105 protein-coding genes and 1 tRNA gene (1 of these 106 running past the window's edge) are annotated in these 115343 nt (G+C 45.5%); 68 read left to right on the forward strand and 38 right to left on the reverse strand.

What is annotated here, in order from left to right:
• Nucleotides 1-176: 176 nt before the first annotated feature.
• On the reverse strand, nt 177-1775 hold the full coding sequence (gene ggt, locus ICN44_RS08210) for a gamma-glutamyltransferase (RefSeq protein WP_216263487.1): 1599 nt from the start codon (nt 1773-1775) through the stop codon (nt 177-179).
• A 70-nt stretch (nt 1776-1845) separates the two neighbouring features.
• Nucleotides 1846-2115, reverse strand: coding sequence for a GIY-YIG nuclease family protein (locus ICN44_RS08215; RefSeq protein WP_216263488.1), 270 nt, complete (start codon nt 2113-2115; stop codon nt 1846-1848).
• A gap of 91 nt (nt 2116-2206) precedes the next feature.
• Between ICN44_RS08215 and clpB the strand changes: the two genes are divergently transcribed.
• Both clpB and ICN44_RS08225 read left to right on the forward strand, forming a co-directional pair.
• Nucleotides 2207-4810 carry an ATP-dependent chaperone ClpB gene (gene clpB / locus ICN44_RS08220; protein WP_216263489.1) on the forward strand — a complete coding sequence of 868 codons (2604 nt, stop codon included), beginning with the start codon at nt 2207-2209 and terminating at the stop codon, nt 4808-4810.
• Nucleotides 4811-4862: 52 nt separating this feature from the next.
• A complete protein-coding gene (locus tag ICN44_RS08225) occupies nt 4863-6083 on the forward strand; it encodes an MFS transporter (RefSeq protein ID WP_216263490.1) in 1221 nt (406 codons plus the stop codon).
• Here ICN44_RS08225 and ICN44_RS08230 read toward each other — a convergent pair.
• Entirely contained in the window at nt 6080-6799 is a 720-nt protein-coding gene (locus tag ICN44_RS08230; protein ID WP_216263491.1) for a 5-oxoprolinase subunit PxpA, read from the reverse strand. The genes ICN44_RS08225 and ICN44_RS08230 overlap by 4 nt on opposite strands.
• Entirely contained in the window at nt 6799-8541 is a 1743-nt protein-coding gene (locus ICN44_RS08235; protein ID WP_216263492.1) for an urea amidolyase family protein, read from the reverse strand. Before ICN44_RS08235 ends, ICN44_RS08230 begins: the two co-directional genes overlap by 1 nt.
• A gap of 106 nt (nt 8542-8647) precedes the next feature.
• Here ICN44_RS08235 and ICN44_RS08240 point away from each other — a divergent pair, with 106 nt between their 5' ends.
• The 6 genes from ICN44_RS08240 to ICN44_RS08265 all read left to right on the forward strand — a co-directional run bounded on the left by ICN44_RS08240 (nt 8648) and on the right by ICN44_RS08265 (nt 14665).
• Nucleotides 8648-9910, forward strand: a complete 1263-nt coding sequence (locus ICN44_RS08240; protein WP_216263493.1) for an MFS transporter — start codon at nt 8648-8650, stop codon at nt 9908-9910.
• A 10-nt stretch (nt 9911-9920) separates the two neighbouring features.
• A complete protein-coding gene (locus ICN44_RS08245; protein ID WP_370624887.1) occupies nt 9921-10787 on the forward strand; it encodes an amidohydrolase family protein in 867 nt (288 codons plus the stop codon).
• A gap of 260 nt (nt 10788-11047) precedes the next feature.
• Nucleotides 11048-12346, forward strand: a complete 1299-nt coding sequence (gene aceA, locus ICN44_RS08250; protein ID WP_216263494.1) for an isocitrate lyase — start codon at nt 11048-11050, stop codon at nt 12344-12346.
• Between the two features lie 103 nt (nt 12347-12449).
• Entirely contained in the window at nt 12450-12890 is a 441-nt protein-coding gene (locus ICN44_RS08255) for an HIT family protein (RefSeq protein ID WP_216263495.1), read from the forward strand.
• Between the two features lie 7 nt (nt 12891-12897).
• The gene (locus ICN44_RS08260; protein ID WP_216263496.1) at nt 12898-13683 is read left to right on the forward strand and encodes a substrate-binding domain-containing protein; all 786 of its coding nucleotides are present in this window, start codon (nt 12898-12900) and stop codon (nt 13681-13683) included.
• Nucleotides 13684-13702: 19 nt separating this feature from the next.
• Nucleotides 13703-14665, forward strand: a complete 963-nt coding sequence (locus tag ICN44_RS08265) for a tripartite tricarboxylate transporter substrate binding protein (RefSeq protein WP_216263497.1) — start codon at nt 13703-13705, stop codon at nt 14663-14665.
• Here ICN44_RS08265 and ICN44_RS08270 read toward each other — a convergent pair.
• Genes ICN44_RS08270 through ICN44_RS08290 form a run of 5 tightly spaced genes read right to left on the reverse strand, consistent with a single transcriptional unit; the run spans nt 14662 to nt 18998 of the window.
• Nucleotides 14662-15087, reverse strand: a complete 426-nt coding sequence (locus tag ICN44_RS08270; RefSeq protein ID WP_216263717.1) for a DUF1841 family protein — start codon at nt 15085-15087, stop codon at nt 14662-14664. The genes ICN44_RS08265 and ICN44_RS08270 overlap by 4 nt on opposite strands.
• Complete coding sequence (gene nth, locus ICN44_RS08275) at nt 15080-15736, reverse strand: endonuclease III (protein ID WP_216263715.1); 657 nt, start codon at nt 15734-15736, stop codon at nt 15080-15082. Before nth ends, ICN44_RS08270 begins: the two co-directional genes overlap by 8 nt.
• A complete protein-coding gene (rsxB, locus tag ICN44_RS08280; protein ID WP_216263498.1) occupies nt 15736-16422 on the reverse strand; it encodes an electron transport complex subunit RsxB in 687 nt (228 codons plus the stop codon). Before rsxB ends, nth begins: the two co-directional genes overlap by 1 nt.
• A gap of 54 nt (nt 16423-16476) precedes the next feature.
• On the reverse strand, nt 16477-17757 hold the full coding sequence (locus ICN44_RS08285) for a polyhydroxyalkanoate depolymerase (RefSeq protein ID WP_216263499.1): 1281 nt from the start codon (nt 17755-17757) through the stop codon (nt 16477-16479).
• Between the two features lie 38 nt (nt 17758-17795).
• Nucleotides 17796-18998 (reverse strand): amino acid aminotransferase, encoded by a 1203-nt coding sequence (locus tag ICN44_RS08290; RefSeq protein WP_216263500.1) that lies wholly within the window; start codon nt 18996-18998, stop codon nt 17796-17798.
• Between the two features lie 169 nt (nt 18999-19167).
• Here ICN44_RS08290 and uvrB point away from each other — a divergent pair, with 169 nt between their 5' ends.
• From uvrB to ICN44_RS08335, 9 genes are all read left to right on the forward strand, one after another.
• Nucleotides 19168-21321, forward strand: coding sequence for an excinuclease ABC subunit UvrB (gene uvrB, locus ICN44_RS08295; protein ID WP_255537529.1), 2154 nt, complete (start codon nt 19168-19170; stop codon nt 21319-21321).
• Nucleotides 21322-21472: 151 nt separating this feature from the next.
• Entirely contained in the window at nt 21473-22042 is a 570-nt protein-coding gene (locus ICN44_RS08300; RefSeq protein ID WP_215321639.1) for a Fe-S cluster assembly transcription factor, read from the forward strand.
• Between the two features lie 28 nt (nt 22043-22070).
• On the forward strand, nt 22071-23330 hold the full coding sequence (locus ICN44_RS08305; RefSeq protein WP_370624888.1) for an IscS subfamily cysteine desulfurase: 1260 nt from the start codon (nt 22071-22073) through the stop codon (nt 23328-23330).
• A 38-nt stretch (nt 23331-23368) separates the two neighbouring features.
• Nucleotides 23369-23755 carry a Fe-S cluster assembly scaffold IscU gene (gene iscU, locus ICN44_RS08310; protein ID WP_068322308.1) on the forward strand — a complete coding sequence of 129 codons (387 nt, stop codon included), beginning with the start codon at nt 23369-23371 and terminating at the stop codon, nt 23753-23755.
• A 12-nt stretch (nt 23756-23767) separates the two neighbouring features.
• Nucleotides 23768-24091, forward strand: coding sequence for an iron-sulfur cluster assembly protein IscA (iscA, locus tag ICN44_RS08315; RefSeq protein WP_012357505.1), 324 nt, complete (start codon nt 23768-23770; stop codon nt 24089-24091).
• Nucleotides 24069-24596 (forward strand): Fe-S protein assembly co-chaperone HscB, encoded by a 528-nt coding sequence (gene hscB / locus ICN44_RS08320; protein ID WP_370624889.1) that lies wholly within the window; start codon nt 24069-24071, stop codon nt 24594-24596. Before iscA ends, hscB begins: the two co-directional genes overlap by 23 nt.
• A gap of 18 nt (nt 24597-24614) precedes the next feature.
• Nucleotides 24615-26480, forward strand: coding sequence for a Fe-S protein assembly chaperone HscA (hscA, locus tag ICN44_RS08325; RefSeq protein WP_216263502.1), 1866 nt, complete (start codon nt 24615-24617; stop codon nt 26478-26480).
• Nucleotides 26481-26499: 19 nt separating this feature from the next.
• The gene (gene fdx / locus ICN44_RS08330; RefSeq protein WP_216263503.1) at nt 26500-26838 is read left to right on the forward strand and encodes an ISC system 2Fe-2S type ferredoxin; all 339 of its coding nucleotides are present in this window, start codon (nt 26500-26502) and stop codon (nt 26836-26838) included.
• Nucleotides 26839-26856: 18 nt separating this feature from the next.
• The gene (locus tag ICN44_RS08335) at nt 26857-27282 is read left to right on the forward strand and encodes a cupin domain-containing protein (protein ID WP_216263504.1); all 426 of its coding nucleotides are present in this window, start codon (nt 26857-26859) and stop codon (nt 27280-27282) included.
• Between the two features lie 12 nt (nt 27283-27294).
• On the opposite strand, the gene ICN44_RS08340 is transcribed toward ICN44_RS08335, so the two are convergent.
• On the reverse strand, nt 27295-28323 hold the full coding sequence (locus ICN44_RS08340) for a LacI family DNA-binding transcriptional regulator (RefSeq protein ID WP_216263505.1): 1029 nt from the start codon (nt 28321-28323) through the stop codon (nt 27295-27297).
• A gap of 160 nt (nt 28324-28483) precedes the next feature.
• Here ICN44_RS08340 and ICN44_RS08345 point away from each other — a divergent pair, with 160 nt between their 5' ends.
• The 8 genes from ICN44_RS08345 (at nt 28484) to ICN44_RS08380 (ending at nt 36261) form a co-directional block, all read left to right on the forward strand.
• Nucleotides 28484-29197, forward strand: coding sequence for an ABC transporter permease (locus ICN44_RS08345; RefSeq protein WP_255537533.1), 714 nt, complete (start codon nt 28484-28486; stop codon nt 29195-29197).
• Nucleotides 29194-29982 carry an ABC transporter permease gene (locus ICN44_RS08350; protein WP_255537535.1) on the forward strand — a complete coding sequence of 263 codons (789 nt, stop codon included), beginning with the start codon at nt 29194-29196 and terminating at the stop codon, nt 29980-29982. The genes ICN44_RS08345 and ICN44_RS08350 overlap by 4 nt, the downstream gene beginning before the upstream one ends.
• Before the next feature lie 3 nt (nt 29983-29985).
• Nucleotides 29986-30783 (forward strand): ABC transporter ATP-binding protein, encoded by a 798-nt coding sequence (locus ICN44_RS08355; protein WP_216263506.1) that lies wholly within the window; start codon nt 29986-29988, stop codon nt 30781-30783.
• Nucleotides 30784-30814: 31 nt separating this feature from the next.
• Nucleotides 30815-31879, forward strand: a complete 1065-nt coding sequence (locus tag ICN44_RS08360) for an ABC transporter substrate-binding protein (protein WP_216263507.1) — start codon at nt 30815-30817, stop codon at nt 31877-31879.
• A gap of 82 nt (nt 31880-31961) precedes the next feature.
• Nucleotides 31962-33275 carry a histidinol dehydrogenase gene (gene hisD, locus ICN44_RS08365; protein ID WP_216263508.1) on the forward strand — a complete coding sequence of 438 codons (1314 nt, stop codon included), beginning with the start codon at nt 31962-31964 and terminating at the stop codon, nt 33273-33275.
• 5 nt (nt 33276-33280) lie between these two features.
• Nucleotides 33281-34045, forward strand: a complete 765-nt coding sequence (locus tag ICN44_RS08370) for an SDR family NAD(P)-dependent oxidoreductase (protein WP_370624890.1) — start codon at nt 33281-33283, stop codon at nt 34043-34045.
• 11 nt (nt 34046-34056) lie between these two features.
• The gene (locus ICN44_RS08375) at nt 34057-35061 is read left to right on the forward strand and encodes a galactitol-1-phosphate 5-dehydrogenase (protein ID WP_216263509.1); all 1005 of its coding nucleotides are present in this window, start codon (nt 34057-34059) and stop codon (nt 35059-35061) included.
• 51 nt (nt 35062-35112) lie between these two features.
• Nucleotides 35113-36261, forward strand: a complete 1149-nt coding sequence (locus tag ICN44_RS08380) for an iron-containing alcohol dehydrogenase (protein ID WP_216263510.1) — start codon at nt 35113-35115, stop codon at nt 36259-36261.
• Here ICN44_RS08380 and ICN44_RS08385 read toward each other — a convergent pair.
• Entirely contained in the window at nt 36256-37119 is an 864-nt protein-coding gene (locus tag ICN44_RS08385; protein WP_216263511.1) for a LysR family transcriptional regulator, read from the reverse strand. The genes ICN44_RS08380 and ICN44_RS08385 overlap by 6 nt on opposite strands.
• Nucleotides 37120-37277: 158 nt before the next feature.
• On the opposite strand from ICN44_RS08385, the gene soxC reads away from it, so the two are divergent.
• The 9 genes from soxC (at nt 37278) to ICN44_RS08430 (ending at nt 44603) form a co-directional block, all read left to right on the forward strand.
• Complete coding sequence (gene soxC, locus ICN44_RS08390; protein WP_216263512.1) at nt 37278-38537, forward strand: sulfite dehydrogenase; 1260 nt, start codon at nt 37278-37280, stop codon at nt 38535-38537.
• Nucleotides 38527-39066, forward strand: a complete 540-nt coding sequence (locus tag ICN44_RS08395; protein WP_216263513.1) for a c-type cytochrome — start codon at nt 38527-38529, stop codon at nt 39064-39066. The genes soxC and ICN44_RS08395 overlap by 11 nt, the downstream gene beginning before the upstream one ends.
• 120 nt (nt 39067-39186) lie before the next feature.
• Complete coding sequence (locus tag ICN44_RS08400; protein ID WP_216263514.1) at nt 39187-39918, forward strand: succinate dehydrogenase/fumarate reductase iron-sulfur subunit; 732 nt, start codon at nt 39187-39189, stop codon at nt 39916-39918.
• On the forward strand, nt 39915-40265 hold the full coding sequence (locus ICN44_RS08405) for a succinate dehydrogenase (protein ID WP_216263515.1): 351 nt from the start codon (nt 39915-39917) through the stop codon (nt 40263-40265). Before ICN44_RS08400 ends, ICN44_RS08405 begins: the two co-directional genes overlap by 4 nt.
• The gene (sdhC, locus tag ICN44_RS08410; RefSeq protein ID WP_216263516.1) at nt 40262-40621 is read left to right on the forward strand and encodes a succinate dehydrogenase, cytochrome b556 subunit; all 360 of its coding nucleotides are present in this window, start codon (nt 40262-40264) and stop codon (nt 40619-40621) included. The genes ICN44_RS08405 and sdhC overlap by 4 nt, the downstream gene beginning before the upstream one ends.
• 10 nt (nt 40622-40631) lie before the next feature.
• On the forward strand, nt 40632-41507 hold the full coding sequence (locus tag ICN44_RS08415) for a fumarate hydratase (protein ID WP_216263517.1): 876 nt from the start codon (nt 40632-40634) through the stop codon (nt 41505-41507).
• Between the two features lie 11 nt (nt 41508-41518).
• Complete coding sequence (locus ICN44_RS08420) at nt 41519-42130, forward strand: fumarate hydratase C-terminal domain-containing protein (RefSeq protein ID WP_216263518.1); 612 nt, start codon at nt 41519-41521, stop codon at nt 42128-42130.
• Entirely contained in the window at nt 42127-43848 is a 1722-nt protein-coding gene (locus tag ICN44_RS08425) for an L-aspartate oxidase (RefSeq protein ID WP_216263519.1), read from the forward strand. Before ICN44_RS08420 ends, ICN44_RS08425 begins: the two co-directional genes overlap by 4 nt.
• 50 nt (nt 43849-43898) lie before the next feature.
• Nucleotides 43899-44603: a sulfite exporter TauE/SafE family protein gene (locus ICN44_RS08430; RefSeq protein ID WP_370624897.1), complete on the forward strand. Its 705-nt coding sequence runs from the start codon at nt 43899-43901 to the stop codon at nt 44601-44603.
• On the opposite strand, the gene ICN44_RS08435 is transcribed toward ICN44_RS08430, so the two are convergent.
• The 4 genes from ICN44_RS08435 to ICN44_RS08450 all read right to left on the reverse strand — a co-directional run bounded on the left by ICN44_RS08435 (nt 44600) and on the right by ICN44_RS08450 (nt 49718).
• The gene (locus ICN44_RS08435; RefSeq protein ID WP_255537537.1) at nt 44600-46054 is read right to left on the reverse strand and encodes an FAD-binding oxidoreductase; all 1455 of its coding nucleotides are present in this window, start codon (nt 46052-46054) and stop codon (nt 44600-44602) included. The genes ICN44_RS08430 and ICN44_RS08435 overlap by 4 nt on opposite strands.
• A complete protein-coding gene (locus ICN44_RS08440) occupies nt 46017-47654 on the reverse strand; it encodes a thiamine pyrophosphate-binding protein (protein WP_216263520.1) in 1638 nt (545 codons plus the stop codon). Before ICN44_RS08440 ends, ICN44_RS08435 begins: the two co-directional genes overlap by 38 nt.
• A gap of 14 nt (nt 47655-47668) precedes the next feature.
• On the reverse strand, nt 47669-48655 hold the full coding sequence (locus ICN44_RS08445; RefSeq protein WP_216263521.1) for a tripartite tricarboxylate transporter substrate binding protein: 987 nt from the start codon (nt 48653-48655) through the stop codon (nt 47669-47671).
• Nucleotides 48656-48725: 70 nt separating this feature from the next.
• Nucleotides 48726-49718 (reverse strand): tripartite tricarboxylate transporter substrate binding protein, encoded by a 993-nt coding sequence (locus ICN44_RS08450; protein ID WP_216263522.1) that lies wholly within the window; start codon nt 49716-49718, stop codon nt 48726-48728.
• A 141-nt stretch (nt 49719-49859) separates the two neighbouring features.
• Here ICN44_RS08450 and ICN44_RS08455 point away from each other — a divergent pair, with 141 nt between their 5' ends.
• Genes ICN44_RS08455 through ICN44_RS08475 form a run of 5 tightly spaced genes read left to right on the forward strand, consistent with a single transcriptional unit; the run spans nt 49860 to nt 54057 of the window.
• Nucleotides 49860-50795: a hydroxyacid dehydrogenase gene (locus ICN44_RS08455; RefSeq protein WP_216263523.1), complete on the forward strand. Its 936-nt coding sequence runs from the start codon at nt 49860-49862 to the stop codon at nt 50793-50795.
• Nucleotides 50792-51802, forward strand: a complete 1011-nt coding sequence (locus ICN44_RS08460; RefSeq protein WP_216263524.1) for an Ldh family oxidoreductase — start codon at nt 50792-50794, stop codon at nt 51800-51802. Before ICN44_RS08455 ends, ICN44_RS08460 begins: the two co-directional genes overlap by 4 nt.
• 30 nt (nt 51803-51832) lie before the next feature.
• On the forward strand, nt 51833-52114 hold the full coding sequence (locus tag ICN44_RS08465) for a UxaA family hydrolase (protein ID WP_216263525.1): 282 nt from the start codon (nt 51833-51835) through the stop codon (nt 52112-52114).
• Nucleotides 52115-52154: 40 nt separating this feature from the next.
• Nucleotides 52155-53327, forward strand: a complete 1173-nt coding sequence (locus ICN44_RS08470; RefSeq protein WP_216860497.1) for a UxaA family hydrolase — start codon at nt 52155-52157, stop codon at nt 53325-53327.
• Between the two features lie 10 nt (nt 53328-53337).
• The gene (locus tag ICN44_RS08475) at nt 53338-54057 is read left to right on the forward strand and encodes a GntR family transcriptional regulator (RefSeq protein WP_216263526.1); all 720 of its coding nucleotides are present in this window, start codon (nt 53338-53340) and stop codon (nt 54055-54057) included.
• On the opposite strand, the gene ICN44_RS08480 is transcribed toward ICN44_RS08475, so the two are convergent.
• Together ICN44_RS08480 and ICN44_RS08485 are read right to left on the reverse strand one after the other, a co-directional pair.
• Nucleotides 54054-55781 (reverse strand): hypothetical protein, encoded by a 1728-nt coding sequence (locus ICN44_RS08480; protein WP_216263527.1) that lies wholly within the window; start codon nt 55779-55781, stop codon nt 54054-54056. The two genes, ICN44_RS08475 and ICN44_RS08480, sit on opposite strands and share 4 nt — an antisense overlap.
• Nucleotides 55782-55815: 34 nt before the next feature.
• The gene (locus tag ICN44_RS08485) at nt 55816-56727 is read right to left on the reverse strand and encodes a MoxR family ATPase (RefSeq protein WP_216263730.1); all 912 of its coding nucleotides are present in this window, start codon (nt 56725-56727) and stop codon (nt 55816-55818) included.
• 193 nt (nt 56728-56920) lie between these two features.
• On the opposite strand from ICN44_RS08485, the gene xsc reads away from it, so the two are divergent.
• From xsc to ICN44_RS08505, 4 genes are all read left to right on the forward strand, one after another.
• The gene (xsc, locus tag ICN44_RS08490) at nt 56921-58729 is read left to right on the forward strand and encodes a sulfoacetaldehyde acetyltransferase (protein WP_216263528.1); all 1809 of its coding nucleotides are present in this window, start codon (nt 56921-56923) and stop codon (nt 58727-58729) included.
• A 93-nt stretch (nt 58730-58822) separates the two neighbouring features.
• Nucleotides 58823-59806, forward strand: coding sequence for a tripartite tricarboxylate transporter substrate binding protein (locus ICN44_RS08495; RefSeq protein ID WP_216263529.1), 984 nt, complete (start codon nt 58823-58825; stop codon nt 59804-59806).
• Nucleotides 59807-59839: 33 nt separating this feature from the next.
• A complete protein-coding gene (locus ICN44_RS08500) occupies nt 59840-61072 on the forward strand; it encodes an aconitase X catalytic domain-containing protein (RefSeq protein ID WP_216263530.1) in 1233 nt (410 codons plus the stop codon).
• Nucleotides 61069-61476 (forward strand): aconitase X swivel domain-containing protein, encoded by a 408-nt coding sequence (locus ICN44_RS08505; RefSeq protein WP_370624891.1) that lies wholly within the window; start codon nt 61069-61071, stop codon nt 61474-61476. The genes ICN44_RS08500 and ICN44_RS08505 overlap by 4 nt, the downstream gene beginning before the upstream one ends.
• A gap of 7 nt (nt 61477-61483) precedes the next feature.
• On the opposite strand, the gene ICN44_RS08510 is transcribed toward ICN44_RS08505, so the two are convergent.
• Genes ICN44_RS08510 through ICN44_RS08535 form a run of 6 tightly spaced genes read right to left on the reverse strand, consistent with a single transcriptional unit; the run spans nt 61484 to nt 68308 of the window.
• Entirely contained in the window at nt 61484-62053 is a 570-nt protein-coding gene (locus ICN44_RS08510) for a nitroreductase (RefSeq protein ID WP_216263531.1), read from the reverse strand.
• A 15-nt stretch (nt 62054-62068) separates the two neighbouring features.
• On the reverse strand, nt 62069-63004 hold the full coding sequence (locus ICN44_RS08515) for a DmsC/YnfH family molybdoenzyme membrane anchor subunit (RefSeq protein WP_216263532.1): 936 nt from the start codon (nt 63002-63004) through the stop codon (nt 62069-62071).
• A complete protein-coding gene (locus ICN44_RS08520) occupies nt 63004-63663 on the reverse strand; it encodes a 4Fe-4S dicluster domain-containing protein (protein ID WP_216263533.1) in 660 nt (219 codons plus the stop codon). Before ICN44_RS08520 ends, ICN44_RS08515 begins: the two co-directional genes overlap by 1 nt.
• Nucleotides 63660-66548 carry a molybdopterin oxidoreductase family protein gene (locus tag ICN44_RS08525; RefSeq protein ID WP_216263534.1) on the reverse strand — a complete coding sequence of 963 codons (2889 nt, stop codon included), beginning with the start codon at nt 66546-66548 and terminating at the stop codon, nt 63660-63662. The genes ICN44_RS08520 and ICN44_RS08525 overlap by 4 nt, the downstream gene beginning before the upstream one ends.
• Nucleotides 66549-66559: 11 nt before the next feature.
• Nucleotides 66560-67468, reverse strand: a complete 909-nt coding sequence (locus ICN44_RS08530) for a bifunctional enoyl-CoA hydratase/phosphate acetyltransferase (protein WP_216263535.1) — start codon at nt 67466-67468, stop codon at nt 66560-66562.
• Between the two features lie 39 nt (nt 67469-67507).
• On the reverse strand, nt 67508-68308 hold the full coding sequence (locus tag ICN44_RS08535) for an IclR family transcriptional regulator (RefSeq protein WP_216263536.1): 801 nt from the start codon (nt 68306-68308) through the stop codon (nt 67508-67510).
• A 190-nt stretch (nt 68309-68498) separates the two neighbouring features.
• Here ICN44_RS08535 and ICN44_RS08540 point away from each other — a divergent pair, with 190 nt between their 5' ends.
• The 3 genes from ICN44_RS08540 to ICN44_RS08550 are packed head-to-tail and all read left to right on the forward strand — an operon-like array spanning nt 68499 to nt 72488.
• A complete protein-coding gene (locus ICN44_RS08540; RefSeq protein ID WP_216263537.1) occupies nt 68499-69485 on the forward strand; it encodes a tripartite tricarboxylate transporter substrate binding protein in 987 nt (328 codons plus the stop codon).
• 50 nt (nt 69486-69535) lie between these two features.
• The gene (locus ICN44_RS08545) at nt 69536-70945 is read left to right on the forward strand and encodes an aldehyde dehydrogenase family protein (RefSeq protein WP_216263538.1); all 1410 of its coding nucleotides are present in this window, start codon (nt 69536-69538) and stop codon (nt 70943-70945) included.
• A 7-nt stretch (nt 70946-70952) separates the two neighbouring features.
• Nucleotides 70953-72488 carry an AMP-binding protein gene (locus ICN44_RS08550; RefSeq protein ID WP_216263539.1) on the forward strand — a complete coding sequence of 512 codons (1536 nt, stop codon included), beginning with the start codon at nt 70953-70955 and terminating at the stop codon, nt 72486-72488.
• On the opposite strand, the gene ICN44_RS08555 is transcribed toward ICN44_RS08550, so the two are convergent.
• From ICN44_RS08555 to ICN44_RS08570, 4 genes are read right to left on the reverse strand one after another with little or no spacing between them, the layout of a single operon-like run.
• Entirely contained in the window at nt 72485-73255 is a 771-nt protein-coding gene (locus tag ICN44_RS08555) for a sulfite exporter TauE/SafE family protein (RefSeq protein ID WP_216263540.1), read from the reverse strand. The genes ICN44_RS08550 and ICN44_RS08555 overlap by 4 nt on opposite strands.
• A 41-nt stretch (nt 73256-73296) precedes the next feature.
• Nucleotides 73297-74898, reverse strand: coding sequence for a GMC family oxidoreductase (locus ICN44_RS08560; RefSeq protein ID WP_216263541.1), 1602 nt, complete (start codon nt 74896-74898; stop codon nt 73297-73299).
• A 5-nt stretch (nt 74899-74903) separates the two neighbouring features.
• On the reverse strand, nt 74904-75734 hold the full coding sequence (locus tag ICN44_RS08565) for a 3-keto-5-aminohexanoate cleavage protein (protein WP_216263542.1): 831 nt from the start codon (nt 75732-75734) through the stop codon (nt 74904-74906).
• A 15-nt stretch (nt 75735-75749) separates the two neighbouring features.
• Nucleotides 75750-76562, reverse strand: coding sequence for an IclR family transcriptional regulator (locus ICN44_RS08570; RefSeq protein WP_216263543.1), 813 nt, complete (start codon nt 76560-76562; stop codon nt 75750-75752).
• A gap of 113 nt (nt 76563-76675) precedes the next feature.
• Between ICN44_RS08570 and accB the strand changes: the two genes are divergently transcribed.
• From accB to ICN44_RS08605, 7 genes are all read left to right on the forward strand, one after another.
• Nucleotides 76676-77239, forward strand: a complete 564-nt coding sequence (gene accB, locus ICN44_RS08575; RefSeq protein ID WP_216263544.1) for an acetyl-CoA carboxylase biotin carboxyl carrier protein — start codon at nt 76676-76678, stop codon at nt 77237-77239.
• Nucleotides 77239-78696, forward strand: a complete 1458-nt coding sequence (locus ICN44_RS08580) for a pyruvate carboxylase subunit B (protein ID WP_216263545.1) — start codon at nt 77239-77241, stop codon at nt 78694-78696. Before accB ends, ICN44_RS08580 begins: the two co-directional genes overlap by 1 nt.
• Nucleotides 78697-78756: 60 nt before the next feature.
• Nucleotides 78757-80040 carry an ABC transporter substrate-binding protein gene (locus ICN44_RS08585; protein WP_216263546.1) on the forward strand — a complete coding sequence of 428 codons (1284 nt, stop codon included), beginning with the start codon at nt 78757-78759 and terminating at the stop codon, nt 80038-80040.
• Between the two features lie 6 nt (nt 80041-80046).
• Complete coding sequence (locus tag ICN44_RS08590) at nt 80047-80820, forward strand: ABC transporter permease (protein WP_216263547.1); 774 nt, start codon at nt 80047-80049, stop codon at nt 80818-80820.
• 22 nt (nt 80821-80842) lie between these two features.
• On the forward strand, nt 80843-81637 hold the full coding sequence (locus ICN44_RS08595) for an ABC transporter ATP-binding protein (protein ID WP_216263548.1): 795 nt from the start codon (nt 80843-80845) through the stop codon (nt 81635-81637).
• Between the two features lie 29 nt (nt 81638-81666).
• Nucleotides 81667-82386, forward strand: a complete 720-nt coding sequence (locus ICN44_RS08600; RefSeq protein ID WP_255537571.1) for a sulfite exporter TauE/SafE family protein — start codon at nt 81667-81669, stop codon at nt 82384-82386.
• 105 nt (nt 82387-82491) lie between these two features.
• Nucleotides 82492-82650 carry a hypothetical protein gene (locus ICN44_RS08605; protein ID WP_216263550.1) on the forward strand — a complete coding sequence of 53 codons (159 nt, stop codon included), beginning with the start codon at nt 82492-82494 and terminating at the stop codon, nt 82648-82650.
• A 98-nt stretch (nt 82651-82748) separates the two neighbouring features.
• On the opposite strand, the gene ICN44_RS08610 is transcribed toward ICN44_RS08605, so the two are convergent.
• Together ICN44_RS08610 and ICN44_RS08615 are read right to left on the reverse strand one after the other, a co-directional pair.
• Nucleotides 82749-82913 carry a hypothetical protein gene (locus ICN44_RS08610; RefSeq protein WP_216263753.1) on the reverse strand — a complete coding sequence of 55 codons (165 nt, stop codon included), beginning with the start codon at nt 82911-82913 and terminating at the stop codon, nt 82749-82751.
• 109 nt (nt 82914-83022) lie between these two features.
• On the reverse strand, nt 83023-83799 hold the full coding sequence (locus ICN44_RS08615) for a ferredoxin--NADP reductase (protein WP_216263551.1): 777 nt from the start codon (nt 83797-83799) through the stop codon (nt 83023-83025).
• 170 nt (nt 83800-83969) lie between these two features.
• Here ICN44_RS08615 and ICN44_RS08620 point away from each other — a divergent pair, with 170 nt between their 5' ends.
• From ICN44_RS08620 to ICN44_RS08635, 4 genes are all read left to right on the forward strand, one after another.
• Nucleotides 83970-84452 carry a disulfide bond formation protein B gene (locus ICN44_RS08620; RefSeq protein WP_216263552.1) on the forward strand — a complete coding sequence of 161 codons (483 nt, stop codon included), beginning with the start codon at nt 83970-83972 and terminating at the stop codon, nt 84450-84452.
• A 59-nt stretch (nt 84453-84511) separates the two neighbouring features.
• The gene (locus ICN44_RS08625; protein ID WP_216263553.1) at nt 84512-85708 is read left to right on the forward strand and encodes an acetate/propionate family kinase; all 1197 of its coding nucleotides are present in this window, start codon (nt 84512-84514) and stop codon (nt 85706-85708) included.
• Between the two features lie 96 nt (nt 85709-85804).
• Complete coding sequence (gene cysK / locus ICN44_RS08630; protein ID WP_216263554.1) at nt 85805-86776, forward strand: cysteine synthase A; 972 nt, start codon at nt 85805-85807, stop codon at nt 86774-86776.
• A gap of 60 nt (nt 86777-86836) precedes the next feature.
• Nucleotides 86837-88528, forward strand: coding sequence for an amidohydrolase (locus tag ICN44_RS08635; protein WP_216263555.1), 1692 nt, complete (start codon nt 86837-86839; stop codon nt 88526-88528).
• A 53-nt stretch (nt 88529-88581) separates the two neighbouring features.
• On the opposite strand, the gene lysS is transcribed toward ICN44_RS08635, so the two are convergent.
• The 4 genes from lysS to ICN44_RS08655 all read right to left on the reverse strand — a co-directional run bounded on the left by lysS (nt 88582) and on the right by ICN44_RS08655 (nt 94042).
• The gene (gene lysS / locus ICN44_RS08640; protein WP_216263556.1) at nt 88582-90132 is read right to left on the reverse strand and encodes a lysine--tRNA ligase; all 1551 of its coding nucleotides are present in this window, start codon (nt 90130-90132) and stop codon (nt 88582-88584) included.
• Between the two features lie 32 nt (nt 90133-90164).
• Nucleotides 90165-91269, reverse strand: a protein-coding gene (gene prfB / locus ICN44_RS08645) for a peptide chain release factor 2 (protein WP_215321673.1) whose coding sequence is annotated in 2 segments (ribosomal slippage) — nt 90165-91196 and nt 91198-91269 — 1104 coding nt in all. Because the reading frame shifts where the segments join, the coding sequence is not laid out codon by codon here.
• Nucleotides 91270-91303: 34 nt separating this feature from the next.
• The gene (gene recJ, locus ICN44_RS08650) at nt 91304-93064 is read right to left on the reverse strand and encodes a single-stranded-DNA-specific exonuclease RecJ (RefSeq protein WP_216263557.1); all 1761 of its coding nucleotides are present in this window, start codon (nt 93062-93064) and stop codon (nt 91304-91306) included.
• A gap of 18 nt (nt 93065-93082) precedes the next feature.
• Nucleotides 93083-94042 (reverse strand): hypothetical protein, encoded by a 960-nt coding sequence (locus ICN44_RS08655; protein ID WP_255537539.1) that lies wholly within the window; start codon nt 94040-94042, stop codon nt 93083-93085.
• A 67-nt stretch (nt 94043-94109) separates the two neighbouring features.
• On the opposite strand from ICN44_RS08655, the gene ICN44_RS08660 reads away from it, so the two are divergent.
• From ICN44_RS08660 to ICN44_RS08680, 5 genes are read left to right on the forward strand one after another with little or no spacing between them, the layout of a single operon-like run.
• Nucleotides 94110-95372, forward strand: a complete 1263-nt coding sequence (locus ICN44_RS08660; protein WP_216263559.1) for a lipoprotein-releasing ABC transporter permease subunit — start codon at nt 94110-94112, stop codon at nt 95370-95372.
• Nucleotides 95365-96075: an ABC transporter ATP-binding protein gene (locus ICN44_RS08665; protein WP_255537540.1), complete on the forward strand. Its 711-nt coding sequence runs from the start codon at nt 95365-95367 to the stop codon at nt 96073-96075. The genes ICN44_RS08660 and ICN44_RS08665 overlap by 8 nt, the downstream gene beginning before the upstream one ends.
• 11 nt (nt 96076-96086) lie before the next feature.
• Nucleotides 96087-96932, forward strand: coding sequence for a TatD family hydrolase (locus ICN44_RS08670; RefSeq protein WP_216263560.1), 846 nt, complete (start codon nt 96087-96089; stop codon nt 96930-96932).
• A 4-nt stretch (nt 96933-96936) separates the two neighbouring features.
• Nucleotides 96937-99417: a DNA internalization-related competence protein ComEC/Rec2 gene (locus ICN44_RS08675; protein WP_255537541.1), complete on the forward strand. Its 2481-nt coding sequence runs from the start codon at nt 96937-96939 to the stop codon at nt 99415-99417.
• A gap of 22 nt (nt 99418-99439) precedes the next feature.
• Nucleotides 99440-99811, forward strand: coding sequence for a glycine zipper family protein (locus tag ICN44_RS08680; protein ID WP_216263561.1), 372 nt, complete (start codon nt 99440-99442; stop codon nt 99809-99811).
• Nucleotides 99812-99910: 99 nt separating this feature from the next.
• On the opposite strand, the gene ICN44_RS08685 is transcribed toward ICN44_RS08680, so the two are convergent.
• Nucleotides 99911-99987: transfer RNA gene (locus ICN44_RS08685), tRNA-Met, on the reverse strand.
• A gap of 155 nt (nt 99988-100142) precedes the next feature.
• On the opposite strand from ICN44_RS08685, the gene ICN44_RS08690 reads away from it, so the two are divergent.
• The 3 genes from ICN44_RS08690 to radA are packed head-to-tail and all read left to right on the forward strand — an operon-like array spanning nt 100143 to nt 103995.
• The gene (locus ICN44_RS08690; protein ID WP_216263562.1) at nt 100143-102086 is read left to right on the forward strand and encodes a potassium transporter Kup; all 1944 of its coding nucleotides are present in this window, start codon (nt 100143-100145) and stop codon (nt 102084-102086) included.
• Between the two features lie 11 nt (nt 102087-102097).
• Nucleotides 102098-102592, forward strand: coding sequence for a hypothetical protein (locus ICN44_RS08695; protein ID WP_255537543.1), 495 nt, complete (start codon nt 102098-102100; stop codon nt 102590-102592).
• 38 nt (nt 102593-102630) lie between these two features.
• Nucleotides 102631-103995 (forward strand): DNA repair protein RadA, encoded by a 1365-nt coding sequence (gene radA, locus ICN44_RS08700; protein ID WP_215362841.1) that lies wholly within the window; start codon nt 102631-102633, stop codon nt 103993-103995.
• A gap of 4 nt (nt 103996-103999) precedes the next feature.
• Here the strand turns inward: radA and prmB are convergent, their stop codons facing one another.
• Genes prmB through dapD form a run of 3 tightly spaced genes read right to left on the reverse strand, consistent with a single transcriptional unit; the run spans nt 104000 to nt 106931 of the window.
• On the reverse strand, nt 104000-104896 hold the full coding sequence (gene prmB, locus ICN44_RS08705; RefSeq protein WP_216263564.1) for a 50S ribosomal protein L3 N(5)-glutamine methyltransferase: 897 nt from the start codon (nt 104894-104896) through the stop codon (nt 104000-104002).
• 46 nt (nt 104897-104942) lie between these two features.
• Complete coding sequence (gene dapE, locus ICN44_RS08710) at nt 104943-106094, reverse strand: succinyl-diaminopimelate desuccinylase (protein ID WP_216263565.1); 1152 nt, start codon at nt 106092-106094, stop codon at nt 104943-104945.
• Between the two features lie 9 nt (nt 106095-106103).
• The gene (dapD, locus tag ICN44_RS08715; RefSeq protein WP_216263566.1) at nt 106104-106931 is read right to left on the reverse strand and encodes a 2,3,4,5-tetrahydropyridine-2,6-dicarboxylate N-succinyltransferase; all 828 of its coding nucleotides are present in this window, start codon (nt 106929-106931) and stop codon (nt 106104-106106) included.
• A 174-nt stretch (nt 106932-107105) separates the two neighbouring features.
• Between dapD and smc the strand changes: the two genes are divergently transcribed.
• From smc to ligA, 3 genes are read left to right on the forward strand one after another with little or no spacing between them, the layout of a single operon-like run.
• A complete protein-coding gene (smc, locus tag ICN44_RS08720) occupies nt 107106-110627 on the forward strand; it encodes a chromosome segregation protein SMC (RefSeq protein ID WP_216263567.1) in 3522 nt (1173 codons plus the stop codon).
• The gene (locus ICN44_RS08725; RefSeq protein ID WP_370624892.1) at nt 110628-111698 is read left to right on the forward strand and encodes a cell division protein ZipA C-terminal FtsZ-binding domain-containing protein; all 1071 of its coding nucleotides are present in this window, start codon (nt 110628-110630) and stop codon (nt 111696-111698) included. It begins immediately after the preceding gene.
• A 9-nt stretch (nt 111699-111707) separates the two neighbouring features.
• Nucleotides 111708-113723, forward strand: coding sequence for an NAD-dependent DNA ligase LigA (gene ligA, locus ICN44_RS08730; RefSeq protein WP_216263568.1), 2016 nt, complete (start codon nt 111708-111710; stop codon nt 113721-113723).
• 15 nt (nt 113724-113738) lie between these two features.
• Here ligA and ICN44_RS08735 read toward each other — a convergent pair whose 3' ends face one another.
• Nucleotides 113739-115343 carry the 3' portion of a [protein-PII] uridylyltransferase gene (locus ICN44_RS08735; protein WP_216263569.1) on the reverse strand. The gene runs 993 nt beyond the window's last position, so only the last 1605 of its 2598 coding nucleotides appear in the window; its start codon lies beyond the right edge, outside the window; the stop codon is at nt 113739-113741.

The raw sequence follows: 115343 nt of genomic DNA on the forward strand, positions 1-115343 counted from the left end.
GTTTTAAAACCACCCCTACCGGAGAGGTAATGCTCAATGACTACTAGCTTGAACTCTTTGCTGTATTTGGACATGAGACTGACCCTGTTGAGTTGGATTGGGTGTCCAACTTTTGTGGGTCAGTTCACTTGGTAGCCTTTTTTAATGCTGTCTAATTTGTACTGCATTGAGACGTATTAGAAAGCGCTCACAGCCCCATCACTTCTAGGATCCCATCCGCCTTGTAGCGTACCTGATGGATCACGAATGATGCAACCCGCATGACCAACGGTTTCGTCAAATGCATCGAGCATTTCAATTTCATGGCCTAAAGCGTGAAGCTCTTTAGCTACCCATGGACTAAAGCGTGACTCTAATTTAAGACTGTCACTGGTTTGCCCCCAGGTTCGACCAAGTAACCATCGTGGACGACTGATAGCATCCTGTGGATCAAGGCCATAAGTTGCTGTTCGAGTAAATACTGCGCACTGGGTTTGGGGTTGGCCATCTCCACCCATCGTTCCATAGACCATTGAGCGACCATCTTTAAATAAAGCCATCGCTGGGTTAAGAGTATGAAAAGGCTTGCGATACGGCTCAAGGTGATTGAGTGTATTTGGATCAAGAGAAAAACTGCAACCGCGGTTTTGCCAGTTGACTCCTGAGGTGGGAAGCACAATGCCTGCGCCAAACTCATGATAGATGCTTTGAATGAAAGAAACGCAATTGCCGTCGCCATCAATCACGCCCATCCAAATAGTATCTGCAGGACCTTTACCCTGACCCCAAGGGAGCGCTTTTTCTGGATCAATATTCTTGGCTAACTTTTTCAGGAATGCGGGTGATAAGAAAGATTGTGCATTCTTTGTCATATATGCAGGATCGGTTACAAATTGATCGCGTACTTTAAATGCTTGTTTGGTAGCCTCAACACAATGATGAACATACTCGGCGCTATCAACCTTAAAGCGTTTTAAGTTCAATTGGTCCAAGATGCCAATAATCATCAATGAGACTACACCTTGTGTAGGTGGAGTCATATTGTAAACATTACCCATGCTATGTTTAAGCTCAAGAGGGTCTATGAGTTTTGCCTTATGACGGTGTAGATCGTCTAATCGCAGCGGACTTCCTAACTCAGCGAGTTCTTTTGCTAGTGATTGAGCTAGTTCGCCGCGGTAATAATCATCTGTACCTTTTTTGGCAATCTGACGTAAGGTTTTAGCAAGACGTTCTTGTTTAAAGATGCTGCCAACAGCGGGCGCTTTGCCATTTACTAAAAAAGTCTCTGCAAAGCCTGGTATTGGACTCAATTCTTGACGCTTCTTTTCTGTGAGGCTTGATTGGCTGAAAGTAACTGGTGTGCCAGCTTCTGCATAGTGAATCGCATCAGCCAACAGGCGTGAAAGTGGTAATTTGCCGCCTAACCCTTGTTTGGAGAGTTGGTGCGCTGCGCCCCAGCCAGAGATAGTTCCAGCAACGGTATTCGCTGCTACTGCACCACGAAATGGAATGGCCTTAGTGATGCCACGTTCTGCATACCATTGCTTTGTCGCCAAACCAGCAGCCGCTCCACAAGCATCAATGCCACCCATGGCCTTTCCGGGAGAATGAACCACCCAGAAAGAGTCGCCGCCTATGGAGTTCATATGAGGGTAGACCACTGCAATAGTTGCAGCCGCGGCAACCATTGCTTCTAAGGCATTGCCACCTTCTCGTAAAACAGCTAAAGCAGATTCTGATGCTAGAGAATGTGGCGCTACCGCCATTCCTCTAGTTCCCCATTTTGGTTGCATGATTGTTGTCCGGTTAAGTAATTGGTTTTGTTATGGATATATTGTATTGCTGGCTCATAGATTGCTCTGACTAACTGTGCCCAGTTTTGGTGGTGATCTCAGTCTCAAAAAAGGCTAGCTTTTCAGACCTCGGTAAACGCTTTAGGCGGAGCTCTGCTTTAGAGGCTTCAGAGCGGTCTGGGTGCTTTTGTGTTGCCAAGAGGACAACTGGTCCACGCGATTTTGTATAGCGCGCGCCTTGCCCTGAGTTATGCGCCTCTAAGCGATGCTCTAAGCAGTTAGTAATGCCAGCATAGTAGGTGCCATCTGAGCATTCAAGGAGGTAAACAAGCCAGGTCAAAATAGGGAAAATTAGGTTTAAAAGTGGGGTAGATGCTTGAAATTATTAATATTGCCCTTATATTCTATAGATAGATATACGGAGCACAAAAATGAGAATAGATAAATTAACAACCAAATTTCAAGAGGCCTTAAGTGAGGCCCAAAGTATCGCTTTAGCTAAAGATAACCAATATATTGAGCCTGCCCACTTGTTACTGGCCATGTTGCGTGATTCCGATGGTGGAGCAAAGAGTTTATTGACTCGAGCAGGGGTCAATGTCCCCGGCCTTGAAAAAGGCCTGGAGAAAATCATTGGCAATCTCCCTGAGGTACAAGGTACCAGCGGCGAAGTGCAAGTCGGTCGTGATTTAAGTAATTGGCTCAACCTATGTGAAAAAGAAGCCAATAAACGCAATGATCAATTTATTGCAGGCGAATTGTTCTTGCTGGTAGTGGCTGATGACAAGGGCGAGCTAGGTAAAGTGGCTCGTGAGAATGGATTAAATCGTAAATCATTAGAAGCGGCTATTGATTTAGTGCGCGGAGGAGAGTCAGTGAATAGTGCGGATGCTGAAGGCCAACGTGAAGCCTTAAAGAAATACACAGTGGATTTAACTGAGCGCGCGCGTATGGGCAAGCTCGATCCAGTTATTGGGCGTGACGATGAGATTCGTCGCACCATTCAAATTTTGCAACGTCGTGGTAAGAACAACCCTGTACTCATTGGTGAGCCAGGTGTTGGTAAGACCGCTATTGTTGAAGGTTTAGCGCAGCGCATCGTTAACGGTGAAGTGCCTGAGACTTTGAAAAATAAGCGCGTTTTGGTCTTAGATATGGCCTTGTTATTGGCCGGCGCCAAGTACCGCGGCGAGTTTGAAGAGCGCCTGAAGGCAGTTCTGAGCGATGTTGCCAAAGATGAAGGTCAGACGATCATCTTTATTGATGAAATTCATACGATGGTAGGGGCTGGTAAGGGTGATGGCGCAATGGACGCTGGCAATATGCTCAAGCCTGCCTTGGCCCGCGGTGAATTACATTGCATTGGCGCAACTACCTTAGACGAATATCGTAAGTACATCGAAAAAGATCCAGCGCTGGAACGTCGTTTCCAAAAAGTGATGGTGGAAGAGCCTACCGTCGAGGCAACTATTGCCATCTTGCGAGGCCTTAAAGAGCGCTATGAACTACATCATGGCATCGAAATTACTGATCCAGCGATTGTTGCGGCTGCTGAGTTATCGCATCGCTACATTACGGATCGTTTCTTGCCAGATAAGGCGATCGACCTAATTGACGAAGCGGGTTCGCGTATTCGGATGGAGATTGATTCTAAGCCTGAAGTGATGGATAGGCTGGAGCGTCGTCTGATTCAATTAAAGATTGAGCGCGAAGCGGTTAAGAAGGAGAAGGACGATGCTTCGCAAAAACGCCTAGGTCTCATTGAGGATGAAATTAAACGTCTGGGTGCTGAGTATGCTGATTTAGAGGAGGTTTGGAAGGCAGAGAAGGGCGCTGTATTAGGCGCAGCTCAGCTGAAAGAGGAAATTGAAAAAGTAAGGGTAGATATTGCAAAGTTACAACGCGATGGCAAGTTAGAAAAGGTTGCTGAGTTGCAATATGGCAAGCTCCCCGAACTCGAAGCAAAACTGAAGTCTGCCGCAGCTGCCGAAGCAAAGGGCGATAAAGATGGTGTATTGAAGAACAAGCTACTTCGTACTCAAGTAGGCGCTGAAGAAATTGCGGAAGTAGTTTCACGTGCGACAGGTATACCTGTATCGAAGATGATGCAAGGTGAGCGCGATAAATTGCTCAAGATGGAAGAGTTGTTGCATAAGCGCGTGGTTGGTCAAGAGGAGGCTATTCGCGCAGTATCGGATGCTATTCGCCGTTCCCGCGCTGGTTTGGCTGAAGAGAATCGTCCTTATGGATCATTCTTGTTCCTTGGACCTACTGGGGTTGGTAAAACCGAGCTCTGTAAAGCGCTGGCTGGCTTCTTGTTTGATAGCGAAGATCACCTCATTCGTATTGATATGAGTGAGTTTATGGAGAAGCATAGCGTTGCGCGTTTAATCGGCGCACCTCCTGGCTATGTAGGCTATGAAGAGGGTGGCTATTTAACCGAGCAAGTTCGGCGTCATCCATATAGCGTAATCTTGTTTGATGAAATCGAGAAAGCTCACCCCGATGTCTTCAACGTGCTCTTGCAAGTGCTTGATGATGGACGCCTCACTGATGGTCAAGGTCGCACCGTAGACTTTAAGAACACCGTTATTGTGATGACCAGCAATATTGGGTCTCATTTAATTCAGTCAATGACTGATAAGAAGCAGTCTGAAATCAAAGAGGCGGTATTTGAAGAGCTGAAGAATCATTTCCGCCCTGAGTTCTTAAACCGTATTGACGAAATCGTGGTTTTCCATGGTCTTGATAAAGGCAATATCGCCAATATCGCCAAGATCTTGCTCAAGAACTTATCGGATCGTTTGGCAAAAGTGGATATGCAGCTTGAGGTCAGTGATGCCGCTCTGAGTAAAATTGCCGAAGTGGGCTTTGATCCAGTCTTTGGAGCAAGGCCTCTGAAGCGGGCGATTCAGCAGCATATTGAGAACCCAGTCTCCAAGATGATTTTGGAAGGTAAGTTCGGACCCATGGATGTGGTACCTGTCGATGTAGATAAATCAGGTGAGTTTAGCTTTAGCCGTCAGGTCCATTAAGTAGCAAATACGTAGTTCAGCAGGAATGCTCCTGCGCCAGTAAACTCGGTACATGACTGTTGCGCTTAGTAGGCGTGCCAGTGATGTCCGGGTTATTGGTCTCATTAGCCTAGCTCACGGCAGCTCTCATTTCTTTCATTTAATTCTTCCTCCCATGTTCCCATGGTTGAGGGATGCTTTTGCATTGAGCTATGCTGAACTTGGTTTACTCATGTCAGTCTTTTTTGTGGTTTCGTGTGTAGCGCAAGCCGGCTCAGGATTTTTGGTTGATCGCATTGGGGCGAGGCCGGTTTTATTTGGTGGTGTTGGATTATTAGTCCTTGCGGCATTGATTTACTCCCAAAGCAATGGATATGCCATGCTCTTATTGGGGGCGGTTGTTGCTGGATGTGGTAACGGCATTTTTCATCCAGTTGATTACACATTGATCAATCACAAAGTATCTCCGCCAAATCTACCTTATGCCTACTCTATGCATGGCGTGACTGGATATCTGGGATGGGCTGCCGCGCCTGCCTTTATGGTGGGTGTTGCGCAACTTGCAGATTGGCGTGTTGCGTTTATGTTGGCAGGAGTCCTTGAGGCATTGATTCTATTGGTGCTCTGGCTTAATAAAAATCAACTGATTGACAATGTTAAGGAGCGGCATGCGAGTGCTCAGGCTGCAAACTCCGGGGGTGCCCATGAGAGTCCTTTTGCATTCTTAAGGTTGCCGGCAGTATGGTTATGTTGGGTATTCTTTTTCTTTAGCATGGCATCTACTTCTAGCTTGCAATCCTTTGCACCCAGTGCACTCTTTGGCATTTATGAGATTCCATTAAATGTCGGCAGTTATTACATTACCCTTTTGGCGCTTGGTAGCGCTGGAGGGGTTTTATTTGGTGGCTATTTAGCTGCTAAGTTACGAGCACCAGAAAGAATAGTCTCTACCTGTTTGTCTATTACGGTAGTGATGTGTTTGCTACTAGCTACCGGAATCATATCAATTGACTTAATACCTATTATTTTCTTTGCGTTAGGTTTTGGTTATGGGATAGTTGCGCCTTCACGAGATTTATTGGTCAAAAAGGCAACCCCACAAGGTGTGGCTGGACGTGTTTATGGAATCGTATATTCGGGAATTGATTTGGGCGCCGCAGTTGGGCCATTCATTTTCGGTTTTTTCATGGATGCTGGATTGCCGAAGGCGCTATTTCTTGGGATCGTCGTATTCCAGATCATGATTATTCCAACCGTCTTTAAAGTAACCTCAAAGAGCCGGCAAGCAGCTTAAGCTAAAGCTGCCTTAATCCTTTTTGCAAATTCAACCGCATGCGGATTATCGCCATGAATGCATAAGGTGTCGGCCTGGATTTTGATTTCACTGCCATCAATCCCGATGACCTTGCTATTTTTTGACATGCTAATCACTTGATTAAGTGCTTCCACTTCATCTTCAATTACTGCACCCGCTTGAGTGCGCGGGACCAGAAAGCCTTCTTTGGTGTATCTGCGATCCGCAAATACCTCTTGCCATGCCGGAACATTTAGCTCTTTGGCAGCATCGATCAAGCAACTTCCTGCAAGGCCGTACAAAATAACTTCGGACCCTAAATCTTTTACAGCCTGTGCAATACCTCGCGCGAGTTTGATGTCTTTAGCTGCCTGGTTATAAAGAGCCCCATGCGGTTTGACATGATGAAGCTTATTTCCAATTGCATCCACAAAAGCTTTTAATGCACCAGCTTGGTAAAGAACATAATTGTAGGCATCTTGTTCTGATATGGCCATCTCACGTCGCCCAAAGCCTTCTAGATCTGGAAGGCCTGGATGTGCGCCAATACGAACCCCTTTTTTACTTGCCATTTCAACTAACTTTTTCATGCGTGCGGGATCGCCAGCGTGCCACCCGCAAGCAATATTGGTCGATGTAATGTAGTCAAGCAATAACGCGTCATTGCCCATATCCCAGGCACCAAAGCCTTCGCCCATATCGCTATTAATATCCATTACGAATTTCCACTGGTTTGAATAATTGTTTGAATTGAGTTAATTGTTGATTCTTCTAACTTTAATGCTTCTACATTTAAACGGTCTGCCTCTTCAATATCTATCGGAATCAATTGTATTTTTGAGCCTGGTTTAACTTGTGCCAATTTAATGAGGTCGGAATGAATGACCTCAGCTAAGCGTGGGTATCCGCCAGTAGTTTGGTGTTCTGCAAGCATCACAATAGGTTCATGTGAGGGTGGAAATTGCACAGTTCCAAACGTAATCGCTTGTGATGGAATATTAGGCAAAACCTTTTTGACCTTGAACTCGCCTTGTAAACGTAGACCCATACGATTGCTTTGGTTGCTTACAGTCCAAACAGTCGACCAAAATAACTCTCGCTCTTTAATGGATAAAAAGAATAGGTGAGGCCCTGCCAAGCAATAGATTGGCGTGATTGCTGCCAATGGCGTGAAAGGTGACTTGATATGCCATTTTGCGAAAGATGGCAGAGCATCTCCTTTAAGGAGTGACTTTAAGAAAGGTGATTGCAAAGGCGATTGGGGGTTGATGAGCGATAAGAGCTGCCCCTTTTCAAGACGTTTTGGTCCAATATCAGCACTGATATGTGAGCCTGAGGAGCCTAAGATTTTAGGTAATTGCAGCCCGCCACCAATGGCTAATAGCGCTCGAAACCCGGTATTAAGTGGCGAAAATTTGAGCACGCTGCCTTTTGCCAACCATACGGGTCGATTGCCTGGGATGCGTTGATCATCAACAATGCCGTCACAGTGTGCGCCAACCCATGCTACACAAGTTGCTTGATGAAAGAGAAGGCTTGGACCGCTGGAGGTCATCTCTACGGCGGCCATTTCTACTGAGTTGCCTACTAAAGCATTTGCTAGATGAAGAGATGATAAGTCGCAAGCTCCACCAGGACCAACCGCCCAATGAGAAAGACCAGATCTTGGCTCATCCTGAATAGTGCTAAAGGTTCCAGACTGTAATACTTCAATCGATGCTTTGTTATTAACCTTATCTAATGCGTGAATAATTTCTTGGTGAGCGTTCTTTTGATCTTGTTTGTAAAACTCATCCAATGTAATTTCTTCAATCTGCATTTGATCTCCGGCCATAAATAATCCAGGCGGTTGATTTTGGATGTCAAACATTTGATTGGGTGAGCGACCAATAAGATTCCATCCGCCTGGCGTGGTTCGAGGGTAAATTGCAGTTTGTAATTCTGCAATCGCAACACTGCCTTTCGGCACTGCTGGCCGAGGAGAGGATAGGCGAGGTAGGCGCAACTTAGGGTCAAGGCCACTAAAGTATGCAAACCCAGGCATAAAGCCCAGAATATCTGCCGTATAAAGATTTTTCTTATGAAGGTGAATTGTCTCTTCAATAGACAATTGGCAGGCCTTAGCAATGGCGTGTAGATCTAATGCGACATCCGGGTGATAACAAACTTGAATCCGGTGAATCTTAGCCGGATAAGTTGAGCGCTTCTTTTGTTTTGCCAACTGATGCTGAATTTTCTCTAGCTCTGCAAAAGCTTGTTGACGCGTTATGTTTCGACCTTCATGCGTATATTGCAGTTGGATGACCAGTGAATCTAGGCCGGGAACGACTTCAGCGGCCCATGAGGGTTTGTTGACCAACAGTAGCTTGCTTAGCTCATGAATATCTTTTAAGGCATCTGATGATTTTGAGAAATCAATCAATATGCTGTGGTCGCCAATTAGTGTGCAATGCATCATGATGGAGTGTTAAGGGTTTTCTCTAGTATGTGCTTAAGCAGGAATAATTGGGTTATAAAGATAGTACTCATTCATTAATTTAAAGCCTAAAAATAAAGGAGACAAAATGAGTCAACAACCAGATACCAGTCTGACTGGTTTTTATAAGGTCATGAACCCCAAAGAAAAGAAAACTTTTTGGGGTTGTTTCTTAGGCTGGGCATTAGACGGCATGGACTTCATGATTTACCCCTTGGTGATTGGAACCATTATTGCAGTATGGCAGGTCGATCGGGGTATGGCTGGTCTTGCAGTAACGGGTACTTTATTGGCTTCTGCATTTGGTGGATGGTTTGCAGGTTATTTAGCCGATCGAATTGGTCGCGTACGCACGCTTCAGTTCACGATTCTTTGGTTCTCTAGCTTCAGTTTAATTTGTGCATTCACACAAGACTTTAATCAGCTCATGATCGCTCGCGCACTCTTGGGTTTTGGTTTCGGTGGTGAGTGGGCAGCTGGTGCGGTATTGATGGGCGAGACGATTCGCGCTGAATATCGTGGTCGTGCTGTAGGAAGTGTGCAATCCGCGTGGGCGGTAGGTTGGGGCGCTGCTGTACTCCTGCAGGCTATTATGTTTAGCTTACTTCCTGCTGATATGGCATGGCGTGCAATGTTTGTTGTGGGCTTCTTCCCTGCATTACTCTTGCTCTATATCCGTCGTAATGTAGAGGAGCCTGAGATTGCGAAGATTGCTCGTGAAAAAGTTGTAGCAGCTGGTGACTCACCATCAATCTTTGAGATTTTCAAACCGGGTATTTTGAAAACCACTATCTTGGCATCTTTGTTGACCATGGGTGCACAAGGCGGTTATTACGCAATTACTACTTGGGTGCCAACCTTCCTAAAGGCTGAGCGTAAATTAACAGTAGTTGGCTCTACCGGTTACTTGGCATTCCTGATTGTTGGAAGTTTTGTTGGATATCTAGTTGGTGCTTGGATGGCTGACCGCTTTGGCCGTCGAAAACTCTTTATGACTTTCTCGCTAGGTGCAATTGTTTTAGTCTTGGCATACACCCAGTTAGAAATTACGAACGAAATGATGATGTGGCTTGGCTTCCCCCTTGGGTTTTTTGCCAGCGGTTATTTCTCAGGCATGGGCGCATTCTTGACTGAACTCTTTCCAACTCGTTTGCGTGGATCTGGTCAGGGCTTTTGCTATAACTTTGGCCGCGGTATTGGTGCTTTATTCCCCGCTTTGGTTGGTTATTTCTCGGCTCAGTATGGATTAGCCATGGCGATTGCAATCTTTGCTGTGATTGCTTATGGTGTTTTCTTTATAGCTGCTGTGATTCTTCCCGAAACCAAAGGACGCGAATTGCAGGCTAATTAACGGCTTCTCTGTGTCAGAAAAAGAAATTCCGTTTTGTCCAGGACCGCCCGATCATCAGGGTGGTCCTTTTCCTTTTAAGATGCCTTTCGGCGCAGTAGATACGCATGCGCATGTCATTAGCGCAGCCAGTTTTGTACCTGATCGTTCCTACACCTCGCCAGAGGCAACCGAGGAGCAATATATTCGAATGCTTAATGAGATTGGCATGACCTACGGTGTGCTGATTCAAGTTAGCGTGAATGGCCAAGACAATGAGCCAATGCTAAAGGCGTTAAGAAACCATCCGCAGCCCTTGCGTGGGGTTGCTGTGCCGCTCCTTGGTCAAGTAGATTCTTACTATCAAAAGATGAAGGATGCTGGTGTAGTTGGTGTTCGTATGAACCTCATGTTTTCTGGGGGCGGCTTAGATATTTCGAAGCTTGAAGAGTGTGATGCTTTAGCAAGAGATTGGGGCTGGCATATTCAATTTTTGTTAGATGCAAATGATCTTCCGACACTGATGCCGCGCATGCAGAACTTAAAGTCTACTCTCGTAGTTGATCATATGGGCTACTTAAAAACTACTGTTGGTTTGGATTCGCCTGGCTTTAAAGCGCTCGTAGATTTAGTGCGAGAGCGGGCGTGGGTCAAAGTGTCTGGTGCCTATCGTTTAACTGATCAAGCACCACCTTATGAAGATGTGATTCCTTATGCGCAAGAGTTAATTAATGCCGCACCTGGGCGATGTGTATGGGGCTCTGATTGGCCACATGTAGCTAATTGGGGTGTTATGCCATCCGTAGCGCAGCTACTTGAAAGCCTTGCGTTATATGCCCCTGATGAAGGATTGCGCAATCGAATTCTTTGCGCCAACCCACTGAAGCTATATTTTTCATAATATGAAACGTCATTACGCTGCGTAAAATTCTGTGCAGTAAGCAGTTGACCCTTTCATTCCAAGCAGTGAATGAGTATTCCACATAGTAAAAATATACATATAAGTTATTGAATTTAAATAACTAAATATTTTGAAAAATATCTCAAATTCCCCTTGCCTGCTTTTTCGAACTGTCTAAACTCTTATATAAGACATAAGACTTGAATAGGTCTTAAAGGTCTTCAAATTTTGAAGTACTTGTTTAACTTAGGGAGAAAAACATGGCAGATCGCAAAGCAGAAATCGCAGCACTACAAAAAGACTGGGATACCAATCCACGCTGGAAAGGTATTACTCGTGGCTATACAGCTGAGGACGTAGTACGTCTTCGTGGTTCATTGAAGATTGAGCACACTTTAGCTAAGCATGGCGCTGAGCGCCTCTGGGAATTGGTAAACAACGAAGCTTACGTTAACTGTTTAGGTGCTTTGACTGGCGGTCAAGCAATGCAGCAGGTTAAAGCTGGCGTACAAGCTATTTACTTGTCAGGTTGGCAAGTTGCTGCTGATGGTAACTCTTATGCAGCAATGTACCCTGACCAATCTTTATATCCAGTAGATTCAGTTCCTAAGATGGTTGAGCGTATCAATAACTCATTCCAACGTGCTGATGAAATTCAAACCGCTAAAGGTATCAACAAAGGTGATGCAGGTTACATCGAGTATTTCGCTCCAATCGTTGCCGATGCTGAAGCTGGTTTCGGTGGTGTGTTGAATGCATTTGAATTAAGCAAAGCATTGATCAAGCAGGGCGCTGCTGGCATTCACTTTGAAGATCAATTGTCTTCTGTTAAGAAGTGCGGTCACTTGGGTGGCAAAGTATTACTGCCTACTGCTGAGTCAGTCCAGAAGTTAATTTCTGCACGTTTGGCTGCTGACGTGATGGGTGTTTCTACTATTATCTTGGCCCGTACCGATGCTGAAGCTGCTGACTTGTTGACCTCTGACTATGATGCAAACGATAAGCCATTCTTGACAGGTGAGCGTACTCCAGAAGGTTTCTACAAAACACGTAAAGGCTTGGATCAGGCGATCTCACGTGGTTTGGCTTACGCTGCTTACGCTGATATGGTTTGGTGTGAGACTGGTACTCCTGACCTTGAGTTTGCTCGTCAGTTTGCTGAAGCAATTCGTGCAAAGTTCCCAGGCAAGATGTTGGCTTACAACTGCTCACCATCTTTCAACTGGAAGAAAAACTTGGACGACGCAACCATTGCTAAATTCCAACGTGAATTGGGCGCAATGGGTTACAAGTATCAGTTCATCACATTGGCTGGTATCCACTCTATGTGGTACAACATGTTCGACTTGGCTCAAGACTACATGCAGCGCGGTATGACTGCTTACATCGAGAAAGTACAAGAGCCAGAATTTGCTGCTCGTGACCGTGGATACACATTCGTTTCACATCAGCAAGAAGTTGGTACTGGTTACTTCGACGACGTAACTACCGTTATTCAAGGTGGTAAGTCTTCTGTAACAGCATTGACTGGTTCTACTGAAGAAGAGCAGTTCCATTAAGAATCCCTAAGTAGTACGTTGTAAGCAGTAGCACCATACTGCCGCGGCACCTAAATGACCCCACAAGGGTGACTTAGGTGCCGTTTTCGTTTACATTCTTCAGATGACTAATTGCGTACTTTGTAAAGACGAACTCAGGCCCGAAGAGGGTCAACTCATATGGCGTGGCGATGACTGTCGAGTCATCCTAGTTAATGACTCGGACCTACCTGGTTTCTGCAGGGTGATCTGGAATCGCCATGTGGCTGAGATGACGGAACTTACCCATAGTGAGCGAGAGCATTTGATGGTTCTAGTATTCGCTGTTGAAGAGGCAATACGCCACGTCATGCATCCAGACAAGGTGAATATTGCCGCCTTAGGCAATATGGTTCCGCATATTCATTGGCATGTCATCCCAAGATTCAAAGATGATGCTTTCTTTCCGGGATCGGCTTGGTCCAAAAGAACTCAAGAAGCAAAAGAAGTTGTATTAGAGGCCAGAAGAAAACAGGCTCAAGAATTGCCAGCCGCAATCAAGGCTGCAATTGCAAATTTATCCTAGGGAATCGATGCGTAAACTATTTTTTGCCTTTTTAATACTTGCAACTAATGTATTGCAGGTTGACTATTCTTATGCGGCAGATATTCAGGTGATTACCTCAGGAGCATTCGCTGAGGCGTTAAAGCAGTTAGTCCCTGAGTATGAAAAACAATCTCCTAATAAAGTCATTATTTCTTATGGCTCATCAATGGGCGCTGCACCCGACTCTATCCCTTCTAGATTAGCCAAAGGTGAGCGGTTTGATGTATTAATCCTGGCTGCACCGTCTTTGGAGGGGTTTATCAAGAGCGGAGATCTTCAATCTGGGACGCGAGTTGATTTGGTTGCTTCGGTAATGGGTGCGGTAGTAAAGGCGGGTGCACCAAAGCCTGATATCAGCACAATGAATGGTTTGAAATTGGCTTTATTAAATGCAAAGTCGGTTGCGTATTCCGCAAGCGCTAGTGGTGTTTATTTATCAACAGAGTTGTTTCCAAAGATGGGTATTTCGGAGCAGATGGATAAAACTGCTAGAAAAATTTATAGCGAGAGAGTTGCTTCTGTTGTGGCCAGGGGTGATGCAGATTTGGGCTTTCAGCAAGTCAGTGAGCTACTCCCCATTCCTGGTGTTGACTTTATAGGTGAGCTGCCGCAAGAAGCTCAAAAGACAGTGCTATTTTCCGCGGGTATTACAAGTAACACGCAAAATTTAGATGCATCAAAAGATCTCATAGTATTTTTAGCATCAACAAAAGCAGTTGATACCATCCAAAAAGCAGGATTAAAGCCAGTGTTGCCAGCAATACCTTGGTAGGATAAAAAGGACCATAGAAATGAAGTGTTTTACTAAAGCTGTTCTGATTGCATTCTTATCTTTAGTATTTGGACCGGTGTTTGCTGCTGACCCTTGGCCTAATCACCCCATTAAATTTGTTGTTGGGTTTGGTCCTGGCGGCGCTAACGATACTGTTGCCAGAGTGGTTGCTGAAGCTGCCTCAAAGCAATTGGGTCAACCTATTATTGTTGAAAACAAACCAGGCGCTGGTTCTATATTGGGCGCAGATTTTGTAGCAAAGAGTGCGCCAGATGGGTACACCTTCTTTGTTAGTGCTGGTGGAATTATTACCAACCCAATGATTAAGTCATCCATGCCATATAAGGAAGGCGATTTAGTGCCCGTTGGGATGCTCGCTATAAGCCCATCCATTATTGTTGTTTCAGCAGACTCCAAAATCAATAATATGAAGGATTTGCTTGTTCTAGCCAAAGATCCCAAGGGGCTTAACTTCTCGACTGCTGGTACTGGGAGTACTCCACACTTCGTAGCGGAGATGTTGAAGGTAAAAGCAGGCGGTAAATATGAAATCATTCCTTATAAAAGTGGTTCCGAAGGAATGGTGGCTGTTATTTCCAATCAAGTTGATGCAACCTCAGAGGCAAGTGTTGTAGTAATTCCGCAAATCCAAGGCGGCAAATTAAAAGCAATTGCTTCCACTTGGAATAAAAGAATTGCTGCTCTGCCTGATGTTCCAACAACTAAAGAGCAGGGGTATCCTGAAGTTTTCATTGGTCACTGGGCTGGAGTTTTTGCGCCCAAAGGCACACCTGATGCTATTTTGGAGAAAATGAATCAAGCGATTAATGCGGGTCTGAAGACTGAGGCTGTTCAGAGTCGCCTAACACCACAAGGTATTGAGCCATCACCTGGAACGAGAGCCTCGTTTACTAAATTCCTCGCAGATGAGAAAGCAAGGCTAGAGCCAATAGTGAAGCGTGCCAATATGAAAGAGGATTAAGTCAATTTCTTCAGGGCTTCTAAATACTTCTCTGGGTTAAGTGGTTGACCCTCACGTTGCGCTTCCCACATCACTTGCCCTAGGCATTCCATCATTACGTGCTGGGCCTCATGCATTGAACCCAACTTCAGGGATAGTTTGTCTGCAATCTCTTTAATGCCGGGCGGCTGATTGATTGAGATCTGCTCACTAATCGAAAGATGCATCGACAAATGCAAGAAGGGGTTGGTTTCGCCACGTTCCGGCGTGTAGTCCTGAGCAAGAGCACCCTCTGGATCTTTGAGTAAGTCGTGGTATTCGGGGTGCTCAACCATCCAATCGCTGGCCAACGTCTCCATCGGATCAAGAATATGATTCTCGATCTTCTTTTTCCAGGTGTCACAGAAAAAGCGACGCACTTCTTCACGGGATGGATTAAATATCGCCACGAACTTTTCCTTTACCAGTTTTTTGTTTAAAGCCGCATAGTGGTTCTACTATGCATTGTGCACAATCTGGGTTGCGCGCCTTGCAGGTATATCGGCCATGCAGAATAAGCCAGTGATGGGCATCTAATAAGTATTCCTTAGGTACCCGCTTCAGCAATTGTTCTTCCACTTTGATTACATCTTTGCCGGGCGCTAGCCCTGTTCGGTTAGATACTCTAAAGATGTGCGTATCCACCGCAATCGTAGGTTGCCCAAAGGCAGTATTCAGAATGACGTTGGCTGTTTTTCTGCCAACACCAGGTAGAGCTTCTAATTCTTCGCGAGTTTGCGGAACTTCACCACCATGTTTCTCTAGGAGTAGTCGGCAGGTTTCTTGAATATGTTTACCTTTAGAGTTGAATAATCCGATATGTTGAATATAGGGCCTAACACCATCTTCGCCAAGATCTAAAAGGGCTTGCGGTGTATTGGCCACCCTATAGAGCTTGCGCGTTCCCTTATTAACTGAGACATCAGTTGCTTGTGCCGATAGTAGTACCGCAATTAACAACTCAAATGGCGAGCTATATTCCAGCTCAGTTTCTGGTTTGGGATTATTGGCTTTAAGCTGCTCAAAAAAAGCACGACGCTTTTCTAGATTCATCATTTCTTTTGTTGGGCTCGTGCAATGGCCGCCGCAATGATGGCGCGTTTACGCTCTTGTTCTTTTAACTCGTCAGCAGATGAAGGACTTTCAGCATTGACCGCCGCTAATTTAGTTTCAGCCTTTTTGGCCAAGCGATCATCATTATCTTTTTGCTCTCTATTGAGTCGTTTCTCGCGATCGTGATAGCGCTGACGGGAGATATCTGCCAAGTCTTGGGACCAGGCATCCCAACCAGTTTTATTGCCGGTGACATCAATCATGCTAATGCAATCAACAGGGCACGGTGGAATGCAGAGATCACAACCAGTGCACCACTCAGTCAACACCACATGCATTTGCTTGGAAGCTCCAACGATCGCATCAACAGGGCATGCCTGAATGCAGAGAGTGCAGCCAATGCATTTCTGTGGATCAATAAACGCTACTGGCCTTGGGCGTTCTACACCACACTCTGGATCGATAGTGGGATGAAGCTCAAAGGCATCTTGGGGGTAGATGGGTATCAACACCTTACTTAGGCGCTCAATACCCTCAACCCCACCAGGCGGGCAGCGATTTGGGAGTGCATCTCCAGAGGCCATTGCCTCGGCATACCCACGACAGTCTGGGTAGCCGCATTTAGTACATTGGGTTTGCGGAAGAATATTCTCAAGTTGATCGATGAGGTTATTTGCTTGGCTCATGGAAAAGACTTGTTGGATTCTTCTTAAAATTAAAGGCTCCGAAGAGCCCTTAATTTATGCAGACTTAGCAGTCCGTGTGGCAGTTTTCTTCGTATTCTGATGCTCACGAATGAACGTCTTAATCTTTGGGTAAACCTTCTCACGCCAACGACGACCAGCAAAGATGCCATAGTGACCAGCACAAGCAACTTCATAATGGTCTTTACTGTCTTTTGGAATGCCGGCACATAAAGCATGTGCAGAACGTGTTTGACCACTTCCAGAGATGTCATCCAGCTCACCTTCAATAGTGAGGAGAGCAGTCTTTTTAATATCTTGTGGCTTAACAAGTTCGCCAGCAACTTCCCAAGTGCCGTTTGGCAATGAGTAGTCTTGGAAAACAGTTTTGATGGTATCTAAGTAGAACTTAGAGTCCAGGTCTAGCACAGCGTTGTACTCATCGTAAAAGCGAATATGTGATTCTGCATCTTGCTCGTCGCCACGCACTAAGTTTTGGAAGAAATCCCAATGTGATTGCAGGTGGTTCTGTGGGTTCATGGCGATAAAGCCAGTGTGTTGCAAGAAGCCTGGGTAAACTTTACGGCCAGCGCCCGGATAGTTAGGCGGCACGTTATAAATTACGTGGCTCTTAAACCACTCATATGATTTCTGATCAGCTAAGTTATTTACCGCAGTTGGTGACTTGCGTGCATCAATAGGGCCGCCCATCATGATCATGGATGCTGGCGTTGCTTCGCCGGCAGAGGCCATTAAGGAAATTGCGCCTAAAGTTGGAACAGTAGGTTGGCAAACGGAAATCACATGTAAGTCTTTAGCGCCGATGGTGCGTATGAATTCTTGCACGTAATGTACATAGTCATCAAGACCAAATTCACCATCCTCTACTGGTACCAAGCGAGCATCGATCCAATCAGTGATGTAAACCTTATGGTCTTGCAAGAGGGTACGCACTGTGTCACGCAACAAAGTGGCATGATGACCAGACATTGGAGCGACTACTAGTACAGCCGGATCTTCTTTGAGGTTCTTGATGGTTTCTACATCATCAGAAAAGCGCTTAAAACGAATCAGATTACAGAAAGGTTTTGCGATGACTATTCTTTCGTGAATCGCAACTTCGTGACCATGTGCTGTAACAGAGCGAATACCAAATTCCGGTTTTTTGTAATCCTTGCCTAAGCGATAGAGAAGTTCATAGCTAGCTGCCAATCGATCCGATCCCGGCACCTTGGATGCCGGATTAGAACCATCGATAAATGCCTGTGAGGCAGCACGTGCCCATGAGCTCATGGGTTGAAGTAAGGCTTTTTGGAACTCGTGTAGCTGATATAGCATGATGCCTCCAATAATTCAGTGTATCCGCTTATTACGCCTTATTCAGCTAATACGCGGGCGATTGCTTTAGCCACTTTATCAATATTTTTGGTATTGAGGGCTGCAACACAAATGCGTCCAGTAGAGAGAGCATAAATGCCATCCTCTTTCTGTAAGCGATCAACTTGCTCAGCTGTTAAACCTGAGTAAGAAAACATGCCACGTTGCTTCTCGATAAAAGCAAAATCTTGCTTTACACCAGCAGCAGTTAGTTTTTCAACCAAGCCATGTCGCATCGCTTTAATGCGATCACGCATTTCTGCCAACTCATCTTCCCAGAGCTTGCGTAATTCTGGGGAATTTAAAACAGCAGCAGCAATTGCGGCACCATGAGTTGGAGGATTGGAATAGTTAGTGCGAATCACGCGCTTCAATTGTGAAAGCACGCGAGTCGATTCATCTTTGCTTTGTGTGACGATGGACAGGGCGCCAACACGCTCACCGTAGAGTGAGAATGACTTGGAGAAAGAGCTTGATACAAAGAAAGACATGCCTGAATCAGCAAAGAGACGAACGGCAATACCGTCTTTCTCAATTCCATCAGCAAAGCCTTGGTAGGCCATATCCAAGAAGGGGATGAGGTCTTTGTTTTTGCAGATATCAATCACTTGGCGCCATTGTGCTTCAGTAATATCTGCACCAGTTGGGTTGTGGCAGCAAGCATGCAACAACACAGTAGTGTTCTTTGGGAAAGACTCTAAAGACTTGACCATGCCGTCAAAATCTACACCACGAGTTTTTCCATCGAAGTAGGTGTACTCAACCACATCAAAGCCAGCAGATTCAAAAATGCCGCGATGGTTTTCCCAGGTTGGGTTACTAATAGCGCATGGTGCATTGAGGTTCAAGCGCTTGATGAAGTCCGCACCAACGCGCAATGCGCCGGTACCACCAAGACATTCGGCAGTTACAACACGACCGTCTTTAATGAGTGCGGAGTCAGCGCCAAACAATAAATTTTGCACTGCACTGTTGTATGGATTTGGACCTTCGATTGGAATGTAGCTACGTGGTGAGTGCTTTGCAACAATCGCCTCTTCAGCTTTAATCACGGCCTTAAGAAGTGGCACCTTCCCTTCGTCTGTGTAATACACGCCAACACCTAAATTCACTTTGTCAGCACGTTGGTCTGCAACGTAGGCTTCTGTGAGGCCAAAAATAGGATCTTTAGGGGCTAGCTGGACTGAGGCAAACAGGGTCATTGGAGGTCGAAAGTGGTGGTTAAGGGGTAATTAAGGGTGGTTTTGTTTGTTGTTGACGTTATATTCAGTTTAATTGTAGGTTTTTGAAGCCAGAATCAACTATTTCCTAAGAAAAACGGCAAAATCATTGTTTGTACAAAATTCGCTGTGAATAACTCTCACAGGTGAAATGATAGCCGAGATGCCTCCTAAGTTGCCCAAAACTGGTCTAAAAGTTGAAGTAAAAGAAGTGCAAAAAACCCCTGTGGCAGATCCCTTGGGTGAGGCGGGCCACGACCTCGATCCGGCCAAGTTTGTAAGCTTCCCAGACTCCCCTTATCAGCTCTATCAGCCATTTCCACCCGCTGGGGACCAACCCCAGGCCATTGATGCCTTGGTTGAGGGTATTCAGGATGGATTGACCTTCCAGACGCTTTTAGGGGTTACTGGCTCTGGAAAGACCTTCACGATGGCTAATGTCATCGCCAGAACCGGCCGTCCTGCCATCATTTTTGCCCCGAATAAGACCCTAGCTGCCCAGCTTTATAGCGAATTTAGGGAGTTTTTCCCGAGAAACGCCGTTGAGTACTTCGTCAGCTATTACGACTATTACCAGCCTGAGGCGTATGTTCCTCAGCGCGACCTCTTTATCGAAAAAGATTCTTCTATTAACGAGCACATCGAACAGATGCGTTTGTCTGCAACCAAGAGTTTATTAGAGCGTCGAGACGTCATTATTGTTGCGACCGTGTCTGCAATTTACGGTATTGGTAATCCTGGTGACTATCACAGCATGGTGATGACATTACGTCCTGGTGACAAGATGAGTCAGCGTGATATTTTAATGCGCCTCATTGCGATGCAATACGACCGCAACGAAACGGATTTCAAGCGCGGTGTGTTTCGAGTGCGTGGCGACACGATTGATATTTTCCCGGCTGAACATAATGAGTTGGCAGTAAGGGTAGAGTTGTTTGATGATGTTGTGGAGAGTTTGCAGTTCTTCGATCCTCTCACTGGCAAGATTCGTCAAAAGATTCCACGCTTTACTGTGTACCCAAGTTCACATTACGTCACACCTCGTGAAACTGTTTTGAAAGCAATCGAAACCATCAAAACAGAGTTGCGCACGCGCTTAGATGAGTTTGTTAAGGATGGCAAACTAGTTGAGGCACAACGTCTCGAGCAGCGTACTCGTTTTGATTTGGAGATGCTCAATGAGTTAGGTTTCTGTAAAGGCATTGAGAACTATTCTCGCCACCTCTCCGGAGCCGCTCCCGGCGAAGCCCCGCCGACGCTGGTGGACTACTTGCCTAACGATGCTTTGATGTTCCTCGACGAGAGCCATGTCCTCATTGGGCAGTTAAACGCGATGTATAACGGGGATAAATCTCGTAAACATACTTTGGTGGAATTTGGGTTTCGTTTGCCTTCGGCGATGGATAACCGCCCACTCAAATTTACTGAGTTTGAAACCAAAATGCGTCAAACTATTTTCGTTTCTGCAACACCGGCTGATTATGAGAAAGCGCATCAAGGACAGGTTGTCGAGCAAGTAGCTAGACCAACTGGTTTGGTTGATCCAGAAATTGAAGTGTTGCCAGCAAGTACACAGGTCGATGATTTGTTAGATCAAATTCATGCACGCGTCAAAGTGCATGAGCGAGTTCTAGTGACTGTGTTGACTAAGCGGATGGCCGAGCAATTAACTGACTATCTTTCTGATAACGGCGTGAAGGTGCGTTATGTTCACTCCGATATCGATACGGTAGAGCGTGTAGAAATTTTGCGTGACTTACGTTTGGGTGTCTTCGATGTGCTGGTCGGTATTAACTTATTGCGCGAGGGCTTGGATATTCCTGAGGTATCTCTTGTAGCCATTTTGGATGCCGATAAAGAAGGCTTCTTACGTTCAGAACGCAGCTTGATTCAGACCATTGGCCGTGCTGCTCGTAACGTGCGCGGCAAGGCAATTTTGTATGCCGATCGAATCACGGACTCTATGAAGCGCGCAATGGGCGAGACTGAAAGACGGCGAACCAAGCAAATTGCCTTCAATAAGCTTCATGGGATTGAGCCTAAGGGCGTCAAAAAGCGCATTAAGGACATTATTGATGGTGTCTATGACGTCAAAGAGAAGCGTCAGGAGATGCAGGTTGAGCAGGAGCGGGCTCACTATGAAGATATGGGCGAGAAGGACTTAGCAGCGGAAATTAAGCGTCTGGAGAAGCAAATGAACACTGAAGCCAAAAATTTGGAGTTTGAAAAGGCTGCTAGCACCCGCGATAGGCTCACTAAGGTTAAAGAAATGGCTTTTGGGGCTAGATCTAGGGACTCTGTCTAAAGATTGAGCAGCTAATTCCTGGCTTGCATTGAGGTTTTTCGGGATAATTCCCGAGCAATTTGATAGGGAATATGGTAAAGTTGAGTGGAATGGTCGGGTATTACCCGCCCGACTGTTAGCTGTCCATAACAATCCATTACCAAGGTGACATATGAGACTTACAACCAAAGGTCGTTTTGCAGTAACCGCAATGATTGATTTAGCCCTGCGTGAAACGCATGGCCCCGTAACTTTGGCCGGAATTAGCCAAAGACAAAAGATTTCCCTTTCTTACCTCGAGCAATTGTTCGGCAAATTACGCCGTTTCAATATCGTGGAGAGCACTCGTGGTCCTGGCGGTGGTTACACCTTGGCACGTCCGTCCTCTGAGGTGAGTGTGGCCGATATTATTGTTGCTGTCGATGAACCTCTCGATGCAACCCAATGTGGCGGCAAAGGCAACTGTCATACCGATGAAGAAAATCATGGCCGCTGTATGACGCATGATCTCTGGAGTAATCTCAATTCCAAAATGGTTGAGTACCTCAGTTCGGTGAGCTTAAAAGATTTAGTTCATCAGCAAGAAGGGCGCGGCATTGTGATTCAAGATATGCGTCAAAAGAAAATTAAAGTTGAAAGCTCTAAAGCAGATAAGCCTGCTACAGCACTTGCAGCTAAAAAAGAAGTAGCGCCTAAAGCGCCATTAGTGAATTCCGTATTCAATTTGGCGCGCCAAAGTTAATAACGTATTACCTACCGATAAATAAACCATGAACGCACCACAAGACCTTCCGAAACAACCGGTTCCTATGTTCAGCCCTAAGCACTTCCCGGTGTATATGGACTATTCAGCTACAACGCCGATTGATCCGCGTGTGGTCGACAAAATGTTGCCTTATTTGCGTGAGCAGTTTGGTAACGCCGCTTCTCGTAGTCATGCTTATGGCTGGGCTGCAGAAGAAGCTGTTGAGTGGGCGCGTTCAGAGGTTGCGCAGTTGGTACATGCTGATCCAAGAGAGATTGTGTTTACTAGTGGTGCCACTGAAAGTATTAACTTGGCATTAAAAGGCGCGGCGCATTTTTACAAAGATCGCGGTAATCACATCATTACTGTTAAGACTGAGCACAAGGCAACTCTAGATACTTGTCGTGAGCTTGAGCGCGAAGGTTTTGAAGTGACTTATTTAGATGTATTGCCTAATGGCCTGATTGATTTTGCGCAGCTTGAAGCTGCAATGAAGCCGGGCACGATTTTGGCTTCAGTGATGTATGTCAATAATGAAATCGGTGTTGTGCAAGATATTCCTGCAATTGGTGAATTGTGCCGTTCACGTGGCGTGATTTTTCATGTGGATGCAGCACAAGCGACTGGCAAAGTAGATATTGATCTAGAAAAAATCAAAGTAGATTTGATGAGCTTTTCTGCCCACAAGACTTATGGTCCTAAAGGCATTGGCGCTTTGTTTGTGCGTCGTAAGCCACGTATTCGTATTGAGGCGCAGATTCATGGCGGCGGTCATGAGCGCGGTATGCGCTCCGGAACCTTGGCTGTTCACCAAATCGTTGGTATGGGTGAGGCTTTCCGCATTGCTCGTTTAGAGATGGTTGAAGAGAACAAGCGTATCCGTGGATTGCGTGACCGCTTACTCAATGGTTTGAAAGATATTGAAGAAGTCTATGTCAACGGCGACATGGATGATCGTGTTCCGCATAACCTCAACATTAGTTTTAACTATGTTGAAGGCGAGTCTATGTTGATGGCGTTAAAAGATTTAGCGATCTCCTCTGGTTCAGCATGTACCTCGGCATCGTTAGAGCCTTCTTATGTATTACGTGCCTTGGGTCGCAACGATGAGTTGGCTCATAGCTCCATTCGCTTTACTTTAGGTCGCTTTACGACTGAAGAAGAGGTGGACTTTACTATCAAGTTAGTAAAAGAAAAGATTGCCAAGTTACGTGAGTTATCTCCGCTGTGGGAAATGTATAAAGACGGAATCGATATCAGCACGATTCAATGGGCTGCACACTAAAAGATATTTAAAGATAAAGAAATTAAAGAGGAATTACCATGGCATATAGCGAAAAGGTCATCGACCACTACGAAAATCCCCGCAACGTTGGCTCATTTGAAAAGGGCGACGACAGTGTAGGTACTGGTATGGTTGGGGCTCCAGCCTGTGGCGACGTAATGAAATTACAGATTCGTGTGAACGATCAAGGCGTGATTGAAGATGCCAAGTTCAAGACTTATGGTTGCGGTTCAGCGATTGCTTCTTCTTCCCTGGTAACCGAATGGGTTAAGGGTAAGACTTTGGATCAAGCTCTAGAGATCAAGAATTCACTCATCGCTGAAGAGTTGGCTTTGCCGCCAGTAAAAATTCACTGCTCCATCTTGGCTGAAGATGCTATCAAGGCAGCAGTAGCGGATTACAAAGAAAAGCACCCAGCGAAATAAGCAGATAAAACTATGGCAATTACCTTAACTGACAAAGCAGCTGCACACGTAAACCGCAATCTTGAGAAGCGTGGCAAGGGTTGCGGCTTGCGCTTGGGTGTTCGCACAACAGGTTGCTCTGGTTTGGCATATCAGCTTGAGTATGTAGATGAGCCTGCAGCTGAGGATCAGGTATTTGAATCCAATGGCATTAAGGTATTTGTAGATCCAAAAAGCTTGGCTTACTTGGATGGTACGGAGCTAGACTTTGTGCGCGAGGGTTTGAACGAGGGATTCAAGTTTCAAAATCCAAACGTAAAAGATGAGTGTGGTTGTGGCGAATCCTTCCGCGTCTGACGATTACTTCCGCTTCTTTGGTTTAAATCAGCAATTCAAAATCGATTTGCCTGCTCTAGATCAGGCATACCTGGCGATTCAGAAGGAAGTGCACCCCGATCGCCATGCGCGTGGTAGCGATGCTGAACAGCGCCTTGCTATGCAGATGGCTACTCTTGCTAACACTGCTGCGCAAACACTGAAGAATCCTATTCAACGCGGCCTCTATATTTGCCAGCTTCATGGTGTTGATGCCAAGTTAGAAACCAATACTGCTATGCCTGCTGCTTTTCTCATGAAGCAAATGGATTGGCGTGAAAATTTAGATGAACAGGCAGAAGACCTGGTAGCGCTTGAGGCATTGATGGAGGAGGTTGAGCTTTCTAAGCAAGATACCTTGCTAGAAATTTCCCAGGCAATAGATCATGCTCACAATTATGTGCGGGCTGCTGAATTACTCCGAGGCTTATTGTTTATTGATAAGTTCGCTATTGAACTTGATGACGCCATTGCTGCTTTAGTCTAGCTTTACACTCTATTTCTTATGGCCTTATTACAAATCTCAGAACCTGGAAAGTCCCTAGCGCCTCATCAACGGCGTATTGCTGTGGGAATTGATTTGGGCACCACGAATTCTTTGGTGGCTATCGTGCGCGATGCACTGCCAAAGGTGCTGCCAGATGCGCAAGGCAGAGAGCTACTCCCTTCGGTGATACGTTATTTGCCTAATGGGCGAACCCAAGCTGGATTTGAAGCGCTAGAGAGCATCGTTATTGACCCCAAAAATACGATTGTTTCTGTAAAGCGTTTTATGGGGCGCGGCTTACTAGATGTGGAGCATCTTGAGAGTGCTCCTTATGATTTTGTAGATCAGCCTGGCATGCTCAAGTTGCGAACAGTTGCCGGTGATAAGAGCCCAATTGAAGTCTCTGCCGAAATTTTGGCGCGCTTGCGTCAACTGGCTGAGGATTCTGTATCCGATGACATTGTGGGTGCTGTGATTACAGTCCCTGCCTATTTTGATGATGCACAACGACAAGCGACTAAAGATGCTGCAAAGTTGGCTGGTATTGAAGTGTTGCGCTTATTGAATGAACCCACTGCTGCTGCTATTGCTTATGGATTAGATAACGCTTCCGAAGGTGTATATGCCGTCTATGATTTAGGTGGGGGCACCTTTGACATTTCTATATTGCGCATGAGCAAAGGGGTGTTTGAAGTGCTGTCCACTGGCGGAGATTCTGCTTTAGGTGGTGATGACTTTGATCATCGCTTGTACTGCTGGGTAATCGAGCAGGCTAAGCTTCCACCGCTATCGATCCATGATCACCGTACTCTGCTTCAAGCTTGTAAACATGCTAAAGAGCAATTAAGTAATAACCCATTAGCGCGCGTACATGTAACTCTTGCTGATGGCACGGTAGTAAATGTCGGTATTAGTCAGGCCCAATTCTTTGAGATGACGCAAAACCTACTTGCCAAGACATTAGTTGCCTGTAAAAAGGCATTGCGTGACGCTGGCTTAAAGGCTGAGGATGTAAAAGGCGTTGTGATGGTTGGTGGCTCAACTTGTATGCCTAGTGTGCAGCGTGCGGTTGGTGAGTTATTTGGTACGCAGCCATTAAATAACCTTAACCCTGATCAAGTTGTTGCGCTTGGGGCTGCAATGCAAGCTGATTTGCTTGCAGGCAATCAAAGTAAAGATGATGAGTGGTTGTTATTGGACGTGATTCCACTTTCACTTGGTATTGAGACGATGGGTGGATTAGTTGAAAAAATTATTCCTCGCAACACACCTATCCCAGTTGCCAGGGCACAAGACTTTACAACTTTTAAAGATGGACAAACTGCACTGGCTATACAGGTAGTGCAGGGAGAGCGTGAGCTGGCACAGGATTGTCGTTCTTTAGGTAAGTTTGAATTACGCGGCATCCCTCCGATGGCGGCTGGCGCTGCACGTATTCGGGTTACTTTCCAGGTTGATGCAGATGGGTTGCTATCTGTTAGTGCTACTGAGCAGGGTTCTGGAGTGAAAGCCTCAATTGATATCAAGCCTTCTTACGGTTTGACTGATGCTGAAATTACCAGAATGTTACAAGACGGTTTTTCGTCTGCAAAAGAAGATTTGTTGGCTCGATCTTTACGGGAAGAGCAGGTGAACGCTCAAAGATTATTGGATGCCGTGCAAACGGCCTTAGATAGTGATAGGAACTTACTCTCTGCAGAAGAGCAGTCTGTCATTGATCAAGAGATGGCTAACTTGCAAAAGATTTTGAATGAAGAAACAGATAGCGCGGTAGTGCGAAAGGCTGTTGATCATGCTGCCAAAGCCACAGATGATTTTGCACAAATGCGCATGAATGCCAGTATTCAAAAAGCGCTTTCTGGTAAGAATGTCGCTGAAATTTAACCATCTATAGAAATTGATCATGACGCAAATTGTTGTTCTACCTCATAGTGAATATTGCCCAGAAGGTGCGGTCGTTGAGGTTTTGCCTGGTACCTCTATCTGCGAAGCATTGCTGGAGAATGACATTCCGATTGAACATGCATGCGATATGGTCTGCGCCTGCACCACCTGTCATGTCATTGTTAAAGAGGGTTATCAAAGTCTAAATCCTCCAGATGAAAATGAAGAGGATATGCTTGATCGCGCTTGGGGTTTGAACCCTCAGTCTCGTTTATCTTGCCAAGCAATTGTGGCTCGTGAAGATTTGGTCATCGAGATTCCGAAGTACTCCATCAATCACGCAAAAGAAAACCATTAAAAACGAAGAGACTTTAAATTGATCAAAATCAAGATCACTTTATTTGCAGTCCTATTTTCAGTCTTTGCTATTGCCTATGCTGATGGTACACACCCAGGTATCACTACTGAATTAGTTATACGCAGTCCGGATGATTGGTCAGGAAGCAGGTTGCCTCCATACCTCAACGATGCTCCAGAAATTGCATTAATGAGATACGTCATCCCGCCGCAAACTGCTTTACCGATTCATCAACATCCCTCAATTAATGCGGCATATCTTGTAGAGGGTGAGGTAACCGTTGTGAAAGAGGGCGGTGGCGAGCGTACCTTTCGCAAGGGCGAGGCGATTATTGAGATGGTTGGAAAGTGGCATCACGGAATGAACCGTGGGTCAGTCCCAACTGAGCTCATCGTTTTTTATGCAACTACAAAAGATTTGCCATTGGCAATTAAAAAAGACTAAGACTAATTAAATTTAACGCTTTGGTGCTGCAGCGCTTGATTCGCGAATTACTAAATTCACATTCGCTTTAATTTTCTTGGATAAATTATCTACACCATTGATTTGAGAAATTAAATGACTTGCAGCTTGAGCCCACATGCCAATTGAATCGATATGAATCGTGGTTAAACTAGGTAAAAGATGTCTGGATATTTCCAGATCATCAAATCCCACAATCGATAGGTCTCGTGGAATTTGAATGCCCTGGCGTTCAGCTTCTAGCAGCGCACCCATTGCAAGAACATCATTACCGCAAATAATGGCTGTAATTTTGGGGTTACTCTGAATTAGCTTCTTTAACCCTAACCTGGCTTCTTGAAGTTCATATTGGCACTCCACAATAACTTCAGGCTTAAGATGAATTTTTCTCTCAGCCAGTAGCTCAAGAGCCCCTGCTACTCGGTCTTTAGCGCGATCATTGTTATGGGTTATTCCGCTCAGAATGCCAAAATTTTTATGACCGTTTTTAAGGAGGTGTTCAACCCCTAACTTGATAGCCTCTCGATTATCAAAGCCAGATGCATATCCCCCTAGGGGAGCTGACAATGACCCCACATGGATGTATGGAATGCCCCTAGTCTTTAATAGTTTTAATGCATCTCTTTGTTGGCTAGTTCCAAATAAAGCAATTCCCTCAACACCTCTTGCTAATAGGTTAGTAATTTGATTTGTTTCGATACTGGGTTCGTAGTTGCTGCTAGCTACCAATAGTTGATGGCCTGATTGATTGAGTTGTTTCTGAAACTCTGCAAGACCTTGGGCAAAGATGGCGTTATCAAGTGTTGGCACGATGGCGCCGATAGTTCCTGATCGCTTGAGCATGAGCGATCTTGCTCCAGCATTGGGTATGTAGCCTAATTTCTTGATGACATCATGAATCTTTTCTTTGAGCGCTGTACTGACCGTATCGGGACGATTTAAAGCGCGCGATACGGTCGCAGTAGAAACTTTTGCTGCAGATGCAACATGATCAATAGTGACTGCACCGATATTTTTTTTCATCTTCAGTTGGGGTAAGTACTGATCCAATCTTATGGACAGAATTTATATTACTGTTAAATTAGGGCTATTATGAAAGCGCTTACATTTCCTGTCATTCTATAAGGAATTAGAAATTTTTAGCAGACTTTTTTCTCTTGTCTTATTTTTTGCCATATTGCTCTTGGTTTGGTTTGGCTTGACTGAGTGGACGGGCACAATCTCGAGCGCAAGATTCCCATCGCCTACCGAAACTTGGAATTCTTTCAAGATTATCGCAATGCAAGGGTATGGCAATGGCAAGTTATACCAACACGTTCTTCAGAGCATGATGTTGGTTACAACGGGATTCTTAGTGTCTTCATCCTTGGGTATCTTGCTAGGTATCCTGATGGGTGCCAATAAGAAGATAGAGGCTTTTGTAAACCCCATCTTTTTAACTTTGAGACCAATACCTCCATTGGCCTGGATTCCATTAGCAATCGTATGGTTGGGTCTAGGTAATTCAGCTAAGGTGATGGTGATTTATGTTGCTGCATTCGTGCCAGCGGTAATTAATAGCTTTACCGGTGTTCGCTCCATTGAGATGCCGCAACGCGAAGCTGCTGCAATGCTGGGCATTAGTCGCTTTGCCTATTACCGTGAGGTCTTGATACCTGGAGCTCTGCCATTGATCTTTACTGGCTTACGGCTCTCACTGCAGGCTTCTTGGACGACACTTGTTGCCGCTGAGTTGGTAGGGGCAACCTTAGGATTAGGCTCAATCCTCAATCAAGCAGCGCAGGACATTAATCCCGCAATGATTTTGGTAGGCATGATCAGTGTCGCTATTTCTGGCTGGCTTATGACGCAAATTTTGGCGAAAGCTGAGCGTTATGCAATGCCCTGGAGAGCATGATGGCTCATCGTGATCGCTTAAACCAGGGTGAGTTTGTATTGTGGACGGGGCTAGGTATTGCTAGCTTTATTGGTGTTTGGTATCTGTCAGTTCTCTTGGGTTTTGTACCCAAGCAATTTTTACCTGCTCCACATGAGGTTCTTCTCAAATTTATTCATTTGATCAATGAACCCTTTTCTGGATATACCCTATTAGCCCATATCGCCTCCAGCTTTCAGCGATTCCTGTATGGATTTTTATTGGCCGTGGCAATCGGAATTCCATTAGGCCTCTTAATGGCTTTATCTCGATTTGCAAACCAACTCATTACGCCATTTTTTGAAAGTATCCGCTTTGTTGCACCAATTGCTTGGGTGCCATTTGCAGCGCTTTGGTTCGGCACCGGAATTGGCGGTCCAGTATTGGTCATTTTTATGGGTGCTTTTCCTCCTGTATTAATTAATACCTATCGTGGCGCTATCCACGTGGATAAAAAGTATCTTGAGGCCGCCAGAATGTTGGGAGCAGGGAAATTGCGATTAATGACCGAAGTCTTATTTCCGGCAGCAATTCCATCCATCATTGCGGGGCTAAGAATTTCTGCTGGCCTAGGTTGGCAATCTTTAGTTGGCGCAGAGTTAATTGTGGCCTCTAGTGGTGTGGGCTACATGATGGTTAAAGGTCAAGCCAGTATTCAGACCGATATTGTGATGAGCGGCATGATTGCTATTGGGCTCATCGGCTTATTTATTGATGTACTTTTAAGGCAGGCTGAAAAGTTCGCTGTTCACTATAGAGAAATTTGAGTTATGGCAGATATTGTTTTCGATTCCGTAGAACGCAGCTTTAAACAGGGCGGCAAAGAATTTTTGGCTGTAGGCGGAATTAATTTAACTGTTAAGGACAGAGAGTTTGTGGCGATCGTCGGACCATCTGGCTGCGGCAAAACAACTTGTATGCGTATGGTTGCTGGACTCGAAATGCCTAGCAAAGGAAGAGTTTTGGTAGGCGGTAAAGAGGTAAAGGGTCCTGGACCTGATCGCGCCGTCGTGTTCCAGCAGTTTGCTTTGTTTCCATGGAAAACAGTGCAAGAGAATATTGAGTTTGGTTTGAAATCCATGAGTATGAGCGCAGAGGAAAAACGCGATAAGACTGCGCGTTTGATTTCCTTGATGGGTCTGGAGGGGTATGAGCAGGCATACCCCCATCAATTATCTGGAGGTATGCAGCAACGTGTTGCCATTGCACGCGCTTATGTGCTTGAGCCAGAAGTGCTGTTGATGGATGAGCCTTTTGGAGCTTTGGATGCACAGACTAGGGTGGTCATGCAGGAAGAGTTGGTAAGACTGGCTCGCAAGAATCCTAAAACTGTTTTATTTATTACCCATGCAGTTGAGGAGGCTGTATATCTCGCAGATCGTGTGGTAGTGATGTCTAGAAGGCCTGGTTTGATTCGGGAGGTGATTGACATTAAGCCTGTTCGGGAGAAAGAGGGCTGGGATTCTCATTCGCGTATTGAGGATGTAATGGATTTAAGTTCGTTTGTGCAGTTACGTAGTCAGATTTGGAAGTTATTACGGGAGCAAAACCTGGGCGTTGATCATTGATTCACTTTTGTAATATATGAAGGAGATAAAAATGCAATTCAAAAAAACATTAGCAAGCATCTTAGGGGCAACAGTTTTATCAGCAGTCAGTATTGGGCAAGTACAAGCGCAGGCAAAGCCTGCGTTGACAGAGATTAAGGTAAGTTATCAGCCTGCTTTATATTGGGCTCTACCCTTTTTTGTAGCTACAGAAAAGGGTTGGTGGGGTGAATTAGGTTTAAAGCCTGAGTTCAGCACTTTCCCAGCAGGTGTTCCACAGATTGCAGCATCCGCTTCCAAATCTTGGGATGTGGGCGGCACCGGATCCGTTCCTGCGGTATTGGGCTATGTCCGATTTGGTATTAAGACTATTGGACTGAGTAATGATGAGTCTGCAGGTAATGCATTGCTGGCAACTTCAAAAGCGGCAGAAGCTTTTGCTGCAAATCCGCAATCCTTAAAAGGGCAGACTATAGTGCTGACTGGTAACTCCACTGGAGATTACGCTGTTCAGTCTTGTTTGAAGAAGTATGGATTATCTAAGACCGATGTCGTTATTAAAAACATGGGTCAAGGTGAAATCATTTCCGCCATGTCATCTGGTAATGCAGACTTTGGTGGCTTATGGGCGCCAAATATCTATACCTTGGAAGAAAAAGCTGGAGCAAAAGTCATCTGTAGCGGTAAAGATGGTGGCGCATTTGTTCCGGGCGCATTGATTGTTCGCGGTGATTATGCAAAAGAGAATCCACAGAACGTTGCTAAGTTCTTGGCTATCTATCTACGTACATGGAAATGGATGAACGCAAATAAGCCACAAGCTATCGCTATGATGAAAAAGTTCTATGAGCAGGGCGGCGTTACTATTTCTGAAGCATCCATGAAAAAAGAGTTTGATACTCGTCCTACTTATGATTTGGCTGCTGAGTTAAAGATTATGGATAACTCCAAAGGCCCTTCACAAGTTGATGGCTGGTTTAATGCGATTGCGGCATTTATGCAGTCAACCGGCGCGATTCAAACTGTTCCACCTGCAAATGAATACATTACTGATGAATTCATGAAGATGGTGAATGCAGATAAAAAGCTACGTGAATTTGCAAACAATACTAAGTAGTACATAAATCAATCTAAAAAGTGAGGGAAACCTCATTTTTTAGATTTAAGCTGTAAGCGCTTACACAATGAAGGTAACAAATATGTCTATTAATTACTTAAAAAAAGCAGCAAAAACGCCTGAGACAGAAACTTCAACTGCCCAACAGGTGGTAACTGAGATGCTGGCCAATATTGAGAAAAATGGCGAAGCAGCTGTGAAGGAATACGCTTCCAGGTTGGATAAGTGGACTGGCGAAATTGTGATGTCTGAGCAAACCATTAAAGCTATCTTGGCGGATGTGCCTAGCTCAGTTAGAAATGATATCGATTTTGCTGTTAAGCAAGTATATGACTTCGCAATCGCTCAAAAAAATAGCATTCAAGATTTCTCAACGACTTTACATACAGGGGTGATAGCTGGTCAAAAGGTCTTGCCAGTGAATGTAGTCGGCTGCTATGCGCCTTCAGGACGCTATGCTCATATCGCATCTGCTTACATGACGGTAGCCACTGCTAAGGCAGCAGGCGTCAAAAATATCATTGCATGTTCAAGCCCTTTTCGTGGTGGCGGCATCCATCCTTATGTTCTTTATGCATTTAAAGCAGCCGGAGCAGATGTCATCATGACATTGGGTGGCGTACAAGCAATTGCATCTATGGCCTATGGTTTGTTTACTGGAAAGCCTGCTGATGTTGTTGTGGGACCGGGTAATAAGTTTGTAGCTGAAGCTAAACGCTCTCTTTTTGGTAAGGTCGGTATTGATGTATTCGCGGGACCCTCTGAAATTGCGGTAATTGCAGATGAAACTGCCGATCCCAAAATTGTTGCAAGCGATTTGGTTGGTCAAGCAGAGCATGGCCATGAATCACCAGCCTGGTTATTCACCACTTCTGAGAAATTAGCTAAAGAGGTGATGGTATTAGTGCCTCAGATGATTGATCTCTTGCCACCAACTGCTAAAGATGCTGCTGCTTGTGCATGGCGCGATTATGGTGAAGTGATCGTATGTGGCTCACGTGAAGAAGTTGCTCAAATCTCAGACAAGTATGCTAGTGAGCATCTTGAAGTACATGCAAAAGACTTGGATTGGTGGCTCAGTAATCTGACTTGTTATGGCTCACTCTTCTTGGGTGAAGAAACAACGGTAGCATTCGGTGATAAGACTAGTGGCCCTAATCACGTATTACCAACTAAGGGTGCAGCTAGATACTCTGGCGGCTTATCTGTTCATAAGTTTATGAAAACACTCACTTGGCAAAAGATGACCCGCGAGGGTAGCAAGGAAATGGCTTTGGTCACTGCCAGAATTAGTCGCTTAGAAGGTATGGAGGCGCATGCTCGTACTGCAGATGATCGACTTGAGAAATATTTCCCTGATGAAAAATTTGATCTTGGTATTCCAGTAGAGGTATGAGTTCTATGATGAATCAATTATTTGGATTACAGGGAAAAACTGCCTTGGTCACTGGCGGTAGTAGTGGCTTAGGCGAGGGCATTGCTTTAGCGCTTGGGCTTGCAGGTGCTGAAATTGCAATCGCTGCTCGTAGGGAGGCGCCTCTAAATGAAGCCGTTGGCCGTTTAAGCCAAAAGGCCATTAAAGCGAGCGCGTTTATGGCCGACCTCAGTGTTCTTGAACAATCTGCAGAGCTATCTAAACAAGTGCTTGCTAAGCTAGGAAAGGTGGACATTTTAGTTAATGCTGCTGGCATTAATTTACGAGAGCCATTTGGTGATATCACTCCGCAGAGTTGGCAAGAGCAATTAAATGTGCAGCTAGCTGCACCATTTTTTATGACTCAAGCGCTTGCTCCACAGATGAAAGGGCGGCAATGGGGAAGGGTAATTAATATTGCCTCCTTACAGAGTTATCGTGCATTTGCTAATAGCGCTCCATATGGTGCTGCAAAGGGTGGAATCTTGCAATTGACTCGAGCGATTGCTCAAGAATGGTCAAAGTTTGGTATTACCTGCAATGCTATCGGGCCTGGTTATTTTCCGACAGCACTAACAGCGCCAGTGTTTGGCGATCCTGCCCTTGTAAAACTACACGCTGAACGAACTGCTATCGGACGAAATGGTGAGATTCAAGACCTTAATGGCATTGCTATTTTCTTAGCAAGTGAGGCATCAGCGTATATTACTGGCCAAACCATCATGGTTGATGGCGGCTATACAGCTTCGTAAGGAATCTAATCATGAAAGCATTGGTGTATACCCAGCCAAATGAGATGCAAATTTTGGAGCGACCCTATCCTTCCTTGGAGGCGAATGAGGTCGTGCTCAAGATTGAGTCGGTTGGTATTTGTGGCAGTGATATGCATGCCTTTCATGGACATGATCCTCGAAGAAAGCCTGGCTTAGTTCTGGGGCATGAGTTTGCAGGCACTGTAGAGGAAACCAGTTCCTCATTATTTGCCAAGGGTCAAAGAGTAACGGGCAACCCATTAATTACTTGTGGGCATTGCGAATATTGCTTACAGGGTAGAAATAATTTATGTGCTAATCGCACAATGGTTGGTATGACGAGACCGGGTGCATTTGCGCAATACATGAGTATTCCGGCAAGCTCCTTGATTGCCATTCCTAATGGGCTAAGCGTGGATGCTGCCGCATTAACTGAGCCAGCTGCTACTGCAGTCCATGCAATTAATCTATCGATGCGGGCATTACAGCGCCCAATTCAGGAATGTCGTGTATTGGTCTTGGGGGGTGGTGCTATCGGCATGTTATCGGCATTGCTTTTAAAGCATTATGGCGTTGGCGATCTGACTGTTGCAGAGGTAAATCCATTGCGTAGACAGGCGCTTGAACAGCATGCAGCCTGCAATACGATTAATCCGATGGATGAACAGCCAACCGAAAACGGTTATGAGTTTGTTATGGATTGTGTTGGAGCAGCAGTAACTCGAAATACTGCTTTAGCCGCAGTGAAACCCGGTGGGGTAGTAATGCATGTTGGCCTACAAGATTGGGCTAGCGAAATCGATATGCGTAAGTTGACTTTAGCCGAAATCACGCTACTTGGAACTTACACTTATTCCACCGTGGATTTACAGGCCACAGTTAACTTATTAGCACGTAATGCATTTGGTGATTTGTCATGGGTAGAGAGCCGCTCACTTGATGATGGACCACAAGCATTTATGGATCTACATGCTGGAAAAACAGCTGCAGCAAAAGTCTTGTTGAAGCCTTTTTAATATAGCGCAACATATTGAATGGCCTAGCTGAGCAATAGACAAAGGATTTCTATGCAGTTTGATTTTCATTCGACCCGCTCAATCTTGGTGCAAAGAGGGGGCTCGACCCAGCTAGCAAAAATTGCTCGAGAGCAAGGCGCGAACAAAGTGCTCATCGTGACAGATCCAGGTGTTCTTTCTGCGGGTTTATTGGAAAAGGCATTACCGCAATTCAAAGAGCTAGGTATTCCAGTACATATTTTTTCTGATGTTCAGGCTGACCCACCCGTTGCGGTAATTGAAATGGCAGTTCAAGTGGCGCAAGAATATCAAGCTGACTGTGTGATTGGTTTTGGCGGTGGAAGCTCAATGGATGTAGCAAAGCTGGTGGCATTGCTCTCTCTTGGTAAAGAAAAATTAGCTGATATCTATGGAATTGGTAACGCAAAAGGCCCGCGCCTTCCTTTGATATTAGTGCCGACTACTGCGGGAACGGGATCTGAGGCTACCAAGAGTTCAGTAGTGACGGTGAGTGAGAGCGAGAAGAAGGGAGTTCTTTCTCCCTATTTATTGCCTGATGTTGCCTTGCTCGATGCTGAGTTAACTTTAGGTTTGCCTGCCCATGTTACGGCTGCAACCGGAATTGATGCCATGGTTCATGCTATTGAAGCGTTTACTACCAAATATTTAAAAAATCCGATGGCTGACTGTCTCGCCAAGGAAGCACTGAGATTATTGTCAAACAATCTGCATCGAGCTGTGATGTCGGGGGAAGATATTGTCGCCCGTGAAAATATGCTGCTTGGCGCATGCCTAGGTGGTATGGCATTTACAAATGCGCCCGTTGCAGGCGTTCATGCTTTGGCTTATCCAATAGGCGCTAGATTTCATATTCCTCATGGGCTTTCTAATTCCTTAGTATTGGCGCCAGTAATGCGCTTCAATTTGGAAGCGGCTCATGCAATGTATGCCGATTTAGGGCAAATCATTAAGCCAGGCTTACAAGGTTCAACTATGGATCAAGCCACTCAATTGGTTGACTATCTTGCTACCTTGGCTGAAGATTTGGGCCTACCCACCCGATTAAGTCAGGTTGGTATTGCAGAAAAGGACATTGATCAACTTGCAATTGACGCAATGTTGCAAACTCGTCTATTGATGAATAGCCCACGGGAAATCAAACTGCAAGATGCTGCAGCTCTCTACAGAGAGGCCTTATAGAGTCGATAAGAAGTGTTTCTTTATCGCTTGAGTAATGTTTTGACGTCCATGTTTTTTGCGCTCTAAGAGTCCTACTTTTCGGTAGACCGTTTTCCCGGGGAGCTCTTGGATCTTTAATTGACGATCGCTAGTCCAGGCAATATTTGCTAGCTTCGGAATAATTGAATAACCCAGGCCTTGTCTAACTAATTCAATAATCGCTTCTACTGAATTCAATTCCATACTGTCTTGAATTTTAAGTTTATTCACCTTGATGGTTTGTTCAACTAGATGGCCAGTCCAGGTATTGCGCTCAAAGCGAATAAAGGGCAGGGAGTTGTTGAGGTTCTTTGAGGTCTTGGATGAGCTAGGCGAGATCAAGATCATGGGTTCTTTATAGAGCTCGGTCCATTGCACAGTTTGGGGTAATGCATAAGGGGACTCAGTCACGATAGCAGCATCTAGAGTGCCTTCCATTACTTGATCAAGGAAGTTGCTCGAGAGACCTGCAATGAGCTTAATTTCTAATTCAGGATAACTTTGCTTAAGTTCATTAAGGGTTTTGCCAAATGCACCCATAAGGGTAGATACTAGGGCTCCTAGAACAATAGTGCCACTCAGTTCGGATTTAAGGTTAGAGCCCAGGGATTCGTATTTAACAATAATCTCTTGTATCGGCTCAATTACGGCACGACCATTACTATTGAGCGAAAGAGAACGTTTCGTTCTATCAAAAAGCTCTACTCCAATTTCCTGCTCTAGTTGCTGTAATTGCTGTCCTGCAGCAGCGGCTGTTAAACCAATCTCTCTGGCAGCGGCCGCAACACTTTTATGACGGGTGATGGCAATGAAATTTTTGAGGAGTTTGATGCTAGACATGAAATTTATTATAAATAAATTCTTTATCTCAAAGAAAAAATAATCAATAAATTTATAGGAACTCAGGATGAGTATTTATATAAATTATTTTATTTTGGTGGTAAGGTGCAGGAAAGAATATGCATGTGGCTAATGCACACAATGGAGGCAGCTGAATTATGTCGGATAAGAAAGAGGTTTCTCAACGCCGTAAATTTCTTCAAAAATCCCTCACTGTTGGGGGCGGCATTGGGGGAATCCTAGCTTCTAAGAATGCGCTCTCGCAGACCAATGACAGTAATTTTTTAGCTATTGATCCTTGGACCAAAGTTCAGGGATCGACTTTTATTAATCCTCCTTATGGATTGCCTTCCAAATACGAGAAGAATGTAGTTCGGGTTCTACCTTCGCCACCACCTACTTTTTTAACTGGCTCAAGAACCCCCTTGCAAAATTTGCATGGGATTATTACTCCCAATGGATTGGTATTTGAAAGACATCATGCTGGTATCCCCGATATCAATCCAGATGAGCATCGCTTAGTCATTCATGGATTGGTTGATCGGCCCATGATATTTACCATGGAAGACATCGTGCGCTTTCCATCTGAATCACGCGTGTATTTTTTAGAGTGTTCTGGTAATAGTGCGGCAGAGCTAAAGAAGGCAACCGGAAAGACTGCCCAGGAAATTCATGGACTCCTTTCATGTTGTGAGTGGACGGGCGTGCGCTTGTCGACAATTTTGCAAGAGTGTGGCGTTCAGCCATCTGCAAAGTGGGCCCTAGCTGAGGGGGCTGATGGTGCGGCCATGACTCGCAGTATTCCAATGAGCAAGATGATGGATGACGCCTTATTAGTGTATGCGCAGAATGGGGAGATGTTGCGTGCAGAGCAGGGTTACCCCCTAAGACTCTTCCTACCGGGATATGAGGGGAACATGAGTATCAAGTGGTTGCGTCGTATCAAGTTAGGAACCGAGCCTTGGCAGACACGTGAGGAAACTTCTGCTTATACCGATTTGCTACCTACTGGGAAGGCAGAACAATTTACTTTTGCAATGGATGTGAAGTCTGTGATTACACAACCATCGGGAATGATGAAGCTCAAATCAAAAGGCTTCTATGAGGTATCTGGTTTTGCTTGGTCGGGTAAGGGCATGATTAAGCGCGTTGAAGTTTCAACTGATGGCGGTACTTCATGGGCCCAAGCTGTCTTACAGGAGCCAGTGATGGATAAGTCTCTCGTGCGTTTCCGCTTCCCTTGGATGTGGGACGGTGCCCCGGCTATGCTGATGAGTCGCGCCATCGATTCGAGCGGCGCAGTGCAGCCCTCAATGGGATCTCTGCTAAAGGAAAAAGGCACCAACTTTTTTTATCACAATAATGCTATTCAGCCTTGGCACGTAGCAGCTAATGGGGAGATTACCAATGGTCGCTAATCGCATTCCTCTGAAGGTGATCTACAGCGTGCTTGTGATTGGTTCTATCACGGCTTGTAGTAGTTCTTATCACTCAAATGGGCCAGTTGGTATTGGCAAGCCCATCTCTGAGAATCAAATTCGCTTATGGAATATTGATATCGGCCCAAATGGTGAAGGATTGCCTGCAGGTTCTGGTACGGCGATTACTGGTGAAGTCCTATTTCAACAACAATGCGCTTCTTGCCATGGAGACAAAGGTCAAGGTTCTATAGCAAATCGATTGGTTGGTGGCGGCGCGTTAAATACCAACTCGCCTGTGAAAACGGTTGGTAGCTTTTGGCCGTATTCCACAACGATATTTGATTACACCCGGAGGGCGATGCCTCATAACGCGCCTCAATCATTAACTAATGATCAAGTCTATGCGGCAACAGCCTATATTTTGTATTTAAATAAGATCATCTCTCAAGATGCCGTTATGGATGCGAAAACATTGCCTTTAGTAAGAATGCCTAACAGGGATGGATTTATTCCAATTGAGCGTTAACTTGTCGTTGGGATATTGCAGGCGAAACATGAGGGTGCTTATATTGAGATAAAGTAAATATTTATCTCAAAGAAAATTATATTCGATTTTATTTTTACTATCTATCGATATAATGGGGCTATGTCTAATACCGATCTCAAAGTAAAAGTCTGGCGTGGCGCAGAGCAGGGGGAGTTTGTTGAGTACCTGGTGCCGCGCAATTCCAATCAAACCGTTTTGGATGTGGTGACCTATATCCAGCGTAAGCTTGACCCTACTTTAAGTTATCGCTTTGCCTGCCGTGTTGGGATGTGTGGTTCTTGTGCCATGACGGTGAATGGCGTTGCTCGCTGGACATGTCGAACCCATGTGTCTCAAATCGTGAAGGGTGATTCACTCGAAATTGCACCATTGAATAATTTACCCGTGATCAAAGACCTTGCAACAGATATGCGTGAGTTCTTTAATAAATGGAAGGGTGCAGTTGGGTTCTTTAAGGGCACTCAAACTCGTCACGACGATTTTGCAAAAGTGGAGCCGCAGTCTGAAGAGCGTCAATTGGCTAATGCCGGAATTGAATGTATTGGTTGTGGTGTTTGTTATGCCTCATGTGAAGTGGTTGAAGCAAGACCTAACTACCTGGGCCCTGCAGCTTTGAATAGAGCTTGGACATTAACGAATGACATCAGAGATGTACAGCAGCTTGAGCGTATGCAGGCAGTAGCAGGAGACGCAGGCTGTCATGCCTGCCATACGCAAGGTTCCTGTACTGAGCGTTGCCCTAAGGCAATTGAACCAACGGCAAGTATTGCTGGACTGAAGAAGCTAGTGGCAAGAGCCGCAGTGCGTGGCAGCAAGTGGGGCAAGTTATGAGTCAAGGCGTTTTACAGGCAAAGCTTTGGTATGCCCAAAGAATCAGCGCAATGATTCTTGGAATCTGTGTAGCGATACACCTCCTCATTATTTTTTATGCAATCCGGGGCGGTATTTCTGCTCAAGAGATTTTGGGTCGTACACAAGGCAATATCGCATTTGCACTTTTTTATGAGTTATTTGTTTTGGCATGTTTTGTCCATGCTCCAATTGGCGTAGCCAATATTCTTCAAGAAACTATTCCAAAGACTGGATTGGCAAAGCCCATTTCTTGGGTTCTTGCAATCGCTATTCTTGCTCTTGGAACAACAGCTGTAGTTGGTGTGTATACCGGGGGCAGCTTATGAGCTCCAGACCGCACTTAGATTACCGAGCCAAAAGCCACTTATCTTATTTTGCATATGCATGCCATCGTCTGTCCGGTCTGCTCTTGGCATGTTTTATTCCATTACATTTTTTAATGCTTTCTCAATCCTTGCGTGGTGCTCAAGGATTTGAGGCCTCTTTGAAGTTGACTGATTTTTGGGTATTTAAGTTTGGTGAATGGGTATTAGTTATCTTATTGGCTATTCATCTAGCTGGAGGAGTGCGCTTACTGATGATTGAATTTGGACCTTGGCGTGGTTTGCGTAAGGGGTGGATTCAAGCCTCCATATTGTTCGCAATCATTTGCGGGCTCTTATTTCTATATTTTGCTAACTAGTTAGGTTGATATGCAACTCAATATGGATTTGGTAGAAGAGGCTTGTAAGGAGCTCTATATCCGTGCACTAAAAGTGCTTCCAGATGATATTAAAGATGGAATCAATCGTTTAGACCGGGCTGAAACTGATCAACGAGCACAGGTTGTTCTCAAAACCATGATTACTAATATTGCTGTGGCAGAGCGGGAAGATAATTTGCTCTGTCAGGATACTGGCTTACCTATCTATAACGTTAAGATTGGTGGCAATGTGCAGTTTGATGGCATGGCTTTAAAAGCAGCCATTCGTAAAGGTTGTGAGCGTGCCACTAAAGAATATCCTTTGAGATCTTCAGTCGTACATCCCATTACACGCAAAAATAATCATACTTCTTGCGGTATTGATATGCCTGCAATCCATATCGATTTTGTAGATGAGTCTGAGACAGTTGAAATTGAAATGGTGCCAAAAGGCAGTGGATCAGAGAACAATTCTTTTCTTAAAATGGCGATACCTGCAGATGGTATCAATGGAGTCAAGGCATTTGTAATTGAAAGCGTCGTGTCCGCTGGCGGTAAAACCTGTCCACCAACGATTGTTGGCGTAGGTGTTGGTGGAACATCTGACCAATGTGTTGCGATGGCAAAAAGAGCGGCTACCCGTCCGCTAGGAAGCGCTTGCTCTGATGAAGAGGGTGCAAAGCTGGAAAAAGAGTTGAGTGCAGCCGTGAATCATCTCGGTATTGGACCCCAAGGACTTGGTGGTGATGGCACAGCCTTTGCCGTTCATGTCGAACTTGCGCATACTCATATCACCCTCAACCCTGTTGCAGTAAATATGCAATGCCATTCTGCACGCAGGGCGCGTGCCACCTTTACGCCATCTGGCGTCAGTTACGGATTCTGAGGAGAATATTGATGGCACACTATGTTCTCCAGACGCCGGTTAACGAAGAGGCAATTCGTAAGTTACGTATTAATGACACCGTAACCTTGCAAAGTACTCTATTTGGCATTCGTGATGCAACACAAATTCATATGTTTGATTATGATCGTCAAACCCGTTTTGATTTAAATGGTCATGCAGTCATTCATACTGCACCCAATGTACGTAAAGTTCCAGTGAGTGAGCAATTTCCAGCTGGTTATGAACCTATTTGCATTGGAACTACCACTTCTGACCGAATGGAGCGCTTTACTCGTCCACTAATGACTCAAAAAGGTGTCCGCATGATTGTTGGTAAGGGTGGCATGCGGGAAGGTTCAGCCGAGGCTTTTAAAGAATTGGGCGGCGTTTACTTGGCGATCATTGGCGGCACAGCGGCGCTTGAAACGACTTGGATCGAGCAAATTGAAGATGTAGATATGGATGATCTCAATCCAGAATCACTTTGGCGTTTCAAGATCAAAGATTTTGGTCCACTCTTGGTAGCTATGGATAGCCATGGCGGCAGTATTTATCAAGAAGTGAAGGGCGATGTCGCTCGCAATAAAGATGCTGTTTTAAAAAGCCTTGGAATTCTTTCATGAGCGCTATCCCAACAATTGAAACTGATATATTGATACTAGGTTCTGGTGGAGCAGGGCTCTTTGCGGCCTTGCATGCACATCAAGCCAATCCAAATCTCAATATCACGATTGCAGTAAAAGGTTTGCTAGGTAAATGTGGTTGTACCCGTATGGTACAGGGTGGGTATAACGTCGCTCTTGCTGAGGGAGATTCGGTTGAGCGTCACTTTATGGATACCATTGAAGGTGGTAAATGGTTATCGGATCAAGATCTTGCTTGGACGCTAGTCAGCAAGGCGGTAGAGCGCATTCATGAACTTGAGAATGAATTAGGCTGCTTTTTTGATCGCAACCCTGATGGTACTGTTCATCAAAAAGCCTTTGCTGGCCAAACGTTTGATCGCACAGTACATAAAGGTGATTTAACTGGTATTGAAATTATTAATCGCTTGGCAGAGCAGGTATGGTCCAGGGGAATTCATCGTCTTGAAGAGCATCGGGCTATTGAATTAATACATAGCAAAGACGGTAAGTCTCTTGCTGGCGTGTTGATGCTCAATATGCACACTGGTCAATTTGTATTAGTGCGTGCTAAAGCGGTTTTGCTTGCTACAGGTGGCGGACCAACGATGTATCGATATCACACGCCATCAGGAGATAAGAGTTGCGATGGTTTAGCAATGGCTCTTCGTGCAGGTCTAAGCTTGCGTGATATGGAGATGGTACAGTTTCATCCTACGGGATTATTAGCTGGCCTAGATACTCGTATGACTGGAACTGTTCTAGAAGAGGGCTTGCGTGGTGCAGGGGGATACTTACTCAACAGCAATAATGAACGTTTTATGGGGAACTATGATCCTCGTAATGAACGCGCTACTCGAGACATTGTTTCTCGTGCAATCAATTCTGAAATTCGTGCAGGTCGAGCTACTCCCAATGGTGGCGTTTACATTCAAATGAGTCATTTAGGCCCTGAAAATGTACGTGAGCAATTTAAGGGAATGGTCGAGCGTTGTGCTGATAGCGGCTTTGATTTAGCAAATGATTTGGTAGAAGTGGTTCCGACTGCCCATTACATGATGGGTGGTTTGGTATTCAAAAAAGATTGCAGTACCGATCTACCTGGACTTTTTGCCGCAGGTGAAGATACTGGCGGTGTTCATGGAGCTAATCGCCTTGGTGGTAATGGTGTAGCTAACTCAACAGTGTTTGGGGGCATTGCAGGTGATGCAATGGCGCAGTGGGTTGCTTCCCAAAGCTTGCAGGAATGTAATATGGATGAGGTTTATAAGAGTATTCAGGTCCATGAAGCGCCATTACAAAAAGCAGCTGGTGATATTGAGGCAATTCGGGATGCCTTGTCTGCATGTATGTGGGATGACGTGGGAATCTCAAGAACTAAAGAGAGCTTGCATCGTGCCCGCAATACTTTAGAGCTATTGGGTAAGCAGTTGAATCAAATTGGTGTAGGTGATATTCAACGTGAATATAGTGTTACTTGGCAAGATTGGATGAATCTACAGAATCTAATTCAAGTAAGTAAGTCGATTACGGAAGCTGCTATTTCTAGAGAAAATTCAAGAGGCTCGCATTATCGTGAGGATTTTCCTGAGCCTGGTTCCTTAGAGGAATCCTATTTCACTGCAATTCATCTTCAGGGCGAAAGTTTGGTGATCGAAAATAAACCAGTTCAGTTCAATCTGGTGAAGCCTGGTGAAACTATTCTTGTTGAGACCTAGTCATTTTTGAATTTATTGAACCATTACCATTTACATTAGCGGCGCTAGTTATTTTTGGTGCCTATTTCATTTTTGGAGTCTCTGGGTTCGGTTCATCGATTGTTGCAGTTCCCTTATTGGTGCAGATTTACCCGCTAAAGTCGGTGGTGCCAATGATGGTAATGATTGATATCTGCGGCTCTTTATATCTTGGCAATAAATCCTCCAGCAATGCGAACATGAAGGAATTGAAGTGGTTGTTTCCATTTACGCTCGTCGGCATTGTCGTAGGTGGACTGGTGCTGCTAAATGCTCCAAGTGCGCCTTTATTGATTACCTTGGGAGTCTTTGCTGCAATGAATGGTGCCCGAGTTCTATGGCAAAGAAACAGGGAGTTGCATCAAGCTATCAACAAATGGTGGGCGGTGCCATTTGGTTTTTTTGGGGGGATCTTCACGGCGCTTTTTGCAACTGGTGGCGCTATTTATGCGTCTTACCTCGCATTAAGAATTGCGGATCCAAAAACGCTCAGGGCAACTATGGCATTCGCTATTTTGATCCTCACATTTTTGCGACTTTGCCTAATGCTAGCAACGGGCTTATTATTTAGTTGGCCTGTATTTGGCTTAGCACTTTGGCTAATGCCAGCTATGTTTCTGGGGATTTGGGCAGGTACTCACGTACATTCAAAATTGAGCAGCACTTCAATGCGCATTGTTTACGGATCTATTTTGCTTTTTTCCGGAACTACCTTGCTTATTCGCCAGCTTTTTTAAAGCACTTTTCCTGGGTTCATGATGTTTTTTGGATCAAGCGCTTTTTTAATAGATCTCATTAACTCCATTTCAACATTACTTTTTCGCAAAGGCAGTTCATCGCGCTTGGATTGACCGATACCATGCTCAGCTGAAAATGATCCTAAGTGTGCATAGACTTGATCGTGGACCAATTGATTGATTGAATTTCTTCTTTCCTCAATGTCATTCGATAGGTTAGGGGAAAGTGGTGCCAAGTTGTAATGAAGATTTCCGTCTCCTACATGACCAAAAATAATGGTCTGCATTTTTGGCCAAAGCTGCTGTAATTTAACTTCTGTGTCTTCAACAAAGCTGGCAATTTGAGAAATAGGCAATGAAATATCATGTTTGATAACAGTGCCAAGCTCAAATTGTGCTTCTGGAATACCTTCTCTAATACTCCACAGGTCTTTACTTTGCTGTATGGAGTTAGCAATGACTGCATCAGCGATCAATTCAAGTTCTAAGGCTCTGCCAAGCAAATTCTCTAGACGCTCCCTATTGATGTTTTCGGCTTCCATGCTGGAAAACTCAAGTAATACAACCCAATCTGATTCCGTACTGGAAAAAGACTCTATATTTTTTGCGCGCTTAGCAACTAAACGAAGTGCTCGGGTAGAAATTAATTCAAATGCTGTTAAATCTGCATTAGAGCTTTCACGTGCCAGGTCGATTAATTGAATACCTGCTCTAACACTTTGGATGCTTACGAGTGCTGTTACCCTTGATTTAGGCAATGGATAAAGCTTGAGGGTAGCCGCAGTAATAATGCCAAGACTGCCTTCTGCGCCAATATAGAGATCTTTTAGTGAATAACCAGTGTTATCTTTTCTGAGGCCTCTGAGACCATTGAAGATCTCGCCTGTGGGAGTTACAAGCTCGATGCCCAGACATAAGTCCCTCATGTTTCCATAGCGTAATACCTGAACGCCACCGGCATTGGTACTTAAATTGCCTCCAATGGTGCAACTTCCTTCTGCTGCTAGGCTTAAAGGAAATAATTTTCCCACTTTTACTGCAGCTTCTTGCGCATTCATTAATACAACACCTGCATCAAGTGTGATGGTTGAGTTTTCGAGATCAAGTTCGCGAATGCGATTTAAGCGCGAGGTGCTAATCACAATACAATGACTATTTTTACTAGGAGTTGCTCCCCCGCATAGGCCAGTATTGCCGCCTTGGGGAACAATAGCAATATTTTCAGAATGACAAAGCGCTGCTAATGCTGCAACTTCATTGGTATTTTTTGGTCTCAGAACAGCCAGTGCCTCGCCTGTAAAGCGTTTGCTCCAATCAGTTAGAAAAGGGCTTTTATCAGCATCTGAGAGATAGACATATTCAGTGCCAATGATTTCTTGGCACTGTTCTATAAAGTTCTTCGCCTTTTCCAACTCAGCTGCGTTTGATATTGGGGGCGGGAAGACCTTCAATCATGATATTGATGCATGAAGGTAATTTACTGGCAAGTGCTCGCTTAGCAGCAGGGAGGACTTCAGTTGAATCATCTACGTACTCTCCATATCCACCAAAGGCTTCGCAGACTTTTTCATAGCGTGAGGGGAGAAGTTCACAGCCAAGAGTTCTATCTTGCCCATAGTCGCGAACTTGTATTTGATATTCTGCGTTCCATTTGGCGTCGTTACCGACAATCAAGGTAAAGGGTAGTTGATAGCGGACGGCAGTATCTATTTCAGCACTATGAAAGCCAAAAGTGCCGTCACCCATGACAGCTATGATTGGTACATGCGGTTTTGCAATGCTTGCCGCGGTTGCAAACGGTAGACCAGCGCCAATTGAACCTGCAACCCCATTGATCACTCTATTGGGAGCCTGTAGGCATGCTTGCGCCCATTGGCCGATTTCCCCTCCATCGCTAATGAGGACTGAATCTGGGTGGCTATCTAAAATTACTTGAAGAGGCGCAAGGGCCTGAACAGGGTGTAGCTTGCCCTTGCTGTTAGGGAGTTTAGACCAAGCTGGAGGCTGATAAGTAATCGCCTCAGAAACTTCTTTTTGCCATTGTGTTTGCGCGCTATTGGTACCAAGCTTAAGGCTGTACATCTGTTCTATCGCACTCGGTATATCCGACATTATGGATTGAGCTAAACGTGGCCCTAATGCATTTTTTGCGCGCTTTATTTCTTCTGCTTCAGGATCGATTTGCAAGAAAAGACACTCTTTATTGAATCCTGGACTTTGTGCAAACTTTAGAGTGAAGTCTACCTTCTTACCTAGTAGCAAAACACAATCTGCTTGACTTAATATTTCTGCAAATGCACCTAAGCTAGGGTCGCCAATTCCTCGAGGGCTTTCCATGCCCACCACTGGTATACCTAGGGTTTTTTGAAGCTTTGAAAGAAGTACTTTGCCAGCCTTTGATTGCATCTGTGGGCCAGTCAAAATGAGCGGCTTACTGGCTTGTTTCAGTTTTTCAATGATGCTGGATATCTCTGAACTTTGAGCCTGTATTGGCTCTAACTCAAAAGAGGTAGATGTTGGCATGACTCCACTCTCAGGCCATGCCGCTTCTAAAACATCTGTTGGGAGGCTGAGGTGAACTGGGCCTGGCCTGCCTGATTTAGCAATCTGAATTGCTTTCGCAATATCTTTACCAATATCTTCCACTTTTTGACAGGCCCATGATGCTTTTGTTAGGGGAGCTGCAATATCAGTTTGGCGCATCTCTTGAAAAGCGCCTTTACCAAGTTGATCTAATGGGGCATGACCAGATAAAAGAACTACAGGGGATTCAGCCATGCCTGCTGTGTAAAGTGCAGACACTGCATTAGCATGACCTGGACCACCAGTAACCAGGGCAATTCCAACTTCTCCAGTCAGTCTTGCCCAGGCATCGGCCATATGTACTGCTGCACCTTCATGTCGCGTATGAATTAGATCAATTTTTGAATCGAAAATAGCGTCATATACCGGCATGATGTGATTACCCGACAAGGTAAAAATCTTAGAGATGCCAGCGATCTCAAACGCCTTCACTAGGGCTGATGCCCCATTATTATTTTTAGGATTCATTGTTTTCTATTAAATTATTTAATGCCTAATTGACTGCTTAATTTGGAATAAGCGACATATTGAGAGGCTGCAAATTTTTCAGTATCCATAGGCGAAAGGATGCGAGGCACTCCTCCGTAACGTACATTACCAGCCTGCCAATTTGCGTCTTTATCTGCCGCCGCTAACACTTCAACCCACTTGCTAACTGCTTCAGGGCTCATCTTGGGAGGCCCATACAGCGCACTCCATCCTACGATGGCTTCTAGTTGAGGCATCCCCACTTCTTTTGCAGTCGGCACCGCTGGAATTTCTTTAACGCGCTCCGGAGTGGTTACTACTAAGGCGCGTAACTTGCCGCTATTAATTTGTGTGAGGGCAGAAGTTAAGTTGCCACAACTAAAGTCAACCTCTTTTGCCAAGACGGCAACTACTGCCTCTGAGCCACCTTTATAGCTCACATTTATTGCTGCATCTGGTTTTAATTTCAGGCTTTGTAAAATTAGCTGTGAGGCAAAATTTAAAATCGTACCCGGTCCTGAAGAGCTGTAATTCAATTTTCCTGGTTGTGCTGTGATTGCCTTAGTCAGATCTTCAAACGATTTATAGGGAGACTCTGAGTTCACTACACATACCACTGGGTTTAACTCTAGCAAACCAATAAAAGTAAAGTCATTCCACTTGTAGCTTAAGTCTGTTTTCATGGCAGGCAATACAGCTTGCGATCCAACTCTGGCAAGAAGAAGGGTGTAGCCATCAGGCGCAGCATCTTTAACTAACTGAGATCCAATAGCACCACTAGCGCCACCTTTATTCACAATCACAATAGATTGCTTGAGAACGTTTTGAGCAACTGTAGCTAAATTACGAGCCGACTGATCAGCATCACCGCCAGCTACAAAAGGAACAACAATCGTTACTGGTTTGTTGGGATAGTTTTGCGCCAATACGGGTGTAACGACGCTCAGTAATCCCAAGCATAAGAGGGTGGATTTGAGCAAATGAAAATCTTTTAGCTTCATGCAAGCTCCTAGGAAAGGTTAGGTAGTGCTGCAAATAAAAAGGCACCCATATGGGTGCCTTCAAATATATTTACTGAGCTACGATGTTGCGAGCTTTAATCACTTTCTCCCAACCTGCTGACTCACTTTTAATTTGAGCTTCTAACTCTTTAGGAGTATTGGCAATTGGTGTCAATCCGTTGATTTCTAAACTCTTGCGCATAGCATCTGATTCAAGTGCCTTTTGAGTTGCAACATAAATTTTGTCAACAATCGCTTTCGGGGTACCAGCTGGTGCAGCAAGTGCATACCAACCAACGTTCACGAATCCGGGGATAGCTGCCTCTGCCACCGTAGGGACATCTGGTAATTGAGCAACTCGTTTACTACTAGTGATGGCTAGAGGTTTGATCTTGCCGGCTTTAGCAAAGCCTGCAGCTGCAGGCAAATTACCAACCATAAAGTCAATTTGACCCGAGATTAAATCGTTGATAGCAGGTGCCTCGCCTTTATATGGGACGTGGGTTGCACCAATTCCGGCGGCATAGGTGAAGTTTTCACCTGCCATGTGAACTTGACTGCCAATTCCTGCAGAGCCAAAGGTGAGCTCCTTTGTTTTTGCTAAAGCAATAAATTCTTTTAAGTTATTCACCGGCAAGTTAGGGCTCACAGAAACCAACATTGGGCCACCAGCTACAGCAGTAATGTAGGTAAGGTCGGTCGAATAATTTAAAGGCAGCTTCTTATATAAATAAGGATTGACGGTCATCATGCTGCCTGATGCTAACAATAAGGTGTATCCATTCGGTGGCGAGTTAGCAACAATCTCAGCACCAATATTGCCACCTGCACCACCTTTATTTTCTACGATTACATTCTGACCTAGGATGGTGGTCATTTGCTGTGCCAAGATTCTTCCAAGGATATCGGTGGTTCCACCTGCAGCAAAAGGAATAATCAACTTTACTGGTTTATCTGGCCAGCTCTGAGCTTGAGCAATAGAAGGGGAGGTCAAATACAGTAATGCCCCTATGCTGATGAGCGCAGACTTTATAGCGGTAATGCGATCTTTCTTAAACATCATGCTCCTCCATTTATTTATTTATTTTTTATCTTAGCTTGTATTGCATTGAATAGGTACTATTTAATAGTAATAAGCTTATCCGTTTCTTAAAAAATGGTCTTGCTACTTGCAAGTGATCTAAATCATCTATATGATATGGATATGTCTGCTATTTTGATCTCTGAGTTCATTACTAGTCAAGCCCTAGAAACCCTGCGTTCTAGGAACGACGTCATTTACGAACCTGATTTGTACAAGGATAGGACAGCGCTAATTGCTGCTATGCAAAATATTGATGCGCTGGTAGTTCGCAATCTAACGCAGGTGAATGAAGAGGTCTTGAATGCTGCCCCCAAATTGAAGGTTGTTGGACGTCTTGGGGTTGGACTTGAAAATATTGAGCTGCCAGCTTGCGCTAAACGCAACATTAAGGTGATTCCTGCTACAGGCGCTAATGCTGAATCAGTGGCCGAATATGTTGTAGGGGCTGCAGTTGCGTTAACCCGTGGTTTTATTCCAGCAACCATCGCAACTCTGAATGGTGCTTGGCCTCGCCCTCAGTTTTCTGGCTACCATGAATTTCTAGGTCAAACCCTAGGTATTGTTGGATTTGGCAGCATTGGTAGGGTGGTAGCTAAAAAAGCACATGCCTTTGGTTTGCAATGCGTTGCTTACGACCCGATGCTTTCTGGTGAGGCTGTAGAGCTTGGGGGATTTTCAGTACCTCTACTCAAACTAAGTGAATTACTCGCTAGAAGTCATGCGGTTTCGCTACATCTTCCTTATTTACCTGAAACCAAAAATTTATTTGATGCGACAACCTTAGATCTGATGAAAGAGGGCGCATGCCTTGTTAACACTGCGCGTGGCGGGATAGTTGATGAGGTGGCGCTAGCAGAACGCTTGCGCTCAGGACGCATTGGTGGCGCAGCGATTGATGTCTTTGCCGCCGAACCTGCTAAGGACTTAAGTCACTTTTCAGGAATTGAGAATCTCATTCTTACGCCGCACATCGCTGGTGTTACCCATGAGAGCAACGAGCGAGTTAGTCAAATGATTGCCGATGAAGTGAATCTGTATTTAGGAGCTTTGAAATGAACTTGTCCTATGAAAAGATGGTTCAACTAGCATCTGCAGGCTTGCAAGCTGCCGGCATAGGGGAGAAGGCAGCTTTTGAAACAGCACAGTTTTTAGCGCTTGCAGAATTAGATGGTTTAGCTTCTCATGGTTTGGCTCGAGTATCTCAATATGCTGGACATGCCAAAAACCGTCGAGTCGAGCTATCTCCTAAAATTAAAGTTCGCCCTTTTAAGTCATCAGCTGCTTTGGTAGATGCCTGTGATGGCCTCGCATTTCCTGCATTACGTTTTGCAACAGATTTATCAGTCAATCTGGCATCTAAAACTGGCGTTGGTTTGGTTGCAGTTACCAATAGCCATCACTTTGGGGTTGCTGGACATTTTGCTGAAGCTGCAGCTCGAGCAGGTTATATCTCCTTATTGTTTGGCAACACCCCTGCTGCAATGCCTATGGTTGGAGGTAGTAAGGCCTTGTTTGGAACCAATCCTTTAGCAGCAGCATTTCCAATTGGAAATCAAGATCCCTTAGTTATCGATATGTCTTTGTCTGCAGTTGCCCGTGGAAAATTACTGGTAGCAGCCAAAAAAGGAGAGTCCATTCCTGAGGGCTGGGCTCTCACTGCTGAAGGTAAGCCCACTACCGATCCTAATGAAGGATTGAAGGGATTAATGGTTCCTTTGGGCGGAGATAAGGGCGCTTTATTGGCGCTGATGATTGAGCTATTGGTGGTTGGTTTATCGGGCAGTAGATTTTCTTATGAGGCTGATTCATTTTTTGATGCCAAGGGAAATCGACCACGTATTGGTCAACTTCTATTGACTATTGATCCAGGATTGGCAGGTAGCCAAGTATTTGCAAGCAAGATGCAAGGGTTTTTGAAAACCTTAGCAGCAGACACTGGGACTCGAATTCCAGGACGCAGGCGTTTCAAACAAAGAGCGGTGGGTTTTAAAGAGGGTGTCAATGTTTCTGATGTCGTTGTAGAAGAAATTCAGGCTGGTATTCGTCAGTCGTGGAATGGGTAGTATTCAAACCAGATTTATAAGGAGAAAGAAATGATTCATTTTGTCGTGCATGAGCCAGGGGACGTCGTAGGCGTTGTCGTGGTAGAGGGTGTAAAGGCTGGTACCGATTTAATCGGCTGGGTAATGGATGGTGATAGTACTGTCAATATCAAAGCTGAGAGTGATATTCCGATTGGCCACAAGATTGCATTGCAAGACATGAAAACCGGCGACACCATCATTAAGTATGGCGTTGATATCGGCAAGGTAGTTGCACCTATCAAAAAAGGTGAACATACCCATGTTCAAAATGTTAAGACCAAGCGTTGGTAATCGATACGAGTGTTCACTACGATATTAAGAGAGATAAAAAATGATTAATTTAAAAGAAGCAACTTTTATGGGCTACCGCCGTGAAAATGGACGTATGGGTATCCGTAACCACGTCATTATTCTGCCCTTAGATGACTTGTCGAATGCAGCCTGCGAAGCGGTTGCCAATAACATTAAAGGCACTGTTGCTATTCCGCATCCCTATGGTCGTCTTCAGTTTGGCGCAGACCTAGAGCTGCACTTTAGAACCCTGATTGGTGCTGGCTGCAATCCAAACGTAGCTGGAGTGGTGGTGATTGGTATTGAGCCACAGTGGACCAAGATTGTGGTTGATGGAATTAAAGCTTCAGGCAAGCCAGTAGAAGGTTTCTGGATTGAAGGCAATGGCGATACAGCAACTATTGCTAGTGCCAGCAAAGCGGCTTACTCCATGATGAAGCATGCCTCTAAGCAACAACGTGTGTCTGCTCCATTATCAGAATTATGGGTCTCAACCAAGTGCGGTGAATCCGACACTACTTCTGGTTGCGCATCTAACCCAACTGTAGGCAATGCCTTTGATAAGCTGTATGACATTGGATCAACTCTGGTTTTCGGTGAAACTACCGAGTTAACCGGTGGCGAACATTTGGTTGAGGCACGTTGCCGTACTCCAGAGGTGAAGAAAAAGTTCCGCGCTATGTTTGATCGCTATCAAGATGTTGTTGAGAAGAATAAAACCAGCGACTTATCTGATTCACAACCGACTAAAGGCAATATTGCTGGTGGTCTTACAACCATCGAAGAGAAGGCCCTGGGAAATATCCAGAAAATTGGTAAGAAATGTATTGTTGATGGCGTGCTTGATAAAGCAGAGACTCCAACCATTCCTGGTTTGCATTTCATGGACTCCTCATCAGCTGCTGCTGAGATGGTGACTTTATGTGCTGCCGCAGGTTTTGCTGCTCACTTCTTCCCAACTGGACAAGGTAACGTAATTGGTAATCCAATTCTTCCAGTGATTAAGTTGTGTGCTAATCCAAAAACTGTACGCACAATGTCTGAGCACATTGACGTAGACGTTTCTGGTATCTTACGTCGTGAAGAAAACTTGGACACAGCAGGCGAGAAGCTTCTTGATGCGCTTCTCCGTACTGCAAACGGCGAATTGACGGCTGCTGAAATCCTGGGCCACCGTGAGTTTGTAATGACCCGTTTGTACGAGTCTGCATAAGTACTAAAGTATGAAAACCCTGACCGCTTATCAAGAAGTTAAGCAGAAGATCACCGAAGATCTGGTCAGGGGGCGATATCCAATGGGGCAGGCATTACCTGCTGAAAAGGATTTAGCCAAAGAATTGGATGTATCTATAGGAACCCTGCGCAAGGCGGTAGATGAGCTGGTTGCAGAAGGGATTGTTGTCCGCCGTCAAGGCAGGGGAACCTATGTCGCAGAACATGATGCAAAACGCCTGCTATATTATTTTTTCCATGTAGTACGTTGGGATGTAGATAAAAAAACTTACCCTCGTGTTGAAACTGCCTCTTTCGGAATGTCACAAGCAAATAAAGAAGAGTCTCTTAAGTTAGGCATTAAAGAGGGGGCCCCTGTTTGGCGTATTGTCACGCGTTTATATCTTGAGGATGAATGTGTGATGATTGATCACATCACATTGGATAAAAAGCGTTTTAAGAATTTAACCCGTGCTGATTTTGATAAGCGCGAAGGTAGTATCTATCAGTTGTATCAGATGCGTTATGGTCAATCAGTTGTGAAAACGAATGAGCGATTACGCGCAGGTTTAGCTGGCAAGCAAATGTCGGCTTGGTTAAAGTTAAAGCCAGATTCTCCAGTGCTGCATATTCGAAGAGTGGCTTTGGATATTCAAGATGAATCAATTGAGTGGCGTGTTTCTACACTAAATACTACTCGCCACGAATACTTTAATGAGTTGGTAACCTAGTTTTTGCTTGTTTTTAATTCTTTTGCCCAATTCACGAGGCAATCGCCTGTTAAATCACTTTCTTGATCCCAGCTTAAGCGATGCGGAAAGTAAGGCCTTAATTCTTCGCCAATTCCGCAACCCCATAACTCTAGATTGGCTTGTTGTTCGCACCATTCAATAGCTTGCAATAGATGATTTTTGAGAAAGCTTTCTCCATTGGCTTCAATGGTGGCTCTATCCATGGGGCAGCCATCAGAAAATAAAATGAGTTTTTTATTAGTACTCTGGTTGCTGTCTTGATTTAGTAGTCGTTGTGCGGCCCACAATAGCGCTTCCCCATCAATGCTCTCTGCATAAATTTCAGGTCTAAGTAGTGCTGCGATTCCTGGTCTTGCTCGGCGCCAGTTGGTCTGAAAGTCTTTGAAGATCCAGTGCGCCCTCTCGTTGAGTCTTCCAGGATTTGGTGTTTGACCATTTCTTCGCCACTCTTTGAAAGGGCGACCTCCTTGCCAGGTGCTTGTGCTGTAACCAAGTACTTCTGTTTGGATATGGGCTTGCTCTAATATTCTGACAAGCGAATCTACGTAGCCGGCAATCTTCATTCGCTGTTCTTTCATAGAGCCTGAACAATCGATTAAAAGGCTTATTCGGCCCAAAGCCTCTACCTTTTGGGATGAGTGCTTATATATGATGGGATCGAGTGGTGCAGTTGCAATGCGGGTGAGAAAGCGACGATCTAATAGTCCCTCCGCTTCAGAGTTTTGCCATCTTTTGTTTGTTGTAGAAAGAAAGATGTTTTGATATGACCTACTTAATTTCCCCCAAGGAATATTGAGTTTGCTAATTTCTTCATTCAATTGTTGTTGGTAAATGGCGAGTTGTGCTGGCCGAATTCGCTTTTTGGCTTCGATCTCAATATCGTAATCCGCGTTGAATACTATGTATTGATCTAATGCACGCTCTAAGGACTTTTTGGATTCTTGTACAGAGTGATGCTGATGTTGTTTTGAGCTGCCACTTTGAGTTGGCGGTTGCGCCCATTCAATTTTCAAAAAGCTATTGCGAATATTTTTTTGCTTTGTGCGAATGCTTGAAACATTTTGATATTCATCTTCAATCAAGCGTGAAACGAATTGCGCTATCTCAAGCGAGGCGTTTGCATACTTGGCTTGGTTTAATTGATTTGCTTTGAGTTTGACAAGATGAGGGCCTAGCCCCTCAGCGAGTCCTGCTCGAGTGGCCTCCACAACATCTTGCATTAATTGAGGGATAGGGCGATGGTTTAACCTAACCCAGACCGTTGAAAAAATGGAAAGTAAAAGTAGGCCGATACTGCCTTCAACTCCACCGCTGGCCATAAACTCTTGCATCCAAGCAAGAAATTGATTTTCAATATTTTGCTTGCTGCCTTTTAATCCCCTTGGACAGATGCTTTCAACTCGTATTTGCTCCAGAACTTCAAAGACAAGTGACTCAATCAAGCCATTTGGTGAGAGTGCTAAATGAAGATCCTGGTCTGAGTAGCGCAGACGTAATGCAATGCCATCAAGAATTCCTCTTGGATCAGCCCATGAGGTTTGCAAGTGATTTAGATTGAGATGCGGCGCAAGGGTATTGAGAGGGAGATTTTTATGAAATAGTTGCCAATCCCGAATTTGAATATGAGTATCGCCAGATAGCGACCGTATCAGGGCGCCATAGCGATTTTGAAGCTCTACTTCATCGTGAGATTCGGTTTGCAAGATTCGCCGCTAATAGTAATCTAGGGTTAATTGATCAAAGCGCTTGAGCAAAACAACGCTGATAATATTCGGCGACCAATATTTTTTCTTCGGTTTCACATTTATTTAAAAACGCTAAAGTGAAACCAAGCTCCAGGTCATTAAAGATTCGCCAGTTCTCTCCCCAGGTAATTAAAGTCCTGGTAGACATGAGTGTTGATATATCCCCAGCCTCAAAGCCCTTTCTGGTGAGATTAGCCAAGGCAATCATTTGGCCGGCAGTTTCTGGTGAGAGCTCGGGAACTTTAGCGAGCAAGATCTTTTCTTCTTCTGCTGGCTCTAGATAATTTAGGGCAGCAACAATATCCCAGCGGTCCATTTGCCCATGATTGAGCAATTGTGTTCCTTGGTAGAGTCCATTCCAGTTGCCCAGTCCTACAGTATTACTAGTCGCAAATATGCGAAACGCGGGGTTGGGCTCAATCACTCGATTTTGATCAAGCAAGGTGAGGCGTCCTTCACGTTCCAGCATGCGTTGAATCACAAACATGACATCTGCTTGACCAGCGTCGTACTCGTCCAAAATGAGGGCAATAGGGCGTTGAAGGCTCCACGGAATTAAGCCTTCTTGAAATTGGGTTACCTGTTTGCCATCTTCAAGCGTAATCACGTCTTTTCCAATGAGATCCATTCGAGTAATTTGCCCATCCAAATTTATCCGTAAGCACGGCCAATTTAAACGAGCAGCTATTTGTTCTAAGTGAGTGGATTTTCCGGTGCCATGCATACCCTGGAGCATGACCCTGCGGTTGAAGGCAAAGCCAGCCAGGATAGCTACGCTAGCTTGAGGATTTAACTGATAGCTTGAGTCAATCGTTGGTACTAGGTCTGATTTTTGACTAAAAGCGGGGATCTGGAAGTCTGCAAATCCCTTGCATTCAGGAAAGACGTCATGAAGCGAAACCATCCGATCGGGTCGAAAATTCAATAAATCGATGGATGAGGGGCTGGCAGCCATATTGCGTCCTTTAAGAGTCTTAATGCGTTGTCAAATATATTCCATATTGGGGTTTATATGCTTGACATGGCAGAAAATTCACGATTAATATAGCTATTGTAGAACAAAATGTTCCGTTTAATTGAATAACTAGGAGAACTGAATGTCCAAGACTGGCGCTAAATTACCTGCTGGCCCACAAAAAATGACCCCTTCTGAGGCTTTTGTCGAAACCATGGCAGCCAATGATGTGAAGGATATTTTTGGAATCATGGGTTCTGCCTTCATGGATGCAATGGATATTTTTGCTCCAGCGGGGATTCGCTTGATTCCGGTAGTGCATGAACAAGGTGCTGCACACATGGCCGATGGCTATGCTCGTGTTAGCGGAAGTCATGGTGTTGTCATCGGACAAAATGGCCCTGGCATTAGTAACTGCGTTACTGCAATTGCAGCGGCTTATTGGGCTCATAGTCCTGTGGTGATCATTACTCCTGAAACAGGAACCATGGGTATGGGCTTAGGTGGTTTCCAAGAAGCTAACCAATTGCCAATGTTTGAAGAATTCACAAAGTATCAAGGGCATGTAAATAATCCTAAGCGTATGGCTGAATTTACTGGCCGCTGTTTTGATCGCGCATTATCTGAAATGGGTCCAACCCAACTCAATATTCCACGTGATTATTTTTATGGCGAAATAGAAGTAGAAATTCCACAACCAAATCGTCTTGATCGCGGGCCTGGTGGCGAGAAGAGTTTGGATGAGGCTGCAGAGCTCTTAGCAAATGCTAAGTTCCCCGTGATCATTTCTGGCGGCGGCGTGGTAATGGGCGATGCTGTAGAAGAATGCAAAGCCTTTGCAGAGCGCTTGGGTGCTCCTGTAGTGAATAGCTACCTACATAACGATTCATTCCCTGCAAGCCATCCTTTGTGGTGCGGCCCTTTGGGCTACCAAGGCTCCAAGGCTGCAATGAAGTTGATGGCGCAGGCAGACGTAGTCGTGGCTCTTGGATCACGTCTTGGACCTTTTGGAACATTGCCACAGCATGGCATGGACTACTGGCCTAAGAATGCCAAGATTATTCAAATCGATGCTGATAACAAGATGCTTGGCTTAGTGAAGAAAATTTCAGTAGGCATTTGTGGTGATGCTAAGGCTGCTGCAGTGGCATTAACCAAGCGTTTAGAAGGTAAGAAATTAGCTTGTGATGCTACCAAAGCAGAGCGCGCTAAGACCATTGCTGCTGAAAAAGCCGCATGGGAAAAAGAGTTGGATGAGTGGACTCATGAAAAAGACCCATTTAGTCTTGACATGATTGAAGAGCAGAAAAAAGAAGTGACTCCAACAGGTGGTCATTACTTGCACCCACGTCAAGTTTTGCGTGAGCTTGAAAAGGCCATGCCTGCTGATGTAATGGTGTCTACTGATATTGGCAATATCAACTCGGTTGCTAATAGCTATCTTCGCTTTGAAAAGCCACGTAGCTTCTTTGCCCCAATGAGTTTTGGTAATTGCGGTTATGCACTACCAACCATTATTGGAGCTAAAGCAGCCGCCCCTAATCGTCCAGCGGTTGCATATGCTGGCGATGGCGCTTGGGCAATGAGTATGGTCGAGATTTTGACGGCAGTTCGTCATGACATTCCAGTTACGGCGATTGTGTTCCACAACCGTCAGTGGGGTGCTGAGAAAAAGAACCAAGTGGATTTCTATAACCGTCGCTTCGTAGCGGGTGAGTTAGAGAGCCCAAGTTTTGCAGGCATTGCGCAATCCATGGGTGCCGAGGGAATTGTGGTCGACCAGCTTGATCAGGTTGGCCCAGCACTCAAGAAGGCAATTGATATGCAGATGAAGGAAGGTAAGACCTGTGTAATCGAGATCATGTGTACTCGTGAGCTTGGTGATCCATTCCGCCGTGATGCTTTATCTAAGCCAGTACGTTTCCTGGATAAATATAAAGATTACGTATAAGTCACTATGAGCATGAAGAAAAGGTCCGGTTCAGCTGGACTTTTTCTTTTGCACTTGACTAATCCCATTCGCACTTTGCTGAGGTCTGTTTATATGAATAGCCTGGTAATAAAAAGTTTTAAATATTTCTTAATTTGCTTTGGCTTGATTTTGCTTTCAAGCAATGTGATGGCAGATGTCTATCCGAGCAAGCCTATCAGGCTAATCGTTCCTTTTCCTCCTGGAGGGCCTACTGATATTGTTGCTAGACCGTTAGCAGTGCTCCTGGGTGATCGCCTTAAAGAGCAAATCATTATTGAGAATAAGGGCGGTGCTGGTGGCTCGATTGGCGCCGATCTCGTTGCTAAGTCAGCACCAGATGGCTATACCTTGTTTATGGGTACCGTAGGAACGAATGCAATTAATGGCAGTTTGTATAAACAGCTGCCATACGACATGATTAGAGATTTCACGCCAATTGCTTTGGTTGCCTCCGCGCCTGTTGTCATTGTGGTTAATTCAAGCGATCGCATTAAAACGCTTGCTGAGTTAATTTCTGAAGCTCGTTCAAAGCCCGATACCATTGCATATGGAACTGCTGGAAATGGAACCCCAGGACATTTAACTGCTGCCTTATTTGAATCCACCACTCAGATCAAGCTAAAGCATATTCCCTATAAGGGGAGTGCGCCCGCAGTAACAGATCTTATTGGTAATCAGATACCATTAGTCTTTGATCCGATTCAATCCGTATTGCCGCACATCACCTCTGGAAAACTGCGTGCTTTAGCTGTAACTAGTAAGACTCGTTCACCTTTATTGCCTAACGTACCAACGGTTGCAGAGTTGGGGTACCCCCAGTTTGAGTCAACTGCTTGGTGGGCTTTATTTGGTCCAGCGAAATTACCAGATGCAATCACCAAAAAATTAAGAGTCGATACAGAGAGGGTGGCCCAATCGGCTGCGTTCAAAGAGCGCTTGGGTAACTTGGGTGTTCAGCCAAATACAGACTTCAAAGAGAGTTTGGCTAATTTCCAGACTAGTGAGATTGCGAAATGGGCCAGGGTTGTTAGAGATTCTGGTGCCACTATTGATTGATGGTAGACCAATGAGGATTGAGAAGAGAACAAAATGAAGCTAAATCAAGAAGAAAAGGCCATGCTTGCCGGTGAATTTGGTCCAGTAAGACAAACAGCTATCGCACATCAAATTAAAGTAGGTGAGTTCTTTGGCGCTAAAGATTTAGTACCTGTATCCCAAGCGCACATCATGGCTGATACCGAGAGTTTGGGTGAAGCTGGTGTTGAATGGTTAGAAAGCCTAGCTAAGAATTCGATTGAGGATCGATCGGTTCGCATTCCAACGATTACTGATCCAAGAGGTACTGACTTCAGCAAAGCAAAGCAATTAGGTCAAACTGAAAAAATGCTTGAGCTTGAAAGACGCGCTATTGATGCCTTTGTAAAAATGGGCGTGTCTATGACAGACACTTGCATTAATTACCAAACTATTATGGCTCCCGTATTTGGAGAGCATTTAGCATTTGGTGACACCGGAGTGGTTATCTATTCCAATAGTGTCTGCGGTGCCAGATCGAATTTTGAAGGAGGTCCTTCTGCGTTGGCGGCAGGTTTGACCGGTAGAACTCCTCGCTATGGTTATCACCTTGATGAACATCGTAAGCCTACGCATCGCTTTAAAACTTCATGGACACCCCAAACGCTCAATGAGTGGGGCGCTTTAGGAGGCTTGATTGGCAAGAAATCAGGGAACTATTGGTCAGTTCCTATTTTGGAGGGGATCGAAGGCCATCCAGGCTCTGATGCTATGAAGCACTTTGGCGCGGCAATGGCGAGTTTTGGATCTACTGCCTTATTTCACGTATTAGGTGTTACGCCTGAAGCGCTTCGCGCTCGAGATTTGGAGTACTTGCATCTGCCAGAGGTTCTTATTACCAAAGAAGAGGTAATGGGATTACAAAATTCTTATCGTATTGCTGAAGAAATTGATGTTGTAGTATTTTCTGCGCCGCAGTTGAGTCTCATGGAGATGAAGAGTATTGCGGAGTTATGCAAAGGCAAGAAATTCATTAAACCTTTGCTAGCCATGACTAGCCCGCAAGTAAAACCAGACTCAGATCGCATGGGGTATACGGAGATGATAGAAAGTGCAGGCGGTACAGTATTTTCTGGAATGTGTTTCTATCAATCCTATGCGAGAGAAATTGCGGAGACTAATGGGTGGAAGGTATTAGCAACCAATAGCGCAAAAATTGTGAATATTTTGGGCGGCTATGGTTATACGCCGATGCTGGCCTCCATGGAAGACTGTGTGCAAGCTGCTGTAACGGGGAGACTAAAGTGAGCGGAAAAATTTATAAGGCTAAACACGCCCAGGGCGATAGTATTGAGGGCGAATGTCTGAGTGCATCCGACGGATTTTCGGCTCGCTATGATTTAGATCGAATAAAAGGAGTGTTTTCACGTCCAGCGCATAAGCTTTTTGGACAATCCTATAAAGATAAGATTCTAGTGCTGGATGCCGCCAAAGGTGGGGTTGCAAGTGCATGGATGCTCTATGAGATGAAATCGAGAAATCTTTGTCCATCTGCCATTATTTTTAATGCAGCCAATCCAATCTTGGCACAAGGCGCTGCTCATGCTGGTATTCCGATGTTGAGTGGCTTCGATTGCGATATTACTAAGGCAATTACAAGTGGTGCTAAATTGCGCATCGATACTAAAAATCAAACAGTGGAAGTGCTCTAGTAATTACTTAAAAAATAGAGTGGTACTCAGATAAGCTCGGTCGAATACGACCGGGCTTATTTTTTTGGACGGTACCAATCGTAATGAAGCAAATCGGTTCCTCATCCTTTGTGAGTTGGAATAACTCTCGGATACGACCACTTTGCAAAGCTCTGCCGCTAGATAGTCCAGAGCCAAAGCCAAAGGCATAAGCACTCAGAAGAATATTTTGGATGGCGCATCCAAGGGAAACTAGCTTCTCTTGTTTACTAATATCGTCATTTGCATCTCGGTAGTTGGCAATGGCCAGTAGCAGTAGTGGGCCACGGGATGCTTTGTCACGCGCCTCTTGTTGTTGTATCGAGGTAGCGTTCTGATCGCGATCTAGCAGGCACTGGTGGAATACTTCTCCTAGGGCGGCGCGACTACTTTCCTGGATCTCGATGAAGCGCCATGGAACCATTCTGCCGTGATCAGGGGCGGCATTGGCTGCCAAGAGAATGGTTTCTTTCTCTGCGGGGCTTGGGCCTGGATCGCCCAATCTTTTGGGCGATATATGGGTTCTGCCATGAATCAGTTGTTCGGCAAATTGATCCATATGCATCAGGCGTACTTAAGAGACTCTTTGGTAATACAAGTTCTGTGGATGATTTGCTTCTGCAAAGAACATCCATCTTTCAGCAAGCAAGCCTAGGTAATTGATCAGTAATGCCAAGGCAATTATCAAAGTGCTTGGAATGGTAATGGTATATGCCATCAATATCATTGGTATTACATAGGCGCACAGCAAGATAATTTTACGAAGATTGGCAATGACGCGATCTGTTTGGTGATGAAAGAATTCGCGGGTATTAAAACTTCCGCCCATTAAACCCATTGAGGTTTGACGAATATTGCTACCTTTGATGCCGGTTGCTGTAGAGAGATTAGACTTCGGTTTTAGGTCCTGATTGCGCTTCCAAATCCAAAGCTTTAGATTAAAAGACAGGAATAGTAGCAAGAGGGCAAGCATTGATAGTGGCGCATCAATGATCTGTGTTGCGGAGTCGCCCCATAAAGCAATCAGCAACTCCAACAAAATCAATCCCGATCCCAATCCAAGGAGGATGAAGTTAGCGATGGTAGATGGATGCGACCATTCTTGTATAAAGCGTATGCATTGATAGATCTTGGCGGTGCAGATCCAAAGAGCCAGTGTGCAGATGAGAAGGTCTATCCAAAGCCATTTTGGGACTTCGCCATTTGTTGCACAAAAGTAAATCACGAGAGTCACTGCCATGAGTGCTGGCAAGGCAATCACTTCTCTGGATAGCCAGGAGGTTCTCCACATCATGGCAGCACGCCATGCTCGCTCAGGGTGACCCAGGTGAAAAAACGACGCTATCAAGCCTAGGCTAAGGAGAGCAAAGGCAATAGGCAGAGCAAGGTTAGTCAGAAAGGCAATAGGAATTGCTTGGCTATATAAATACGATAGGGCAATGAAAAATAACAGACCCTGTGCCATTCCAGCTAGGGTGGTAAAGAAAATGATTGAAAATTGTGGGCGCATTATTTGTCATTCCTTGCCGCATCAATAGTTTCCATAATGGAGCGCGGTAAATAGTGATTGGCAGGCTGGGTTTCCCATTCAGGCATGAGTGCATAACCTGAGCGTTCCTCTATCGCTTTGCTAGCAGCAGACTCTGGATCATGAACATCTCCAAAGATACGTGCGCTAGTAGGGCAGGCTAGAACACAGGCGGGTTTTTTCTCGGACTCTGGCAAAGTCTCACTATAGATGCGATCCACACAGAGTGTGCACTTGGTCATCACTTGACGTTCTTGATCCAGCTCTCGAGCGCCATAAGGACATGCCCAAGAGCAATAGCTGCAACCAATGCACTTGTCATAATCGACCAGCACAATCCCATCCTCTTTGCGCTTATAGCTCGCACCGGTAGGGCAAACAGGAACGCAGGGCGGCTCTTCGCAATGCAAGCATGATTTAGGAAAGTGAACTGTTTGGGTGTTCGGGAAGGTTCCCGCCTCAAAAGTTTGTACTCGGTTAAAAAAAGTGCCGCTCGGATTGGCGCCATAGGCATTTAGATCGGTGAGGGGGCCTGCTGATCCAGAGGTGTTCCACTCTTTACATGAAGTCACACAAGCGTGACATCCCACGCAAACATTAAGATCAATAACGAGAGCGAGTTGTTTATTTTTTTTGCTCATTTAGTCTCCCCCGATTTTTTGAGGGCCATTCCAGGAACTTCAAATGCCTTTACTTGTGGCCAGGTTTCTTTGGGTTCATTTTCATCTGCAGGCGCCAATCGCACTCTGACGTCATACCATCCTGCTTGACCAGTAATTGGATCAGAATTGCTAACAGTGAAGCCTCCCAACGGAAGCTCTTCTGAGATGAGGTGATTTAATAAAAAGCCTTTTTTAGATTCATCTGCATCACTAGTCAAACTCCAGGCTGACTCTGCTTTACCAATAGCATTCCAGGTCCATACTGTTCCAGGATCAACAGCTTCTGAGTGTCTTGCCATACACCTGACCTTGCCCCACTGGGATTCAATCCACATCCAGGCGCCATCTGCAATGCCGCTTTTAAGTGCAGTAGCAGTATTGACGTATAGATAGTTATGGCTATGAATTTGTCGTAGCCACGCATTTTGTGAATCCCATGAGTGGTACATCGCCATCGGGCGCTGGGTAATTGCATTGAGGGTAAATTTAGTAAGATCTGTAGCTTCATCCTCAAGTGGTGGGTACCAGAAAGGCAGTGGATCAAAATATTTGAAGATTCGTGCTTTCAGATGCTCTGGCGGTTGGGCGCCAGGACGTTTGCCAGTTGCCGCCAAGCGAAAGCGTTGCAATATGTCTGAGTAGATTGCGATCATGATCGGATCATTTTTCTGACGTAGAGCATTGTCTTTGGAGAAATCTAAATACCCTTTGTTCCAGTTGCGCATGTACTGATGCTCAGGAGGCGTGTGATATTGATGAACGCAATTATTCTCGGCATATTTTTGCCACTGATTAGGATTCGGTTCACCGCGCAATGATTTATCACCATCTTTTCCGCGCCAACCGCTTAAGAAGCCAATGCCTGAATCTGGTGTGGTTTGGAAGCGAGTAATAAAGTCGGGATAATCCTTAAACTTACGATCCCCTTCCGGCGTAGTGAATGCAGGGAACTTTAAGCGGGATGCCAGCTCAATCAATACTTCCTGGAATGGCTTACATTCCCCTAATGGCTCCAGAACAGGGATGCGAACAGAGTCGACTGGACCATCAAATTCAGAAATAGGTCTGTCGAGCATACTCATGACATCATGACGCTCTAGATAAGTAGTGTCTGGGAGCACTAAGTCAGCAAAGTCGACCATCTCCGACTGGAATGCATCACAAACTACCAAGAATGGAATCTTAAATTCGCCATCATCATTTTTAGCATTGAGATGTTCGCGAACTTCCATCGTATTCATGGTGGAGTTCCAAGACATATTGGCCATGAAGATCATGAGCGTATCAATGGAGTAGGGGTCGCCTTTCACTGCATTAGTGATTACGTTGTGCATCAATCCATGAGCTGCTAAAGGATGCTCCCATGAATAAGCCTTATCAATGCGCAATGGCTTGCCATCAGAATCTAATGCCAGATCTTCTGGTTGTGTTGGCCATCCAAGAGGAGGTTTGGCCAAAGGCGTATTAGGTTTAATGTCATTCTCGGAAGACGGTGGCTTTGCATTTGGTGGAACTTGACGTGGGTAAGGCGCTTTATGTCTAAAGCCGCCTGGGCGATCAATGGTTCCCAGTAAAGACATTAGTACTGCTAAGCCACGCGTGGTTTGGAATCCATTGGAGTGTGCTGAGAGTCCACGCATTGCATGGAAAGCAACTGGTCTGCCAGTGACAGACTCATGCTTTTCACCCCAAGAATCTGTCCACTGAATGGGTAACTCAAATTCTTGACCAAAGGCGGTATCGGCCATCTCCAGAGCAAGCTTGCGAATCCGTTCTGCTGTAATGCTAGTAATGGCTGCAGCCCACTCTGGTGTAGTTTCACTTACTTGTCGCTTAAGAAGCTCAAATGAAGGGACTACTTTTTTTCCTTGGTGTGGTCCTGGCCCCATGACATATTCACCTAATAGAGCAGGTGATGTGCCTTGTGCAAAACAAGGTTTCGCACTTTGGGATTTTTCATCCCAAATGTATTTGTTATGAGGTAAATCTAAGTTAATTGGATCAGAGTCAGGATCATATAAAAACAAACCTTCCTCTGGACCTGAGTCCATGCATACCAATTGAGCAGAATTACTAAAGCGCTTTAAGAAAGGAGCGTCATATTTCTCAAGACGAATCAGTTCATGCATCAAAGCCATGAAGAGTGCCCCATCTGTACCGGGTTTAATTGGAATCCATTCATCTGCAATTGCAGAATATCCAGTTCTCACCGGATTGATTGAGATAAAGCGACCGCCAGCCCGTTTAAATTTGGATAAAGCAATCTTCATTGGATTGCTATGGTGATCTTCAGCTGTGCCAATCATCACAAACAACTTCGCCTGATCTAAATCGGGACCACCAAATTCCCAAAAGCTTCCACCAATGGTGTAGATCATCCCGGCAGCCATATTGACTGAGCAGAAACCGCCATGAGCTGCATAGTTAGGTGTACCAAACTGTCTTGCAAATAAACCTGTGAGAGCTTGCATCTGGTCGCGGCCAGTAAAGAGGGCGAATTTCTTTGGATCAGTAGCACGAATTTTAGCAAGACGCTCAGTCAGGATTTCAAATGCTTTTTCCCAACTGATGGGTTCAAACTCGCCATTGCCTCTTTCACTACCCGCTTTTCGCAACAGTGGTTGCGTAATGCGTGCAGGAGAATTTTGTTTCATGATTCCTGAGGAGCCTTTGGCGCAAATGACGCCTTGATTCAATGGGTGCTCAGGATTGCCATCGATATACACCAATTTACCGTCACGTAAATGCGCCCGGATACCACAACGACAGGCACACATGTAGCAGGTGGTCTTTTTTATCTCAGTTGCTGGCGCTTGTTTATTGACGGGGTCATGCACTGGGTCACTAGAAAATATTTTGAACATAGCCTTCTCAACTATTGAGGATTTTTAGCAAGAAGAATAGCCATCGCTGTAGAGGCCACTCTAGAAAAAACAGAATCAGATCTGGATGTTAGGGTGATGGGAACTTGAGCACCTAAAATGGTTCCGGCGCATTCGGCGCCAGCCATATAAACAAAGGACTTGTAGAGAATATTGCCGACCTGTAAATCTGGCATCAACAAGAGATCTGGATCCCCGGCAACCTTGGAATAAATGCCCTTGGTTCTTGCTGACTGAGCTGAAATCGCGTTATCAAATCCAAAGGGGCCTTCAATGATGGTGTCTGGAAAAATAGGATGAGCAATATGCTCATCGACAATTTCTTTCGCATCCGTAGTTGATGACATTGCTGGGTTGATGACTTCGGTGGCAGCAATAATGGCTACTTTGACATTGCTGATGCTTAATCTTTTTAAGGCATCTAAGCTGTTGGCAAGAATTTCTCTTTTGAGTTGAGCGTTAGGCGCAATATTTACCACTGCGTCTGTGACGCCCAGTAGCTTGTGATAACGCGCAAGTTCAAATAAGAAAAGATGGCTGACGCGTTTATCGGTGCGCAGTCCATCGCGACTCACAATCGGGCCCATCAGATCTTCGGTATGTAAAGACCCCTTCATCAAAACTGCCAACTTCCCTTCTTTAACCATCTCAACAGCCTTCTTGGTTGCTAAGATGGGATCTTTGGGTGTATCGACAATTTGTATACCATCTAAAGGGAGTCGTTCAATGGCAGCCAGCTCTTCAATATCTTTTTTGGGGCCTATTAGGATAGGCGTGCACAACTGACGTTTGATGAGATCAAAAACAGTTTCCAATGCTGGCGCGCTCAGTGGGTAGACCACTCCAAGAGGTAAATCACTCTTAGCCTCATCAATCATTTTTTCTAAGAGCGGGTATTTCATGATTAGATATTCCCCAAGATTTCCGTGATGCAGTGCTGATTAGGAAAGAGTTTGAGAGATGCGCTCAGACGCTTCTTTTAACTTAGGAATATGCTCCATCGCTTGATTTAATGGGAGTCTTGCGGTTGCCGCATGGACAGCAATAGCTGCCACTACCTCGCCGATCGAATCTCTTACCGGCACAGCTACGCAAGAGACCCCTAATACATACTCTTCATTATCTACCGCATAACCAGTACTAACAATTCGCTCCATTTCAGATTCCAATAAGTGACGATCTGTAATGGTTCTATGAGTAAATTGCTCAAGCGGAAGATTTTCTAAAATCTTAGTACGTTCCTCTACAGGCTTGTAGGCGAGTAGTAATTTTCCGCTGGCGCTGCAATGTGGGGGCAGTACTGTTCCGGGTGGGAGGTGCAGACGTAAAGCCCAATTCGCCTCAACACGATCCAAATAAAAAAGTTCGCCACGCCTTAAGACTGCCAGGTTGCAAGTCTCACCAAGATCAGCTACTAAGCCACGAAGAATAGTGTGGCGTATGGCTGAGACAGTGTCGTGCGTTAGTGTCGACATTGCTAAATGTGAAAGGCGTTCACCAGGAGCGTAGGTACGTCCCCCAGGCTCTCGTGCTACCAAGCCTGCCTCTTCGAAAATAGCTAATGTTCTATGCAGGGATGCTTTTGGCATGCCAGTAATTTGCATAAGCTGAGCTAAGGTGGCGGGCTGTTGCAATCCGGCCAAGGCCTCCAAAATCACCACACCCTTCAGCATGGAAGAGTTTTCGCCAGAATTATCCTTTTTGGCGATATCTAGCTGTTCGATAGGGTCTAATTCAAGCATAAGTGTTAAATCTCATGAAATGTGTCGTTTTGTTCATTCTAATAGAACAAGGTTGTAATTTCTAGGGAAAATGTTAGTATTTTTACTTATACGAAACAACTTGTTCCGTTGAATAAGATCATTTATGCTTCAAGAGATGGCAAATAAGGGCTAAGATAGGCCCAATAGCAGTTTTAACAGGAGATTGGGTATGCGTAGAAGCAATCTATTAGGCGCTTTTCTGTCGATGGTCCTAGCCTTAACGGGCTCGCTTGGTTTGGTACAGTTTGCTCAAGCACAAGCTTGGCCAAGCAAACCTATTAAATTTATCGTTCCTTACCCACCGGGTGGGGGTACTGATGTTATTGCCCGCATCATGCAAGAGCCCTTAAGTCAGGCCCTTGGCCAGCAAATCATCATTGATAATCGCGGCGGCGCTGGCGGCTCAATCGGAACCGACATTGCTGCAAAATCTGCGGCGGATGGTTATACCGTTTTGTTCACCCTCTCTTCGCATACTATTAACCCTGCCATTTATCCAAAGTTGGCATTTGATACTGAAAAAGACTTTTTGCCAGTATCTTTGGTGGCCTCGCTTCCACAAATATTGGTAGCCAATCCTGATTTCCCAGTGAAGTCAGTTAAGGATGTGATTCAAATGGCGAAGGCTAAACCTGATGCAGTTTCTTATGCTTCAGTGGGCAATGGCTCTCCTGGTCATTTGGCAGGTGCAATGATGGCAGGCTCTGCTGGTGTAAACATGATGCACATACCTTATCGTGGTGGTGGCCCAGCAATTACCGATGTGATTGCTGGACAAGTTCCTTTGTTGTGGGTTTCTATTCCAGCTGCTGCTAACTACGTTAAGACCGGAAAGCTTAGGGCTCTAGCGGTATCCACCGTGAAGCGTTCACCAATGTTCCCGGATGTTCCAACCATGGTTGAGCTTGGTTTTAAAGACTACGAAGTTGATTCTTGGTATGCCATGTTTGTGCCTGCAGGTACACCAAGTGCCATTGTTGAGACTCTCAATAAGGCCACTATCAAAGTATTGTCTGAGCCAGCTATAAAAGAAAAATTATTAGGACAAGGTGCTGAAGCGGTGGGTAGTACTCCTGCGCAATTGGGTGCAATTGTGAAAGCAGAATTGGTTAAGTGGAAAAAAGTAACGAAGGATGCCAGCATCAAGGCTGAATAAGTTTTAGTAAATCTGAAGAATCAAATTCATTAGCAAAGATAAAAAGATAAATGATGACGCCAGTAGAAACTATTGTTGAGCGCGGACGTGCAGCTCAAAAAATATATGAGCAGTACACCCAGGCACAGGTTAATTTAGTGGTCGAGGCTGTAGCTTGGTCAATATTGGAGCCAAAGCGTAATCAAGAGTTAGCAGAACTGGCCGTCACAGATACTGGTCTTGGGGATGTGGCTGATAAATTTAAGAAGAACTTTAGAAAAACCTTAGGTTTAGTGCGCGACTTAAGTTACGCCAAAACAGTGGGGATTATTTCGGAGGATTTAAAAACGGGACTTACAGAATATGCTCGCCCAGTCGGTGTAGTGGCAGCTATCACGCCCTCAACTAACCCTGGCGCAACCCCAATTAACAAAATTTTGAATGCCTTGAAATGCCGTAATGCAGTCATTATTGCGCCCTCTCCAAAAGGGCAGTCAACCTGTGCGCGTCTGTTGGAGTTTGTTCATCACCAGCTAGATCAAGTGAAAGCACCTCGCGATTTAGTGCAGATGTTGCCATCGCCAATCACTAAAGACTCTACGAATGAGTTAATGCGTTTGGTTGATCTGGTAGTTGCTACAGGCTCTCAATCTAATATTCGTGCTGCATATACTTGCGGTACACCTGCTTTTGGGGTCGGCGCAGGCAATGTGCTGGTGATCATTGATGAGTATGCGGATCTTGCTAGCGCGGCTAACAAAATACTGCAGTCCAAAACATTCGACAACGCTACAAGTTGCTCAAGTGAAAATGGGGCGATCATTTGTGCTCAGATTTACGATCAGGCTATTGGTGCTCTTGAGGCAGCAGGTGGCTTGATGTTGGATGCGGCTGATAAGAAACGTCTAGAAGATGTCATGTTCCAAAATGGCAAGTTGACCTCAACACTTACTGCTCAAAGCCCAGCCATTATTGCAGAGCGCGCTCAATTACAGAATCCAAAAGCAAAATCAGCCAAATTTTTTATGGTTGAGGAGCAGGGTTATGGGCCGGATGCGCCATTTTCTGGTGAAAAACTCAGTCCGGTGTTAACGGTTTGGAAGGCTGCCGACTTTGAGGCAGCTAAACAATTAATTGCTAATGTATATGCATACCAAGGTGCTGGACATTCTGTTGGCTTGCATACTGCGCAAAGCGGTGACATACAGGAAGCAAGGGCTGCAGCGCTAGCGCAGCAATTGCCAGTAGCTAGAATCATTGTGAATCAGGCCCATGCGATTGCAACGGGCGGTAGCTTTGAAAATGGCCTACCTTTTTCTTTATCCATGGGTTGCGGTACCTGGGGGAAGAATAATTTCTCTGAGAATATGAATTATCGCCACTATATGAACATCACGAGAGTGGTTAGGCCAATCCCTGAGCATGTGCCCAAGGTAGAGGATTTGTTGAAAGAATATTTCAGCCGCTTTCCACAGATCTAGTTTAAAGATGACCGTAGCTTGCAAGAGTTTGGGTGAGGTACTACTGCACTGGGAGGCGGTACAGCCAGATAAATCATTTCTATTTGCGCCTGAGATTGGGGCTGCTCTAAGTTATGGGCAACTTGCAATAGAAGCGCGCCACTTTTCAACTTGGTTAGAGCAACAAGACATTAGTGAGCAGGGTCACGTTGGCTTGTTTATGCAAAACGGGCGTCAGACCAGCACGGTATTTCTGGCAACCATGTCTTGTGGTCGCGTGATTACCCCTTTAAATCTATTGGCCCCCACGGATCAACTGGCTTGGGTCTTGGATCATAGTGATATTGAAGTGTTGTTTTACTCGCCTGACAAGAAGCAAAGTCTATTTTTGGCCATTGAAAAAACCAAAAGAAAGTTCCTGTTAGTGGAGCTTGACCCAGATGCTGCCGCAGGACCATTCATGCAATGCGCTTCTGGAACATTACCTGCGGTTAAGTCTTCACGATCTGCACTCTTAATGTATACCTCAGGTACGACAGGCACACCTAAGGGCGTCTTGTTAACTCACGCCAATTTATTGCATGCCGCTCGATCTATGGCCGCATGGCATTCATTGACGCAGGCGGATGTTGTGTTGAGCTCTTTGCCGATTTATCATATTAATGGCCAGGTAATTTCTACTATCACTCCGTTTGTATCTGGTGGATCTGTTGTGGCTCCACATTCATTCTCTGTAAAGAATTGGTGGAGCTTGGCCATTCAATACCACTGCACATGGATCAATATGGTCCCAACCATCATTGCGTATTTAATTAATGCAGCCAAGAGTGGTGGTGCATTACCGAGTCGCGAGGAGTTGAAATCGATTCGATTTGGTCGATCTGCTTCTGCTCCCTTACCCCCTGAGCATCATCGTGAATTCGAGGCGCTGTTTGGAATTACCGTCATTGAAGGCATGGGCATGACAGAGTCAGCCTCCATGGTTTTTTGTAATCCCCATGATGAAAGCCGACGCTATGGCAGCCCAGGCCAACCTTGCGGGGTAGAGGCAAAGGTCATTGATCCAGAAGGCAATCCGCTGGGAAACAATGCCGTCGGTGAAATTTGCTTACGTGGCGGTAATGTACTCAATGCCTATTACAAAGCAGAAACAGAAACTGCGAAGGCTTTTGATAGTGAAGGATGGCTTAAGACTGGCGACCTTGGAATGCGTGATGATGATGGTTTTTATTTCATCACCGGCCGCCTGAAGGAGCTCATTATTAAAGGCGGAGAAAATATTGCCCCCCGCGAAATCGATGAGGCTGTCCTAAAGCATCCTGCAGTATTGGATGCAGCAGCAGTGGGTATTCCTGATAGTAATTATGGCCAAGAGATTATGGTGTGCATTGTTCTCAAACTAGGCACTACTTGTTCCGAAGAAGAAATGCGCGAATTTTGCCTAAAAGAATTAGGTAAATTCAGAACGCCAAAGATTATTCTCTTTATGGAAGATCTACCGCGGGGGCCATCTGGCAAGGTTCAGCGCTTAAAGCTGATCGATGTTATTCCTAAAGCAGTTTAGTTAAGCGAGCGGGCAATTACCCAGATCCCTAGACTTACGAGGTAGCACCCTAGTAAGCGCTGCCTTAAACCATCCTTCATTTTGACTAATTTTCCTGATGCGAGAGTCTGTGTCAATGCGGCACTTATCCCCAGAATGAGTATCAAAATTAATATTGTGCTGTCGATGCTATCTGCCCCATGAATTCCTACCCAGGCTGAACTGAGGGTAGTGAGGCTCACAATGGAAGTGGCTGATACAAATAGAATCGAAATATCAACGCAAATTGCAATCGGCAATCCAACCCACATTGTTAGGAGCGGCATCAAAAGGGTTGCGCCGCCGAGACCAAACAATGCTGATGATATGCCTGAAATGGCCCCTACAGTAATGAGTTTGTAAGTGCTGGGCTTAACAGGAACGGCAGCTGATTTGCTCGATGGATTTTTGCCAAAGAGAGTCCATAGTCCAATTAAAACAATCGTCCCAGAAAACCCTAGGCGCAGCGCTTGATCAGCCAATTGAGTGGCTGCTAGGCTGGCTAGCAATATGAATGGAAGCGCGCTGAGTATTAATAACCTTGCAATGCTACGTTCATTTTTATCGCCAATTAAAACTTTAATAGCGCGCGGTAGGGATCCTATAACAATAGTGCATAAGCTACCAATCACTATCAGTTGAAAAGGCGGATGAGCAGAATTGGGCACTGCTAAAAAAGCAGCGTCTAATGCCGGAACAATAAATGCACCGCCACCGATACCAAAAAGGGCCATTAGCAAGCCTGTCATCACCCCAATTAATGAAAAGATAAAGAAATGCATTAGGGAGATTAAATCTTTCCTAGAATAAGGTCCGAGGCTCTTTCAGCGAGCATTACTGCGGGCCAATTGGTATTGCCTGAGGGAAGTGTTGGCATTGCAGAGCAATCAACCACTCTCAAGCCTTGTACACCTTTAACTCTTAAAGAGGAATCAAGTACTGCCATTGGATCGCTATCCGGACCCATTTGACATGTGCCAGTAGGATGGAAAATCGTTGCACCATTGTTGCGGCAAAACTCTAAGATTTCTTTATCCGATTGTGGGTTATTAGGCTTGACCTCTCTGACCACAAGGGATCTCAGTGGTTCAGTCCGCGCAATTTTTCTGGCGTACTTGACTGCCGCAATGCTGATATCGCGGTCGTAAGGTGTCGACATATAGTTGGCTAACATTTTTGGCGGCACAAGTGGGTCCGAAGATTGAATGCGGACGTGACCTCGAGATTCTGGTCGTAATTGACATACTGACATGGTGAATCCAGAAAATGGATGCACCTTGCCTCCAGCCATTTCAGCAGAAAGTGTTGCCAAATGAAATTGAATATCAGGCGTTTTAGAGTCTTTCATGACTCGTGTAAAGAGGCCGCCTTGATTGATGCCAATAGACAGTGGACCACCACGGAAAAGCAGCCAATCCAATCCCATTTTTAATTGCCCAAACCAAGATGAGAGTTGGTCGTTGGTGGAGATGGGTTGGTTTAGTTCATAAATGAGGCGGTGCTGCAGATGGTCTTGTAAGTTTTCTCCGACCCCTGGCAAATCTTGTACAACAGGGATATTAAATTCTTGTAGTAGTTGAGCTGGGCCCACTCCGGATAGCTGCAGGAGCTGTGGACTGAGAATGGCACCAGCGCTAAGAATAACCTCTTTGTTTGCATGGACGACACTCTTAACGCCGTTGCGAATGAGCTCAACCCCAACGACTTTTTTATTTTCAAAAATAACTTTGCAAACCTGGCTATCTGTCAGGATCTTTAAGTTACTGCGTTTCTTAGCGGGCTTTAAGTAAGCAACGGCAGTGCTACAACGAAAGCCTTTGTGGGTTGTGAGTTGATAGTAACCAACGCCTTCTTGCGTTAAGTTATTAAAGTCATCTGTCTCTGGCACTCCTAAAGCATTAGCCGTCTTTTTGAATGCCTCAACCAAAGGATGCTTCTTTGGAATAGAGGAAGCTTTTAATGGTCCAGTTTTTGAATGTAATGGCTCGCCCAAGCGATCATTACCTTCTGCTTTTTTAAAGTAGGGTAGTACGTCATCCCAACCCCAACCTGGATTACCGAGATCACGCCAAGTGTCGTAATCTTCTTTCTGGCCGCGAATAAAAATTAAGCCATTGATTGAGCTAGAGCCACCTAATGTCTTTCCTCTGGGCCAATAAATTTGTCGATTGTTCACGCCGGTATCAGGCTCGGTCTGAAATTTCCAATTGAGTTTTGGGTCCCACATCGTTTTTGCGTAACCAATTGGTAGATGAATCCAAGGAGAGCGGTCCTTAGGCCCAGCCTCAATAAGGCAAACGGAATTTTTAGGATCTTCTGAGAGGCGATTAGCCAAAACACAACCAGATGATCCCCCGCCAACAACAATGTAATCGAACGATGCGTTTGACATGCTGATTAGTGCTTTCTTAATCCTAAGATTTCGCGAGCTTGTGCTGGCGTTGCAACTGTTCGGTTATATCTAGGGGCTATTTCAGCTAAGCGCGCAACAAGCTCTGCATTATCTTTTGCTGCACGAGTTTTATCAAAGCGAGTATTGTCCTCCAACCCGGTTCTAACGTGGCCACCTAATTCAAGTGTCCATTCATTTACCGTGAGCTGATGACGTGCAATACCTGCTGCAGTCCAAGTGGCATCGGGCATCACGGCTTTTAATTCTGAAATGAGAAATTCTAGAATCGAACGTCTCGCTGGCATTGCATTTGGGATGCCCATCACAAATTGCACGTGAGCCGGCGCCTTTAGGAGTCCGCGTTCAATCAGATTTGCCGCGTTGTAGAGCATGGCCAGATCGAAAATCTCAATTTCTGGCTTGATCTCATATTTAAGCATCTCACTTGCGAGGCCATCTACAAATTCTGGTGGGTTTTCATAGATACCGGTTGGGAAGTTGACTGATCCGGTTGCTAGGGAAGCCATATCAGGTCGGTGAAATAGCATACCGCCACGTGCCGCTTGATCACGACCTCTACCACCGGTAGAGAATTGAACAATCATTCCTGGACAATATTTCTGTATACCTTCTTGTACCTTTGCATATAAATCAGGATCAGAGCTTGGGGTTTCATCAGGATTGCGCACATGAATGTGTGCAAGAGAAGCGCCTGCTTCAAAAGCCTTTTGAGTTTCTTCAATCTGCTCGCTAGTGGTTACTGGCAAACCTGGGCAATCCTTTTTTCTAGGAATCGCTCCGGTCATTGCTACTGTGATGATTACTGGTGTGCTCATATAAATTCCAAGAAATTAATTGCTAGTTTCAGATAGGCTGCTTTGGATATCTTGCGCAGCGCGTTTTAAAGGGTTGATATAAAAATCAATAGATTTTTCTTGCATGCGCGGCGCGGGACCATGAGCCGTAATCGTCGCAAAGGTTTTCTGTTTAGAGTTAATTACTGGTACAGCGATACCAATGAAACCCTCCAGGAAGGCCGATTCATCAAGGGCGTAGCCATTTTGACGAATATTTTCCAGCTCAGAAAATAATTTATCGTAAGTAGTAATGGTTCTGGGCGTATAAGTTTCAAAAGGCTCATTCCCAAGTGAGCGCTGAACCTGCAATTCAGTCATGCCTGAGAGAAATAATTTTCCACTAGCAGTGCAGTGAAGCGGAACGCGCATACCTAGATCTACGTGAAGTCTAATAGGCGCGCTTGTTTCAACACGATCTAGATACATCACCTTGTTGCCATCCAAAATATTGAAGTTACAAGTTTCACCAATTTCTTCTACAAGACGTTTCATTACTGCTACGCGTTGTGACCGGATCGAGTCCACCGAGAGAATATTGATTCCTAAAATTCTGAGTTTTGCACTGGGTTGAAAACGCCTGCCATTGGGATCGCGCTCAATAAATCCTTGTGTAACTAATGTGTTGAGTAATCTAAATACAGTGGGCTTAGCTAAGTCAGTGCCAGTCGATATGGTCTCAAGGGTAAGCGGAAATTCTGATTGCGCAATTGTCTCCAGAATGAGCAGCACCTTTTCCGCCATGCTGGATTTGGCGGATTCTTCCAATATTTCGGCTGGAGGAGTGATGCGGGAGAGTTTTTGCGGCATTTATTAAGGATTTTTTGAGGATTTTTGCATTTTTAAGTGTTTACCCTTAAAGCATTTCATCTGATGATACTTTAAATTTCATTAGAGAAAATATTAACTAAAAATACGAGACAGTGCAAACAAAAAAGAAAGTCGCCTCCAAAGCGAAAGCAAACCCAAAGACTTCTAAAAAAGTTCCAGCAACAAAAGCTGCAACCAAGGTGAAGACCCCTCCTGAATTCACAATGAAGCAGGTAAAGGAAATTGTTGCCCTCATCAAGGACGCGGGTACGTTTACGACCTTTGGTTATAAGACTGAAGAATTTGAGATTGAGATTTCCGTGGGGACTCCAAATGTTTCCGCTCCGGTCGCTTACGCTGCCTCCCCAGTTGCTGTGTTAGCTCCAAGCCCTATTACTGCTCCGGCACCTAATGCGGCACTGACTATTTCATCTTCAGAGCGCATGATTGTGAGTCCAATGATCGGTACTTTTTATCGTCGGCCAAGCCCAAGCTCTCCGCCATTTGTTGAGGTGGGTGATAGCGTTACGCCTACTACGGACCTATGCATTGTCGAGGTAATGAAATTACTCAACACGATTCCTGCAGAGTGCGCTGGTAAGGTGTCTAGGATTCTAGTGGAGGATGGCGCAACGATCGAAGTTGGGCAGCCTCTGATGGTGATTGAGCTTGCGTGATGACTAAGAAGACGCCATTCGAAATGATTGATGTCACTTTGCGCGATGCGCATCAGTGCCTTTGGTCTACCCGTATGACTACTCCCCATATGTATCCAGCCTTGGCTGATATAGATCAGGCTGGCTATGGCTACATCAATATATTGGGCGGAGCTGTATTCGATGTGATGGTGCGATTCTTGCGTGAAGACCCATGGAAGCGTATGGAGTTTTTGAGTAAGCAACTCAGCACGCCAACAGATGCATTAACACGTGGCCAAAGTATTTATACGTTTGAGTTATTCCCGGATGACGTAGTTGAGTTGAATGTGGAGTTATTAGCCCAGTCTGGCGTGAGAGTGCTTACTGTTTACGATGCGCTGAACGATAACCGCAATATTGAATCCTCTGTTAAGGCAGGTAAAAAATATGGCATGTTGATCAATGCCATGTTGACTTATGCCTTAAGCCCTGTGCATGATGATGCTTACTTTATTGCTCGCACACGTGAGTTGGTAAAGCTAGGTGTCGATTTTATTTCGGTAAAAGACCCAACAGGCTTACTTACTCCCGATCGGGCTGCAACACTTTTCCCTGCGGTAGTCTCTGCAGCCACTGGTATCCCGATTAAATTACATTCTCATTGCCAATCTGGTTTGGCTCCATTGGTATACGAAGAGGCTATCAAGGCTGGATTTGCTTATGGATATGTCGCAACTGACTGTTTAGCGAATGGTGCTTCCTTGCCTTCAGTGCTAGATGTATATGCTAGCGCACAGAAACTAGGTCGTGCACCAAAGATGAATCGCGCTGCTTTGCAAAAAGTGAATGAATACTTCGATTGGATTTGTGCGCGTGACAATTTTGCTCGCGGAGAGAAGGCCAGTTACGATCCAGCTTTATATGAACATCAAATCCCTGGCGGGATGATTTCTAATCTACGTGCTCAGTTGGCCACAATGGGCATTTCTCATAGAGAATCTGAGATTCTTGAAGAGACGGCCAGAGTTCGCGAAGACTTGGGTTATCCCATTCTGGTCAGCCCATTTGCCCAATATATCGTGACGCAAGCTGTTCTAAATGTGATGCAGGGTGAACGTTATAAAACGATTCCTGATGAGGTTAAGTTATATCTCAAGGGTCACTACGGAAGATTGGCTGGCACTCCCAGTGCTGAGGTAATGAATCGTGCCAACGTAGATTACGACGCCTCTCGTAGGCCTGGGGAGTTGATTGAGCCTGCGTTATCTGGATTAAGAAAAAAATGGGGGCGCTCAGTAAGTAAGGAGCAGTTGAGTTTGCATGCTTTTTATCCTGAAAATCTTGCATTAGGATTAAGAGATGGTGCTCAGGAAGCTTTGAAGCAGGGGCCTGCTTTACAGCCCTTTACCGAGTTGGTGAAGTATTTAGTTATGAAAAAAGAATATAGAAAAATTAGAACCAAGTTGGGCGGTATAGAGTTAAGCTTCAGCAGTTAGTTTTTTTGACCTTTGCTTTTTATATTAGATCTAAGAAGTTCCATTCTCAAGGAGATCGTAATGAAACAATTTAGCGCATCACGCCGTATCTTTTCAGTACTCGCTGTCGCCATGTTATCGGGCGCTCCAATGCTATCAATGGCTCAAAACGCCACTAAATTCAATGACTATGGATGGCCAGAAGGCGCTGATGAAAAGGTTTCAGCTAAGTCTGTAGCCTGGCTCAAAGAAAAAGGTTGGTGGCCGTTGCAGATCGCATTTCAGCCACCATGGTCAGGTCAAAATACGATTAACTTGGTGATGGATAAAAAAGGTCTCTTGGCCAAGCGCGGTATTGAATCAAAATTACAAGCATTTCCATCTGGGCCAGCAATCAATGAAGTGATCATCTCTGGTCGATTCCAGTTCGGTAATGGTGGCAATTTCCCATTTACTTCATTGATTGATAAAAATATTCCCGTTAAAACGATTGCGGTGATTAATACTAATTTGATGCATGCGGTATTGGTGCCGTTGGACTCCAAAATCAAATCCTTTAAAGACTTCAAGGGATCAAATCCTCCAGCCACTATTGGTATTGTGACCGGCTCCTCTGCCGAATTCTATATTCAAGCTGCAGCGAAAGCCAACGGTATTGAGATTGGTAAAGACATCATCCTGAAAAATATGCCTCCGGGTGAGCAAATGGCGATGCCTAAGGGTATTGATGCAGTGGTGCCTTGGGACCCAACCCCGACCATCATGTCCAAGGAGCGCAAGAACGCCAGAATTATTAGCGACAGCTATCCCTACAATATTTATGAGGGAACTTTCTACGTGCGCCAAGAAGTGATTGATAATGCGCCCGACGTCGTTCAGGCATTTACCGATGCAATTGCAGAAGCAACACTTTGGATTAGAAAGAATCCAGATGCTGCTGTAGACGTTATGCAGGAAGATCCAAATCTAAAGAATTATTCAAAAGAAATCTTGCGTCAGCAAATTTCTGCCTACAACCTCTTGTATAAACCGAATTATATTTACCCTATTCCAGTTTTCTGGGGTCGTGCAAATGAGCCGATCTACACATGGCTTTATGAAAACAAGCGTATTCAGAATAAGCTAACGGGCATTGATTTTGCCCGCGCCGTTGATACACGCTTTATGGATAAGACTTTTGAGAAATTGGGTTGGGCAACGATTACTCGTCCTCCATTCTTACCATCTACTTGGTCTGCACCAATGGATAAAACGCCTTACCCAATGTATATGAATCCATTGAATACTTCTAAGCCTCAGGCCTTCCCGGAAAAAGGCGACCTCACCAGAGATTGGTCTTTTGACGGTAAGGTTTATAAAAAATAAAGCGCTATGCCAATCATTCATTTTTTCAAGCAATTTCGTCGCCTAGCTTTACTGGTCATTTTGCTTGCCGCTTGGGAGTATGCCAGTCGGTTTATTCTGGATAAAACAGAATCTACCTTATTGCCGCCTCCTTCGGGGGTGGCACAAGGCGGTTTCGAATTAATGAAATCTGGCGAAATTTGGAAACATTTGTTCGATAGCTTATCCAGAGAATTTATTGCTTTTTGTTATGCCTCTGTCGCGATTCCTCTGGGAATCGTGATGGGGTGTTTTAAATGGGTCAATGAGCAAGTGGATCCGATCGTAGAAATTTTGCGACCTATCCCACCAATTGCTTGGATTCCTCTGAGTATTTTGTGGTTTGGTGTTGGCAATACTCAGAATCAATTCATTATTTTCTTGGGTATCTTCTTCCCAATTCTTTTAAATACCATTGATGCGGTTAAGAATGTGGAGCCAAATCTGATTCGTGCGGCACGTTGTTTAGGTGCCGGCTCTTGGGGTGTGATTACTCGCGTTGTCTTGCGTGCAGCCCTTCCTCAGATTGTGACCGGTATTCGTATTGGTCTTGGGGTGGGTTGGATGGCTTTGGTGGCGGCTGAATTGGTCGGCGCTAACTCTGGTCTTGGATTCTTAATTAATGATGCGCGTACTGTATTAAGAACGGATTACATTTTGGTTGGTATGTTGGCTATTGGATTGATTGGTCTGTGCCTGGATAGATTGATTCGTTATACGGCCCAGAAACTGATGCCGTGGTCTAGAGCGCTAAATGCGTAAGAGGTATTGTTAATCATTAAACATGCAAATAGATAATCCAATGCCAGCACTTAAAGTAGAACACGTACGAAAAATATATCCGTCGATGCATGCCAAAGGCCAAGAAGTTTTGGCAATCGAGGACATTTCATTAGAGGTCCGCAAGAATGAGTTTTGCTCAATCTTGGGACATAGCGGCTGTGGGAAAACGACTTTACTCAATTTAATTGCTGGGTTTGAAGTGCCAACGGCCGGTCGCATCGAGTGCGCTGGAAAAGTCGTAAATGGCCCTGGCGCTGATCGCTCGATGGTATTCCAGGACTACGCACTCTTTCCTTGGTTGACTGTGTATGACAACATTGCTTTTGGTCTAAAAATTAAAGGCACTAATGCCGGAGAGATTAAGCAAATTGTCACTCGCTTTGCTGCGCTTGTTGGCTTAAGTCAATTTACTAATCATTACCCACATCAACTTTCGGGGGGCATGCGTCAACGCGTCTCGATCGCAAGAGCTCTAGTTGTGGATCCGACAGTCCTCTTAATGGATGAGCCTTTTGCGGCCTTAGATGCGCAAAATCGCGCCATGATGCAGGCTGAAATGATCCGAATTCTAAATGAAGAAAGTAAGACAGTTGTACTGGTAACCCACAGTATTGAGGAGGCTATCAATCTTTCGGATGTCATTGTTGTGATGACGCGTCGTCCTGGCAGGGTGAAGGAAATTATCCGCGTTCCTGAGCCTCGTAGAATGGTTGAAGATACCCCTGCTTATTTAGAAATCCGTCGTCAGATTCGTGATCTCATTGCTGGCGAACATGATGTCAGCGAGGCTGTTTGATTCCTGAAAACTTAGCCTCGATCGGCTTATTGTTAGTCGCGGCAGTTTTTGGTGGATTTATTAGAAGGTTAAGCGGATTTGGAGGGGCACTCATTATGACGCCTCTTTTAATGTGGGTTTTCCCAATTCCTTTTTTGATTCCGATTGTCATGTGCTCTGAAGTGTTTGGGGGCGCATTGCTTTCCCGGCAGTGGAAGGTGCATCAAGAAGATCGCCCTCGACTTTGGTTGATGTTAATTTTTTCTGCAGTGTCATTGCCGCTTGGTATTTGGTTGGGAAGATTTATTCCGTTGGTGACACTCAAGACGGCGACGAGTGCAGTTATTCTATTTTTCGCTGCTTACTTGTTATTTAAGCCCCATGTGCGACTCAACAGTTCTAGTACTTTAGATGGATTAGCTGGTGGCTTGTCAGGCTTGTTGTTGGGAGCCTGCGGAATTGGCGGCCCTCCAGCTGCTCTGTACCTTAATTCAACCAATCAAGCATTCGATAGAACGAGGTCTTTGTTATCCCATTTCGTTTCTGGCATCTCGATATTTGCGATTATTGCTGCAAGTTTGATGGGTGGGGGATTAGGCTGGCTTACCTATTTTATTTTCGCTATTCCAGCGTATTGGCTTGGCTTAAGGCTTGCTCAGCGGGTTTTGGGAATGCACGCTCTTTCTGACAATGCCTTAAAGAGGCTCTGTTTAGCGCTTCTGATTGCTAATGCAGGCTTTAATTTGCTCTTTTTACTTATATTTAAATAGATATAAGTAAATGAAATATATATTCTTTTCAGGTATAAGAAAAGCCCCTATTCTGTAAGCTCATTAGGCAAATACGCCGGCATAGATTAGATAGGGGAGTTCGACATGGGTTACACAGTTGAAAACAAACAAGATGCAGTTGTTAAATCTGTTTTGCAGACTACGGAAAAAACTTTCGCCTCATCTAAAGTCGCTGATCAAGTTGTGATTAGTCAGGCTAGTAAACAAGCAAATACTGAAGTGTATTTTCAAATAGAAGATTAATAAGTGATGCAAAAATAAGTCGCCCTGATGCAAGGTGCTTTTCAGATCAATAAAAAACCGCTATTTAGGCGGTTTTTTTATGTCTTAGAAATAACTGCTTAAGAAAATGAAGTTTCAAATTCTGCAGTTTTGATGGCATTCATTAAGAAAAGAATTTGGCGCTGAAAACTTTTTCTTTCGGAGATTTTGTCGTGAGGCAACTGATCGTGTTCACGCAACAGGCTAATAATGGCCGGGTTGTAGTGCTCTCTGATGGGTGACATCTTGACTCCTTGAAACTGATCTCATTAGAAACACTGTATCAAGGTCGCTATATATTCGCAAGGAATATATAGCGATAACTAAACTACTTTTAGATATATTAGATCTAGATTATTTCTCTACGAAAGCGCGCTCGAATACATAGTCGCCGAGTTGACCCAGGCTTGGTGATACCTTGAAGCCTTTAGCATCCAGCATCTCAGCGGTCTCCTTAAGCATGGAGGGGCTGCCGCAAATCATGGCTCTATCTACCGCAGGGTCTAATGGCGGTAAGCCAATGTCTTTAAATAGCTGGCCAGATTCTATGGCGGTAGTTAGGCGCCCGGTATGTTTAAAAGCTTCTCTGGTTACGGTTGGGTAGTAGATCAGCTTTTCTCTAATCAACTCACCCAGATACTCATCTTGAGTCAGTTCATTCTTAATGTAGTCGCCATAAGCAAGTTCACTGACCAGGCGAACACCATGAATGAGAACGACATTCTCGAACTTATCGTAAGTCTCTGGGTCACGAATAATGCTCATGAATGGTGCGAGACCTGTGCCGGTACTAAAAAGGTAAAGATGCTTGCCAGGGTTTAAATCATCAATGACTAAAGTGCCAACAGATTTTTCGCTAACAAGGATAGGGTCTCCCACCTGAATTTTTTGCAGGCGCGATGTTAGTGGACCATCCTGGACTTTAATGCTTAAAAATTCGAGATGTTCTTGGTAGTTGGGGCTAGCAACACTATATGCCCTTACAAGTGGTTTACCTTCAACCTCAAGACCAATCATCAAAAAGTGACCGCTGCGAAAGCGTAGCCCTTTATTACGGGTGGTGGTAAAGCTAAAAAGGGTGTCATTCCAATGATGAACGGTCAGAACGGTTTCAGTGTTGTAGGCTGCCATAAATGCTTAATCTTGTTGAGGTTATCTAAACCTCAATTATCCTCAATCTTGGGTTGCTGCAGGGGCTATCCATGACTCAGTTAGCAATTAACTTCTTATAAGTTATGCACTTTTAGTTATAAAAGCCTGAGTTTGGGTCTTTTATAGGGTGATCTCGCTATCATCTAGGGATGACCCGCACTCAATACCTCTTCATTTCTTTATTTTGCCTGAGCTTGGTGGTCTTTGCCGTCTTACTTCAGCAATTTGGTTATCAGAACACCTCTTTTTTGCCATGCCCCCTATGCATCTTGCAAAGAATTGGCTACCTTGGAATTGCTATCAGTTGCTTTTTAGCGGCCGGCATTCCTGCTTTGAAAAAGTTATTTCACATATTGGCGGTAATGTCCGCTTGTTCTGGAGCAATCATCGCGGGTAAGCAGGTCTGGCTCTTATCGCATCCAGAAGCTTCTTGCGGCATAGACCCTCTAGAGGTTTGGATCAATCAATTTCAGTTGGTCCAAGATTTGCCTTGGTTGTTTAAAGCGGATGGACTTTGTTCTGCTAAGTTACCTGCGATTTTAGGATTACAGGTTCCGGAATGGTCCTTGTTATGGTTTTGTGTCTTACTGATTTTATTTGCGGTGACATTTTTTAAAAATACTAAAACTTAATAGCGCTCTCACCATTAGCTTTTTATTGAAGAGCTTCATCACACCTACCTTATATTCTTATGGCAATTCTGACCGTTAACGCTGGTTCCTCATCTCTCAAGTTTTCTATTTATCCAACCCTCGATGGAGCAGTCTTGCCTTCTATTTTGGCTGGCAGTTTTGAGGGTCTTGAGCCAGGTGGAAAAACCGAACTACGCTATGCCTATCAAGGGGTAGAGCATGCTGAGTATTTTGTAGATGTAGATCAAGATCCTTTTCTTGCGGCCTTAATGCACCTCAAGGAATTACTGCTCGGAATTAAAGATCTTCCTCCCATTCGGGCTGTATCCCATCGTATTGTTCATGGTGGTGCTGAGTTTTTTCAGCCCATCATTTCAACCTCAGCGACGCTAGAGAAATTGTCGGCGATGAGTGCCTTAGCGCCATTGCATCAGCCCCATAGCCTGGATGGCGTGAAAGCTTTCTCTCAAGTATTTCCGGACATTCCCCAAGTTCTTTGTTTTGATACCGCCTTTCATAAAACCATGAGCACTCTCGAAACATCTCTAGCATTACCTAAAGAGATTACTGATCAAGGAGTCCGCCGCTATGGTTTTCATGGAATTTCGTATCAGTACATTATTGGCGAGTTGATGGAGAGCTCGAACAAAGCAAGAGATAAAGTTTTGATGGCTCACCTTGGTAATGGCGCAAGTTTGTGTGCTGCCATTGATGGTAAGAGTGTGGCGACCACGATGGGATTTTCTGCATTAGATGGCTTGATGATGGGGACTCGCAGCGGTTCTCTAGATGCCGGTGTATTGATGTATTTGGTCGAGCGTGGCTATACCCATGATCAGCTACAAGATCTCCTTTATAGAAAGAGTGGCTTGCTTGGGGTCTCAACCATCTCTGCGGACATGAGAAAGCTAAGAAGTAGCTCCAATCCTTTGGCTAAAGAGGCGATTGAGTTATTTATTTATAAGATTATTCGCGAGGGCGGGGCTATGATTGGCTGTCTCGGTGGCCTCGATCTGATTTCTTTCAGTGGCGGCATTGGCGAGCATGATCCTATTTTGAGGTCAGCGGTTTGTAAAAAACTGGCGTGGCTTGGGGTTGAGTTAGATGAAAAGCTAAATCAAGAGGCAACTCAGCATCTAACGTTAAACATTAGCACTCCACAAAGTCGTGTTGAGGTATGGGTAATCCCTACCGATGAGGGCGTGATGACGGCGCAAGAAGCTATTACCTTGCTTCGCTCTCAGGGCGTGTCTTAATAGCATTTAGTATTTAGCTAATAACCACCATTTCTTTTACAAGAATTACTTTAACCCATAAGATCTCTATTCATATCTTCGCATTAAGGAATCCTCATGACTTACTTTACCGACAACTCCCAAACCATTGGCAAGACACCTTTAGTGCGTTTAAATCGCGTAACTGATGGCTCTAAGGCAACTGTGCTCGCCAAGATCGAAGGACGTAATCCAGCCTATTCAGTCAAGTGTCGTATCGGCGTGGCCATGATTAATGATGCGCAAGAACAAGGTATTTTGGGGCCAGGAAAAGAACTGGTTGAGCCAACTAGTGGCAATACTGGTATTGCTTTGGCTTTCGTAGCGGCAGCTCGCGGCATCCCTTTGACATTGACCATGCCAGAGACCATGAGTATTGAGCGCCGCAAGTTGCTCACGGCTTTAGGTGCAAAGATTGTCTTGACCGAAGGTCCCAAGGGGATGAATGGTGCGGTTGCTAAGGCTAAAGAGATTGCAGAGTCTGATCCTAAATATGTCTTGCTGCAGCAATTTAGTAATCCATCGAATCCAGCGATTCATGAAAAGACCACTGGTCCAGAAATCTGGGAGGATACTGATGGCAAGATTGATGTGTTTGTAGCGGGAGTTGGAACTGGCGGAACAATCTCCGGTGTTGCTCGTTACATCAAGAATACTAAGAAGAAAAACATTGAGGTAGTTGCAGTTGAGCCCACTGCAAGTCCAGTCATCACGCAAAAACTCAATGGTGAAGAAATCAAGCCTGCGCCACATAAGATTCAGGGAATTGGTGCCGGCTTTATTCCGGAGAATCTAGATTTATCAGTAGTCGATAAAGTTGAGCAAGTAAGCAACGAAGAAGCCATTGAATTTGCCCGCCGTATTGCTAAAGAAGAGGGTATTTTGGTAGGCATCTCCTGCGGTGCTGCAGCTGCAGTAGCGGTTCGTTTAGCTAAGAAGCCTGAATACGCGGGTAAAACCATCGTGGTGGTGCTTCCAGATACAGCTGAGCGTTACTTAAGCTCTGCCTTATTCGAGGGAATGTTTGACGAAAAAGGCTTGCCTACCTAAGCGGCTCACTCAATATTACTGTCGGTAGGCTCTTTAGTCTGAATGGTTTATAAAGAGATTATGAAAAATACTTATAAATTTCTTACCCTCTTTTTAGCTACATTTTCATTGGCTTCCGCCGCTAATGTTACTGCGCCCACCGTATACTTCAACGGGGACATCCTCACGATGGAGGGTGACACCCCTAGGTATGTTGAAGCACTGGTTGTCAAAGACAACAAGATTGCCTACACCGGCGACATGCGCGAAGCCTTGACTCAGGCTGGATCCAATGCCGCTCTACAAGATTTAAAAGGGCACACCCTATTGCCTGGCTTTATTGATACTTGGGGGCACTTTGCATTAATCGCCCAAGATACGCTCGGTGTAAATCTTGCCTACTTCTCCAGAAAACCTCCGCAGACTAAGACGGACGTGATTAGTAGGCTGCGTTCAGAAGCAAAGGTATTTAATGGCTGGATTATTGGCACGGGTTACGCTGAAGCAATGCTGTCTGATGGTGGATTGACAATTTCAGATCTAGATGCGGCCTACCCAAATCAACCGGTATTGCTTGAGAATATTTCTACGTTGACCGGTATGGTGAATTCTGCTGGCCTCAAGAAGCTGGGAATCACAAAAGCTACTAAGGCCGTTTCTGGGTTTATTCCGGTAGACCCCAAAACTGGTCAACTCACAGGTGAATTGATCGGCATGCCTTATTTAGAGGCGGTTGCTAAGGCGGTCGGCAAGTATTCACAAGATCTGACGTTTGAAACTTACCGCAAAGCCGAGAAGATCTACGTCTCCAATGGTTTTACAACTGCACAAAGTTACGAAGCCAGCATTGCGGATATGCGTAATATGCGATTAGCTATCGATAGAAAAATTGTGACCATCGATTTAATTGCGTTACCAACCTTCGATGTTGTTGATCAAATGTTGGCGACTAATCCTAATTTTCAGTTTGGTGCTTATAGCCAGGGTGATAGAGGTTTTAAGGTTGCCGGAATTCAGGTGCCTACTGATGGGGCGCCGCAACTGCGTTTGGCTTATTTTTCCAAGCCTTATTTAGATATCACCGGTTTTCCAAAAGACTGGCGTGGCTTTGCCTACTACCCACAGGCCTTGTTTGATAAGTACACCAAGTTGGCTTACGAGAAAAACATTCAATATTTTGGTTATAGCAATGGTGATGCTGGTATTGATATGACTCTAGCGGCTTTGGCTAAAACAATTTCTGAGACTGGTATTACAGAAGATCGTCGTACCGTGATTGCGCACTCATTCTTTGCACGCGATGATCAGTTAGATGACTACAAGAAGAAAAATATTATGGCAGTGATGATGCCAAACGATACCTGGTTGTATGGCGATGTTTATAACAAGGTCTTAGGTGGTGAAAGGGCTGCTAATTTAAGCCCTGCGAATAGCGCTAATACAAAAGGCATAACACTTGCTCTGCATAATGACACTCCTTCGTCCGGCCCGAATGTGCTCTTTTCAGTTTGGAGTGCCGTGAACCGTAAAACATTCTCCGGTGCAGTGTTGGGGCCTGAACAGCGCATTACTCCGTATTTGGCTCTACAGGGCTTTACTCGCAATGCGGCCTATCAATACAAGGAAGAGCTCAGCAAGGGATCGCTAACACCAGGAAAGCTGGCTGATTTAGTAGTTCTGGATCAAAACCCCTTAAAGGTTGCGCCAGATGATATTAAGAACATACAAGTCCTTAAAACTATTAAAGGTGGCGTTGAGGTCTATGGCAATTAAAATGAAGTTAAAAAAAGAGAGGTGGTTGCCTCTCTTTTTCTTTGCTGAAGAATTTATTCTTCTTCGCGCCGCAAGTGCGGGAATAGAATCACATCGCGAATATTAGGTGCATCGGTCAGCAGCATGACTAAACGATCAATGCCAATACCGCAACCACCCGTTGGAGGCATGCCGTACTCTAAGGCGCGGATGAAGTCATGGTCAAAGTACATGGCCTCTTCATCGCCAGCTTCTTTTTGCTCAACTTGCTTGCGGAAGCGGTTCGCTTGATCTTCAGCATCATTTAACTCAGAGAAGCCATTTGCAATTTCACGGCCGGTAATAAAGAGTTCGAAGCGCTCAGTAATGCCTGGGCGGGTATCGGATTCTCTGGCGAGTGGACTGACTTCAATTGGGTAATCAATGATGTAAGTTGGCTCCCAAAGGTGTTCCTCGGCAACCAATTCAAATAAGGCCAATTGAAGTGCGCCAATACCTGCATTCTTGAGGGTTGGGGCGTCTGGGTTCTCGCCACCTTTTTTCAATTCAGTACGAATGAAGTTGATGTCATCCAACTGAGATGCATCATAGCTCTTACCTGACTGGCCACAGTACTTGAGGATGGCCTCGGTAATAGTTAGGCGTTGGAATGGTTTGCTCAGATCGAGTTCACGACCTTGATGCGTTAATACGGCAGTGCCTTGAGCATCTATGGCAGCTGCACGAATCAAGCCTTCTGTGAAGTCCATCAACCAGCGATAGTCTGTATACGCTGCATAGAATTCCATCATGGTGAATTCAGGGTTATGACGTGGGCTTACGCCTTCGTTACGGAAATTGCGATTGATTTCGAAGACACGCTCAAAACCACCGACTACCAAACGCTTGAGGTAAAGCTCTGGAGCAATACGCAAGAACATTTGCATGTCGAGTGCGTTGTGGTGAGTAATGAAGGGCTTCGCTGCCGCACCACCAGGGATAGGGTGGAGCATTGGTGTCTCTACTTCCATGAAGTCGGCATCCAACATATGGCGACGTAATGATGCGATTGCATTGCTACGTGCTTTAAATGTATTGCGACTTTCTGGATTTACAATGAGGTCGACATAGCGCTGGCGGTATTTAGTCTCTAGATCTGATAGGCCATGGAACTTATCAGGCAGTGGACGCAGTGATTTGCTGAGTAAGCGTAAGTTGCTGCACTCAACAGACAGCTCACCTTTATTGGTCTTAAAGAGGTTGCCTTCAGCAGAAATAAAGTCACCCATATCCCAATGCTTGAAGGCCCCATGAACATCAGCACCGCTGAGCTCATCATTGATGTAGAACTGAATCTGCCCACTGCGATCTTGAATAGTGGCAAAGCTGGCTTTACCCATCACGCGCTTAAGAACCATACGACCGGCTACTTTGACATGAACTTTCTTGGCGGCTAATTCTTCTTTGGTCAGACTGTCGTAATGAGCATGCAAATCAGTCGCTAAATGAGTAGGAACAAAGTCATTCGGAAATGCAACACCGCCAGCACGAAGCTTGGCCAGTTTTTCACGGCGCTCCGCAATGATGTGATTCTCATCAACTACTTCGGTAGCTGGAGCAGTATCTAAATGGGTTTTATCGTTCATATCTATAGTGGTGCAGTAATGAGAGTTGGTTTTTACACGCCTTGTTTTAGGCTGGCTTCAATAAAGGCATCGAGATCGCCATCTAATACTTTTTGAGTATTGGAAATTTCGACGTTAGTGCGTAAGTCTTTGATGCGGCTTTGGTCTAGAACGTAGGAGCGGATTTGATGGCCCCAACCCACATCGGTCTTGCTGGCCTCTAACTTATCCTGTTCAGCGCGGCGCTTTTGCATCTCATGTTCGTAGAGGCGAGACTTGAGCATGCTCATCGCTTCGGCACGGTTGCGGTGCTGACTGCGGTCGTTCTGACACTGCACCACAATCCCAGTTGGAATATGGGTTAAGCGGACAGCTGAGTCGGTTTTATTAATGTGCTGACCACCCGCACCAGAAGCGCGGTAGGTGTCAGTGCGGATATCAGCAGGGTTAACGTCGATCTCAATCGAGTCATCAATCTCTGGATACACGTAGATAGAGGCAAAGGAAGTATGACGACCGTTGGATGAGTCAAAAGGCGACTTCCGTACTAAACGGTGTACGCCAGTTTCAGAGCGGAGATGTCCGTATGCGTATTCACCATCGACTTTAATCGTCGCACTCTTAATGCCTGCAACGTCGCCATCAGACTCTTCGAGTATTTCTGTTTTATAACCTTTGCGCTCGCAATACTTGAGGTATTGACGATAGAGCATACTGGCCCAATCACAGGCTTCGGTACCGCCAGCTCCAGCTTGAATGTCGATAAAACAATTGCAAGAATCCATCTCGTTATGAAACATGCGGCGGAACTCTAGATCACCAATGGTCTTGCTATAGCTCTCAACATCTTTCTCAATAGCGCCAATCGTTTCAAAGTCACTCTCTTCTTTGGCCATATCAAACAGCTCAAGTGCGCTAGTAATATTGGTATTGAGATCAGTAAGAGTCGCCACTACGCCATCGAGCAATTTCTTTTCTTTGCCCAGCGCTTGTGCTTTCTTTTGATCATCCCAAATAGTGGGATCTTCCAGAATCGAGTTAACTTCGGTAAGGCGACGTGACTTTACTTCGAAGTCAAAGATACCCCCGAAGAGCTTGCTCACGGGTGAGCAGATCGGACAAGGTATTCGAAATAGTATTTAGTTGTTCAGCTTCCATCCCCTGATTATAAGGGGGTTATTGCCTTAGGCCTTTAGGTGCTTGCTGCCTCGTCATGGGCTTCAATCATCAACTGCACACGAGCCTGGCCCTGATAACGGTCAGTGACAAGGCGATAAGCTAATTTAGCTTTGGCGGGTAGGCTCTGGGTGCGGTTAAACCAAACGGCAGTGAGTGGCTTATTGGTCGGCTTGAGTTCAGAACTGCCGATAGGGCGAACCATCAGTCGTAAATGCTTTTCTTTCATGAGACTTTGCTGGGTAATTTCAAATTCCCCATAGAAAACGGGCTGCGGGAAACCTTGCCCCCAGATCTCTTCAGCTAGTAGGTCACCTATTTCAGGTGTAAATTCGGAGAGCTCCAACGTGCCATCGTGGGCATGGCGACGTTCTAGTAACTCATCTGTTAATAAGCCGCCCGCCACTTCCTGAAAGCAGGCATCAAATTTTTCAAAATCACTTTTTCGAATCGTTAGGCCTGCCGCCATGGCGTGTCCGCCAAATTTCAGAATGAGTCCAGGCTCTCGTTTCGAAACAAGATCGAGAGCATCTCTTAAGTGAAATCCTGTCAACGAGCGACCTGAACCACGTAATTCTTCGCCGGTATTTCCATCGGCAGGAGCAAACACAATCGCTGGGCGATTAAAGCGCTCCTTCAGTCGTGAAGCCACAATGCCAACAACACCCTGATGCCACTCAGAATTCCATAAACAAATACTGGGGCGCTCAGCCATAGTGCCGTCAAGTTGATCTTCGGCAAGATGAGAGAGGGCAGTTTCTTGCATCCCTGTTTCAATCACGCGGCGTTCGCGATTAATGCGATCGAGTTCATGCGCAAGATTGAGTGCCTCATCCGTATTGTCAGTGAGGAGTAAGCGAATGCCTAAAGTCATATCCGCTAGACGCCCGGCCGCATTGAGTCTAGGGCCGATGGCAAAGCCTAGATCAAAAGTATTTGCTTTGCGTGGGTCTCGAGCCGCCGCCTGAAATAGCGCCTGAATCCCAGGTTGAGATATTCCAGCACGGATACGTTTTAAGCCATTAGAAACTAATACTCGATTATTGCGATCGAGTTGCGCTACGTCAGCAACTGTTCCTAAGGCAACAAGGTCGAGGAGGTTTTCTACTTTGGGTTGAGTTTCATGGGAAAATTTTCCACGCTTGCGAAGTTCAGCGCGTAATGCCACCAGCATATAAAACATCACACCAACACCAGCAAGAGCTTTGCTTGGAAAGCTACAACCTGGTTGGTTGGGATTAACGATTGCTAGCGCCTTCGGTAAGTTATCTCCAGGTAGATGATGATCGGTCACAATCACTTCCATACCCAGTTCACGAGCACGATCAACGCCAGCCTCACTAGCAATACCGTTATCGACAGTGATCAGGTATTTCGGTTTAGGCGTTTGTTGTGCTGCCAACTCAACAACCTCAGGTGTGAGGCCATACCCCATCGTAAAGCGGTTCGGAACTAGAAACTGAATTGGTGTATCAGGTCCGCCCAGCATGCGCAGACCTCGGAGACCTACGGCACAAGCGGTTGCGCCATCACAGTCGTAGTCTGCGACGATCAGCATGGGATCTTTTGCCTCAAGGATATCGGCGAGTAAAGAGGCGGTGCTGATGCAATTCTTTAGTTCAACTGGTGATATCAGTTGCTTTAAATCAAGCGAGAGTTCTTCTGGAGTTTGCAGACCTCGAGCAGCATAGAGTCTAGCCAGTAGTGGGTGTAAGCCACTCTGCGCTAACCAGGTGGCAGTGCGCTCTGAGAAGGGGCGTTGTGAAAATATGCTCATACGAAACTCATGCGTAACTCATAGCTGACTAATTTCTTTCCAAGTCAGTGGCTCTGCTTTTTTCCAAAAGGCCCAAGATCTTTTATTGAGATCTTTAGCGGTGAAAATTCGTTCGCGTACCTTTCCCATCGGAAAGTCGATGATGACAACCTCATCTAGTTGTTTGCTATGGAGTGCTGCACTTAACTGTGGCCAAGCCGCTTCTGGCTGATCAGGCCAGGCAAAGGCGCCAACTAAATTTTTCTCATCCAGGACGAATTCGTGTGGCAGGCTTAATAGCTTGGATAGGCCAGCCAGAATGGGGTGTGAGCCGATGAGACGCTGAGATTGTTTTAATAATGCAGGCGCTTGAACATCATTGAGCTTACCGATGCCGCTAATCCAGATTGAGTTGATGCTGGGCATGCCACGTTGTCCGCGCTCTTCATTAACAGGGTCAATATGCCAAAGCATTTGGATTTCATTTTGAAGTTTGCGCCAACGTTTCGCGATACCTTCTTCTTGAGTATCACGCGGCATCCACCAATCAATATTCCGGCCATGAGCCTGGTCCACACTGTAACTTGCTAGGCTGGAAAATGGGCCAGCAGGCACAAACCAATAATGCTGGTTATGAAAAAGTACAGAGCCCTGAAAATCTTCTTCAATAAAAGGTAGCGCCGCTTGCAGAAGCTTAGATGACTCTTCGGGGGTCAGATCAATCTGGTTTTGCCCCATCAAAATGAGGTGATCCCGAGTGGCATGCAGATGAACGGGCTGTAAGCAGGCAATGACTTCGTTTGGGTTGACGGCTTGATTGGATTGTCCGAGAAGTAAGACCGGTGCAAGAGGGAGTAATTCTCCGAGCAAAAAGCGCTCATGAGGTAGTCCCTTACGGGGGCTATCTCTGCTTTCGAGCTCATCTAAGGCATCTTCCCCTGAAAGCATCAGGGTGAAGCGGCGTAGCGGAGTCTTGGGGGAGGTGAAATTCGCAGTCATTCCCCTGATTTTAGGTGGCATTTAAGTATTCCATCAGTTTGTCTGCGCAATTCACTAAACTGTGGCTATGTTGAGACTTCCTATTGAGCTAGAAATTGGCCTGCGCTACACCCGATCCAAGCGTCGTAAGACGGTGGGGAAGCGCGATGGTTTCCTATCCTTTATCTCCGGGATTTCTACTGCTGGTATCGCTTTAGGAGTTGCCGCACTGATTGTGGTTCTTTCGGTGATGAACGGTTTTCAAAAGGAAGTGCGCGATCGTATGTTGTCGGTGCTATCTCATGTGGAAATTACTGCTCCTGATGGTTTGGCAAATTGGGAGCCACTGGCGCTGAAGGTTGCAACTCAACCACACGTTATTGGTGTGGCACCCATGGTGAGTTCGCAAGGTTTATTGACTCGCGAAGGAGTGATGCGCGGCGTTGCTATTCGTGGCATCTTGCCCAGCGAAGAAGGTAAGGTTTCAGATTTACCAAAACAATTTGTTACCGGCAATATTGATGATCTTAAGCCCGGTAGTTTTGGTGTTGCTCTGGGCGCACAACTTGCAGCAATTGTTGGCGCACACGTCGGCGATCGTATTAATTTAATTGTTCCAGAAAGCGATTTAACTCCAGCGGGTGCTATGCCACGGATGCGGACTTTGCAGGTAGTCGGCATTGTTGACAGTGGCCATTATGAATACGATAGCTCCTTGGCTATCATGCACTGGAAGGACGCTGCCGCCTTACTGCGTCTACATGATCCGTCTGGCTTGCGTATCAAGGTGGATGATATGCAGCGGGCCCCAGAAGTTGCTAATGAGTTATCGGGTATTGTTCCTCAGGCGCTTTGGGTCACTGACTGGTCAAGATCAAACCGCAATTGGTTTGCAGCAGTTCAGACTGAAAGAAAGATGATGTTCATCATTTTGACTTTAATTATTGCCGTAGCCGCATTTAATTTGGTGTCCACCTTAGTCATGACGGTGAACGAGAAGCAGGCTGATATTGCTATTCTGAGAACCATGGGTGCAAGCCCTGGACTCATTCAAAGAATATTTTTAATTCAGGGATTGGCGATTGGCCTTTTGGGCTCCTTGCTTGGTGTTGCATTGGGTCTATTGATTGCGCTGAACATTGATGTCATCGTGCCGGTCATTGAAGCCATTTTCCGTGTGCAGTTCTTGCCGCGTGAGGTGTATTTCATTAGCGAATTACCTTCTGATGTTAGGGCAAGTGATGTGCTGACAGTGGGATTAATGGCATTTGGCCTTTCTGTATTAGCGACGCTTTACCCAAGTCGTCGTGCTGCCAAGGTCCAACCTGCGGAGGCCCTGCGTTATGAATAATTTAGGTATGAGTGATATCAATAACTTAGTGCTGAAGGCCAGAGGCTTAGCCAAGACCTACGGTCAAGGGCCTACTGCAGTAGAGGTTCTGAAGGCGATTGACTTGGATATTTCTCCATCGGAGAAGGTGGCTATCGTCGGTTCTTCAGGTTCTGGCAAGAGCACCTTACTTCATTTATTGGGTGGTTTAGATGCTCCAAGCGCTGGCTCCGTCATTTTGGCTGGTTCTGACTTGAATAACCTATCAGTGAAGAATTTAGACCAACTACGTAACCATAGTCTTGGGTTTATTTATCAATTCCATCATCTCTTAGATGAATTTAGTGCTGCAGAGAATGTGGCTTTGCCTTTGCGTATTCGTGGCCTTAGTAATGATGAGTCAATGGAGCGCGCCAGCAAGATGCTTAAGGCAGTTGGCTTGGCTGCACGTGAACTCCATACTCCAGGCGAATTATCCGGAGGGGAACGCCAGCGTGTGGCAGTCGCTCGTGCCTTGGTTGGTAATCCTGCTTGCGTTCTGGCGGATGAGCCAACCGGCAATCTCGATACCGAGACTGCAGACGGCGTATTTGATTTGATGTTGGACATCGCTCGAGATCAAGGCACAGCCTTTGTGATCGTGACGCATGACCCGGTGCGCGCCAAACGTTGTGATCGGATCTTGCATTTAGAGCGTGGAGTATTAAAACCATTCTCTGTGTGAGTGGGCATCCCATGTGGATTGATACCCATTGCCATCTAGATGCCCCTGAGTTTGCGACTTCATTGCCGACAATTATTCAGGCGGCCACTGAAAAAAACGTTGCAGCAATACTGTTGCCTGCTGTGAAGGTGTCTGACTGTACTCATGTTAGAGAGTTAGCTCATCAATATAGTCAAGAAATCCCAGGTTTGGTTTATACCTTGGGAATACATCCGCTATATACCAATCAAGCCCAAGAGGGCGACATTGAAACACTTGAGAAAAGAATTATTGAATCTCTATCTGATCCTCGCTTTGTGGGTGTTGGTGAGATTGGCTTAGATTATTTTGTTGAGGATTTAGATTCTCATAAGCAGGAATTCTTTTTTAATGCGCAATTAGATTTGGCTCAGAAATATCAATTGCCTGTAATCTTGCATGTACGTCGTTCTCAGGATGCAATCTTAAAAGCCTTGCGTCGTCGAAGTATCCCTGGCGGAATAGCGCATGCTTTTAATGGCAGCTTTCAGCAGGCTGAGCAATTTATTGAGCTCGGATTTAAATTGGGATTTGGCGGTGCAGCGACTTATGAGCGTGCTTTGCAAATCCGTAGACTTTTAAAAGAATTGTCGCTTGACAGTATTGTGACTGAAACAGATTCTCCCGACATCCCACCAGCATGGCTCAGAGCGGAGGGTATTGCTTTTAATGAGCCTGCTTTTCTACCGCGGATTGCAAAAGAACTTGCCTTAGTTAGGGGTGTCAGTGATGCTGAATTTGCTTCGGCGGTATGGGGTAATGCAATGCAAGTGTTGCCACGCTGGTCTGCCCTCTGCGCAGGTATTACTCAGCTCTCAAGTTTCAACTTAGCCTCTTAATTACTTGCGATTAGCTATCACGGCATTCATTGCCGGGGGATTACTCCTTTTATTTTTGCCGCAATTGCCAGAATATTGGCTCATTTTCTGTATTACTTTTGGCGCAGTTTGTTTGCTGACAATCCTGCTTTCTAATCCAGAATCTCTTCTAAAGAAATTTGCAGTGATTAGTTTGCTATTTGTAGTAGGTTTTACTTGGAATGCTTTGTATGCTGAAAATCGCTTAAAGAATATTCTTGCCACAGAGTTGGAGGGCAAAGAGTTAACGCTCAAGGGAAGAGTTGCAGCATTGCCACAAAGTAATTCATCGGGCGCCAAGTTTGCCTTTGAGGTTGACGAGGCCTTCTCTGGAAAAGAAGCCCTGAATCCCTTTCCAGAGAGAATCTATTTGAGTTGGCAGCCCGCCTGGAGAAATCCTCAAGCAATTCCAGAGGTAATTCCTGGACAGCGCTGGAAGATCAGGGCAAAGCTAAAGCGTCCTTATGGTTCCTTAAATCCACATACCTTTGATTTTGAGCGTTGGTCTTTTCATCAAGACTTTGGAGCTAGCGGATCAGTAAGGTCTGGGGAGTTATTGCTCGATAGTGATATCGCTTGGACAGAGTTTGAGTTACGTATGGAGCTTGCTAGATGGCATCTGCGAAAAAAGATTCAGTCTATGCTGTCGGATGATGCGAGGTATGTAGGTGTTTTGATTGCTTTGGTAATGGGTGATCAGAACGCCATCGATCAAGATGACTGGCAAATATTTAATGCAACGGGTATTGGGCATCTCATCTCTATATCTGGACTTCATGTAACGATGTTGGCAGGAGTTGGCGCTTCAATTGCTGCATTTATATGGCGTCGACGCACATGGCCACTGATTGCTCCAGTCAGTAAGGTAGCGGCTGTAGCGGGATTTGTGACTGCGTTTATCTATGCATGGTTGGCGGGCTTTCAGATTCCAGCGCAAAGAACGATGTATATGGTTGGGGTGGTGGCATTCGCTTTATGGACTGGCCGAAATCCACGTTCCTTTGATATCTGGTGGTGGGCTCTAGCATTCGTGTTGCTTATCGATCCTATGGCTCCCTACACGCCAGGCTTTTGGTTATCTTTCGGTGCTGTAGCTGCCATTCTGTATGCCATGGGAGATTCTTCTGGTTTATTGGGTATCCCTACGGGAAAAGAATTAGAAACGCATTGGATGCATCGCATGGGACAAGCCCTTCGTGAGGCGTGTCGTGTCCAGGCTGTTGTCACGCTGGCGCTCCTGCCATTGACTTTGTATTGGTTTTACCAAGTCTCAATTGTTTCACCACTGGCTAATGCGTTTGCTATTCCGTTGGTCAGTTATATCGTGACCCCGCTGGCAATTGCTGGTGCCTTGCTTCCAGAATTTATCGGCCGCTGGCTCTTATTGCCGGCGCATACATCCATGGAATATCTTGCAGTCATCCTGGAATGGATGGCGAGTTGGAGTTGGTCTGTAGCTTGGTCGAAGCAGCCCGAGTGGTGGATGCTGGTGATTGCTGGATGTGGAATTGTGTATGCAATTCGCCCTGGTCCGATTGGAGAAACGTGGAAAGGTCGATTGCTTGGTATCTTTTTATCTACCCCCTTATTTTTTTGGCCAAGCCAATTATTTGGAGAGGTGTATCTCGCTCAAGGAGAGTTCAGGGCGAGTGTTTTTGATATTGGCCAGGGCACTGCGGTTCTCATCGAAACCGCCAATAGAAAATTGCTATACGACACAGGACCGATTCAGGGCAAGAAAGATGATGCAGGTCAGAGAGTAATTCTTCCCTATTTGCGTGGCCAGGGGATCAATCACATTGATCGTATGGTCATTAGTCATAGCGATAGTGATCATATTGGTGGTGCTGCAACACTTCTGAAGAGTATTCAATTTGATTTGATGATGGGATCTTTGCCTAGCGCGAATCCACTGCTTCAAAATTTGCATAAAAGAAAGATTCCGGCCATCCCTTGTCGCTTTGGTCAGCGTTGGAAATGGGATGGTGTCGAATTTGTAATTTGGCACCCTCATGAAGAGACAGTATTTACTGATCAATATCCTGGTAAGCCCAACGAAATGAGTTGCGTGATTGAGGTGCGCAATCAACAAAGCTCGCTTTGGTTAACGGGTGATGTTGAAAAGCAAGCTGAAGCAGAAATTACCGAGCGCTTAGATGAAAAAATGTTGCATGAAATCGGCGACAGGGAATTGATTTTTATGGCGCCACATCATGGCAGCAAAACATCCTCTTCCTTGGCCCTCCTACAGAGATTGGAACCTCATCAGGCTTTTGCACAAAATGGCTATCGCAATCGTTATGGGCATCCACATCCAGATGTCACGGCGCGCTATCAGAATTTAGGGATTCCTTTTCATCAAACGCCGAGAACAGGTGCCCAAACTTGGCTATTTAAAAATAATTCAAAATCTTCGACACAGTTTTTGCGACATGATATAAAACGGATATGGCATCGATCGATGTGAAATTGAATAAAAGGAATTGCAGATGAATAAGTTACTTGCCCTATGTTCTCTGGTGGTTGCTGTGACGGTTGGGTGTGCCGGCGCTAATGTCCGCCCCCTCGTGGATATGAAGGGCGTTAATGAGGCTGCATATGAGAGTGATTTAAAAGACTGCCAAAACTATGCTCAACAGCAATCAGGTATGGGTGAGACTGCGGCCAAAGGCGCTGGTGCTGGCGCTGTAGTTGGTGGCTTATTAGGCCTTGTGACAGGCGGCAATAAAACGGGCATCGTACAGGCTGCTGGTGCTGGCGCGGTGATTGGTGGTGCAGGCGGTGCATTTACTGGTAATCAGGCTCAAGAGGCTGTTGTGAAGAGATGTTTGAGTGGTCGTGGTTACAAGGTTTTGAACTAAACCCACTTGAAAATAGCGAAAAAGCCCGAGAAATTGGGCTTTTTTAATGCTTAGAAAAGCAAAAATCTCTTAAAAATTAAGGGATTAGTACGTAATTCTTGGTTGCGGGGGCAGGATTTGAACCTACGACCTTCGGGTTATGAGCCCGACGAGCTGCCAGACTGCTCCACCCCGCGTCTGAAGCTGAAATTCTACCATTTTTTGGGAGTCTCTGTCGAGGTATTCCTGTAAATAACGCATAAATAAGGCGTTTTATCAGAGAAATTCTCGTTTTAATCACTGCCGGCAAGGAGTAACATATTGCCACGCAACATCACGCCAAGGTTTAATAATGTCAGTTAGCAATCCTGAGTTTTCAGAATCATCTTTATTGCGGCCTGTAGAGATTTCTCGAGAGGATCATCCTCATAAGAAGGGTGCCTCAATTTCATTAATGTTTGCTGCTATCGGTGTGGTCTTCGGCGACATTGGCACCAGTCCTTTGTATGCGCTAAAAGAATGCTTTAGTCCTGATCACGGTATTCCATTTTCACCAGATGCGGTCTATGGAGTGATCTCCATGGTGTTTTGGGCTTTTGCGATTGTGGTGTCGCTAAAGTATGTTTTATTTGTAATGCGTGCAAACAATCATGGTGAGGGCGGAATTCTGGCTCTGATGGCCTTGGCTTTAAGAACTGCCCCTGCGAATTCCAAGCGTTCACTTCTGATTGTTATGGCTGGTGTGTTCGGAGCTTGCATGTTTTATGGTGATGCCATCATTACACCGGCGATTTCTGTGCTATCTGCGGTTGAAGGCCTTGAGGTGATATCCAGTGATTTAACACGTTATGTCATACCAGTTACCATTTTTATTTTAGTAATCCTCTTCTTTATTCAGAAAACTGGAACTGATTTAGTTGGCAAACTTTTTGGTCCGATCATGATGGTCTGGTTTATTGTTATCGGATTGATGGGGGTACATCAAGTCATCCTTAATCCAGCAATTTTTGCCGCTATTAATCCTTTGTTTGCTATCCGCTTCTTGATTGAACACTCGCTACAAGGTTTTATTGTTTTGGGCGCGGTCTTCCTGGTATTGACTGGTGCCGAAGCTTTGTATGCTGATATGGGTCACTTTGGACTCAAGCCTATTCGTATGGGCTGGTTTTTTATTGTCATGCCTTGCTTGCTCCTGAATTACTTTGGTCAGGGAGCTATGTTCTTGAACAACCCAGAGACGATTACCAACCCATTCTTCTTGATGGTCCCAGAATTCTTGGTATTTCCTTTGGTGATATTAGCTACAGCTGCAACTGTGATTGCTTCACAAGCGGTAATCTCTGGCGCTTTCTCAATGACCAGCCAAGCAATCCTGTTGGGCTTTGTCCCGCGCATGAAAGTGCGCCACACCTCTGATAGAGAAATTGGTCAGATCTATATGCCCCTGGTGAATTGGGCGCTTTTGATACTGGTAATCGCAGTGGTCTTGGCTTTTAAGAAATCTGAAAATTTGGCAGCTGCATACGGTATCGCTGTTACAACTACGATGATCGTAACGACCTTCTTGGCCGCTATTGTGATGCGCGTGGTGTGGCGTTGGAATACGCTATTAGTAACTTTGGTTATTAGCGCCTTTTTGGTGGTGGATTTAGCTTTCTTAACCGCTAATCTTTTAAAAATTATGGAAGGTGGCTGGTTCCCGCTATTGCTCGGTGCCGCATGCTTCATATTGCTGATGACTTGGTATCAAGGTCGTAAAATTTTGCGTCATAACGCAACGAATAATGGTATTGAGCTTAAAAGCTTTATTGAAGCTTTGATGCAGCATCCTCCGCATCGTGTAGAGGGCACAGCTGTTTTCTTGACGGCCCACGTAGATTACGTCCCAGTTTCTTTCTTGCATAACTTGAAGCACAACCATGTATTGCACGAGAGAGTCTTTTTCCTGAAGGTCAGTATTTGGGATGTGCCGTATGTAAAAGATAGTGAACGCATTACTTTGCGCAATCTTGGTAATGGTATCTATGTTGTGCGTGCGGTTTATGGCTTCAATGAAACGCCAGATATGGGTCAAATTATTGAACTCATCGAAAAAGCCTCCGATTTGAAGTTTGACTTGATGAACACTTCATTCTTCTTGTCGCGTGACACCATCGTTTCTACTGAAATTCCTGGTATGGCTATCTGGCGTGAAAAATTATTCTGCTGGATGTATCAAAACGCTGGTCGCCAGTCAGACTTCTTTAAGATTCCTGCAAATCGCTTGGTTGAGTTGGGTGCAAAGGTCGAGATTTGAGAAAGAGTCTTTTGCTCCAATCAAAAATATTGATTTCAATATTTTTGTTGGCGTCTGCATTGAGTGGGGTTGTATTGGCAACTCCTGCTGAAGAGGCTGAGCTTGATCAGTTAGACAAGATTGAGCAAGAATTAGAACTTCAGCGCGAGTGGTCTAAATTCCGCTGGGGTAAAGCTTCTTCTGAGTGCTACCAGGAATACTGGGTCAATTCTTGTTTGAGAAGTGCTCGCGCAGACTATCGCAAGGAAATCGATCCGATACGCGAACAAGAGGTGGCTTTGCATGAAGTGCAACGTAAGCTTCGTGAAAGTTTAAAGACTCAAGAAGATGCTAAGCGTGCTGCTGAGAGGGCGTCGCCCGAAAAAGCGGCTGAGCGAGCAGCCAATCAACGCGAGTTTGAGCAGAAACAAAAAGATGCTGCAGCAAGAGCGGCCGATCTAGAGCAACGACGCAAGGATGCCCCTAAGCGCGCGCAAGAAAATAAAGCGGGCACTCAGCTCGATTAATTTCTATTTATTTATTTTTATATTTCATTAGGTAACTCTTGGCTAAAGTCAAAACGGTTTATATCTGCCAGTCTTGCGGTGGCACCTCTGCCAAGTGGCAGGGTCAGTGCCCATCTTGTCAGGCCTGGAATACTTTAGAAGAGGGTCTGCCAGAAACAACATCTAATGCTCGCTTCCAGGGTTTAGCGCAATCCCTTCCAAGACAAAAGTTATCCGCTATTAGCGCTGAAGACTTGCCAAGATTTAGCACGGGTGTTGAAGAGTTTGATCGCGTACTGGGTGGCGGCTTAGTTCCAGGTGGTGTGGTGCTTTTGGGTGGTGATCCTGGTATTGGTAAATCTACCTTACTACTCCAGGCATTGGCGGAGATGAGTTCTGCTGGCATGAATGTGCTCTACAGCAGCGGCGAAGAATCTGCTGCGCAAATTGCCCTTCGTGCAAAACGCATTGCTTTAGATGCGCCACAGCTTGAGGTGTTGGCTGAGATTCAGTTGGAAAAACTGATTTCTATTATGGATACCGTGAAGCCACAAGTATTGGTGGTGGATTCTATTCAGACTTTGTATTCAGAAGTATTAAGTTCGGCTCCTGGCTCTGTAGCGCAGGTGCGTGAGTGTGCTGCGCAACTCACTAGAGCTGCTAAATCAAGCGGTATCTGTGTGTTGATGGTCGGGCACGTTACCAAGGATGGTCATCTCGCCGGTCCTAGGGTCTTAGAGCACATTGTCGATACCGTTTTGTACTTTGAGGGTGATACACATTCCTCTTTCCGCTTAGTACGTTCGATCAAGAACCGTTTTGGCGCCGTCAATGAGTTGGGCGTATTTGCGATGACTGAAAAAGGTCTGCGTGGCGTAACGAATCCGTCAGCAATTTTTCTGTCACAACATGAGCAAATGGTTCCGGGCGCTTGTGTATTGGTTACACAAGAGGGCAGTAGACCTTTGTTGGTAGAGATTCAGGCTTTAGTAGATACAGCGCATGTGCCTAATCCCCGTCGTTTAGCCGTTGGCTTGGAGCAAGCTCGTTTGGCAATGCTTTTGGCGGTACTGCATCGTCATGCTGGCGTAGCCTGCTTTGATCAAGATGTATTCTTAAACGCGGTAGGTGGCGTCAAGATTTCTGAGCCGGCCGCTGACTTAGCCGTTCTTCTGGCGATTCAGTCTTCGATTCGAAATCGTGCATTGCCAAAAGAGTTGATTGTCTTTGGTGAAGTTGGCTTGGCTGGTGAGATTCGTCCTTGTCCTCGTGGTCAAGAGCGCTTGAAAGAAGCTGCTAAGTTAGGTTTCACTGTGGCTATCATTCCAAAAGCGAATATGCCAAAGACCAAGATTCCGGGGTTGAAGGTAATTCCAGTGGAGCGAATTGATCAAGCTATTGCTGCTGCAGCCGAGCTCAGTTAATTCCCTAGCGCAAGTCTTCCGCTTGAATTAATAAGACTTGCTCTTCACCTGCAGACACTTCCATCCAGATCGCTGGAATTTGCGGGAAAGCCTTTTTGAAGTGCTCATACTCATTACCAATCTCGAGCAAGATAGCGCCACGCTCAGATAGGTAATCGGGTGCTGAAGCAATAATGCGCCTGATGATATCCATGCCATCTTCTCCACCAGCTAAAGCCAACTCTGGCTCTGCGTGATATTCAGCAGGAAGCGCATTCATGGAGGCGGCATTCACGTATGGTGGATTGCAGATGATCAGATCAAATAGGTTATCTTCATTTGGTTCTGGCAAAGCATCCCAAAGATCGCCATCTAATAGCTCTACTTGAGAACTGAGACCGTGACGATCTACGTTACGGGCGGCTACAGAGAGTGCAGGCATGCTGATATCGCATGCGCTCACATGAATATCTGGGCATGACAGAGCTAAGAGGATTGCAAGTGAGCCATTACCAGTGCAAAGATCAAGCGCTTTGCCATCAGCTGGCAACCAGGTCTCTAGTGAACCATCAACTATGAGTTCTGCAATCCAGGAGCGCGGAACGATACTTTGCTCCCTACAGAAAAAAGGCACACCCATGAGCCAGGCTTCACCCAAGATGTAGGCGAGTGGTTTACGTGTAGAGATTCTGGTGTTGGCAACGGCGGATGCGTTTTGCTGCTGCTCATCGGATATTGCATCATCCAGGTGATCTAACGCTTCTGCTGGACTGAGATTAAGTTGTTTGCTCACAATCCACAAAGCTTCACTTTGGGCATCAATTGCTCCGTGGCCGTAATGTAAGTTTACCGCTTTGAGCATTTGTGCAATCTGATTGATGCACTGGTTTACTGTGAAGTGTTGATGAGACTCAGGGTCCATGATGGAGGGGTTCTTTAGGAGAAAAGTCGGGTGCGCAATTGATCGATCAAGCGATTAACTGTTCGAGAGTCTTGCGATAGATATTTTTGAGTGGCACGACATCGTCAACAATGACACACTCATCAATCTTGTGACTGGTCGCATTGAGGGGGCCAAACTCCACTACCTCTTTGCAAATCTTGGCGATAAAGCGGCCATCACTGGTGCCACCGGTAGTGGAAAGTTCTGTATCAATATTGGCTTCTGCTTTGATGGCCTTGCGTAATGCCCCAGCCAGATCACTATCACCAGTGATGAACGGGCTACCACCCAATACCCAGTCAATCTCAAACTCTAAACCAGCATCCTTCAGAATCTTTTCTAGACGCTCACGGAGTTGCTCTGGCTTACTCTCGGTGGAGAAGCGGAAGTTAAAGTCGATCACCAACTCACCAGGAATTACGTTATTGGCACCGGTGCCAGCATGCACGTTGGAGATCTGAAAGCTGGTGGGTTGGAAGTATTCATTACCTTTGTCCCATTCAGTTTCTACTAATGCAGAAATTGCTGGTGCCGACAGATGAATTGGATTCTTGCCAAGGTGAGGGTAAGCAATGTGCGCCTGAATACCTTTCACCTTGAGCTTTCCTGACAGAGAGCCCCGACGACCATTCTTAATCATGTCGCCAAGCCGATTAACTGAAGTCGGTTCACCAATGACGCAGTAGTCCAAACGCTGCCCTTGTTTTTGCAGGCGATCGCACATGATGACTGTGCCATCGTTAGCGGGGCCTTCTTCATCGCTAGTGATTAAGAAAGCAATGGTGCCCTGATGATCTGGGTGTGTAGTGACAAACTCTTCTGTAGCAACCACAAAACCAGCGAGGGATGTTTTCATATCCGCTGCGCCACGACCATAGAGCATGCCGTCACGAATGGTTGGGGTAAAGGGGTTGTTTGTCCACTTCTCTAGTGGGCCTGTAGGCACTACATCGGTATGGCCTGCAAATACCAAGACTTTGCCTTGATCGCCAGCTGTACCTTTTTTAATAGCCCACAAGTTGGTTACCTGGAAATTTTCAGGGCCACTCACCACGCTCTCGGTATGAAAACCAATCGCTTGGAGACGTTTAGCAATTAAATCTTGGCAGCCACCATCAGCAGGGGTTACGGAATGGCAGGCGATGAGAGCTTCGGTGAGCTCAAGTGTGGCGCTCATGGGTTTAACTTAGTCGCGGAGTAATTCGTTGATGGCTGTCTTTGCTCTGGTTTGGGCATCAACCTTCTTAACGATGATTGCGGCATACAAACTGTACTTGCCGCAAGCGGACGGAAGGGAGCCTGGAACAACTACTGAGCCAGCAGGAACACGACCATAGTGCACTTCACCTGTTTCGCGGTCATAAATCTTGGTGCTTTGGCCAATATAGACACCCATGGATAAAACAGCGTTTTCTTCAATCACAACGCCTTCAACCACCTCAGAGCGGGCGCCAATAAAGCAGTTATCTTCAATAATCACTGGGCCAGCTTGAATTGGCTCCAAAACACCGCCAATACCAACGCCGCCAGAAAGGTGAACGTTTTTGCCAATTTGAGCGCAAGAACCTACTGTTGCCCAGGTATCTACCATCGTGCCTTCACCTACATAAGCGCCAATATTGACGTAGGAAGGCATTAAAACAGCGTTTTTACCGATAAATGAGCCGCGGCGGGCTACGGCAGGGGGAACTACACGGAATCCACCAGCAGCAAAGTCGGCGGCAGTGTAGTTTTCAAACTTGCTAGGAACCTTATCGTAGAACTGGGTAAACCCACCAGCACTCATAGGTTGATTGTCTTCGAGACGGAAAGAAAGCAAAACGGCCTTCTTAACCCATTGATTTACTTCCCACTTCCCGACGTCACGGCGCTCAGCCACGCGAATAGTGCCAGCATTAAGGCCCTCTAATACGGCATTTACGGCATTACGGACATCCCCAGGGGCGCTATCTGGAGAGAGGTTTGCGCGGTTTTCCCAGGCTTGTTCAATGATGTTTTGTGGTGATTGGCTCATGCTTTTTAGTTAACTATCAGATTGTTAAGGGATTTTGTCCCGGGAGGTAGATTTATCATTATATAGATGGGGCAAAAACGCGTCCAAGCAGGCAAGAGCTTGCTATCATCTTCCCACTTTAGCTTTAATTTTTACCCCTTTATTTGAACCTCTTTTTTCCCTGCAAAGTACGCCGTGCAACTGAAATCCATCAAACTTTCCGGCTTTAAGTCTTTCGTAGACCCAACCCATTTTGAAATGCCCGGCCAACTTATTGGCGTTGTGGGTCCTAACGGTTGCGGAAAGTCGAACATTATTGACGCCGTCCGCTGGGTTTTGGGAGAGTCCCGTGCCAGCGAATTGCGTGGCGAATCGATGCAGGACGTTATTTTTAATGGCTCTGGTTTACGTAAGCCATCTGGCCGCGCTAGTGTTGAGCTCATTTTTGATAACACTGAAGGGCGCGCTCAAGGTCAGTGGAGTGCTTTTACAGAATTAGGTATCAAGCGCGTTTTAACTCGTGATGGAAATTCAAGCTATTACGTTAATAACCAAGTAGTACGTCGTAAAGATATTCAGGATATTTTCTTGGGCACGGGTATGGGTCCAAGAGGTTACGCCATTATTGGTCAAGGTACGATCAACCGTATTTTGGAAGCAAAGCCAGAAGAGTTGCGCGTGTTTCTGGAAGAGGCTGCTGGTGTTTCTAAATATAAAGAGCGCCGCAAAGAAACTGCCTCACGTTTAGAGGACACTGTAGAAAATTTAACGCGTGTTGAAGATATCTTGCGAGAGCTTGATCAACAACTCACTCGCTTAGAAAAACAAGCGACTGTTGCTGAGCGTCATGCTGAGCTTTCTGCCCAAATGAAATCACAACAGCAGCTCTTGTGGTTTGTGCGTCAGACTGAGGCTGGTAAAGAGCAAGAGCGCCATGCCAATGGCATCCGTGATACTCAAGTTGGCCTGGAAGAACAGACCGCTAAGCTTCGCCACGTCGAGTCTGAGCTAGAAACCATGCGTACAGAACAGTACGCATTACAAGATAAAGTTTCTCAAGCGCAAGGTGATTTATATCAAACCAATTCTGATGTCAGTCAGGTTGAGGCGCAGATTCTTTATGTGCAGGAAGCACGTCAACGTTTGCAGCAACAAACCCAGGATCTGCAAGCGCAGTTACAGCGCTGGACTGTGCAAGAAACAGATGCAGCACAAGCGCAGCGTACTACTGAGCATGAGTTGTCTTTAGCTGCTGAAAAAGAACAAACACTTTTAGCGGATTTAAATGGTTTGCAAGAGCAAATGCCAAGTCGTGAAGAGGCTTATCAAAATGCCTCACGTGAACTCAACAGCGCACGTGATTCAGTTGCCTCTATTGAGCAACGTTTAGCCAGTTTGGGTGAACGTCTTCGCTCAATGTCAGCTCAGTCAGATGAATTGAAGGGGCGAGAGACTCGCCTTGTTGGTGAATTCGATGGCTTACGTCGTCCTGATGCTGAAGCTTTACAAACAGCAATAGATCGTCAGGTCATGGCTGCCCGTAAAGTGGAAGAGGCTAAGCAGCGCGCTGTTGAAACCCAACAACGCGTTCCGGCTGCTGATGAAGCCCGTAATACTGCGCAACAACAGATTCAAGTAGCTAATCAAGATCTTGCTCAAACTGAAGCCAAGTTGACTGCATTAACTGCCTTGCAAGCAAGCGTTCAGGCCCAAGGCAAGATTGGACCTTGGCTTGAAAGCAAGGGTCTTAAAGAGAGCAAGCGCCTTTGGCAAGAACTCAAAGTAGAGAGCGGCTGGGAAACTGCGCTGGAATCAGTACTGCGCGAGCGTTTAGCTGCTGTGACTGCAAAGAGTGTGCAAGAAACATTGGCCTTGGCTAATGATGCCCCTCCTAGTCGTTTAGCCATCTTACTCACCGAAGAGATCACGCCAGCACATACCCCTGCACCAGCGGACTTCACACCATTATTGAGTCGCGTACAAAGTGCAGGCGCTGCAAGATTGACCTCTGTTCTTCAAGAGTGGCTAGACAAGATCTACATTGCCAGTAGTCTTGAGGATGCTTTGCATCGCCGTGAAAAATTACCGGCTGGTGGTGCATTTGTTACCCAACAAGGTCATTTAGTAAGTCGTGTTGGCGTGCAACTGTATGCGGCTGACTCTGAGCAAGCCGGTATGCTGGCACGTGCACAAGAGATGGAAAGTCTTGAGAAGCAGTTGCGTGCACAACAACTCATGCAAAGTGAGCTCAGGGGTGAGTTGGATCAATGTGTTGCGAATTATCAAGCAGCTCACCAAGCAGCAGAACAAGCTCGTGAGAATGCAGAGCATGCTGTTCAAGAATCACACGGCTTTGAAGTGGAAAGAATGCAGTTGACTCAAGCTGAAGAGCAATACAGTCAACGTGCAGCACAGATTCAGGGTGAATTAAGTGAGTTGCGCCAACAAATGGAGCAAGTAAGCCAGACCCAAGAGCAGTCTGCTGCTGAGTTGCTTGAATCAGAAGAATCTAAAGAAGGCTTGCAAGAAGCTTTGCAAGTAGCTCAAGAAAAATTAGAGCGCTCTACTGAAGAGCGCGATCGTTTGCGTGAGTCACTCCGTTCTGCTGAAATGGCTGCTCAAGAAGCAGCTTTTGCGACGCGCTCATTGCAGCAGCGCATCACTGATTTACAACGTGATCAAAGTACCGCCCGTACTCAGATCATGGAAATTCAGGATAAGCATGATGCCGCTGCTCAAGAACTGGAAACTCTGAGCGACGAAGAGGCGCAAGATAAATTACAAGGTCTATTGCTAGCCCGCAGTGCACGTGAAGCTGCCTTAGCGAATGCACGTACTGAGCAGGATGCTTTATTGCATCAATTGCGTGAAGCCGATGAATCTCGTATGCAAGTTGAGCGCAGCCTACAGCCAATGCGTGACAAAGTAGTGGATTTGCAATTGCGTGAACAGGCTGCCCGTTTGAACTTTGAGCAATTTGCCACATTGTTATCGGATGCAGAGGCTGACCTTACTGCACTTGAGGCAAATTTCAGTACTGACTTAAAAGTTGGCGCCTTGCAGAGCGAGGTGAATCGCTTGAATACTGAAATTCAGTCATTAGGCCCAGTCAATATGGCTGCTTTGGATGAGTTATCAAGCTCCCGTGAGCGTAAGCAGTTCTTGGATGCGCAGTCTGCCGACTTGAATGAAGCAATGCAGACTCTGACAGATGCGATCGCCAAAATTGATGCTGAAACACGCGATCTCTTACAGGGGACGTTCGATCAAGTCAATATGCACTTTGGCAAACTTTTCCCTGAGTTGTTCGGTGGTGGTCATGCTGAATTGGTAATGACTGGTGATGAGATTTTGGATTCTGGTGTCCAGGTCATGGCCCAGCCTCCTGGCAAGAAAAATAGCTCTATTTACCTCCTCTCTGGTGGTGAAAAGGCTTTGACTGCAATTGCCTTAGTGTTCTCACTATTCCTTTTAAATCCAGCCCCATTCTGCTTGCTCGATGAGGTGGATGCTCCATTGGATGACGCAAATACCTTGCGTTATGCAAAGCTAGTTGCCAAAATGTCAGATAAGACACAGTTTTTGTTTATCTCTCATAACAAGATCACTATGGAAATCGCACATCAACTCATTGGTGTCACGATGCAAGAGCAGGGCGTATCCCGCATTGTTGCGGTGGATATTTCTTCTGCTGTTTCAATGGTGGAGGCCGCCTAAGTGTACGTAGAACAAATCATGACGATGTTGGGCCTGTCTGATTTGCAATTTGCTCTGGCTGTTATTGGTCTATTAATTCTGATAGTAGTGGCGGTTCTGAATATTAAGTATGCCCGTGCTCGTCGCAAGGCAAAAGAGCTTAGTGAGTATTCTTTAGATGATCGCTTTGGAAAAGAGCCTAGCTTTGCTCAGGGCTTTGCTGATGGCGATGCAGGGCGCACTGAGCCCAGCTTCGGCGAAGTGATCACAACCATTTCAGCCCCAGAAAAGTTTGCGATAGATCCACGGATTGATTGTGTCATCACACTACGCTTTGATGAGGCTATTAGTGGCTCAGAAATTCTGGCAGAAATAAATGCCTGGACGGATCTTCAGGCGCAATCAACTGCACGCTGGATGTGTGAAGGCTTAAATGCCAATCTAGATGTTGCTGAGGACTGGGAAGAACTCCATCCTGACTCTACGTATTCTGATTTACAGCTAGCTATTCAGCTGGCAAGCCGCAAAGGCGCTATTGGCGTCCTAGAGTTATCCGACTTTTGTTCTCGTGCCCAAGCGCTTGCTGAGACTTTGGGCTCCCAAATCGATATGCCGAGTGTGAGCACGATGTTGGAAAGCGCGACTGAATTAGATGTCATGGCTGCCGAAAGCGACATTCAATTGAGTATCAATGTGCTGTTTGATGAGCCATGTCCATGGGGTAACTTTGATGCGCTCATGCGTCAACGTGGCTTTAAGCTATCTCGTAATGGCCGCCAATATGAATATCTCAGCAAAGGCGTAGTGCTGTTTAGTAGCGCCGATTTGGATCCAAACAAGTCTGTAACCCAAATGACCTTATTGCTTGAAGTCCCTCTGGTCCCCCAAGAAGAGCGGGCATTTGAAAGAATGCTCTCTGAAGGTGTGGAGATTGCACAAGCAGCTCACGGGCGCTTAGTAGATGACAATGGCATCAACTTGAGTGAGGCCGCTGTCATTAGTATTCGTCAGCACCTTGATGTTCTCTATGCCAATCTTGAGAAATCTGGCGTCCCCGCTGGATCTTCTACAGCTAGCAGATTATTTAGCTAGGAAATCACTTTGTCGTCCACTAGTCCGACAAATTTAGCGGAGCGTTACGCATTCTTACAGGCAGAGCTTGCTCGCTTAGAGCATGCCTATTACGTTTTAGATAACCCGCTTCTTCCTGATATTGAATACGACCGCCTCTATAGAGAGTTAATTGATATTGAGACTGCTCATCCTGAGTGGATTACCCCAGAATCTTTATCTCAGCGGGTAGGTGGAGCAGCATTAAAAGAATTTGATTCGGTTACCCATGCAGTACCAATGCTTTCTTTAAATAATGCATTTGAAGATAGCGAGCTGATTGCCTTTGATCGTCGTTGTCGTGAGGCTCTTCATACTGATCATATGAGCTATGCGGGTGAATTGAAGTTTGATGGCTTAGCGATTTCTCTTCGTTATGAAAATGGATCGCTAGTAACGGCTGCCACTCGAGGTGATGGCGCCAGCGGTGAAGATGTCACTGCCAATATCAAAACGATTCGCGCTATCCCACTCAGGCTTACGGGCAAGAATATCCCGAAAGTTCTAGAAGTGCGCGGTGAAGTCTTTATGTACCTCAAAGACTTCGAGAAGATGAATCGACAGGCAGCGGAGTTGGGTGAAAAGGAATTCGCCAACCCGCGCAATGCGGCAGCAGGTAGTCTTCGTCAATTGGATTCGAAGATTACCGCTAAGCGACCTTTATCCTTCTTTGCTTATGGCTTAGGCGCCCTAGATCCAGTCTCTTGGTTACCTCAAACTCATGAAGAATTGCTCAACGCATATGCAGACTTAGGCTTGCCAGTTTGTTCTGAGCGTAAGGTATTGCACTCAGTTCAAGACATCCTCAATTTCTACAATGAGATTGGTGCTAAGCGTGATTCCCTGCCTTATGACATCGATGGCGTTGTATATAAAGTTAACTCCTTCGCTGAGCAAGCTAAGTTAGGTTTTGTTTCGAGAGCCCCCAGATTTGCTTTGGCTCATAAGTACCCAGCACAAGAAGCCCTTACAACCGTTTTAGGTATCGATGTTCAAGTAGGGCGTACAGGGGCAATTACTCCAGTGGCGCGACTTGCTCCAGTAGAGGTTGGCGGTGTAACTGTTACCAATGCAACCTTACACAATGAAGATGAGGTCAAGCGCAAAGATGTGCGTATTGGCGATACCGTATCAGTGCGAAGGGCTGGTGATGTCATTCCGGAAGTGGTTTCTGTGATTAAGGATCGACGTCCAGCCAATGCAGCAGAATTTGTGATGCCCACAAACTGTCCGGTATGTGATTCTCATATTGAGCGCTTAGCAGATGAAGCAGTTGCGCGTTGTAGTGGTGGATTATTCTGTGGAGCGCAGCGCAAGCAGGCTTTAATTCACTTTGCCCACAGAAGAGCACTCGATATTGAAGGCCTGGGTGAGAAAATTGTTGATCAGTTGGTTGATCACAACCTTGTTAGAACTCCGGCTGATCTCTACAGACTTGGTTTTACTGCGCTAGCTAACCTAGAGCGTATGGGTGAGAAGTCTGCAGACAATCTCATTCAGGCAATCAATCAATCTAGAAACACCACCTTAGCGAGATTTATCTTTGCATTGGGTATTCGTCATGTGGGTGAGACTACCGCCAAGGATTTGGCTAATCACTATCAATCGATGCATGCCTTAATGGATGCAAATCTCGAGAATCTACTAACCGTTAAAGACGTAGGTCCCGTTGTTGCGGACTCCATCACCAGTTTTATGCAGGAGGCGCATAACCGAGAAGTCATTGAGCAACTCTTAGATTCTGGAATGCAACTTACTGTAGAAGCAAAAGTTATTAGTGCAGCTGTTGCAGGTAAGACCTTTGTCCTGACGGGTACATTCCCAACCATGACAAGGGATGAAGCAAAAGATCTACTTGAAAAGGCGGGTGCTAAAGTTGCAGGATCAGTCTCCAAGAAAACTGACTATGTTGTTGCTGGTTCAGATGCCGGTAGCAAGCTTACCAAAGCAGAAGAATTGGGTGTGCCAGTAATTGATGAAGCTGCAATGCTGGATTTACTGAAGTAAGTCTAGGTCAAGGACTTAAGCTCCCAGCGCCTCTAGCAATTCAGTTTCTAGCTGGATTTGCAGCTTTGGATTCTTGCCCAGGTTTGCTGCATCCAGCAATAGAATGTCTTCCACTCTTTCTCCCAGCGTATTAATTCTGGCGGTATGGATAGAGACCTGATGTTTCGCTAACACTCTGGAGATCGTATAGAGAAGGCCGGTACGGTCACTTGCAGAGAGTGCCAGTGTGTAATATCTGCCCCGATCATCTGGAACCATGTGAACGCGTGGCTGAATTGGGAATGTACGTGATTGTCTAGAGAGGCGACCCATGCTTGGGCTAGGTAGCGGCTCCGCATTGGTTAAAGCCTCAGTTAACTCGAACTCTACCAGCTGAATAATGTCGCGATAGCTACCACCTTCATCCACTAAGTTACTGCCGGAGATTTGGAAGGTATCTAGAGCATAGCCATGACGCGTCGTGTGAATACGGGCATCCCAAATGGAGAAGCTATGTCTTTCAAAGTAGGCGCAGATACGAGCAAATAAATCTTCTTGATCTTTAACATAGACGGCAACTTGCAAGCCCTCGCCAATAGGGGACAGTCTTGCCCTCACAATAGGTTGATCGCTATTGACCTTGTTGTATAGGTGACGTGTGAGCCAGGCAATGTCTGAAGAGTCTTGTCTTAAGAAGAAGGCGACATCTAGCTGCTTCCATAAATCTTCATAAGATTCATCATTGATACCGTACAGACGTAACTTAGCTTTAGACTCTTCTTGGTGTTGCGCTAATTCTGATGAGGCATCGGGTTTCGCCCCGCCCAATACTCTGAGTGTTGCGCGATACAGATCTTCTAAGAGTTTGCCTTTCCAGGCATTCCAAACTTTAGGGCTAGTGCCGCGTACGTCAGCCACAGTTAAAAGGTAGAGTGCAGTAAGGTGACGCTCATCACCTACTTTTTTGGCAAATGCCTTCACCACATCAGGGTCAGTGATATCTTGTTTCTGTGCTGTCTGACTCATATTGAGGTGCTCGGCGACTAACCAAACTAATAGCTCAGTATCTTTTTTATCTAACCCATGATCCTTGGCGAACTTGCGCATATCAGCTCTGCCTAATTGCGAGTGATCACCACCACGTCCTTTGGCAATATCGTGGAAGAGCGCGGCAATGACAAGTAACCAAGGTTTTTCAAAGTGAGCGATGAGGCTGCTGCAGTATGGGAACTCATGCGTATGTTCAACGACCATGAAGCGGCGCACATTGCGCAAGACCATCAAGATGTGTTGATCAACGGTATACACATGAAATAAATCATGCTGCATCTGTCCAACAATTTTGCGGAAGGCAGGGAGATAGCGGCCGAGAACGCTGCTACGGTTCATTAGATGAAACGCACGGCTTACTCCCTCAGGCTGTTTCAAGATCTCAATAAAGAGCGCCCTATTAACAGGGTCAGCGCGCCACTTGCTATCCATCTTGGTGCGAGCGTTATATAGAGCTCTAAAAATAGTTGCAGACAGGCTCTTTACATTTGAGGTTTGAGCAAATACCAAAAAGGTTCTTAGAATTTGTTCGGGCTGCTTTTGAAAGAGCTGCGGGTCAGTAATATCTAATACCCCTTGGCGCTCAATAAA

Origin of the sequence: Polynucleobacter sp. JS-Fieb-80-E5 (assembly GCF_018882015.1) — a bacterium.
Taxonomy (GTDB): Bacteria; Pseudomonadota; Gammaproteobacteria; order Burkholderiales; family Burkholderiaceae; genus Polynucleobacter.

What these genes read in the sequence shown, in the direction of transcription:
- ICN44_RS08355 (WP_216263506.1), top strand. Translation starts at nt 29,986, where the DNA reads ATGGCAGATATTGTTTTCGATTCCGTAGAACGCAGCTTTAAACAGGGC.
- ICN44_RS08405 (WP_216263515.1), top strand. Translation starts at nt 39,915, where the DNA reads ATGAGTCAAGGCGTTTTACAGGCAAAGCTTTGGTATGCCCAAAGAATC.
- ICN44_RS08615 (WP_216263551.1), bottom strand. Translation starts at nt 83,799, where the DNA reads ATGGCAGCCTACAACACTGAAACCGTTCTGACCGTTCATCATTGGAAT.
- ICN44_RS08595 (WP_216263548.1), top strand. Translation starts at nt 80,843, where the DNA reads ATGCAAATAGATAATCCAATGCCAGCACTTAAAGTAGAACACGTACGA.
- ICN44_RS08445 (WP_216263521.1), bottom strand. Translation starts at nt 48,655, where the DNA reads ATGAAGCTAAAAGATTTTCATTTGCTCAAATCCACCCTCTTATGCTTG.
- ICN44_RS08260 (WP_216263496.1), top strand. Translation starts at nt 12,898, where the DNA reads ATGCGTAAACTATTTTTTGCCTTTTTAATACTTGCAACTAATGTATTG.
- ICN44_RS08475 (WP_216263526.1), top strand. Translation starts at nt 53,338, where the DNA reads ATGAAAACCCTGACCGCTTATCAAGAAGTTAAGCAGAAGATCACCGAA.
- ICN44_RS08690 (WP_216263562.1), top strand. Translation starts at nt 100,143, where the DNA reads ATGTCAGTTAGCAATCCTGAGTTTTCAGAATCATCTTTATTGCGGCCT.
- ICN44_RS08605 (WP_216263550.1), top strand. Translation starts at nt 82,492, where the DNA reads ATGGGTTACACAGTTGAAAACAAACAAGATGCAGTTGTTAAATCTGTT.
- ICN44_RS08465 (WP_216263525.1), top strand. Translation starts at nt 51,833, where the DNA reads ATGATTCATTTTGTCGTGCATGAGCCAGGGGACGTCGTAGGCGTTGTC.
- ICN44_RS08460 (WP_216263524.1), top strand. Translation starts at nt 50,792, where the DNA reads ATGAACTTGTCCTATGAAAAGATGGTTCAACTAGCATCTGCAGGCTTG.
- iscU (WP_068322308.1), top strand. Translation starts at nt 23,369, where the DNA reads ATGGCATATAGCGAAAAGGTCATCGACCACTACGAAAATCCCCGCAAC.
- cysK (WP_216263554.1), top strand. Translation starts at nt 85,805, where the DNA reads ATGACTTACTTTACCGACAACTCCCAAACCATTGGCAAGACACCTTTA.
- ICN44_RS08590 (WP_216263547.1), top strand. Translation starts at nt 80,047, where the DNA reads ATGCCAATCATTCATTTTTTCAAGCAATTTCGTCGCCTAGCTTTACTG.
- nth (WP_216263715.1), bottom strand. Translation starts at nt 15,736, where the DNA reads ATGAATCTAGAAAAGCGTCGTGCTTTTTTTGAGCAGCTTAAAGCCAAT.
- ICN44_RS08525 (WP_216263534.1), bottom strand. Translation starts at nt 66,548, where the DNA reads ATGTTCAAAATATTTTCTAGTGACCCAGTGCATGACCCCGTCAATAAA.
- ICN44_RS08360 (WP_216263507.1), top strand. Translation starts at nt 30,815, where the DNA reads ATGCAATTCAAAAAAACATTAGCAAGCATCTTAGGGGCAACAGTTTTA.
- ICN44_RS08420 (WP_216263518.1), top strand. Translation starts at nt 41,519, where the DNA reads ATGGCACACTATGTTCTCCAGACGCCGGTTAACGAAGAGGCAATTCGT.
- ICN44_RS08515 (WP_216263532.1), bottom strand. Translation starts at nt 63,004, where the DNA reads ATGCGCCCACAATTTTCAATCATTTTCTTTACCACCCTAGCTGGAATG.
- ICN44_RS08585 (WP_216263546.1), top strand. Translation starts at nt 78,757, where the DNA reads ATGAAACAATTTAGCGCATCACGCCGTATCTTTTCAGTACTCGCTGTC.
- ICN44_RS08535 (WP_216263536.1), bottom strand. Translation starts at nt 68,308, where the DNA reads ATGCTTGAATTAGACCCTATCGAACAGCTAGATATCGCCAAAAAGGAT.
- sdhC (WP_216263516.1), top strand. Translation starts at nt 40,262, where the DNA reads ATGAGCTCCAGACCGCACTTAGATTACCGAGCCAAAAGCCACTTATCT.
- lysS (WP_216263556.1), bottom strand. Translation starts at nt 90,132, where the DNA reads ATGAACGATAAAACCCATTTAGATACTGCTCCAGCTACCGAAGTAGTT.
- ICN44_RS08540 (WP_216263537.1), top strand. Translation starts at nt 68,499, where the DNA reads ATGCGTAGAAGCAATCTATTAGGCGCTTTTCTGTCGATGGTCCTAGCC.
- aceA (WP_216263494.1), top strand. Translation starts at nt 11,048, where the DNA reads ATGGCAGATCGCAAAGCAGAAATCGCAGCACTACAAAAAGACTGGGAT.
- ICN44_RS08305 (WP_370624888.1), top strand. Translation starts at nt 22,071, where the DNA reads ATGAACGCACCACAAGACCTTCCGAAACAACCGGTTCCTATGTTCAGC.
- ggt (WP_216263487.1), bottom strand. Translation starts at nt 1,775, where the DNA reads ATGCAACCAAAATGGGGAACTAGAGGAATGGCGGTAGCGCCACATTCT.
- ICN44_RS08655 (WP_255537539.1), bottom strand. Translation starts at nt 94,042, where the DNA reads ATGACTGCGAATTTCACCTCCCCCAAGACTCCGCTACGCCGCTTCACC.
- dapE (WP_216263565.1), bottom strand. Translation starts at nt 106,094, where the DNA reads ATGAGCGCCACACTTGAGCTCACCGAAGCTCTCATCGCCTGCCATTCC.
- ICN44_RS08395 (WP_216263513.1), top strand. Translation starts at nt 38,527, where the DNA reads ATGGTCGCTAATCGCATTCCTCTGAAGGTGATCTACAGCGTGCTTGTG.
- ICN44_RS08300 (WP_215321639.1), top strand. Translation starts at nt 21,473, where the DNA reads ATGAGACTTACAACCAAAGGTCGTTTTGCAGTAACCGCAATGATTGAT.
- ICN44_RS08240 (WP_216263493.1), top strand. Translation starts at nt 8,648, where the DNA reads ATGAGTCAACAACCAGATACCAGTCTGACTGGTTTTTATAAGGTCATG.
- ICN44_RS08520 (WP_216263533.1), bottom strand. Translation starts at nt 63,663, where the DNA reads ATGAGCAAAAAAAATAAACAACTCGCTCTCGTTATTGATCTTAATGTT.
- ICN44_RS08500 (WP_216263530.1), top strand. Translation starts at nt 59,840, where the DNA reads ATGAAGCTAAATCAAGAAGAAAAGGCCATGCTTGCCGGTGAATTTGGT.
- ICN44_RS08455 (WP_216263523.1), top strand. Translation starts at nt 49,860, where the DNA reads ATGTCTGCTATTTTGATCTCTGAGTTCATTACTAGTCAAGCCCTAGAA.
- soxC (WP_216263512.1), top strand. Translation starts at nt 37,278, where the DNA reads ATGTCGGATAAGAAAGAGGTTTCTCAACGCCGTAAATTTCTTCAAAAA.
- ICN44_RS08385 (WP_216263511.1), bottom strand. Translation starts at nt 37,119, where the DNA reads ATGTCTAGCATCAAACTCCTCAAAAATTTCATTGCCATCACCCGTCAT.
- ICN44_RS08495 (WP_216263529.1), top strand. Translation starts at nt 58,823, where the DNA reads ATGAATAGCCTGGTAATAAAAAGTTTTAAATATTTCTTAATTTGCTTT.
- ICN44_RS08625 (WP_216263553.1), top strand. Translation starts at nt 84,512, where the DNA reads ATGGCAATTCTGACCGTTAACGCTGGTTCCTCATCTCTCAAGTTTTCT.
- fdx (WP_216263503.1), top strand. Translation starts at nt 26,500, where the DNA reads ATGACGCAAATTGTTGTTCTACCTCATAGTGAATATTGCCCAGAAGGT.
- hscA (WP_216263502.1), top strand. Translation starts at nt 24,615, where the DNA reads ATGGCCTTATTACAAATCTCAGAACCTGGAAAGTCCCTAGCGCCTCAT.
- ICN44_RS08660 (WP_216263559.1), top strand. Translation starts at nt 94,110, where the DNA reads ATGTTGAGACTTCCTATTGAGCTAGAAATTGGCCTGCGCTACACCCGA.
- ICN44_RS08225 (WP_216263490.1), top strand. Translation starts at nt 4,863, where the DNA reads ATGACTGTTGCGCTTAGTAGGCGTGCCAGTGATGTCCGGGTTATTGGT.
- ICN44_RS08370 (WP_370624890.1), top strand. Translation starts at nt 33,281, where the DNA reads ATGATGAATCAATTATTTGGATTACAGGGAAAAACTGCCTTGGTCACT.
- ICN44_RS08580 (WP_216263545.1), top strand. Translation starts at nt 77,239, where the DNA reads ATGACTAAGAAGACGCCATTCGAAATGATTGATGTCACTTTGCGCGAT.
- ICN44_RS08470 (WP_216860497.1), top strand. Translation starts at nt 52,155, where the DNA reads ATGATTAATTTAAAAGAAGCAACTTTTATGGGCTACCGCCGTGAAAAT.
- ICN44_RS08670 (WP_216263560.1), top strand. Translation starts at nt 96,087, where the DNA reads ATGTGGATTGATACCCATTGCCATCTAGATGCCCCTGAGTTTGCGACT.
- clpB (WP_216263489.1), top strand. Translation starts at nt 2,207, where the DNA reads ATGAGAATAGATAAATTAACAACCAAATTTCAAGAGGCCTTAAGTGAG.
- prmB (WP_216263564.1), bottom strand. Translation starts at nt 104,896, where the DNA reads ATGGACCCTGAGTCTCATCAACACTTCACAGTAAACCAGTGCATCAAT.
- ICN44_RS08415 (WP_216263517.1), top strand. Translation starts at nt 40,632, where the DNA reads ATGCAACTCAATATGGATTTGGTAGAAGAGGCTTGTAAGGAGCTCTAT.
- uvrB (WP_255537529.1), top strand. Translation starts at nt 19,168, where the DNA reads ATGATAGCCGAGATGCCTCCTAAGTTGCCCAAAACTGGTCTAAAAGTT.
- ICN44_RS08485 (WP_216263730.1), bottom strand. Translation starts at nt 56,727, where the DNA reads ATGGTTTCGCTTCATGACGTCTTTCCTGAATGCAAGGGATTTGCAGAC.
- ICN44_RS08680 (WP_216263561.1), top strand. Translation starts at nt 99,440, where the DNA reads ATGAATAAGTTACTTGCCCTATGTTCTCTGGTGGTTGCTGTGACGGTT.
- ICN44_RS08230 (WP_216263491.1), bottom strand. Translation starts at nt 6,799, where the DNA reads ATGGATATTAATAGCGATATGGGCGAAGGCTTTGGTGCCTGGGATATG.
- ICN44_RS08530 (WP_216263535.1), bottom strand. Translation starts at nt 67,468, where the DNA reads ATGAAATACCCGCTCTTAGAAAAAATGATTGATGAGGCTAAGAGTGAT.
- ICN44_RS08265 (WP_216263497.1), top strand. Translation starts at nt 13,703, where the DNA reads ATGAAGTGTTTTACTAAAGCTGTTCTGATTGCATTCTTATCTTTAGTA.
- ICN44_RS08570 (WP_216263543.1), bottom strand. Translation starts at nt 76,562, where the DNA reads ATGCCGCAAAAACTCTCCCGCATCACTCCTCCAGCCGAAATATTGGAA.
- ICN44_RS08560 (WP_216263541.1), bottom strand. Translation starts at nt 74,898, where the DNA reads ATGTCAAACGCATCGTTCGATTACATTGTTGTTGGCGGGGGATCATCT.
- ICN44_RS08550 (WP_216263539.1), top strand. Translation starts at nt 70,953, where the DNA reads ATGACCGTAGCTTGCAAGAGTTTGGGTGAGGTACTACTGCACTGGGAG.
- ICN44_RS08565 (WP_216263542.1), bottom strand. Translation starts at nt 75,734, where the DNA reads ATGAGCACACCAGTAATCATCACAGTAGCAATGACCGGAGCGATTCCT.
- ICN44_RS08510 (WP_216263531.1), bottom strand. Translation starts at nt 62,053, where the DNA reads ATGGATCAATTTGCCGAACAACTGATTCATGGCAGAACCCATATATCG.
- ICN44_RS08425 (WP_216263519.1), top strand. Translation starts at nt 42,127, where the DNA reads ATGAGCGCTATCCCAACAATTGAAACTGATATATTGATACTAGGTTCT.
- dapD (WP_216263566.1), bottom strand. Translation starts at nt 106,931, where the DNA reads ATGAGCCAATCACCACAAAACATCATTGAACAAGCCTGGGAAAACCGC.
- ICN44_RS08285 (WP_216263499.1), bottom strand. Translation starts at nt 17,757, where the DNA reads ATGCTATATCAGCTACACGAGTTCCAAAAAGCCTTACTTCAACCCATG.
- ICN44_RS08635 (WP_216263555.1), top strand. Translation starts at nt 86,837, where the DNA reads ATGAAAAATACTTATAAATTTCTTACCCTCTTTTTAGCTACATTTTCA.
- ICN44_RS08380 (WP_216263510.1), top strand. Translation starts at nt 35,113, where the DNA reads ATGCAGTTTGATTTTCATTCGACCCGCTCAATCTTGGTGCAAAGAGGG.
- recJ (WP_216263557.1), bottom strand. Translation starts at nt 93,064, where the DNA reads ATGAGCATATTTTCACAACGCCCCTTCTCAGAGCGCACTGCCACCTGG.
- ICN44_RS08375 (WP_216263509.1), top strand. Translation starts at nt 34,057, where the DNA reads ATGAAAGCATTGGTGTATACCCAGCCAAATGAGATGCAAATTTTGGAG.
- ICN44_RS08610 (WP_216263753.1), bottom strand. Translation starts at nt 82,913, where the DNA reads ATGTCACCCATCAGAGAGCACTACAACCCGGCCATTATTAGCCTGTTG.
- ICN44_RS08440 (WP_216263520.1), bottom strand. Translation starts at nt 47,654, where the DNA reads ATGAATCCTAAAAATAATAATGGGGCATCAGCCCTAGTGAAGGCGTTT.
- rsxB (WP_216263498.1), bottom strand. Translation starts at nt 16,422, where the DNA reads ATGAGCCAAGCAAATAACCTCATCGATCAACTTGAGAATATTCTTCCG.
- ICN44_RS08545 (WP_216263538.1), top strand. Translation starts at nt 69,536, where the DNA reads ATGATGACGCCAGTAGAAACTATTGTTGAGCGCGGACGTGCAGCTCAA.
- ICN44_RS08340 (WP_216263505.1), bottom strand. Translation starts at nt 28,323, where the DNA reads ATGAAAAAAAATATCGGTGCAGTCACTATTGATCATGTTGCATCTGCA.
- ICN44_RS08255 (WP_216263495.1), top strand. Translation starts at nt 12,450, where the DNA reads ATGACTAATTGCGTACTTTGTAAAGACGAACTCAGGCCCGAAGAGGGT.
- iscA (WP_012357505.1), top strand. Translation starts at nt 23,768, where the DNA reads ATGGCAATTACCTTAACTGACAAAGCAGCTGCACACGTAAACCGCAAT.
- ICN44_RS08665 (WP_255537540.1), top strand. Translation starts at nt 95,365, where the DNA reads ATGAATAATTTAGGTATGAGTGATATCAATAACTTAGTGCTGAAGGCC.
- ICN44_RS08620 (WP_216263552.1), top strand. Translation starts at nt 83,970, where the DNA reads ATGACCCGCACTCAATACCTCTTCATTTCTTTATTTTGCCTGAGCTTG.
- ICN44_RS08555 (WP_216263540.1), bottom strand. Translation starts at nt 73,255, where the DNA reads ATGACAGGCTTGCTAATGGCCCTTTTTGGTATCGGTGGCGGTGCATTT.
- xsc (WP_216263528.1), top strand. Translation starts at nt 56,921, where the DNA reads ATGTCCAAGACTGGCGCTAAATTACCTGCTGGCCCACAAAAAATGACC.
- ICN44_RS08400 (WP_216263514.1), top strand. Translation starts at nt 39,187, where the DNA reads ATGTCTAATACCGATCTCAAAGTAAAAGTCTGGCGTGGCGCAGAGCAG.
- ICN44_RS08235 (WP_216263492.1), bottom strand. Translation starts at nt 8,541, where the DNA reads ATGATGCATTGCACACTAATTGGCGACCACAGCATATTGATTGATTTC.
- ICN44_RS08450 (WP_216263522.1), bottom strand. Translation starts at nt 49,718, where the DNA reads ATGATGTTTAAGAAAGATCGCATTACCGCTATAAAGTCTGCGCTCATC.
- ICN44_RS08290 (WP_216263500.1), bottom strand. Translation starts at nt 18,998, where the DNA reads ATGACCCTGTTTGCCTCAGTCCAGCTAGCCCCTAAAGATCCTATTTTT.
- ICN44_RS08350 (WP_255537535.1), top strand. Translation starts at nt 29,194, where the DNA reads ATGATGGCTCATCGTGATCGCTTAAACCAGGGTGAGTTTGTATTGTGG.
- hisD (WP_216263508.1), top strand. Translation starts at nt 31,962, where the DNA reads ATGTCTATTAATTACTTAAAAAAAGCAGCAAAAACGCCTGAGACAGAA.